At 63.6% G+C, this 115,343-nt stretch carries 100 protein-coding genes (1 of these 100 only partly in view); 42 read left to right on the plus strand and 58 right to left on the minus strand.

The features are described 5' to 3' along the window. The first annotated feature begins 319 nt into the window (after positions 1 to 319). Together AQZ50_RS09605 and AQZ50_RS09610 are read left to right on the plus strand one after the other, a co-directional pair. Positions 320 to 1,753 (plus strand): DUF6880 family protein, encoded by a 1,434-nt coding sequence (locus tag AQZ50_RS09605; protein WP_067745951.1) that lies wholly within the window; start codon positions 320 to 322, stop codon positions 1,751 to 1,753. A gap of 66 nt (positions 1,754 to 1,819) precedes the next feature. Next, positions 1,820 to 2,323, plus strand: a complete 504-nt coding sequence (locus tag AQZ50_RS09610; protein WP_082703542.1) for a hypothetical protein — start codon at positions 1,820 to 1,822, stop codon at positions 2,321 to 2,323. A gap of 289 nt (positions 2,324 to 2,612) precedes the next feature. Here AQZ50_RS09610 and AQZ50_RS09615 read toward each other — a convergent pair whose 3' ends face one another. Genes AQZ50_RS09615 through AQZ50_RS09630 form a run of 4 tightly spaced genes read right to left on the minus strand, consistent with a single transcriptional unit; the run spans position 2,613 to position 5,780 of the window. Beyond that, positions 2,613 to 3,206: a flavin reductase family protein gene (locus tag AQZ50_RS09615; protein ID WP_369801405.1), complete on the minus strand. Its 594-nt coding sequence runs from the start codon at positions 3,204 to 3,206 to the stop codon at positions 2,613 to 2,615. A 21-nt stretch (positions 3,207 to 3,227) separates the two neighbouring features. Then, the gene (gene pcaF, locus AQZ50_RS09620) at positions 3,228 to 4,436 is read right to left on the minus strand and encodes a 3-oxoadipyl-CoA thiolase (RefSeq protein ID WP_067745957.1); all 1,209 of its coding nucleotides are present in this window, start codon (positions 4,434 to 4,436) and stop codon (positions 3,228 to 3,230) included. Positions 4,437 to 4,447: 11 nt separating this feature from the next. Next, complete coding sequence (locus AQZ50_RS09625; RefSeq protein WP_067745959.1) at positions 4,448 to 5,083, minus strand: 3-oxoacid CoA-transferase subunit B; 636 nt, start codon at positions 5,081 to 5,083, stop codon at positions 4,448 to 4,450. Between the two features lie 13 nt (positions 5,084 to 5,096). Next, positions 5,097 to 5,780 carry a 3-oxoacid CoA-transferase subunit A gene (locus tag AQZ50_RS09630; RefSeq protein ID WP_067745961.1) on the minus strand — a complete coding sequence of 228 codons (684 nt, stop codon included), beginning with the start codon at positions 5,778 to 5,780 and terminating at the stop codon, positions 5,097 to 5,099. A 150-nt stretch (positions 5,781 to 5,930) separates the two neighbouring features. Here AQZ50_RS09630 and AQZ50_RS09635 point away from each other — a divergent pair, with 150 nt between their 5' ends. Continuing rightward, positions 5,931 to 6,665, plus strand: a complete 735-nt coding sequence (locus tag AQZ50_RS09635) for an IclR family transcriptional regulator domain-containing protein (protein ID WP_231730200.1) — start codon at positions 5,931 to 5,933, stop codon at positions 6,663 to 6,665. Positions 6,666 to 6,773: 108 nt separating this feature from the next. Here the strand turns inward: AQZ50_RS09635 and AQZ50_RS09640 are convergent, their stop codons facing one another. From AQZ50_RS09640 to AQZ50_RS09650, 3 genes are read right to left on the minus strand one after another with little or no spacing between them, the layout of a single operon-like run. Then, on the minus strand, positions 6,774 to 8,150 hold the full coding sequence (locus AQZ50_RS09640) for an efflux transporter outer membrane subunit (protein WP_231730201.1): 1,377 nt from the start codon (positions 8,148 to 8,150) through the stop codon (positions 6,774 to 6,776). A gap of 3 nt (positions 8,151 to 8,153) precedes the next feature. Beyond that, positions 8,154 to 10,112: a MacB family efflux pump subunit gene (locus AQZ50_RS09645; RefSeq protein ID WP_067746211.1), complete on the minus strand. Its 1,959-nt coding sequence runs from the start codon at positions 10,110 to 10,112 to the stop codon at positions 8,154 to 8,156. A gap of 14 nt (positions 10,113 to 10,126) precedes the next feature. After that, positions 10,127 to 11,311, minus strand: coding sequence for an efflux RND transporter periplasmic adaptor subunit (locus AQZ50_RS09650; RefSeq protein ID WP_231730202.1), 1,185 nt, complete (start codon positions 11,309 to 11,311; stop codon positions 10,127 to 10,129). 134 nt (positions 11,312 to 11,445) lie between these two features. Here AQZ50_RS09650 and AQZ50_RS09655 point away from each other — a divergent pair, with 134 nt between their 5' ends. The 6 genes from AQZ50_RS09655 (at position 11,446) to AQZ50_RS09685 (ending at position 19,787) form a co-directional block, all read left to right on the plus strand. Beyond that, positions 11,446 to 12,147 carry a response regulator transcription factor gene (locus AQZ50_RS09655; RefSeq protein ID WP_067745968.1) on the plus strand — a complete coding sequence of 234 codons (702 nt, stop codon included), beginning with the start codon at positions 11,446 to 11,448 and terminating at the stop codon, positions 12,145 to 12,147. Beyond that, positions 12,144 to 13,457, plus strand: coding sequence for a HAMP domain-containing sensor histidine kinase (locus AQZ50_RS09660; RefSeq protein WP_067745970.1), 1,314 nt, complete (start codon positions 12,144 to 12,146; stop codon positions 13,455 to 13,457). Before AQZ50_RS09655 ends, AQZ50_RS09660 begins: the two co-directional genes overlap by 4 nt. A 360-nt stretch (positions 13,458 to 13,817) precedes the next feature. Further along, positions 13,818 to 14,066, plus strand: coding sequence for a hypothetical protein (locus AQZ50_RS09670; RefSeq protein WP_197412438.1), 249 nt, complete (start codon positions 13,818 to 13,820; stop codon positions 14,064 to 14,066). 182 nt (positions 14,067 to 14,248) lie between these two features. Continuing rightward, positions 14,249 to 16,831 (plus strand): TonB-dependent receptor, encoded by a 2,583-nt coding sequence (locus AQZ50_RS09675; protein WP_231730203.1) that lies wholly within the window; start codon positions 14,249 to 14,251, stop codon positions 16,829 to 16,831. A 14-nt stretch (positions 16,832 to 16,845) separates the two neighbouring features. Continuing rightward, positions 16,846 to 17,850, plus strand: a complete 1,005-nt coding sequence (locus tag AQZ50_RS09680; RefSeq protein ID WP_067745976.1) for an alpha/beta hydrolase — start codon at positions 16,846 to 16,848, stop codon at positions 17,848 to 17,850. Next, a complete protein-coding gene (locus tag AQZ50_RS09685; RefSeq protein ID WP_067745978.1) occupies positions 17,847 to 19,787 on the plus strand; it encodes a CocE/NonD family hydrolase in 1,941 nt (646 codons plus the stop codon). The genes AQZ50_RS09680 and AQZ50_RS09685 overlap by 4 nt, the downstream gene beginning before the upstream one ends. 24 nt (positions 19,788 to 19,811) lie before the next feature. Here the strand turns inward: AQZ50_RS09685 and AQZ50_RS09690 are convergent, their stop codons facing one another. The 3 genes from AQZ50_RS09690 to AQZ50_RS09700 all read right to left on the minus strand — a co-directional run bounded on the left by AQZ50_RS09690 (position 19,812) and on the right by AQZ50_RS09700 (position 22,148). Continuing rightward, positions 19,812 to 20,774, minus strand: coding sequence for a FecR family protein (locus AQZ50_RS09690; RefSeq protein ID WP_231730204.1), 963 nt, complete (start codon positions 20,772 to 20,774; stop codon positions 19,812 to 19,814). 8 nt (positions 20,775 to 20,782) lie between these two features. After that, on the minus strand, positions 20,783 to 21,337 hold the full coding sequence (locus AQZ50_RS09695) for an RNA polymerase sigma factor (RefSeq protein ID WP_067746215.1): 555 nt from the start codon (positions 21,335 to 21,337) through the stop codon (positions 20,783 to 20,785). 406 nt (positions 21,338 to 21,743) lie between these two features. Continuing rightward, on the minus strand, positions 21,744 to 22,148 hold the full coding sequence (locus AQZ50_RS09700; RefSeq protein WP_067745980.1) for an isochorismatase family protein: 405 nt from the start codon (positions 22,146 to 22,148) through the stop codon (positions 21,744 to 21,746). Between the two features lie 180 nt (positions 22,149 to 22,328). Between AQZ50_RS09700 and AQZ50_RS20420 the strand changes: the two genes are divergently transcribed. Then, positions 22,329 to 22,466, plus strand: a complete 138-nt coding sequence (locus AQZ50_RS20420; RefSeq protein ID WP_156427294.1) for a hypothetical protein — start codon at positions 22,329 to 22,331, stop codon at positions 22,464 to 22,466. Between the two features lie 83 nt (positions 22,467 to 22,549). Here the strand turns inward: AQZ50_RS20420 and AQZ50_RS09705 are convergent, their stop codons facing one another. From AQZ50_RS09705 to AQZ50_RS09715, 3 genes are read right to left on the minus strand one after another with little or no spacing between them, the layout of a single operon-like run. Next, a complete protein-coding gene (locus AQZ50_RS09705; protein WP_067745982.1) occupies positions 22,550 to 24,304 on the minus strand; it encodes a tannase/feruloyl esterase family alpha/beta hydrolase in 1,755 nt (584 codons plus the stop codon). A gap of 41 nt (positions 24,305 to 24,345) precedes the next feature. Continuing rightward, positions 24,346 to 25,377, minus strand: a complete 1,032-nt coding sequence (locus AQZ50_RS09710; RefSeq protein ID WP_231730205.1) for an alpha/beta hydrolase — start codon at positions 25,375 to 25,377, stop codon at positions 24,346 to 24,348. A 51-nt stretch (positions 25,378 to 25,428) separates the two neighbouring features. Then, on the minus strand, positions 25,429 to 27,783 hold the full coding sequence (locus tag AQZ50_RS09715) for a TonB-dependent receptor (RefSeq protein ID WP_067745984.1): 2,355 nt from the start codon (positions 27,781 to 27,783) through the stop codon (positions 25,429 to 25,431). A gap of 516 nt (positions 27,784 to 28,299) precedes the next feature. Between AQZ50_RS09715 and AQZ50_RS09720 the strand changes: the two genes are divergently transcribed. Together AQZ50_RS09720 and AQZ50_RS09725 are read left to right on the plus strand one after the other, a co-directional pair. Next, positions 28,300 to 30,303 carry a TonB-dependent receptor gene (locus AQZ50_RS09720; RefSeq protein WP_231730206.1) on the plus strand — a complete coding sequence of 668 codons (2,004 nt, stop codon included), beginning with the start codon at positions 28,300 to 28,302 and terminating at the stop codon, positions 30,301 to 30,303. A 346-nt stretch (positions 30,304 to 30,649) separates the two neighbouring features. Further along, positions 30,650 to 31,840 (plus strand): glycoside hydrolase family 68 protein, encoded by a 1,191-nt coding sequence (locus tag AQZ50_RS09725; RefSeq protein ID WP_067745988.1) that lies wholly within the window; start codon positions 30,650 to 30,652, stop codon positions 31,838 to 31,840. A gap of 14 nt (positions 31,841 to 31,854) precedes the next feature. On the opposite strand, the gene AQZ50_RS09730 is transcribed toward AQZ50_RS09725, so the two are convergent. From AQZ50_RS09730 to AQZ50_RS09765, 8 genes are all read right to left on the minus strand, one after another. Beyond that, a complete protein-coding gene (locus AQZ50_RS09730; RefSeq protein WP_067745990.1) occupies positions 31,855 to 32,859 on the minus strand; it encodes a LacI family DNA-binding transcriptional regulator in 1,005 nt (334 codons plus the stop codon). A 55-nt stretch (positions 32,860 to 32,914) separates the two neighbouring features. Next, on the minus strand, positions 32,915 to 33,991 hold the full coding sequence (locus AQZ50_RS09735; protein ID WP_082703571.1) for an alpha/beta hydrolase: 1,077 nt from the start codon (positions 33,989 to 33,991) through the stop codon (positions 32,915 to 32,917). Positions 33,992 to 34,124: 133 nt separating this feature from the next. Next, a complete protein-coding gene (locus AQZ50_RS09740) occupies positions 34,125 to 35,420 on the minus strand; it encodes a spinster family MFS transporter (RefSeq protein ID WP_067745992.1) in 1,296 nt (431 codons plus the stop codon). Continuing rightward, complete coding sequence (locus tag AQZ50_RS09745; RefSeq protein WP_067745994.1) at positions 35,417 to 36,343, minus strand: TauD/TfdA family dioxygenase; 927 nt, start codon at positions 36,341 to 36,343, stop codon at positions 35,417 to 35,419. Before AQZ50_RS09745 ends, AQZ50_RS09740 begins: the two co-directional genes overlap by 4 nt. Continuing rightward, complete coding sequence (locus tag AQZ50_RS09750; protein WP_067746226.1) at positions 36,340 to 37,968, minus strand: thiamine pyrophosphate-requiring protein; 1,629 nt, start codon at positions 37,966 to 37,968, stop codon at positions 36,340 to 36,342. Before AQZ50_RS09750 ends, AQZ50_RS09745 begins: the two co-directional genes overlap by 4 nt. 19 nt (positions 37,969 to 37,987) lie before the next feature. Beyond that, a complete protein-coding gene (locus tag AQZ50_RS09755) occupies positions 37,988 to 38,935 on the minus strand; it encodes a TauD/TfdA dioxygenase family protein (RefSeq protein ID WP_067745996.1) in 948 nt (315 codons plus the stop codon). 104 nt (positions 38,936 to 39,039) lie between these two features. Next, positions 39,040 to 41,490 carry a TonB-dependent receptor gene (locus AQZ50_RS09760; RefSeq protein WP_197412441.1) on the minus strand — a complete coding sequence of 817 codons (2,451 nt, stop codon included), beginning with the start codon at positions 41,488 to 41,490 and terminating at the stop codon, positions 39,040 to 39,042. Between the two features lie 121 nt (positions 41,491 to 41,611). Beyond that, positions 41,612 to 42,391, minus strand: a complete 780-nt coding sequence (locus tag AQZ50_RS09765; protein WP_067745999.1) for an IclR family transcriptional regulator — start codon at positions 42,389 to 42,391, stop codon at positions 41,612 to 41,614. An 81-nt stretch (positions 42,392 to 42,472) separates the two neighbouring features. On the opposite strand from AQZ50_RS09765, the gene AQZ50_RS09770 reads away from it, so the two are divergent. Beyond that, positions 42,473 to 42,880: a YybH family protein gene (locus tag AQZ50_RS09770; RefSeq protein ID WP_067746001.1), complete on the plus strand. Its 408-nt coding sequence runs from the start codon at positions 42,473 to 42,475 to the stop codon at positions 42,878 to 42,880. Then, a complete protein-coding gene (locus AQZ50_RS09775; protein ID WP_067746003.1) occupies positions 42,877 to 44,226 on the plus strand; it encodes an MFS transporter in 1,350 nt (449 codons plus the stop codon). The genes AQZ50_RS09770 and AQZ50_RS09775 overlap by 4 nt, the downstream gene beginning before the upstream one ends. Here the strand turns inward: AQZ50_RS09775 and AQZ50_RS09780 are convergent. From AQZ50_RS09780 to AQZ50_RS09790, 3 genes are read right to left on the minus strand one after another with little or no spacing between them, the layout of a single operon-like run. Further along, positions 44,211 to 44,672 (minus strand): DUF3237 domain-containing protein, encoded by a 462-nt coding sequence (locus AQZ50_RS09780; protein WP_067746005.1) that lies wholly within the window; start codon positions 44,670 to 44,672, stop codon positions 44,211 to 44,213. The genes AQZ50_RS09775 and AQZ50_RS09780 overlap by 16 nt on opposite strands. After that, complete coding sequence (locus AQZ50_RS09785) at positions 44,669 to 46,357, minus strand: CocE/NonD family hydrolase (RefSeq protein ID WP_067746007.1); 1,689 nt, start codon at positions 46,355 to 46,357, stop codon at positions 44,669 to 44,671. Before AQZ50_RS09785 ends, AQZ50_RS09780 begins: the two co-directional genes overlap by 4 nt. After that, positions 46,354 to 46,836, minus strand: a complete 483-nt coding sequence (locus AQZ50_RS09790; protein ID WP_197412443.1) for a DUF3237 domain-containing protein — start codon at positions 46,834 to 46,836, stop codon at positions 46,354 to 46,356. The genes AQZ50_RS09785 and AQZ50_RS09790 overlap by 4 nt, the downstream gene beginning before the upstream one ends. Before the next feature lie 81 nt (positions 46,837 to 46,917). Here AQZ50_RS09790 and AQZ50_RS09795 point away from each other — a divergent pair, with 81 nt between their 5' ends. After that, positions 46,918 to 47,397, plus strand: coding sequence for a MarR family winged helix-turn-helix transcriptional regulator (locus tag AQZ50_RS09795; protein ID WP_082703548.1), 480 nt, complete (start codon positions 46,918 to 46,920; stop codon positions 47,395 to 47,397). 3 nt (positions 47,398 to 47,400) lie between these two features. Here AQZ50_RS09795 and AQZ50_RS09800 read toward each other — a convergent pair whose 3' ends face one another. Together AQZ50_RS09800 and AQZ50_RS09805 are read right to left on the minus strand one after the other, a co-directional pair. Then, complete coding sequence (locus tag AQZ50_RS09800; protein ID WP_067746012.1) at positions 47,401 to 48,315, minus strand: ketopantoate reductase family protein; 915 nt, start codon at positions 48,313 to 48,315, stop codon at positions 47,401 to 47,403. A gap of 70 nt (positions 48,316 to 48,385) precedes the next feature. Continuing rightward, the gene (locus AQZ50_RS09805; RefSeq protein ID WP_067746013.1) at positions 48,386 to 49,294 is read right to left on the minus strand and encodes a LysR family transcriptional regulator; all 909 of its coding nucleotides are present in this window, start codon (positions 49,292 to 49,294) and stop codon (positions 48,386 to 48,388) included. A 121-nt stretch (positions 49,295 to 49,415) separates the two neighbouring features. Between AQZ50_RS09805 and mdlC the strand changes: the two genes are divergently transcribed. The 3 genes from mdlC to AQZ50_RS09820 are packed head-to-tail and all read left to right on the plus strand — an operon-like array spanning position 49,416 to position 52,869. Next, entirely contained in the window at positions 49,416 to 51,008 is a 1,593-nt protein-coding gene (gene mdlC / locus AQZ50_RS09810) for a benzoylformate decarboxylase (RefSeq protein ID WP_067746015.1), read from the plus strand. Continuing rightward, entirely contained in the window at positions 51,005 to 52,372 is a 1,368-nt protein-coding gene (locus AQZ50_RS09815) for an aromatic ring-hydroxylating oxygenase subunit alpha (protein ID WP_231730207.1), read from the plus strand. Before mdlC ends, AQZ50_RS09815 begins: the two co-directional genes overlap by 4 nt. Beyond that, positions 52,369 to 52,869: an aromatic-ring-hydroxylating dioxygenase subunit beta gene (locus AQZ50_RS09820; protein ID WP_067746019.1), complete on the plus strand. Its 501-nt coding sequence runs from the start codon at positions 52,369 to 52,371 to the stop codon at positions 52,867 to 52,869. The genes AQZ50_RS09815 and AQZ50_RS09820 overlap by 4 nt, the downstream gene beginning before the upstream one ends. Positions 52,870 to 52,889: 20 nt before the next feature. Here AQZ50_RS09820 and AQZ50_RS09825 read toward each other — a convergent pair whose 3' ends face one another. The 5 genes from AQZ50_RS09825 to AQZ50_RS09845 all read right to left on the minus strand — a co-directional run bounded on the left by AQZ50_RS09825 (position 52,890) and on the right by AQZ50_RS09845 (position 57,773). Next, positions 52,890 to 53,639, minus strand: coding sequence for an SDR family NAD(P)-dependent oxidoreductase (locus tag AQZ50_RS09825; protein WP_067746021.1), 750 nt, complete (start codon positions 53,637 to 53,639; stop codon positions 52,890 to 52,892). 5 nt (positions 53,640 to 53,644) lie between these two features. Beyond that, complete coding sequence (locus AQZ50_RS09830; RefSeq protein WP_067746023.1) at positions 53,645 to 54,559, minus strand: MBL fold metallo-hydrolase; 915 nt, start codon at positions 54,557 to 54,559, stop codon at positions 53,645 to 53,647. Further along, entirely contained in the window at positions 54,559 to 56,184 is a 1,626-nt protein-coding gene (locus AQZ50_RS09835) for an FAD-binding oxidoreductase (protein WP_082703550.1), read from the minus strand. The genes AQZ50_RS09830 and AQZ50_RS09835 overlap by 1 nt, the downstream gene beginning before the upstream one ends. After that, positions 56,181 to 56,531: a c-type cytochrome gene (locus AQZ50_RS09840; RefSeq protein ID WP_082703551.1), complete on the minus strand. Its 351-nt coding sequence runs from the start codon at positions 56,529 to 56,531 to the stop codon at positions 56,181 to 56,183. The genes AQZ50_RS09835 and AQZ50_RS09840 overlap by 4 nt, the downstream gene beginning before the upstream one ends. Before the next feature lie 381 nt (positions 56,532 to 56,912). Beyond that, positions 56,913 to 57,773 (minus strand): helix-turn-helix domain-containing protein, encoded by an 861-nt coding sequence (locus AQZ50_RS09845; RefSeq protein ID WP_082703552.1) that lies wholly within the window; start codon positions 57,771 to 57,773, stop codon positions 56,913 to 56,915. A 193-nt stretch (positions 57,774 to 57,966) separates the two neighbouring features. Between AQZ50_RS09845 and AQZ50_RS09850 the strand changes: the two genes are divergently transcribed. From AQZ50_RS09850 to AQZ50_RS09870, 5 genes are read left to right on the plus strand one after another with little or no spacing between them, the layout of a single operon-like run. Continuing rightward, positions 57,967 to 59,211 (plus strand): Tm-1-like ATP-binding domain-containing protein, encoded by a 1,245-nt coding sequence (locus tag AQZ50_RS09850; RefSeq protein WP_067746026.1) that lies wholly within the window; start codon positions 57,967 to 57,969, stop codon positions 59,209 to 59,211. Further along, positions 59,208 to 59,675, plus strand: a complete 468-nt coding sequence (locus AQZ50_RS09855) for an acetyl-CoA carboxylase biotin carboxyl carrier protein (RefSeq protein ID WP_067746028.1) — start codon at positions 59,208 to 59,210, stop codon at positions 59,673 to 59,675. Before AQZ50_RS09850 ends, AQZ50_RS09855 begins: the two co-directional genes overlap by 4 nt. 11 nt (positions 59,676 to 59,686) lie before the next feature. After that, complete coding sequence (locus tag AQZ50_RS09860) at positions 59,687 to 61,018, plus strand: acetyl-CoA carboxylase biotin carboxylase subunit (RefSeq protein ID WP_067746030.1); 1,332 nt, start codon at positions 59,687 to 59,689, stop codon at positions 61,016 to 61,018. Next, the gene (locus tag AQZ50_RS09865) at positions 61,018 to 62,496 is read left to right on the plus strand and encodes a biotin carboxyl carrier protein (RefSeq protein ID WP_067746031.1); all 1,479 of its coding nucleotides are present in this window, start codon (positions 61,018 to 61,020) and stop codon (positions 62,494 to 62,496) included. The genes AQZ50_RS09860 and AQZ50_RS09865 overlap by 1 nt, the downstream gene beginning before the upstream one ends. Then, entirely contained in the window at positions 62,486 to 63,358 is an 873-nt protein-coding gene (locus AQZ50_RS09870; RefSeq protein ID WP_067746236.1) for an HAD-IIA family hydrolase, read from the plus strand. Before AQZ50_RS09865 ends, AQZ50_RS09870 begins: the two co-directional genes overlap by 11 nt. Positions 63,359 to 63,373: 15 nt before the next feature. Here AQZ50_RS09870 and AQZ50_RS09875 read toward each other — a convergent pair whose 3' ends face one another. Further along, positions 63,374 to 64,105 carry a TetR/AcrR family transcriptional regulator gene (locus AQZ50_RS09875; protein ID WP_231730208.1) on the minus strand — a complete coding sequence of 244 codons (732 nt, stop codon included), beginning with the start codon at positions 64,103 to 64,105 and terminating at the stop codon, positions 63,374 to 63,376. 22 nt (positions 64,106 to 64,127) lie between these two features. On the opposite strand from AQZ50_RS09875, the gene AQZ50_RS09880 reads away from it, so the two are divergent. The 4 genes from AQZ50_RS09880 (at position 64,128) to AQZ50_RS09895 (ending at position 70,393) form a co-directional block, all read left to right on the plus strand. Continuing rightward, complete coding sequence (locus tag AQZ50_RS09880) at positions 64,128 to 65,318, plus strand: efflux RND transporter periplasmic adaptor subunit (protein WP_067746033.1); 1,191 nt, start codon at positions 64,128 to 64,130, stop codon at positions 65,316 to 65,318. After that, positions 65,318 to 68,518, plus strand: coding sequence for an efflux RND transporter permease subunit (locus tag AQZ50_RS09885; protein ID WP_067746035.1), 3,201 nt, complete (start codon positions 65,318 to 65,320; stop codon positions 68,516 to 68,518). The genes AQZ50_RS09880 and AQZ50_RS09885 overlap by 1 nt, the downstream gene beginning before the upstream one ends. Next, entirely contained in the window at positions 68,515 to 69,948 is a 1,434-nt protein-coding gene (locus tag AQZ50_RS09890; RefSeq protein ID WP_369801406.1) for an efflux transporter outer membrane subunit, read from the plus strand. The genes AQZ50_RS09885 and AQZ50_RS09890 overlap by 4 nt, the downstream gene beginning before the upstream one ends. A 67-nt stretch (positions 69,949 to 70,015) precedes the next feature. Continuing rightward, a complete protein-coding gene (locus AQZ50_RS09895) occupies positions 70,016 to 70,393 on the plus strand; it encodes a hypothetical protein (protein WP_231730209.1) in 378 nt (125 codons plus the stop codon). A gap of 89 nt (positions 70,394 to 70,482) precedes the next feature. Here AQZ50_RS09895 and AQZ50_RS09900 read toward each other — a convergent pair whose 3' ends face one another. From AQZ50_RS09900 to AQZ50_RS09910, 3 genes are read right to left on the minus strand one after another with little or no spacing between them, the layout of a single operon-like run. Beyond that, positions 70,483 to 71,118, minus strand: a complete 636-nt coding sequence (locus tag AQZ50_RS09900) for a 3-oxoacid CoA-transferase subunit B (RefSeq protein WP_067746037.1) — start codon at positions 71,116 to 71,118, stop codon at positions 70,483 to 70,485. Beyond that, positions 71,115 to 71,825: a 3-oxoacid CoA-transferase subunit A gene (locus tag AQZ50_RS09905; RefSeq protein WP_067746039.1), complete on the minus strand. Its 711-nt coding sequence runs from the start codon at positions 71,823 to 71,825 to the stop codon at positions 71,115 to 71,117. The genes AQZ50_RS09900 and AQZ50_RS09905 overlap by 4 nt, the downstream gene beginning before the upstream one ends. 22 nt (positions 71,826 to 71,847) lie before the next feature. Further along, positions 71,848 to 73,338 carry a bifunctional 3-(3-hydroxy-phenyl)propionate/3-hydroxycinnamic acid hydroxylase gene (locus tag AQZ50_RS09910; RefSeq protein WP_067746041.1) on the minus strand — a complete coding sequence of 497 codons (1,491 nt, stop codon included), beginning with the start codon at positions 73,336 to 73,338 and terminating at the stop codon, positions 71,848 to 71,850. Between the two features lie 265 nt (positions 73,339 to 73,603). On the opposite strand from AQZ50_RS09910, the gene AQZ50_RS20425 reads away from it, so the two are divergent. The 5 genes from AQZ50_RS20425 to AQZ50_RS09935 all read left to right on the plus strand — a co-directional run bounded on the left by AQZ50_RS20425 (position 73,604) and on the right by AQZ50_RS09935 (position 80,174). After that, on the plus strand, positions 73,604 to 74,407 hold the full coding sequence (locus AQZ50_RS20425; protein WP_067746043.1) for a helix-turn-helix domain-containing protein: 804 nt from the start codon (positions 73,604 to 73,606) through the stop codon (positions 74,405 to 74,407). A 104-nt stretch (positions 74,408 to 74,511) separates the two neighbouring features. Next, entirely contained in the window at positions 74,512 to 75,438 is a 927-nt protein-coding gene (locus tag AQZ50_RS09920; RefSeq protein WP_067746044.1) for a VOC family protein, read from the plus strand. Between the two features lie 291 nt (positions 75,439 to 75,729). After that, positions 75,730 to 76,602, plus strand: a complete 873-nt coding sequence (locus tag AQZ50_RS09925) for a fumarylacetoacetate hydrolase family protein (protein ID WP_067746045.1) — start codon at positions 75,730 to 75,732, stop codon at positions 76,600 to 76,602. After that, positions 76,589 to 77,890 (plus strand): MFS transporter, encoded by a 1,302-nt coding sequence (locus AQZ50_RS09930; protein ID WP_197412445.1) that lies wholly within the window; start codon positions 76,589 to 76,591, stop codon positions 77,888 to 77,890. Before AQZ50_RS09925 ends, AQZ50_RS09930 begins: the two co-directional genes overlap by 14 nt. 55 nt (positions 77,891 to 77,945) lie before the next feature. After that, the gene (locus tag AQZ50_RS09935) at positions 77,946 to 80,174 is read left to right on the plus strand and encodes a TonB-dependent receptor (RefSeq protein WP_067746049.1); all 2,229 of its coding nucleotides are present in this window, start codon (positions 77,946 to 77,948) and stop codon (positions 80,172 to 80,174) included. Positions 80,175 to 80,270: 96 nt separating this feature from the next. Here the strand turns inward: AQZ50_RS09935 and AQZ50_RS09940 are convergent, their stop codons facing one another. The 4 genes from AQZ50_RS09940 to AQZ50_RS09955 are packed head-to-tail and all read right to left on the minus strand — an operon-like array spanning position 80,271 to position 83,053. Further along, a complete protein-coding gene (locus AQZ50_RS09940) occupies positions 80,271 to 80,789 on the minus strand; it encodes a flavin reductase family protein (protein WP_067746051.1) in 519 nt (172 codons plus the stop codon). Further along, entirely contained in the window at positions 80,761 to 81,501 is a 741-nt protein-coding gene (locus tag AQZ50_RS09945) for an SDR family NAD(P)-dependent oxidoreductase (RefSeq protein WP_197412446.1), read from the minus strand. The genes AQZ50_RS09940 and AQZ50_RS09945 overlap by 29 nt, the downstream gene beginning before the upstream one ends. A 2-nt stretch (positions 81,502 to 81,503) precedes the next feature. Continuing rightward, positions 81,504 to 81,866, minus strand: a complete 363-nt coding sequence (locus tag AQZ50_RS09950; protein WP_067746053.1) for a hypothetical protein — start codon at positions 81,864 to 81,866, stop codon at positions 81,504 to 81,506. Between the two features lie 32 nt (positions 81,867 to 81,898). Beyond that, complete coding sequence (locus AQZ50_RS09955; RefSeq protein ID WP_067746055.1) at positions 81,899 to 83,053, minus strand: acyl-CoA dehydrogenase family protein; 1,155 nt, start codon at positions 83,051 to 83,053, stop codon at positions 81,899 to 81,901. A gap of 287 nt (positions 83,054 to 83,340) precedes the next feature. Here AQZ50_RS09955 and AQZ50_RS09960 point away from each other — a divergent pair, with 287 nt between their 5' ends. Then, entirely contained in the window at positions 83,341 to 83,901 is a 561-nt protein-coding gene (locus tag AQZ50_RS09960) for a nuclear transport factor 2 family protein (RefSeq protein ID WP_231730210.1), read from the plus strand. Positions 83,902 to 83,964: 63 nt separating this feature from the next. Here AQZ50_RS09960 and AQZ50_RS09965 read toward each other — a convergent pair whose 3' ends face one another. Both AQZ50_RS09965 and AQZ50_RS09970 read right to left on the minus strand, forming a co-directional pair. Next, on the minus strand, positions 83,965 to 86,343 hold the full coding sequence (locus AQZ50_RS09965) for a TonB-dependent receptor (protein WP_067746057.1): 2,379 nt from the start codon (positions 86,341 to 86,343) through the stop codon (positions 83,965 to 83,967). A 289-nt stretch (positions 86,344 to 86,632) separates the two neighbouring features. Beyond that, the gene (locus AQZ50_RS09970; protein WP_067746059.1) at positions 86,633 to 88,141 is read right to left on the minus strand and encodes an aldehyde dehydrogenase family protein; all 1,509 of its coding nucleotides are present in this window, start codon (positions 88,139 to 88,141) and stop codon (positions 86,633 to 86,635) included. A gap of 267 nt (positions 88,142 to 88,408) precedes the next feature. On the opposite strand from AQZ50_RS09970, the gene AQZ50_RS09975 reads away from it, so the two are divergent. Continuing rightward, positions 88,409 to 89,395 carry an AraC family transcriptional regulator gene (locus AQZ50_RS09975; protein ID WP_067746061.1) on the plus strand — a complete coding sequence of 329 codons (987 nt, stop codon included), beginning with the start codon at positions 88,409 to 88,411 and terminating at the stop codon, positions 89,393 to 89,395. Positions 89,396 to 89,408: 13 nt separating this feature from the next. Here AQZ50_RS09975 and AQZ50_RS09980 read toward each other — a convergent pair whose 3' ends face one another. The 4 genes from AQZ50_RS09980 to AQZ50_RS09995 form a co-directional block, all read right to left on the minus strand. Further along, positions 89,409 to 91,484 carry a PQQ-dependent dehydrogenase, methanol/ethanol family gene (locus AQZ50_RS09980; RefSeq protein WP_082703555.1) on the minus strand — a complete coding sequence of 692 codons (2,076 nt, stop codon included), beginning with the start codon at positions 91,482 to 91,484 and terminating at the stop codon, positions 89,409 to 89,411. Between the two features lie 90 nt (positions 91,485 to 91,574). Continuing rightward, the gene (locus AQZ50_RS09985; protein ID WP_067746063.1) at positions 91,575 to 92,096 is read right to left on the minus strand and encodes an aromatic-ring-hydroxylating dioxygenase subunit beta; all 522 of its coding nucleotides are present in this window, start codon (positions 92,094 to 92,096) and stop codon (positions 91,575 to 91,577) included. Continuing rightward, positions 92,093 to 93,370 carry an aromatic ring-hydroxylating oxygenase subunit alpha gene (locus tag AQZ50_RS09990; RefSeq protein WP_067746065.1) on the minus strand — a complete coding sequence of 426 codons (1,278 nt, stop codon included), beginning with the start codon at positions 93,368 to 93,370 and terminating at the stop codon, positions 92,093 to 92,095. Before AQZ50_RS09990 ends, AQZ50_RS09985 begins: the two co-directional genes overlap by 4 nt. Before the next feature lie 2 nt (positions 93,371 to 93,372). Then, positions 93,373 to 94,578, minus strand: a complete 1,206-nt coding sequence (locus AQZ50_RS09995; RefSeq protein WP_082703556.1) for an amidase — start codon at positions 94,576 to 94,578, stop codon at positions 93,373 to 93,375. Between the two features lie 290 nt (positions 94,579 to 94,868). Between AQZ50_RS09995 and AQZ50_RS10000 the strand changes: the two genes are divergently transcribed. From AQZ50_RS10000 to AQZ50_RS10020, 5 genes are read left to right on the plus strand one after another with little or no spacing between them, the layout of a single operon-like run. Beyond that, positions 94,869 to 97,205, plus strand: a complete 2,337-nt coding sequence (locus tag AQZ50_RS10000; RefSeq protein ID WP_197412447.1) for a TonB-dependent receptor — start codon at positions 94,869 to 94,871, stop codon at positions 97,203 to 97,205. A gap of 59 nt (positions 97,206 to 97,264) precedes the next feature. Continuing rightward, positions 97,265 to 98,473: an amine dehydrogenase large subunit gene (locus AQZ50_RS10005; protein ID WP_067746067.1), complete on the plus strand. Its 1,209-nt coding sequence runs from the start codon at positions 97,265 to 97,267 to the stop codon at positions 98,471 to 98,473. Then, positions 98,470 to 99,090 (plus strand): methylamine dehydrogenase accessory protein MauD, encoded by a 621-nt coding sequence (gene mauD / locus AQZ50_RS10010; RefSeq protein WP_231730211.1) that lies wholly within the window; start codon positions 98,470 to 98,472, stop codon positions 99,088 to 99,090. Before AQZ50_RS10005 ends, mauD begins: the two co-directional genes overlap by 4 nt. 28 nt (positions 99,091 to 99,118) lie before the next feature. After that, positions 99,119 to 99,640, plus strand: coding sequence for a methylamine dehydrogenase light chain (locus AQZ50_RS10015; protein WP_067746068.1), 522 nt, complete (start codon positions 99,119 to 99,121; stop codon positions 99,638 to 99,640). Further along, the gene (locus AQZ50_RS10020) at positions 99,640 to 100,086 is read left to right on the plus strand and encodes a c-type cytochrome (protein WP_067746070.1); all 447 of its coding nucleotides are present in this window, start codon (positions 99,640 to 99,642) and stop codon (positions 100,084 to 100,086) included. The genes AQZ50_RS10015 and AQZ50_RS10020 overlap by 1 nt, the downstream gene beginning before the upstream one ends. Here AQZ50_RS10020 and AQZ50_RS10025 read toward each other — a convergent pair. From AQZ50_RS10025 to rfbF, 12 genes are all read right to left on the minus strand, one after another. Then, on the minus strand, positions 100,069 to 101,379 hold the full coding sequence (locus AQZ50_RS10025) for an MFS transporter (protein ID WP_067746247.1): 1,311 nt from the start codon (positions 101,377 to 101,379) through the stop codon (positions 100,069 to 100,071). The two genes, AQZ50_RS10020 and AQZ50_RS10025, sit on opposite strands and share 18 nt — an antisense overlap. A 75-nt stretch (positions 101,380 to 101,454) precedes the next feature. Next, positions 101,455 to 102,294, minus strand: coding sequence for an intradiol ring-cleavage dioxygenase (locus AQZ50_RS10030; protein ID WP_067746248.1), 840 nt, complete (start codon positions 102,292 to 102,294; stop codon positions 101,455 to 101,457). Positions 102,295 to 102,330: 36 nt separating this feature from the next. Then, on the minus strand, positions 102,331 to 103,401 hold the full coding sequence (locus AQZ50_RS10035) for a maleylacetate reductase (protein ID WP_067746072.1): 1,071 nt from the start codon (positions 103,399 to 103,401) through the stop codon (positions 102,331 to 102,333). Positions 103,402 to 103,650: 249 nt separating this feature from the next. Continuing rightward, positions 103,651 to 104,043 (minus strand): GtrA family protein, encoded by a 393-nt coding sequence (locus AQZ50_RS10040; protein WP_067746075.1) that lies wholly within the window; start codon positions 104,041 to 104,043, stop codon positions 103,651 to 103,653. A 5-nt stretch (positions 104,044 to 104,048) separates the two neighbouring features. Next, complete coding sequence (locus AQZ50_RS10045) at positions 104,049 to 104,987, minus strand: glycosyltransferase family 2 protein (protein ID WP_231730212.1); 939 nt, start codon at positions 104,985 to 104,987, stop codon at positions 104,049 to 104,051. A 262-nt stretch (positions 104,988 to 105,249) separates the two neighbouring features. Further along, positions 105,250 to 106,245 (minus strand): NAD-dependent epimerase/dehydratase family protein, encoded by a 996-nt coding sequence (locus AQZ50_RS10050; protein WP_156427299.1) that lies wholly within the window; start codon positions 106,243 to 106,245, stop codon positions 105,250 to 105,252. 4 nt (positions 106,246 to 106,249) lie between these two features. Further along, a complete protein-coding gene (locus AQZ50_RS10055; protein ID WP_067746081.1) occupies positions 106,250 to 108,019 on the minus strand; it encodes a thiamine pyrophosphate-binding protein in 1,770 nt (589 codons plus the stop codon). A gap of 3 nt (positions 108,020 to 108,022) precedes the next feature. Further along, the gene (locus AQZ50_RS10060) at positions 108,023 to 108,721 is read right to left on the minus strand and encodes a hypothetical protein (protein ID WP_067746083.1); all 699 of its coding nucleotides are present in this window, start codon (positions 108,719 to 108,721) and stop codon (positions 108,023 to 108,025) included. After that, on the minus strand, positions 108,721 to 109,422 hold the full coding sequence (locus tag AQZ50_RS10065) for an aldolase/citrate lyase family protein (RefSeq protein ID WP_067746085.1): 702 nt from the start codon (positions 109,420 to 109,422) through the stop codon (positions 108,721 to 108,723). The genes AQZ50_RS10060 and AQZ50_RS10065 overlap by 1 nt, the downstream gene beginning before the upstream one ends. 49 nt (positions 109,423 to 109,471) lie before the next feature. Beyond that, positions 109,472 to 110,818, minus strand: coding sequence for a lipopolysaccharide biosynthesis protein RfbH (gene rfbH / locus AQZ50_RS10070; protein ID WP_067746087.1), 1,347 nt, complete (start codon positions 110,816 to 110,818; stop codon positions 109,472 to 109,474). A gap of 11 nt (positions 110,819 to 110,829) precedes the next feature. After that, the gene (rfbG, locus tag AQZ50_RS10075; RefSeq protein ID WP_067746089.1) at positions 110,830 to 111,924 is read right to left on the minus strand and encodes a CDP-glucose 4,6-dehydratase; all 1,095 of its coding nucleotides are present in this window, start codon (positions 111,922 to 111,924) and stop codon (positions 110,830 to 110,832) included. Positions 111,925 to 111,929: 5 nt separating this feature from the next. After that, positions 111,930 to 112,703 (minus strand): glucose-1-phosphate cytidylyltransferase, encoded by a 774-nt coding sequence (rfbF, locus tag AQZ50_RS10080; RefSeq protein WP_082703574.1) that lies wholly within the window; start codon positions 112,701 to 112,703, stop codon positions 111,930 to 111,932. Positions 112,704 to 113,004: 301 nt separating this feature from the next. On the opposite strand from rfbF, the gene AQZ50_RS20430 reads away from it, so the two are divergent. Beyond that, positions 113,005 to 113,526 (plus strand): hypothetical protein, encoded by a 522-nt coding sequence (locus AQZ50_RS20430; protein WP_156427300.1) that lies wholly within the window; start codon positions 113,005 to 113,007, stop codon positions 113,524 to 113,526. Here the strand turns inward: AQZ50_RS20430 and AQZ50_RS10085 are convergent. Then, positions 113,498 to 114,178: a GntR family transcriptional regulator gene (locus AQZ50_RS10085; RefSeq protein ID WP_067746091.1), complete on the minus strand. Its 681-nt coding sequence runs from the start codon at positions 114,176 to 114,178 to the stop codon at positions 113,498 to 113,500. The two genes, AQZ50_RS20430 and AQZ50_RS10085, sit on opposite strands and share 29 nt — an antisense overlap. Positions 114,179 to 114,316: 138 nt before the next feature. On the opposite strand from AQZ50_RS10085, the gene AQZ50_RS10090 reads away from it, so the two are divergent. Both AQZ50_RS10090 and AQZ50_RS10095 read left to right on the plus strand, forming a co-directional pair. Then, entirely contained in the window at positions 114,317 to 115,165 is an 849-nt protein-coding gene (locus tag AQZ50_RS10090; RefSeq protein ID WP_067746093.1) for a fumarylacetoacetate hydrolase family protein, read from the plus strand. A gap of 70 nt (positions 115,166 to 115,235) precedes the next feature. Then, positions 115,236 to 115,343, plus strand: the beginning of a protein-coding gene (locus tag AQZ50_RS10095; protein ID WP_231730213.1) for a TonB-dependent receptor. It continues 2,145 nt past the right edge of the window; 108 of the gene's 2,253 nt are visible here — the first part of the coding sequence; it begins with the start codon at positions 115,236 to 115,238; the stop codon falls past the right edge of the window.

The raw sequence follows: 115,343 nt of genomic DNA on the forward strand, positions 1-115,343 counted from the left end.
CATAACGGACCCTGTCCCGAATTTGCCGATCCAACCGCCTGCACCGATCAGTTGAAGGATGTGCCGCGCGCAATGGTCGTGAAGCCTGTGGCCATCATCTCACCCAGGCCCGCGTCAATGTCACATTGGTCCGCTACAACGGCACGATCCACGACGTCCTGCTGCTCGCCCTCATCGCGTGAACACCGGCGGTACGTGGCTCGGTTGCCCAGGCGACCGAGTTCTTGCGCGGCACATTTGCTGGATAACCCTGATTGACGTTAGCGAATGAACACCCACCTGGCTTGACCGGCACGCACCGCCTTTGCAAAGACAAGGCATGGCTTCCGAAAAGACCCTGAATGCCGCGAATCTGGCTGCGCTTGGTGCGGAGCGTCTGGCGGAGTTGCTGCTCGAATTGGCGACGGGGGATGCGACCGCAAAGCGCCGATTGCGGCTTGAACTGGCCAGTCGCAGCGGCGGCGGTGATGTCGCGGCGGAAATACGCAAGCGACTCGCTGCGATTGCCCGGTCGAAATCCTTTGTCGACTGGCGAAAGATCAGGCCGCTGGCGCAGGATCTCGACATGCAGCGGGCGGCGATCGTGGATCATGTCGCCCCGACCAAGCCCGCCGAAGCCTTTGATCTCCTCTGGCGGTTGCTGGAGATGGCGCCATCGATCTACGAGCGGTGTGATGACAGCAACGGGACGATCGGCAACGTCGTCGCCACCGCTTTGGAAGATCTCGGCACGGTTGCCGGGCATGCGGCACTGGCCCCTGCCAGACTGGCCGAGCGGGTCTTCGCAGGAGTCTGCGCCAACGATTACGGCCAGTTCGACGGTTTGATCGCCCTGATGGCAAAGCCGCTCGGGCGGCAAGGACTGGAAACGCTCAAGGCCATGTTCGAGGGATTGGCCGCCAAGCCGCCCGCAAAGGCGCCATCGGGCGAGCGCCGCGTGATCGGGTATGGCATGGGCGGCCCTCTCTACGAGGACGATTATCTTGCGAGGAACCATGCACGGACAGTCCAGTCGGCGCTGACCGAAATCGCCGATGCGCTGGGCGATGTCGATGGATATATCGCGCGCTTTTCATCGGAAGAACGCGCCAACCCGGCCATCGCCGCGCGGATTGCAGAGCGCCTTTTGGCGGCCGATCGGGCGGCGGAGGCCATGGCGGCGCTGACCGGCGCCGAACCCGAATTCAGGAACGGCAGGCATTGGCCCGATTGGCAACGGGTCCGGATCGAGGCGCTTGATGCCCTGGGACGATCGGACGATGCCCAGAGCGAGCGCTGGGCCATTTTCGAGCGCACGCTGAATGCCGAATACCTTCGGGCCTATATCAAGCGCCTGCCCGATTTTGACGACGAAGAGGCGGAAAACCGGGCTTTGGCCTATGTTGGCCGATATGCAGGATTCAGTCAGGCGCTGGCCTTCCTGGTCGATTGGCCGGCACACGACCTTGCTGCCAAACTCATTCTGGCGCGCCATGGCGAACTCGACGGCAATCACTATGAGCTGCTGACCCCTGCAGCCGACGCGCTGGAGCAACGCCATCCGCTTGCCGCCACGCTGATGCTGCGCGCGATGATCGACTTTTCGCTCACTAACGCCCGTTACAAGCGCTATGGCCACGCCGCCCGCCATCTGCAAACTTGCGCGCACCTTGCCAAACGCATCGAGGATTTCGGGGATCGTCCGGATCATGACGCCTATGCGGCGCACCTCAGGCAGGTTCATGGGCGCAAGACCGGCTTCTGGAATGCATGATTTCGGCGCGAGGCATCGCAACACCCCGACGAACGGACAAAACCAACCGCGATCCAGGGTACGCCCATGACCGACGAAGAAAAGCTCCGCGCAAAACTGCGCAAGATCGAGGCGCTTTATGCAGGCGCGGCAACGCCGGGCGAGAAGATGGCGGCCGGGGCAGCTGCCGATCGCATCCGCCGTCAGTTCGAAACCGCCAGCAAGACCGAGCGCCCCGAAGAGTTCAAGTTCTCAATCCCCGATCCGTGGTCTTACCAGTTCTTCACCGCGCTGTGTCGCAGATACGGTGTCCGCCCGTTTCGCTATCGGCGCATGCACCGCCAGACGGTCATGATCCGGGCGCCCGCCAGCTTTGCGCGCGCCGTGCTCTGGCCTGAATTCGAGGAACTCAGCGACGCGCTGACGCGGCATCTACACGAAATTACCGAGACGATCATCCGTGAGGAGGTGCACACCGCGACCGGGGCCGCCTACTTCGGCAGGGCACCAGCCATCATCCAACAGCGCGAAAGGATCAAGCGACAGACCATCGAGCATCGGCGCTTGCAACACCGCAAGCTCGCCGCCTAAAACACAACCCCAGACGAGGCCTGCCCTCCGCTAATTTACGCCGAAACCTGTGTCGAATGTTCTGACGACGGACACGCACGACAAACATGCGAAACGCGTTCAGCCCGACGCCAAACACGAACTCCTTGCTCGTGCCGTCTTGCAAATTTTCGATCGGTCCAATGTGCGTGCCGGAATCCGGCGCCTGAGGTCGCAGCCGCCACGCATCTGCCGAAGGTGCCATTCCTTGCACTGCTACCACCCTTTTTGAAAGCCGCAGGCCTTGCGCGACTTGGAATGACTTGCCCGATCAAAGCGAGTGCGGGATGCAATAGCCACCCTTGAGGAATACCAGCGGCGAAGTCGTGCCCTGCCCGATCGCTTCGACAGCACCCACCACGAGAAAATGGTCGCCGATTTCCTGAACCGATTGAATGCGACAATCCACCCATGCAGCAATCCCATCGATCAGGGGAAGGCCGCTCGGGCTCGATCCGTGAATGACCTCTGCGAACTTGTCTTCGGCTTTCGAGGAAAAGAGCCTGGAGATATGCGCTTGCTCTGCTGACAGGATATTCGCGCAAAAGCGCCCGGTTTCAGCAATGCGCGACCACGTCGATGATCCTTTGGCGGGAAAAAATCCGACCAGCGGCGGATCGAGGGAAATCGAGGTAAACGTTCCCACGACCATGCCAAACCGATCTTCGCCGTTCAGTGCCGTGATCACGGCAACACTCGTCGGGCAGCATCCCAGCACGTCCCGAAAATTGCGCGGATCGGTTGCAATCAAAGCCGTGCTCATGAAGAAGGCAACTCCCGCAAAGTTCAACATTTTGAATTTCTGTAAAAACTGGCTCTCCATACGTCCAGCGTGAAAGCGGCCACCACGCGGACGGTTCGACATTCCTGCCGCGTAATACCAATCTCAGACGCGTTCGATGGCCAGCGCGAGTCCCATGCCGACGCCGATACAAAGCGTGGCAAGGCCCCGTCTGCCGCCACTTTTCTCCAGTTGGTGGACGAGTGTCATCGCGATGCGCGCGCCCGACATGCCGAGCGGATGGCCGAGCGCAATGGCCCCGCCATTGGCGTTGACATGTGGCGCGTCATCGGAAAGGCCAAGCAGCCGCAGCACTGCAAGGGATTGGCTGGCGAAGGCCTCGTTCAGCTCGATCGCATCGAAATCGCCGATCGTGAATCCCAGCCTTGCCATCAGCTTGCGCGTGGCCGGAACCGGTCCGATACCCATCACACGCGGCTCGACGCCCGATGATGCCATGCCGAGGATGCGCGCGCGCGGATTCAGCCCATGGGCCCTGACCGCCGCTTCGTTGGCGATGATCATCGCGGCGGCACCGTCGTTAATCCCCGATGCGTTTCCGGCGGTAACGGTGCCCTCTGCACCGAACAGCGGCTTGAGCTTTTGCAACGTATCGATCGTCGTGCCGGCACGCGGATGCTCATCGACCGAGACTTCGAACAACGCGTCCTTCCGGTCGCCGCGCACCGCTACCGAAACGATCTCCTCGGCATGGAATCCACTCTGCTGCGCCGCGATCGCACGCTGCTGGCTGCGTAGTGCGAAAGCATCCTGGTCAGTACGGGTAATCTTGTAATCCCCCGCGACATTCTCACCGGTGCGAGGCATCGCCTCCGTACCGTAAAGCGCATCGAGGGCCGGGTTGACGAAGCGCCAGCCCATCGTCGTGTCTTCAAGCTTCTGGCCGCGACCAAAGGCGCCGTCAGCCTTGCCAATCACGAACGGCGCACGTGTCATGCTCTCCACCCCGCCCGCGATGGCGAGCGCCATCTCGTCCGAACGGATCGCGCGCGCCGCTTCGCCCACCGCCTCAAGGCCCGAGGCACACAGGCGGTTGAGAGTTACCCCCGGCACCGTATGCGGCAGGCCGGCCAGCAGCAGACTCATCCGCGCAACGTTGCGATTATCCTCGCCCGACTGGTTGGCGCAGCCATAGAACACTTCCTCGATTGCTGCCGGATCAAGACCTTGATTGCGGGCGAGCAATGCCCGCATCGGCACCGCACCAAGGTCGTCGGCGCGCACATTGGCAAGGCTGCCGCCATAGCGGCCAATTGGCGTGCGGACGGCATCACAGATGAAGGCTTCGGTCATGGCAGATCCTTTCACGCGGCCAGCGACACGCCGGTGAGCTTGCGCAGATCGTCGATGGAAACGCCGTCGACCGCCTCGACGACAAAAGCGCCCTGCGGCCCAACGTCGAACACGCCAAGGTCGGTATAGACGCGCGACACGCAAGCAAGCCCGGTCAGCGGATATGTGCAGGCCGCGACCAGCTTGCTTTCGCCCTGTTTGGTCAGCAGGTCCATCATCACGAACGTCTGCCTCGCTCCGATCGCAAGATCCATCGCGCCGCCCACTGCCGGGATCGCCCCCGGTTCACCGGTATGCCAGTTGGCAAGGTCGCCGTTCACCGAAACCTGAAAGGCGCCGAGCACGCAGATGTCGATGTGCCCCCCGCGCATCATCGCAAAGCTGTCGGCATGATGGAAATAGCAACCACCGGCCAGCAGCGTCACCGGTTGTTTGCCGGCATTGATCAGTTCCCAGTCCTCTTCGCCCGGCGCCGGCGCAGGCCCCATGCCCAGCAGGCCATTCTCGCTTTGCAGAAATATCTCGCGCTCCGGCGGCAGATAGTTGGCGACTTTGGTAGGCAGGCCGATGCCAAGATTGACATAGGAACCTTCAGGAATGTCGCGGGCGACGCGGGCGGCCATCTGGTCGCGGTTCAGGCGGTTCATCGGCAGTCCTTGCTCAAGCGGCCACAACGGCGGCCGGCGCGATTTCGACAACGCGCTGGATAAAGATACCCGGCGTCACCACCGCCTCGGGATCGAGCGCGCCCAACGGCACGATTTCGGCGACCTGGGCGATCGCCGTCCTTGCCGCCATGGCCATGATCGGCCCGAAATTCCGCGCCGTCTTGCGATAGACCAGGTTCCCCCAGCGATCGCCCCGGTGCGCCTTGATCAGCGCGAAATCGGCGTGAATCGGGTATTCGAGCACATAGTGCCGGCCGTCGATCTCGCGGGTTTCCTTGCCCTCGGCCAGCAGCGTACCATAGCCGGTGGGCGTGAAGATCGCGCCAAGCCCCGCCCCGGCCGCCTGAATACGCGCCGCAAGGTTGCCCTGCGGCACCAGTTCCAGCTCGATCGTTCCGGCACGATAGGCGGCATCGAAATGCTGCGAGTCGGCCTGGCGCGGAAAGGAACAGATGACTTTCCTGACGCGCCCTTCGCGGATCAGCGCGGCCAGGCCGGTCTCGCCATTGCCGGCGTTGTTGTTGATTATGGTAAGATCGCCGACACCGCGCGCGATCAGCGCATCGATCAACTGGTCGGGCATGCCCGCCGTGCCGAAGCCGCCGATCATCACTGCGGCACCGTCGAAAATATCCGCGACCGCCGCTTCGGCGCTCGCCGCTTGTTTGTCGATCATGCGATTCTCCTGCGGCCGTTCGACATCGCATCCGTGAGGCCGACTTGCACTTGCGTCAACCGATAACCGATGTATTAACCGATAATCGGTTATATGGAGAAATTGATGTCGCACGATGAAACACTGGACGCGAATGGCGACCCGGAGTTCATGACATCCCTCGCGCGCGGGTTGGCAGTGCTGCGCTGTTTTGCCGACGAGCGGCGGCCGATGACGATCGCTCAGGCCAGTCGGCTGACCGGTCTCAGCCGGCCTGCGGTCAAGCGTTGCCTGCACACTCTGGCAAGGCTCGGATATGCCTCTCACGAGGATACGCGATACATGTTGCAGCCAAAGGTGCTGTCGCTTGGCCACGCCTATCTGTCGTCGAGCACACTTGCGGTCAGAGCACAGCCGTTGCTCGACCAGTTGCGCGACGAACTGCACGAATCCTGTTCGCTCGGGGTGATCGAAGAGGATGAAGTTACGTATATCGCGCGCGCCGAAGTCTCTCGCATCATGTCGATCGCGTTGCGGGTCGGCAGTCGGCTCCCGCTCTATTGCACCTCGATGGGCCGGGTGCTGCTTGCCGCGCAACCGAAGGCCGATCAGGAGGCTTATCTGGCGCGAACCAGGCTGGAGGCGTTGACGGAACGAACCGAGACATCTCCTCGCGCGCTGCTGGCCATCTTCGACCAGGTGGCGGTGAACCGCTTTGCCATGGTCGATCAAGAGCTCGAGCCGGGTCTGCGTTCGATCTCGGTTCCGGTGGTCTCGGCGCGCCATGTCGTCGCGGCGATCAATGTAGGGACGCAGGCCGCCCGCGTGTCCCCGGCAGAGATGCGATCCCGCTATCTACCTGCCTTGCGCCGGATCGCCCACGATCTTGGCCAACTGTGCGCATGATCCATAACAGGGTTCACGGACTAGCGGTGGGATAAAGGCTTTCCGCACCACTTTCGCTAAACGTTTCGGGAACTGAAATTCAAACCGAGACACTGCGGAAGCCCGAGATTATCCCCCCAAGGCAAGATGGACTTGGGTTTGGGCGACCAACCGGTGATAGCGGTTGGCGATCAGGTCGCTTTGTGCGGTGCGGCGACGACTTTGCGCGTCAAGCAGACCGCGCAGCGCGATGGCCCCTGCGCGATATTGCCGATCATAGAGAGTTTCGGCATCGCGGGCGGCTGCGAGATTGCTATCCAGATAGCCGGCCTGACGCCCATATTGATCGCGCGCCGAAAGCGCGATTTCCGTGTCGCGCAAAGCGTTGTAGAAAGTCTGGCGGAAGGTCTGCGCCGCGATGTCATAGTCTGCGCGGGCAATGCCGATCCCCAGCCGCACCTTGGCGGGATTGAGTTCGGCTATCGACAAGGCCGCGCCCAGACTGGCCGCCGGATCACTGAACATCTTGAGCAGCGCCGATCCGGTAGTCCCCAGCGCCCCGGTCAGGGTAAGCGCGGGATAATAGCTCAGCTTTGTAGCGTCGCTGGTGGCCAGCGTGGCGCGTAAGCGCAGTTCGGCAGCGGCCAGATCGGGGCGCCGGGCAAGCAGGCTGGCGGGAAGGCCCTCGGCAATCGCGGGCAGATCGCCGGTGGGCATGGCCTTGGGCTCGGCCTCATCATAGGACTGCTGATCCAGCAGCGCGGCCAGCGTCTTGAGCGCTTCGGCGCGCGCCTCGATCAACTGAGTCTGCGTGGCCTCCTGCGCAGCGACCGTCTGTTCGGCATCGCGCAGATCGAGCCGCGATACCGCGCCTGCCCGATACTGCCGCTGCACCAGTTCAAGCAGTCGGTGAACATAGCTCAGGCTATCCTGCCCCAGCGCGATCTGTTCATTGGCATAGCCCAATTCCCACCACGCCTCGACCGTGGTGCCGATCAGCGCGAGGCGGGTGTTGGCCAGATCGGCGGCGCTGGCCTTGGCCTTCCATTCTGCGGCGTCGATCTGGGCATCCAGTTTGCCAAACAGGTCGATTTCCCAGGATGCGCTGAGCGAGGTGGTGCTGGCATTGCTCCGAACACCGCCTGCGGCCAGCTCCTTGGTGGATGTGGTTCCGCCGCTGGCCGAAATGCCGGGCAGCAATCCCTGCCGAGCCAGCGCCGCCGTCATCCGCGCCTGTTTCAGCGTCAGCCCCGCCGCCGCCAGATTGGCATTGCGCGCCAACACATCCTCCACCAGCCTGGACAGTGCGGGATCGGCAAATTCGTTCCACCATGGGCCGCTGCCGCTGGTCGTGCCCGTAGCAGCCACCGCAAAACGCGCATCGGTGGCCAGCACCGGCGTTTGATAATGCGTGCGCGTCAGCGCCGCGCAGCCGCCGGTTGCCATCAGCGCGGCGGACAGCAACACGCGCATGAGCCCGCGCGGGGAAAAGACAGGATCAGCCACGGGTCAGTCTCGCGATAGGGCTTCGACCGGGTCCAGCTTGGCCGCCCTGCGCGCAGGGAGAAAGCCGAACACCACGCCGATGAGGGTGGAACACAAAAAGGCAGAGACGATCGACAGGGCCGAATAGGACAACTGAAAGCTGGTGCTGAACAGTTTGAAGCCAAGCCCCACTACGAACGATAACAATACCCCCACCACGCCGCCGACCAGACAGACCAGCACCGCCTCGATCAGAAATTGCTGCAAGATGTCGGACTGGCGGGCCCCCACCGCCATGCGCACACCGATCTCGCTGGTGCGCTCGGTGACGGAAACCAGCATGATATTCATCACCCCGATACCGCCTACCGCCAGGGAAATCACCGCAATGGCTGCGACCAACAGGGTCATCGTGCCGGTGACATTGGTGATCGTCTTGCGAATATCGTCAGAGTTGGAAATGAAGAAATCGGTCGTACTATGCCGCTTGGACAGCAGCGCGGTGACAGCCACTTCTGCAGCGGCTGTCGGTGTGTTATCGTTCACCCGTACGGTGATGCTCGACAGATAGGCTTGCCCGAGCATCCGGCTCATCACCGTGGTATAGGGTGCATAGACAGTCAGATTGTCGCTACCACCAAAGCCTTGCTGCTGGGTGCCCACTACGCCGACAATGCGCACCGGCACATTGCCCAGCACAACCACCACGCCCAGCGGATCCTCGCCATGGGGAAATAGCGTCTTCTGCGTATTCTGGTCGATGACCACCACTTGCTCCAGCGTCTTTACGCTGCTGGCATCGAACAAGCGGCCGGATTTCAATTCCAGCCCACGAACGCGGAAATAGGCCTCGCCCACGCCGTTGACTTGCGATGTGGCGGTGATGTTGCGATAGCGCGCGGTAACGCTGGTCGCAACGCTGGGCGTGGCGCTGTCCACATAGGAAAGCTGCGCCAGCGCATCGGCATCCGCATCGCGCAAGGTCTCGATCTTGGCCGAGAGCGTGTCGCCAAAGCTCTTGCCCGGATAGATGGTCAGCGTGTTGGTGCCCAGACTCGATATGTCGGCCAGAATGCGCTGCTGCGACCCGTTGCCCAACGCCACCACGGAGACTACCGAGGCGATACCGATGATGATCCCCAGCATGGTCAGAAAGGTGCGCAGCTTGTGCGCCGCCATCGCGAGCAGCGCCATGTTGAAAGCTTCGCGCAGCCGGTCAAGCATCTGTTGCCATACGGTGCCATCATGGGGTGGCGGCTCGGGCAATTTGACAGTGGGAACAAAGGCGTGATCGCGGGTATCGGAAATGATCGCGCCATCGCGAATCTCGATGATGCGCTCGGCGTGTTTGGCCACACCCATGTCGTGCGTGACGAGGATGACGGTGTGGCCTTCGGCGTGGAGTTGATCGAGAATCTGCATGACCTCGGCCCCACTGGCGGAATCGAGCGCGCCGGTGGGCTCATCGGCAAAGATCACCTCGCCACCATTCATCAGCGCACGCGCGATCGACACCCGCTGCTGCTGCCCGCCCGAAAGCTGGCCCGGCTTGTGATCCGAGCGCTCGGTCAGCCCCAGACGGGTCAGCAACTGGCTGGCCCGGGCAGACCGTTGCGCCCGGTCACGCCCTGAATAGACCGCAGGCACCTCGACATTGGCTGCCGCCGACAGATCACCCAGCAGGTGATAGCGCTGAAAGATAAAGCCGAAATGCTCGCGTCTGAGCGCCGCCAGTTCATCAGGCTCCAGATCGCTGGTGGCGCGGCCATTGACCTTGTAAATGCCGCTGGTCGGGCGGTCGAGACAGCCCAGGATGTTCATCAGGGTCGATTTGCCCGATCCCGACTGCCCGACGATCGCCACCATTTGACCAGCGCGGATTTCCAGGTTGATATCCTTGAGCGCGGCAAACACGCCATCGCCCGAGGGATATTCGCGCCGGACTTGCACCAGCGACAGGAGTGGATGCGAGGTATCCGTCATGACTTGCGCCTCCATCACGCCCCGGGCGCCCCCATCATCGGCTTGCTGGTGGTCGTTGTCCCCGCCTTGGCCTCGCCGGCCACCACTTGTTCGCCCTCCTTCAAGCCGGAGAGCACTTCGACATTCACATTGTTGTCCAGCCCGGCAGTGATCTTGCGCTGGGTAATCACGCCATCCTTGTCCTTGACCCGCACACTATAGCTGCCGTCGGCAGCCCGCGCGCCCAGCGCCGAGGAAGGGATGATCAGGGCCCGCGTGTGCCGGGCCTGAAGGACGGTCACCTTGGCAGTCATCAGCGCCCGCAACCGGCCGTCGGCGTTGGGCACATCGAAGAGGGCGTCATAATAGATCGCGGTGGTCGATGTGTTGTTGGTGGTGGTCCCGGTGTTCGTGGCAGTGTTCACCTCGTCCACGATGGAGGCGGGCGCGGGCTTGATCAGCCGCAATTTGCCCTCATACTTCTTGTCCGGATCGCCCAGAATGGTAAAATAGGCCGACTGGTTGACGCGCACGTTGATGACGTCGGCCTCCGAAACTTGCGCCTTGACCGTCATCTGATCAAGCTTGGCCAGCACCACGATGGTCGGCGCCGACTGCACGGCGTTGACGGTCTGTCCCTGCTTGGTGACCACAGAAACCACCACGCCATCCATCGGCGCGGTGATCTTGGTATAGCCCAATTGCACTTGCGCGGTGTTGACGGCCACGATGGCCGAACGGGTCTGCGCGGCCAGCGAGTCACGGCTGGCTTGCGCGGCTTGCAGATCGGCGCGGGCGGCTTCGAAATCGGCCTGTGACGTCGCCTCGCCGGCGCCCATCATTTTCTGCCGCGCAAAAGCCAGCTTTTTCTGTGCCAGGGTGGCGTCGGTGCTGGCCAGTTGGGCTTGCATGTTGGCAAGATTGGCCTGCGCGGTCTTGAGGCTGTTGTTCTCCGTCTGCGCATCGATCAGCGCGATGGGATCGCCTTTGCGCACCGTATCGCCATAAGTGACATAGAGTTCTTCGATTCGGCCCGAAACCTGCGCGCCAACACCCACCAACTCTTTTGGCTCAAGCGTGCCGGTGGCCTCCACCGTCTTTTCCAGCGTGCCCCGCCGCACTGTGGCCAACACCAGTTCCGGGTCGGCCGGGCTGGCGAACAGGAATTTCCAGATGAGGATCAGAAGGAGCAGCACCGCCACAACGATGCCGCCAATCACAAGGCGATGTTTCTTGAACATGGCCGCGAATATAGGCTGGGCAATCGCGGATGAGAGTAAAGACTTCGCAAGGGAAGTGTAAAGTTTCCGCAAAGAGCGCAGACAGGGTGCAGGCTTTGCGGCAGGGAACAGGCGTGACGGAAACCGCCAAACGGATATTGCTGGTCGATGACGATCTCGATCTGGGCGCCTTGCTTCGGGAATATCTCGAAAGCGAGGGTTTTCGGGTGGACCTCGCGGGCAATGGTGTGCGAGGCGTCGAGCTTGCCCTGACCGGGGGCTATGACGCGGTTGTTCTCGACATCATGATGCCCCGCCTCAACGGCATCGAAGCTCTGCGCCAGTTGCGCGAGCAAAGCGATGTGCCGGTGCTGATGCTGACCGCCCGGGGCGACGAGGTGGACCGGGTGATCGGCCTCGAACTGGGGGCGGACGATTATCTGGCCAAGCCCTGCTATCCGCGCGAGTTGGTGGCTCGTCTGCGCGCCATTCTGCGCCGCCATTCGCCTGCAAGGCAGGCCGCGCCCGATTTGAAGATGCTGCGCCTTGGCAATCTGGTGATCCAGATTTCTGCGCGCGAGGCGCTGTGGGGCGATACGACACTCGACCTGACCCCCACCGAATTCAACATTCTGGTGGTTCTCGCCCGCGCCGGCGAGGCCATCTCCACCAAGGATGAACTGTCGCAGCGTGCCTTGGGGCGTGTGCGCCAGTCCTATGACCGCAGCGTGGATGTCCATGTCAGCAATCTGCGGCTCAAGCTGGAAGCGGCGTCGCGTGGCGCGCTGGGGGTAGAGACAGCGCGCAGTGTCGGCTATCGATTGCGGGTCCAATGAGCGGGGCTGGTATCAGCCGGCACAGACTGTTCGGCAAGATCCTGCTGGCCTTCCTCCTCACCTATCTGGCTATCACCCAGACGGTTTGGCTGGTCTATGCGCTGGGCGACAAGCGTGATCCGCCCGAAATGGTAATGGCGCGCGAGATCGGGCCGAGCGCGCTGGAGGCGGGGGCGCAGGCGCTGGCGCGCGGCGGTGCCCCGGCCTTCACTGAAGCCCTGACGCATCTGTCGCCCCTCATGCGTGGTCATCTTGGCGCCTATCGCACTGCCCCCCTTGCCCCTCCCATGGGGCAGGCCATGCTGACGCGTCAGGCCATCGCACCTGATGGTCAGGTCTGGCATCTCCGCTTTACCTATCGCAGAGACGGCATGGCCAGTCTGGCGATGCACACCCCGCCCGAGGTGTTGCTGCTGGGGCTGATCGCAGGGTTGATCTTCAGCGCAGCGCTCGCTTGGTATTTGCTGCTTCCCATCAATCACATGCGTTTTGCGTTTGCGCAGTTGGCGCAAGGCGCACTCTCCACTCGCCTGTCGCCCAGGATCGGAAAAAGGCGCGACGAAATTGCCGATCTGGGTCGCGATTTCGACCAGATGGCGCAGCGTCTGGAAAATCTCGTGGCCGACCGCGACCGCCTGCTGCATGATGTGTCACACGAGTTGCGCTCGCCGCTGGCGCGGATACAACTGTCCATTGCGCTCGCGCGCCAGTCGCCAGAGCGCATCGGGCCCGCCATGGACCGCATGGAAATCGAAATTGCACGGATCGATGCAATGGTTGGCGAATTGTTGATACTGGCCCGCGCCGAGCATGATCAAGCCGCTGGCGAAGACTATTTCGACGTGGCAGGCGTGGCCGCAAGCGTGGTTGAGGATGCCCGCTATGAGGCCCAGGTAAAGGCAGTGACCATCGCCTTGACAGGGGTCGAGGCAGATCAGGAATGGCCGCTGGTGCGCGGCAATTCCGAACTGGTGCGCCGCGCCCTCGAAAATGTCTTGCGCAATGCCCTGCGCTATTCACCGCAAGGCGGCAGGCTTGAAGTCGAAGTCACCTTTGGCGCCTCCGCCCGGTTGTTCCGCATTCGGGTGTGCGATCAGGGGCCAGGTGTGAGCGCGCACCTGCTGACCACGATGTTCGAGCCCTTTGTGCGCGGTGAGGGCACAACCGATGAGGCCGGATCATTGGGGGCTGGTTTGGGGCTTGCCATTGCTTCGCGCGCAATCGCCGCGCATGGTGGGCGTATTTCGGCGTCCAATCGCCGTGATAGCGGCTTGCGGATCGATATCGAGATACCTGCTGCCGATGCGTGATGCCTTGCGTCCTTGACCTCAACACGATGAGGCAACCTGTCTGCCGTAGTGGGTCGACCGCTCGAGAGTAGTCAGATTTCCGGCCAGTTGGGAACGACGGACTGGCGCGCCGTGGGACCGGTTGGTCCCCGTCGTCAGCATTCTGGCCAAAAACGGAGACAACTACCGCCTCAAACAGTCCGCCCACCACCGCTGCCCCGAACGCCGGCGAGATATTCCCGACACCTCCCCCGCATCTCCATCACGGCCGCCATGCGGAAACTCATTGTCACCGCAAACGCTCGGCCCAAGGCTGACCGCTGCTGGCAGCGATCTCTCACTTGATCGTCACGGATACCAAGCTCCTTTTCCAGGCCGGTGATGCTGCGCGACATTTACGGGTGTGTGCTGGATGAACCGGCAACCGGTCCCTGGTTCGGCGTTCGATACTCGCCAACGACGTTCGGTATTTTTGAGGCGTTCCCAAACATCGCGGGCCGGGACGCGCACGTGGCGGGTGGAGGCGGCGATATCTTCCGCGACAATCCCCGGATGAACGAGATTCTCGCCTGTCCTGCCCACGTTTACCGGGTGGACGTGCTCTTCAATAAGGCGACAGTTGGAAAGTAGCGCTGGGACGTAGCCATTCGGCGTATCCCTGAGCGGCGCGACGCTTCGCGGACTCGTTCTTGCGGTAAATTTTTTCGATCGCCCACTGACGATCCGGCTCTGCCGTACGTCTATGCATTGAAACCGGACGTGATCCGCCCCGTGGGGAACGGGGCGAACGGCCGGACAGGGGAACACATGACATGAGGTGGAAATCGAACTCCGGGCTGTCGATGCCGGCATTGATGGTCGCCGCCGCCGCGATGGCCTTGCCGGTTGCGGGCCAATGCCAGCCGCGTGGATTCAATATCCCCGTTCAGCCTCTTTCGGCGGCGCTTCTGGAATTCTCGCGCCAGTCGAGCGAACTCGTGGTGGTCGCCGGCGCGCTGACGGCCGACAAGCGCTCGCACGCCGTCAAGGGGCACATCGAAAGCGAGGCCGCCATACGCGAAATGCTGCGCGGCACGGGCTTGCTCGCCGTCCGCAATCCGCAAGGGGGCTATCGCGTGGTGCCCGGTTCGCCTCAACCCGACCCCAGCGCCGAACAAGTGTCGAACCAGGAAGCGCCAAGCATCATCGTGACCGGGGCGCAACGGCGTGACCAGCAGATCCTGAAGGTTCCCGCCAGCATTTCGGCATACGACAAGGCGGCGATGGACCGCCAAGGGGTGCGGTCGGTCGACGATCTGGTGCGCCTGACACCCGGCCTCAGCAACATTGCGACGTCGAGCTATGGCGGCGAAACCATTTCCATTCGCGGAATCAATTCCAACACCGGCGCATCGACCACCGGGATCTACATCGACAACACCCCGATCCAGACGCGGAACTATCTGGGCGTCGTCAACAACACGTATCCGCTGGTCTTCGATCTCGACCGGGTCGAAGTCTTGCGCGGGCCGCAAGGTACGCTGTTCGGATCGGGGTCGGAAGGCGGCGCTGTGCGTTTCGTCACGCCAACGCCTTCGCTCAATCAAACGCGGGTCTATGGCCGGGCCGACGTGAGCGCGACCCAGGGCGGCGATCCCAGCGGCGAATTCGGCGTCGCGCTCGACACGCCCATCGAGCAGGATCGCATCGGTCTTCGCCTGAGCGCGTGGGGGCGCCATACGGGCGGCTATATCGACCGGGTATCGCCCGATATCGGCGCCCTGCTGGCAAGCAACACCAACAGCGAAAATGACATGGCGTTCCGCGCCGAAATGCGCATCATCGCGACCGATCGGCTGACCATCACGCCCAGCGTGTTCTATCAGGAAACCCGTCGCAACGACATCGACCTGTTCTGGCCCGCGGCGGGGCTTTACAAGTCGACATACGGCATGTCCCAGCCTGATCGCGACCACTTCGTCCTGCCCGTGCTGAACCTCGATTACGACGCCGGATCGTTCAGCGTAAAATCCGTGACGTCCTATTACGACCGTCATGGCGACCGGACCGAAGACTATGCCCCCCTGTCGATCGGCGCATTGACCGGCGGCGCGCAGACTTATGTGCCAGGCGTCGATTTTCACGAACGCAGCGACACCCTGACGCGCCAGCGCAACTGGTCCGAGGAACTGCGCCTGACATCGCGCGATGCAGGGCATGCCCGTTTCAGCTGGGTCCTGGGATTGTTCCTTCAAAACAGCACGCAACATTATGACCAGAGCGAGGTCGACAATATCGGCGATCTGATCCCGGTGCTGTTTCCGGGGTGGACGACGGAAACGTTCTACGGTCGCGGCCAGTTGCCGGGCCATGTCAGTTTTGTCGAGGCGCTGACCTATCAGACCAACGAGCGCGCGGTGTTCGGCGATGCAAGCTATCGCATCACGGACAGGCTGAAGGCGTCTGTCGGGGTGCGCGTCGCGCACAACAGTTTCAGCTTTGTCGACAATCAGGATGGCCCCTTCGTAGGGGCCGAGGCGCTGCATTACAGCGGACAGCAGAGCGAAACGCCGGTCACCCCGCGTTTCAACTTGTCCTATCAGGCCGGCTCGGCCCAGATCTATGCCACCGCTGCCAAAGGGTATCGTATCGGCGGGGCGAACCCGCAGGTTCCCACGACATGTGCGGGCGATCTGGCGACGCTGGGTTTGACCGCGGTGCCCTCCACTTACAAATCCGACAGCCTGTGGAGCTATGAAGCAGGCGCAAAGGGCAAGTTCCTGGGTGGCAAGCTCAACGTCGCGGGCAGCCTGTTCTGGGTGGACTGGAACGGAATTCAGGCCAATGTGCCGCTGCCTTCGTGCGGTTTCGGGTACAACGCCAATCTGGGCAAGGCCGCGAGCCGTGGGTTCGATTTTCAGCTCGATGCAAAGCCGATGCATGGGCTGACCCTTTCGGCGGCCATCGGCTATACCAAGGCGACCTATCGCGCGGACGTTTATGGCGCGGTTCCCGATGGCAGCACCAGCGCGATTCTGCTTGCCAAAAAGGGCGACGATCTGGGCACGCCCGATTTGCAATCGTCGTTCAGCGGGGAATATGCCCATGACATTTCCGCAACGACTTCTGCCTATTTCTATGGGGCCTGGCAATATTCCAGTGCGTATCATCGCACGGGTTCGGAAGCCGTAAATGGCTATAACGCGTATACCTACCGTGGCGCAGCGCTTAACAGTGTGAATTTGCGCGCCGGAGCACGTCATGGAGCGTGGGATATTTCAGCCTATGTGTCCAACATGCTGAACAGCCGGTCCTACACCTACTATTACCGCGCGCAGGCCGATGTGGACAATGGCGCGCGCGCCATGACCATGCGGCCGCGCACCATCGGCCTGACCGCCACGTTTCGTAACTGAAAGCGCGTTCCCCCATGACGATCGTACCTTCGTTCCGCACGCTGATGGCCGCGTCGATGCCGGCGCTTGCCCTGTCCCTATCCCTGTCCTTGGCCCTATCCGTGCCCGCGCATGCCGATACGGCCCGTTTTCCGCCGGTCACGCTGCCGGGGACGCAGGATCGCCTGGTCCCGATGGCGCCGGGCCGCCCGTGCTGTCGACTGCTCATTTCGGTGCCCGAGGGCAAGGCTCCGCCTGCGGGCTGGCCGGTGATCTACATCCTCGACGGGAATAGCGTTTTCGGCACCGTGCGCGACGAAGTCCGCCGCGAAAGCGCCGACACGTATGAAGCGCCTGCGGTCATCGTGGCCATCGGCTATCCCGGCGATGATCCGTGGAACGATTCCCAGCGACAGCATGACCTGACTCCCGCACTGCCGGCGACGCGCGCGCCGATCGGCCCGGCGGGATATGCCATTCCCGATACGGGCGGGGCAGAGGTGTTTCTGGACTACATCGCCAATGTCGTAAAACCGGCCATCGCGCGCGATTTTCCCATCGATCCGGCGCGCCAGACTCTGGCCGGACATTCGCTGGGCGGGCTGTTCACGCTGTATGCCGCCTTTACCCGGCCCGATCTGTTCCAGACGTATGCCGCGATGAGCCCGTCGATCTGGTATGGCGACCGCTATATTCTCGATATCGAGGACAAGACCCGCCCGCGTCGTTCCGCGCAGAAGCGCCATGCCCGACTGCTGCTGACGATCGGCGGGTGCGAGCAGACCCCTGGCGAATGCGATCCCGGAGTGCCGGGCAGCGTCCAGAAGAACGACTGGCTGCAATGGCAGGGCCGAATGGTCGATGACGTGCGCCTGATGGCCGAGCGGTTGAACGCAGCGCCGACAGGTATCGACGCGCAGGCCGTCATCTTTGCGGGCGAACACCATGAATCCGTGCTGGGCGCGTCGATCGCGCGGATGGTCCGGTTTGCGTTGAGCCCCGCCGAGCAACGCCCGGCAGCCCGCGAGATCAAGCCATGAAGCGCGATGCCGTCACGCTTGGCGTTGCGCTGGGCCTGTGGCTGGCGCCGGTTGCCGCGGCCCGCGCCGCCGAAGCCTGGCCTCCGGCTGAGGGAGCCGGGCCGTGCGCGGTGTCGGTCGAACGCGATGTGCCTGCGGTCATGCGCGACGGCGTGACGCTGAAGGCAGACATCTATCGCCCGAAATCGACCGAACCGGTGCCGGTCATCCTGATGCGCACCCAATACGGCAAGACGAGCGCGCAAGTGCGCCCGGCCCGGTTCCAGTCGCCGTCGTGGTATGCCTCGCACTGCTATCTGGTGGTGATTCAGGATATTCGCGGCCAATATGCGTCGGGCGGAACGTTCTATGAATATGCGCATGATCGCGATGACGGGTACGACACTATCGAATGGGCCGCTCGCCTGCCCGGAGCCAATGGCCGGGTCGGCATGTACGGTTCGTCCTATGTCGGCGCGACGCAGTGGCTGGCCGCGACGGCATCGCCCCCTTCGCTGAAAACGATCGTGCCCTCGAATACCGCCTCGGACTATTACGAAGGCTGGACTTACGAGAACGGGGCTTTCCGGCTGGGCTTCATCCTGCCCTGGATGCTCGAAACGATTGCCCAGAGCGCGGCGCACAACCGTGGCGATGTCGCCCTGGCTGAACAGATGAAGATCGATTATCGGCAAGCGGCGCGCTGGATGCAAAGCCATCCTTATGACCAGATGCCGCCGCTTCATCCGGACGATCCGGCCGTGGCGTCCTATTTCTTCGATGCGTTGCGCCATCCCACGCGGGACGATTACTGGAAGGCGCTGGCGATCGCCGGGCACTACGATGCAGTCAAGGTTCCGGTGCTTGCTTTCGAAGGCTGGTACGACAGCTTTCTGACCGGCGCCTTGAACAACTTTACCGGCATGATCGCCCATGGCGGCAACGCCCAGGCCCGCGCCGGGCAGCGCATCGTGATCGGACCATGGGAACATCTCGGCTGGGGACGTCCGACCAGCCCGGTCAGCCCCCGTCTTGCCAACCTTGGGCCGGGCGCCGACAGTCCCGTCAATCCGCTGACCCTGGCCTGGTTCGACCATTTCCTGAAAGGCATCGACAATGGGGTGAATACCGGCCCGCGTGTCGATTACTATCGGCTGGGCAGCAACGACTGGCACAGCGCGTCGGCCTGGCCCTTGCCCGGCACGGCGTTCCAGCGTTGGTATCTGGCAAGCGCCGGACACGCTGCGACGCTTGGCGGCGACGGCGCGCTGATCCCGCAGGCGATCGCGGGCAAAGTCGAAGGCCCCGATGCCGGAAACGAAATGGGCAGCGCCGCGATCGAGGGACGAGCGCAAGCCGCCACCGACGAATACCTGTACGATCCGCGCAACCCGGTGCCCAGCATGGGCGGGCATTCGTGCTGTTCGTGGACGGGCACCGCGCAAGGCCAGTTCGATCAGTCACCGATCGAGCAGCGCCCCGATGTGCTGGTCTATACGAGCGCGCCGCTGACCGCGCCGCTGGACGTGACCGGGCCGGTCAATGTCACGCTTTCGGCCAGCTCCGATGCCGTCGATACCGATTTTACGGCGAAGTTGATCGACGTCTATCCCGACGGGACGGCTGTGAACCTCGCCAACGGCATTCAGCGGGCAAGCTATCGCGACAGCGTCGAAAAACCCACGCCGATCGAACCGGGGCGCGTCTATACGTATACGATCCATCTCTGGCCGGTAAGCAACCTGTTCCATCCCGGGCACCGGTTGCGCGTTGAAATCTCGTCGAGCGATTTTCCGCAATTCGATCCCAACCCGAACACGGGCAAGACTTTCGCCACGACCACCGACGCAAAGATCGCCCACCAGACGATCCATCACGGGGCCGCGCACTTGTCCTACATTACCCTTCCGGTCGTGCCGCAGGGCCAGGATGGCGCGCCCGCCGCGCCGCAGCGCTGAGGCGTCTTGCGTTGCCGGACCGGTTTACGGCCTGACCCGGACCACGAAGGCGCCGGAGGGTTGGCGTTGCACGTCGACCGGCAACACCGCCGACAGGGTATCGAGAAACGCGGGGATCTCTTTCGCGCGAAAGGCTGCGGTCACGCGCAGATCGCCAATGGCGGGTGACGCAAGCTGAACCCCCGGCGCGTAATAGCGATTGATGTCGGAGGCGAGGTCTGCCAGCCGCACGTTCTCGAACACCAGCGGTCCCGCACGGTCTTGCGACAGCAGCGGCAGATTCCTTGCCGACGCCGCGCTGACGATGACGGGGTCTGCGGCGTAGAGCGGGATTTCCGCGCGCTCGCCGGAGCGAAGCAGTCGGTCGGGGGCCTTGCTTTCCCGTCTGCGGGTTTGCACCAGTCCCTCGACGACTTCGACCTGCACCGAGGCGGCGCCCAGGTTGACGTTGAAGCGCGTACCGATATCGCGCACTTCCGATGCCCCGGCATCCACCACGAACGGGCGCCCGGCCATGTGACGCACATTGAACAGCGCTTCACCGTCGACCAGCGCAACCCGTCGTTCGTTCGCCGAATAGTGCACCCTGAGCGATGAATGCGCGCCCAGGATGACGGTGCTGCCATCGGAAAGGGTAATGGCGCGCGCCTGCCCGATAGCGGTGGCGAAGCGCTGATCGTGCAAAGACGGCAGGATCGCGACCACGACCGCCGCTGCGGCAGCAACCGCCGCCAGCCCGACCGCGATCAGCGTTTTGCGCGCTTTCGCGCCCGATCGGGCCGGGGCGGAACACAAGTCCGCAAGTTCGGGGAGCGCAGGAATATCCTGCCATGTGCGAAGAACGGCGCGGTAGGCGGCGGCGTGGCGCGGGTCAGCGTTGATCCACGCATCGAAGTCCGCCTGCCCGTGCGTGCCGAGCTCGCCACTTTCCACCCGGACGAGCCATGCGCAGGCCTCATCGTCGATAGTGTCGCGCATGGTGGGCATCGACCGGCTCATTCTGCACCCTCCGCCGCGTGCAGGGCGCGTTGACACAAGGCGATCGCTTCGGCCAGCCGCATTTTCACCAAAGTGGGCGAACATCCGAGCGAACGGGCGATCTCGGCGCAATTCATGCCGTGGATGCGGTTCATGATCAGCACGTTCCGACGCCGCTCGTCCATGCTGCGGATGGCATGATCGATAATTGCGAGGCGTTCCTTTGCCAACAGGACGCGTTCGGCAGTCAGATCGTCAGCCTCTGGCCCCAGTTTTTCGACCGACTGCACGTGCGCCCTGCGGATTTTCTGGGCGCGATGGTGATCGAGAATGAAATTGCGGGCGGAACGGCGCAGGAAAGCGATCGGATCGACAATCTCTCGCCAGCTTTCCAATCGGGCGAAACGTTCGAATGCGGCGTGCATGGCGTCTTCGGGATCGGGCGGCCCTTTGCCGAAATGGCGTTCGAGATAGTGGCGGATGGCCACGCTGTACCGTCGGTAAAGCGCCTCGATTTCGTTCGTGTCGCGTTCTCCCGGTGCAGAAGCGGTATGGTCGGAACCGGGCGTCACGCGGAACATTGCCCCCGGGCTGTGGCGTCAGTCAACGGCGCCCCTGCACGCGTCTGCGCGACAGGACGGGCTGCAGAGCGGGGCCGTGTCCGGCCGGATCCGAGGCTGAACGAGTGGGGAGGCAATTCCTGGCGCCTAACAACATGATCGAATCTGTCTTTTGAGGGGCGCGGGCGACGAACTCAAACGCTTTGTTTTGTTGCTCCTGTTGGGAAACCTCAAGCGCGCATGACCGGAGACCGCAATCCGGATATCTGCCCGCCAGCCGTCTGCTGCAATCTTCGTCGGTCTCATTCGGCCCTTGCCGAAATATCCGTCCATGCAGGCGCATCACCGCAGACTGCAAGCTCGATATCCGCCGCTGTGTCGCCGGGCGCCGGCGCACTTCCGATGGCGCCCGCGACAGTCAGCCGCCCGGTCCGATCGGCGGCAGGATGTCCTTGAACATCAGTTGGATAAGCTGTTTGCCTACACCGGTTGACCAGTCCTGCGCCCATTCGGAAATGAGCGTGTTGGCGCACGTAAAGGCCACCCCCGCTTCGGCCATGCGCTGACGCGCGGTCCATTCCGACAGCTCGAACGGCGAACCGGAAATGTCGAGCACGGCCTGGACCTGATAGCCCGCGCGGACGGCATCGATCGCCGGAAAGATCAGGCAGACATCGGTGGTGACGCCGCCTATCGCGATCTGCTTGCGCCCGGTGCGTTCGATCGCTTCGCGAAATGCCGGGTCGCCCCACGCATTGACAATGCCCTGCCGCTTGACCCGCGCGGCGAAGGCATCGGGCACGATATCCTTGAATTCACTCACAAGACGCTGCGCGTTACCCCGGCAATGGCGGCAGGGATCACTGATCGCCTTTGGTCGCTGGAAGACATTGTGGCCAAGATCGACGCGATGGCGCCGGAGCCCAAGCCGCGCGGGCCGTACAAAAAGCGCAACGCCGAAAATTCAAACTGAGACACTACCCACTTTCCCGAACACGGTGACATGATCGCCAGCTTCGTGGACAGCGTGCAGTTCGCGAACGGCGAAAAGATGGCGCAGATCGTGGAATCCGAAGCGCACGAAATCGGGCTTTTGCTGTGCCGGCTTTCGTGCCGATCCACATTCTTGGCACAAGCATAATGAAACGAAACCGGGCTTGCCTATCAAGCGCAGCCGCGATCCTCATCTTCAGTTCGGCGATGATCCGGTCGCGCAAGGGCTGCTCAACGCTGTGCGGCATGCCCGGACTTTACACTGCCCGACTTGGCACAGGCAAAGTTGGCCGCATCTTCAAGCGAGCCGCGGCCCTTGTAGTGCGCATGGCCGGGCCATGGGCAGAGCGGGCGCGTGCGCCCCGGCCAAGGGGTCTGCGGCCCGGCTTGCGCGGGAATGCTGTCGGGAGCGCGCCCCTTTTCGACCCAGGTGACCAGAGCGGAAAAGGCATCGAAGTGATCGGTGGCCGGACCGCCCACGCAATGGTTCATCCCCGGAACCGGAAAAACCCGCACAAAACCGGCCGCCTTGCCCCCGGCGCGCGCATTCACCCTGTCCCACCACGACACCGTATCGCGCAATGAAAAAACCGGATCGGCCGCGCCATGCGGAACGATAAGGCGGCCCCCACGCGCCGCGAAAGCGCCCAGATCGGCGGAATGGGCCGAACTGTCCTGCCAGGCGGAACGATCGAAACCACCGCCTGTGGCATATATCCGCCGCCCGTCGCGTTCGATCGAAAACGCCAGTTGCGCATCAAGCAACGATTGGGGATCGCCGGCCACTGCGGTTGGCGGAACGGAGAACACCGTGTTGAGCGAGGCTCCGCCAAGCACGATATTGAGCGCGGGAACCTTGCCGTCGGGCGAGCCCAGTTTCCAGATGCTCCAGCCCGGCGACGCGAGGCCCGGATCCCACGGCCACGAGGCATAGAACGGTCTCCCGTCGGCCCCTTTGCCTCCGGCCATCAGGCGCAGCACGGCATCGATCTGATCCCCGGAAAGGCACCCGCCATCCTGACCGGGCGCGCAATGCAACGCCTCCAGCCGGGGCCGCACCCGCGCCGTGGTGCAGGCCGCCGTATCCGACACGATCCCGTCGCGCGCGCCGTCGAGCCCGTCGCAAGCGGCCTTGATCGCTCCGCCGACCAGATCGAGCTGGGCAAGGCTGAACGCCTTGTCGAAATCGGCAAAGGCCGGGTTTGCCCCCGCAGCATGCGGCGCGAGCGCGGCCAGAACCTGTACCTGAAACGCCTCTTCGACTGCCGCTCGCGGCAGGGCAAAGCCAGGCGCTGCCGCGATGATCCCGTCGAACAGATCGGGGTGCTGCTGGGCCAGCACCATGCCTTCCTCACCCCCCTTGGAACAGCCGACAAAATAGGAATAGCGGATCGGTTGCCTGTAATAGGCGGCGATGATCGCCCGTGCGGCACGAGTCACCGGCGCGAGCGAGGCATGGCCATAGTCGGCGCGCGCCTGCGGATCGAAGCCGAAGGCCGTCGCGCCGCCGCGCGCGGGATTGCTGTTGAGCGCATTGCTGTGTCCCGAATCCTGGCTGAGCACGGCATAGCCCAAAGCCAGCGCAGGCTTTTGCGCCGGATCGTCGCGATTGAACCCGACCGGCCCCAGCGCATCGCCGATGTCTCCGTTCGAGCCGCCGCCTCCCTGAAAGAAGAAGCGCCCGTTCCAGGCATCCGGCAGGCGCATGTGAAAGCGCACGGCATAGTGCTGGCCATCGACGCCGGTGTGTTCGTGCATGATCCCGAACAGTTCGCAATGGGCCGGGATCGTCTGGTCGCCCGGCTGATGCTGCGCGCGCTCGATCCGCGTTCCCGCCTCGGGCCATGTCACCGGGATCGTGGCGCTGCAGGTCTGCGGCGCCATCGCGCCGCTTGCGCTATCGACTTGCGCCATCACGGCGACCGGGATCAGACAGCCCAGCGCAAACCCCGCCGCACCCAACGCACGCCGTGCCAATACCAGCATGTCACTCTCCCTTTGCACGGCATGACCCTCGCCTGAAACGATCACGCGGTCTTGCCGACAATCGCAAGGCGTTCTTCCCACTGCATCGCAAGCTTCGGCCACTGCCCTGCCGTGCCGTTCGCCGGGCCGATTCCAAATCCGTGCCCACCTTCGCCAAACAAGTGCATTTCCGGAAATTTCCCCTGCCTGCCAAGCGCTTCGGCAAATTTCATGGTGTTCGGCCACGGAACGGCCGGATCATCCAGAGCATGGGCCATGAACACCGGGGGCGTCGTGCCATCGACATGGTCGGCAGGCGAGCGCCGCGAGATCACCTGCGCATCGGGCGCTGCGCCCAGCAGTCGCTGTGCCGACAGCGCATGGGACAACGGCCCGTCCACCGCAATCACCGGATAGATCAGGATGCCGCAACGCGGCCTGGCGCTGAGCGTGTCGAGCGAGTCGACCGGCGGCTGCAGCACCTGGGCATGATCGGTCAGCAGGCTGGCGGCGAGATGACCACCGGCGGAAAATCCGACCACCCCCGTCGATTCCGGGTCGAACCCGTCGATCCCGGCGCGCGACCGGATCACGCGCATTGCGCGCTGCGCATCGCACAAGGGCACGTCATAGGGCCGCGCCCAGCCCTCGCCCGGCAGGCGATAAGTCAGAACGAAGACGGTATAGCCGCGCTCGGTGAACACGCGCGCGACATCGGTGCCCTCGTTGCGGATAGAAACAAACGTGTAGGCCCCGCCCGGGATCACCAGAACCGCCCGGCCATTGGACCGTTGCGGCCTGAACAGATGCAGATCGGGCTGCACCACGCCATTGAGAAATGTGGCGGGCCAATCGGCGCCGCGCGGCACGCGATGCGCCACATGATCGGGCGCCGCGCCCGGCCAGAGCGCTATCCGCGCGGCGGATTGCCATTCGTGCGGAATCGGGCCGCCGCCAAACGGGATTTGCAGCGGGTCAATGCCTGCTTCGCGCGCGTCAGCCATGCCCAGCCCCACAGCGGAGAACCCGACCGTCGTGCCCAGCGATGATTTCAGAAATTCGCGGCGTTTCCACGTCAATGTCTGCTCCCGCACGAAAGCCCGTGCTCCGTCCGTGCCACCCGGACGGAGCTTGTCGGCAGATGATCAATACTTGAATCCGACGCGCACCCCATACGTGCGCGGCAGGGCATAATTCGCCGTCGTCGAACTCCACACCGGCACAACGTTGGTCGTGATGCGGCTGTTTTCGGCGTTGTTCACGAACAGGTTGACATAGAGGTGCCCGCTGGCGCCGTCGAACCGCAGATTGAGATCGGTTTTGGTATAGCCGGCTACGCGACCCTGAACAACATTGTCGGCACTGGCATAGATCATCGACTGGACATAGAAATCCGCCGATGGCGTGATCCGTGCGCCGGATTCCAGCGCAAAAACATGCGCATAGCTGGCCCTGGCGCTGAAACGCGGCGCATTGGGCAAGCGGTTCCCCGAATAATCCGCCGTCGCCGAGGGAATGGCCGCATAGCCGAGGATCGGCGCGAAAATATTGTACATCGTGTCCGCCGAATGGAGATTGTCCGGCGCGTTGGGGAAACTCAAAAAGCGCGTGTCGAGCCATGATACATAGCCGGACAGGGTATCACGCGGGGTGGGATGGAGCGTTGTTTCGAAGTCGACACCCCGGATGCGCGCCTTGGCCGCATTGGTGGTCACCGAGACGGGCCCCTGGACCGGATCGACGATGATCGACGACACCTGCAGGTTCTTGTAATCCATCTGATAGGCGGTCAGGCCGATATAGACGCGGTGATCGTACAGGCTTGCGCGCAGACCCGCTTCGTAGTTGGTGACTGTTTCGGGCGCATACTGCTGATAGGCCGCCGGATTGGAACTCGACTGCAGTCCGCCGCCGCGATAGCCGGTTGAAACGGTCGCATAGGCCAGAATGTCGCGCGTCACGTCATAATCCAGCCCGGTTTTCCAGCTGACTCTGCTGAAATGGGCCGGCGCGCGCGAACGATCGTCGGTATAGGCGATGGTAACGCCGGTCGGGCATGTATCGGCGCTGATAGTGCTGCGCGTAACGGTTGCCCCCGGACAGACCAGTTGCTGCTCGTGCGCAGTGGCTTCATCCCAGGTTCCGCGTACACCGGCCTGAACGCGCAAGCGATCGGTCAGCGAATAGGTGCCCTGGCCGAAAAAGGCATGCGAACGGCTGCCTTCGCCCGAATAGGTATTGACCACGTCGACGGCATTGATCGTGCCGATCTGATTGCCGACGCTGGGAACCAGCGCACCAAAGGCATTGTAGACAGCGGCAAACGGCGCGGGCGCCGTGTTCCCGGCATGCAGCAGCCTGAGCCCGGAAGGCTGCGTATCCTGATAGAGATAGGCCCCGGCGACCAGCTTGATCGGCCCCTGCTGGTAATTGATGTCCAGCTCGTTGGACCAGGTGTTGGTCTTGTCGTGCAGATACTCCTGCGAAAAAACACCCGTCGTTGCCGTAACGCCATTGTTGTCGAGCCACGAATAGCCCGCAAGCCAGGTCAGGCTGAGACTGCTCGTCGCCTGCCAGACAAGCCGCGAGCGCACGTCATAGCTGGTGACGTCCTGACGGTTCGCGGCCACCTGATCGAGGCCCGGATTGAGGGCGTCCGACGGAATGATCGTGACCGGGCCGAACGAGCCCGTCTTGAGATTCGCATCGGGATAGTAGTTGACGTTGCGCAGATAGATCGCCGCGTCGGTGCCCTGATTGCGGCCATAAGAGCCCGAAATGCGCCAGGTCAGCGTTGGCGTGATCGCCCATTTCGCCGTAACGCGCAGCCCCGCCAGATCGGTCTTGTCGAACCGCTCCGCCGCCTTGAGCTGCGGCCCGTAGCCGTCATTGACGTCGCGGAAGCCCGCCACGCGCACCGCGAACGTATCGCTGACGGGCACATCGACCGCGGCCTGGGCCTTGATTTCGTTGAAGCGCCCATATTGCACGCTGGCGCTGCCGCCAAGGTCGCGCCCGGGGTCGGCGGTGTTGACATTGACCACGCCCGCCGTCGCATTGCGCCCATAGACCGTGCCCTGCGGGCCACGCAGCACCTCGACCGAGGCAATGTCGAACATGGCCAGCCCAAGCGCCGCAGACGAAGGGTTGTAGATACCGTCGAACTGGGTAGCCACGGTCGAATAGCCGGAAAATGAGCTGTTGCTGCCGATCCCGCGAATGGCAAAGCCGTTCTGGCTGAGCTGAAGCGAGGGCACCGTGGTAATCAATTGATCCGCGCTGACGATCGACTGACGATCCAGCGCCGCCTGTGTGACAACCGAAACCGAAATCGGCGCCTTGCTGAGCCGCTCGCTGCGCTTTTGCGCGGTAACGACGATCTCGGGCGCACCCTTGTCAGAGGCCGTCGCGGACGACGCCTCCTGCGCCATGGCGTGCGGAGCCGCCACGGCAAGCGAAACAACAGCCGTCCCGGACAGCCAGAGCGTAATGGCCTTCATTGCATCCTCCCTATTTTCAGATCGTGGTCCGGCCCCGCTGCCGGGAACCGAGGGCGCACCATGCTGGAACGCCCTCGCACCGAATCACGACCTCTTTGAACAATCGTTTGTCCATTGGGTAATCATCTTGCCATCAGTTGACAATACCCCACACTCCACCGGCATTTCTCCAGGCACCACGCTCCGGGCGAACTTGACGCACAATCGATTGTGCATTAGCAGCCACCCAAGTCTAGCCACCGATCGGGGTGCCGCCGGACTGCGGGCGGGTTTTCCTGCCGCAGGACGAACGCCCCTCACCCGGCGGAAAAAAGACAAAATCATCGGGAAGAGGACCGGCTTATGCCCACAAATTCAGTTTGTTCCGCAAGATTTCGGGTCGGCATCGCGCTGACGGCCATCGTCATGCCCCTGCTTTCGACGCCAGTCCGGGCTGCGGCGGTCGACAACGCAGCACAGCCGGCCTCAGGCAGTGCGAACGCGGTCGAGGATGCTGCAAAATCGCCGGAAATCGTCGTGACCGCCAGCAAGCAGGGCAACCAGACCGTGCTGTCCGCCCCCATGGCGATCCAGGCTTTCTCGGCCAAGGAGCTTGAGACCAAGCAGGTGACCAACATCACCGATCTCGTCAATCTGATCCCCGGCGCTTCGCAGACCGGCACGGTCGGCGGCGGCGAACAGGTTTTCGCATTTCGCGGTTCGGGCGCCGGCGGGACAGTCGGCGACGGCATGATCGGCTATTACCTGGACGACACGCCCTACGGCATCCCGAACTTTCAGTTCGCACCGCCACTGCGCTATTTCGACCTCGATCGGGTAGAAGTGCTGCTCGGCCCGCAAGGCACGCTGTATGGCTCCGGCTCGATGGGCGGCGTGATGATCTTCCACACCAAAGCACCCGATCTTGCCAGGATTACCGTCGATGGCGAGGCCGGGATCTCCACCACTTCCGGTGCAAGCGACCCGAACTACACGCTTTCGGGGGCGGTCTCGGTTCCGCTGATCAAGGACAAAGTCGCGCTGCGGGTGAGCGCCGGATATGACTACAAGGCCGGTTATGCCGATGTATATAGCGGGGCACCCACCGGAACCCCCTACAAGACCGATGCCAACGACATCAAAAATCGCGACATTCGCGCCACTTTGCTGATCGAGCCCGACGACAGGCTCAGCGTGCGGCTTGGCGTCTGGTATTTCCGCATGAACCAGGATTACCTGTCGGTAATGACCTCGCTCGACCCGGCCTATCTTGCTTATCAGGGAACCACGGCAGGCTACGACAGATCCCGCACAACCGATTGGACGGGCACGGTCAAATATGATTTCGGCCATGTCGTGATGACCAACGCCACCTCTTATCAGGTGACCGCGAGCGGATGGCTCACCAATCTTGCGCTGTCCGGCCTTGGCAATGGCGCGCTCTCGAATGCCGATGCGGCGCACAATTTCACCAATGAATTGCGCTTTGCGCTCAAGGATACCGGAAACTATCATCTGGTGGTCGGCGCCTCTTATCAAAACGCCTCTTCGCCCTACGTCTTCAACATCAGCTTTCCCACACTGCAGATTGCCGGCGGCACGACCACCAAGACAAAGAACTACTCGCTCTTCAGCGAGGCAAGTTACGATCTTTTGGGCGGCAAGCTCGTCCCGTTGGCAGGCATCCGCTATTTCCATGACGACCGGTCTGCCTTTGACCCCACCGGCGCATTCGTAACCTCCGAAAGCCCCAATGTCGTCACCTGGCGGGCAAACCTCGCCTATCACCCGACCCCGCACCTCACCGCTTTCTTCAACGCCGGCACAGGTTTTCGCAGCGGTATCCTTCAATCGGCGGCGCAGGCCCAGGCGGTCATCAATGACGGCATTCCCTCGTCGACCGCACTCAAGCCCGACAAACTGCGCAACCTCGAGGTGGGGTTGAAGGGCACTGTCGCAGACGGCGCGCTGCGGTTCGCGGCGAGCGTCTACAACATCCGCTATTCCAACCTGCAGAGCGCGTACACGACGACGATCGGCCTTTCCGCCTTTGCCAACCTTGGCGATGCCAAGACCACCGGCGCAGACCTGGAACTGAACTGGAAGACGCCACTGCCCGGGCTTCAATTGGGCTTCATCGGCAACGTCAATTCGGCGCAGTTCACCGATGTGGTGCCCGCCTTTGCGACCAACACCGTTCTGGCATCGAACGGCCAGCGCCTGTTCAACACGCCGCCCTACAACTGGCGCGTCGATGCATCCTATTCGACCAGACTTGGTTCCTCGGGGTGGAAACTGATTGCCGCAGCGTCGGCTTCGAAGACCGGATCGGCCCGGCTCAATATCAGCGGGTTTGACCAGGTGGGCAGCTACGGCCTGGCCAATGCCAGCCTGAGCGTCAGCAAGGGGCCCTATGAGGTCTCGATCTACGGCGAGAACCTCGGCGATGAACGCGGGCCGACCGAGGCAAACGCCAGCACGCTCCTCGCAGGCCCGATCCCCCGCACCTTCGGGGCGCGGATCCGGGTGCATTTCGATTGAGCGCCCGCATTGCGCTGCGCGGTTCCGACCCATGCCCCTTTTCCGATGGGACCGCGCCAGCGCAATCGGCAGCGTGGCTAGTGGTCCGATTCTGACATTTGCTACCGCTCTCGGCTAGGTGGTGCGCGAATGTCAGAATCTTTTCGGACCACTAGAAACTTTTGATTCTAGTGGATTTTCCGTTTTTGACATTTGCGACCGTGCTATCCGGATGGCGGGATGCAAATGTCAAAAACAATCCACTAGCTGCCGCAACACCATCGCCAGAGATCCAACCATTTTCATTTAAATCAATGTATTGACAAAGGTCTTCCACCTGCACCACAGACGAGAAGGGCGCAGAAAAATGACGACACGATTGGGCGCCGCGCCATATCCCTCTTCCTTGGCGCGTGACGGATACACGGCAAAGTGGACCGAGGCGCATCTGGCTGCGATTGCCGACCAGCCCTTGCCCGGGATTGCACCGATTCCCTCCGACTGGAGCGACCGCCGCATCGCCGGGCTTGATATCTGGGACATGTGGCCCGTCGAGGCCCAGGACGGAACAACTGTGCTGTTTGCCGAAGGCCGGCTCTGGATGGCTCTTGCCGCACCCGCCGCAGACGACCCCGAAGATCGCCATGCGATCGCACGAATCCATTTCATGGTCGAAGACGCAACCGGATTTCGCGACGCGGGGCCGGCTTTTCCGGATGGACATACCCCGGGCAGCCGGGAATGGTCGGGAAGCGCGGTGTTTACCGCCGCGACCAACCGGCTGACCTGCTGGTTTACCGCTTCGGGACGACGCGGAGAACAAACCACCACATTCGAGCAGCGGCTGTTTTCTGCCCATGGCACACTCGAATGGAGCGATGCCAGGCCCAGCGTGGCGGATTGGTCGCCCCCCCGCGAACTGGTCCGCTCGGATGGCGAAATGTACGTGTGCGTCAACGGCAGCCACGGCGCGGCGGGAACAATCAAGGCCTTTCGCGATCCAGCCCATTTCCGCGATCCGGCCAGCGGTGCGCACATCCTGGTTTTCACCGGATCGGATGCGCGATCGACCTCGCCATGGAACGGTGTGATCGGGGCGGCCGTTTCGGTCGCCGGAATCGACGGGTCATGGCACCTGTTGCCTCCGTTGATCAGCGCCGAGGGGGTGAACAACGAACTTGAACGGCCGCACATACGCTATGCAGGCGGCCTCTATTACCTGTTCTGGTCAACCCAGGCCAAAGTCTTTGCCGACGGCGCCCCCCCTGCCCCCACCGGCCTTTACGGCATGGTCAGTGCATCGCCGCTCGGCCCTTACGAACCCGTGAACGGCACCGGCCTGATCGCCGCCAATCCCGCGCAGGCCCCCTGGCAAGCCTATAGCTGGTGGGTGCTCAACGACCTTTCAGTGACCAGTTTCGCCGATCTGCCGGGCGTTCTGCCCGGTACGCCGGCGCTCGACGCACCAGCACGCCGGGCAAACTTTGCCGGATGCCCCGCGCCCTGGTTTCGCCTTGCACTCGAAGGAGCGACCGCGCGCCTGGTCGAAAGCACCTGACGCGATGCCCTGCTTCAGGTGCTTTCGCGACAAACCAGGCGCGGTTCGATCAGCTTTGACCCGGTCGCCTCTCCTGCCATGCGGCGAAGCAGTGTCTCGACCATCAATCTGGCGCCCAGACGCAATTGCTGGTCGATGGTGGTCAGCGCGGGGGAAACCAGTTCGCCGAGCGGAAGGCCATCGTAGCCTATCACTTTGACTTCGCCGGGGACCGACTTGCCCAGCCGCGCCAGGGCGCGAATGACACTGATCGCAGTCACGTCCGACGCGCCGATTATGCCGTCGGGCATCTGCGCCAGCCCGCCGAGCATGCGCAATGCATCCTCGAACGCGGCGGCGGGCTCATAATGGGTGGAAAACACCTGCGGCCCTTGCGACACCCCGGCGAGTGCCAGCGCATAGCGCACACCATCGAGACGCGCGCCGAATTCGGGTCCGTCAACCGGCCCAAGAAAGGCGATATTGCGGCAACCGCGTTCGAGCAGATGGCGCGCCGCCATCATGCCGCCGGCGCGATTGTCAGAACCGATCGCGCAATGATTCTGGCCGGACACCTGCCCACCCCATACGACCATCGGCCGATACCGCAGCGACGTGGCCTCGATTACCGCCAACTGGTTCGACTGCCCGATGATCAGAACGCCATCGACCCTGCCGGAATTGGCGTAGTTTTCGATCCATCGGTTATCGCGGGGAATCACGCGTGATATCAACAGATCGTATCCGCGCTCGGCCAATTCGTCGGCAACGAACCCGCTCATGGTGTTAAAGAACGGGTCGGACAGATGCTGAAGCGTGTCATGGCCCAGCGGCACCAGCATGCCGACGGTATGCGTTTGGCGCGTACGCATCGTCCGCGCCAGCAGATTGGGCTGGTATTCGAGCGATTCTGCCAACGCGATGATTCTCTGACGGGTCTGATCGCTGACCCGCCCCGTGCCCGATAGGGCGCGCGATACCGTACCGGGCGTCACGCCCGCCAATTCCGCCAGTCGTTTGAGATTGGGGCCTTTGATCAACCGCCCAGTTCCTCTTTGGCCCGATCCTCTTTGTCATATCCCGAGCTTGCGTCAATCATGCGATGGCCAACCCTTTGCGCAATGCGCCGACTCTCGCGGCGGCAAGCCGGCGCGACAAGGATGCCTCGGGCGCGACTTTATCGAAGCCATGAAAGGCACCGGGAAGAACCAGCAATTCACAGGGCACGCCACTTTCGTTCAGTCGCTGCGCATAGGCAATATCCTCTTGCGCGAAAAGATCGATGGCGCCAACACCAATGAACGTCGGCGGCAGGCCGCGCAGGCTCGTCGCGCGCGTCGGCACGGCTTCATCAGGCACGGCGCTCGTCGCAGGTGGAACGCCGAGGAAGGCACGCCAGCCATACCGGTTGGCTTCGGCGTCCCAGCCCACAGTGCCCAGACCCGGTGCGGGAAACCGGGTCGTCCCGGTACGATCGTCGAGCATGGGATAGATCAGGCACTGGAACGCAAGCGGCACGTCCCCGCTGTCCCGCGCCCGCAGCGCCAGCAGCGCGGCATGACCACCCCCCGCGCTTTCCCCGAAAACCGCGATACGCCCGGGATCGACGCCCAGCGACGCCGCATCGGCATGAAGCCAGCGCAGTGCAGCCCAGGTCTCCGCCAGCGATTCGCGCCAGGTGACCTCGGGCGAAAGCCGATATTCGACCGACACGATGACGCAATCGAGTTCGCCCGCGATGGCGATCAGGCCCGGCAATTCGAGAAGCGCAGAGCCGGTGACAAACCCGCCCCCGTGGGTATGCAGGATGGCGGGGCGCGCAAGAGCGCCCGGTCGTTCATTGATCACATAAACCGTCACCGCCGGACGCCCCGGCCCGACCGGCACGCGCTCCACGCGAACCGGAATCGCCGATCCCTCGGGAATTTTCGCGGTTGCCAATGCTGCACGCAGCATCGGAAGCCGATCCGCCCCCATCGGATGAAAGCCGCGGGTGGCCTCGATCACCTTGATCGCCGCGTCGCGCAATTCGGGCGCGACAGTGGCCAGCGCGGCATCCGCGCCCGCCGCTTCTGCAGAGCCTGCCCACGCGTATCGACCAAGGCCAAGCGCTGCGGCAGAAAGGCCGGCTGCCGCCAACTGCAAGGTATCGCGCCGCCGCAAAAGGGCCATGTCCATCTCCGAAATTATGCAGAACCATCTTGCTCAATCGTTTGTTCAAGAAGCTTATGCAAGCGGAGGATGCATGGCCATGCGCAAAAATCGGCGCGAATGGCGCAGGCGGCCCCGACCTTCCGGACGCGGATCATGACATGGCAGGGAGCCGGGCGCGATAAAGCAGGGACGCCCGCCAGAAGCAGAGCCCCGCCAAGACCGGGGTCACCGCGACAATCAACATCGAATAGCGCACCGCAGCCTCGCCATAGGCCGCCGCCAGCGCATCGTTGAGAATGCCCACGGCGCTCGGCCCGACGACGTTGCCGATAAAGCTCGCGCCGAACAGGATCACCGCGATCGCCAGCGCCCGACGCTGTTCTCCGACGATGTTCATGGTCGCGGCATAGATCGGCCCTTGATGGATCAGCGACATAAAGCTGGTAAGGACAAAGCCGGTGAACCAGATCGCGCGGCTGTCACTCAGCAGAAAGGCGGCTTCGGCAGGCCCCGCCAACGCGCAGGCCAGCGCCGGTATGCCCACGCGCCAGCCGAGCCTGTGGGCCGGCATGCGATCGATCAGCACGCCCCCCGCCAATACGCCCGCCGCGCCGATAAATCCGCGCACCGGCCCCACGACGCCCGCCACCTGGGCCAGCCCCATGTGATGCACCCGCGCAAAGAAAGTCGGCGTCCATGCCCCTGCGGCCCAGACATTGGCGCCCATCAGCGTGACGCCGACAAAGATCCAGAAAAAGCAGCGATCGCGCATCAGATCGGCGATTTCGCGCAAGATCGCCAACGCCGAGATGGGTTCGCGCACTTTGATCGGGGTCTTGCGGACAGGCTCGCGCACGGTGGCCAGAAACAGCAGCGCGACCGCCGCCCCCGGCGCGCCCATGGCGATGAACATCGCGCGCCAGCCGTGATGCTGCGCCACCCAGCCGGCAATCGGAAAGAACACGATGAACGCGATCGAATTGGCTGTCCCGAAAATCGCCATGGCAAGCGGGCGGCGCTGGGGATGGAACAAGTCTGCGATGATCGAGTTCGATGGCGGCATGGCGCATGCTTCGCCCGCGCCCATCAGGAAACGCGCCGTCGCCAATTGCCAGATCGAGCCGACAAAGCCGGTCAGCAGCGTCATCACGCTCCAGAATGCCAGCCCCGCCGCCACGATGTTGCGCCGGTTGGCGCGGTCGGCCAGCCAGGCGATCGGCACGCCCAGCAACGAATAGAGCAAGACAAAGGCAAGACCCGTCACCAGCCCGAGCACGGTATCGGACGAGCCGAACTCGCGCTTGACCAGCGGCAAGGCGAGACCGAGCAGCGCGCGATCGAGATAGTTGAACACAGAGATCAGCGTGAGCAGGGCCAGCGGCCAACTGGCCCCCCAAGACCAGCGCGCGCCGTTCGCTTCGCCATTCGCTTCGATTCCGTCATTCATGGCATCGCCATCCCCTCTTGCCGTGTCAGGGCGTGATCGCGGTCGATGAAATTCGCGCGTTCGGCCAGCAACGGATCGGCGCGCGGCGGCAATTCCGAGCGCAGCCACAGCCGGAACAGCAGGCGGCGCTGCGCCGCGCTGTCGACGAAGGCTGTGCGCCCGTGCAGCCATGACCAATTGTGCCAGAACACAATATCACCGGCCTGCGCCATGAAGCGCGCCTCTTGCGCCATTCGCTCGGCCTCCAGCGTCAGCACGGCCAGCGCGTCGGCCAGGGCGGGCGGCACCTCTTCGCCGCGCGTCAACGCCGCCTGCCGCATAAAATAGCCGTTCCAGGCGCATTGCACGCCGCGCCCGGCAGCCGCCGGAAAGAACACCGGCACTTTGCGCGTACTGATCCGCCGGGCCGAACGCAGAACCGGATTGGTGCCCCAGTAATAGCCTTCGTGCAGCGCGGGCAGATGCTGCGGGGCCTCGCGCCGGATCGCCTGATAGAGTGCCGGGGCGGAAATCAGGAAGCTCTCGCCCCCGGCGACGGCGGGACGACAGCAGCCGAGCGCGAGAATATCGTGCAAATCGGTATGGGCGCGCAATTCGCTGTCCGAATGGGTGCCGCGCGCCTGCGCCTCGCCCGGGACTGCCTCTACCCGGGCGATGCATTCGCCCGCCGGAGACTGGATCGATGCCGCGCCCAGCCATCTGCCGATGCTGGCCACGATCACGGCAAACGCGGCTTCTCCCAGCGCCGATGCATCCAGTCCTCTCAGGACCACGGCGCCCGGCCCTCGCGCAAAATTCACCCGCAATTCCTCGCGCAATCCGGCCAGCGCCCCGTCCCGCCCATGCGCCAGGGCCGCCGCCTCGCCAGCGGTCAGATGGCGGATGGGCGGGCATGGCGCGCCCGGAGGCGGAGCGTCCGTCACAACCGCGAAGCCCGCGTCTCTTTGCCGGTGATGAATTCGATCAGCGCGGGCTGTCCTGCCTGTGTGGCGGCGATCCCGCGGCGGATGGCGGCGGCGATGGCGTCGGGCGCGGTGACCCTTTCGCCATAGCCGCCAAGCGCGCGGGCGAATTCGGCATAGTTGCCGGAAATATCGGTGGCGCGAAACCGTTCGGTGGCCACCGGCATCTGGTCCAGCTCGATGGCCATGGCCGAATTGTTGAGCAGGATCGAAAGGATCGGCAGCCGCTCGCGCACGGCGGTTTCGAAATCCATGCCGGTAAAGCCGATCGCCGCATCGCCCCAGACATTGATGCACAATTTGTCGGGACAGGCGAGCTTGGCCCCCAGCGCCAGACCCAGCCCATAGCCAAGCTGCGTCGTCTTGCCCCAGCCGATGTAGGACAGCGGCGCGGTGGATTTCCAGAACGGCGTCAACTGGTCGCGCGGCGATCCGGCGTCATGGGTGATGATCGTCTCGGCTTTGTTCACCGCGCGCTGAAGCTCCCACAGCACGCGATAGGGGCTGAGCGGCGCGTCCCGACTTTCCAGCAAGGGGAGCCATTGCGCCAGCCATGCCTGCTCTATCTCATGAATTTCGGCGATCGCCGCCGAAGGATCGCGTGGCGCGCAAAGCCGATCGCGCACAGCCCCCACCAGCATCGTCAGCGTCAGCCCGGCATCGCCCGCGAGAGCCATTTCGCAACGCACACCCTTGTTGATGTCCGCCGGATCGAGCGTGGCATGGATGATCGGCACATGGCCGGGCATGGCCACGCCGAACGCCGTTTCCCCAAACGAACAGCCGATGCCGAAGATGAGATCGGCCCTGTCGAGGAAATGGCGCAATTGCCCCGGTATCGCCGCCCCGCCCGATCCGAGCGCAAGCGGGTGGGTCTCGTCAAAGCTGCTTTTGCCTTCGAGGCTGGTCGACACCGGCGCGGCGAGCAGGTCCGCCAATTCGCGCAATGGTGCATAGGCATTGGCCCAATGCACCCCCTGCCCGGCATGGATCACCAGCCGTTTGGCCGCGACCAGCCGGTCGGCCACTTGCGCCACCTGCTCCGGGTCGGGCCCATAGCGCACGCGCACCACCGGCGTATAATCGAGCGGCTCGGGCACATCGTCGCCCAGCACGTCCCAGGGCATTTCCACCAGCGCCGGGCGCGGCCGACCATTGCGCAGCGCATTGAACGCGCGACGCAAAATGGCAGGTGTGTCTTCGGCACGCAGGATCGGCTCGGCAGTCTTGGTGATGTCGCGCATCGAACGGCACGCGTTGTAATTGTCGGGCACATGGGCAATGCGCCGGGCATAGCCTTGCGGCAGCACCAGCACCGGCACACTTTCCGAATAGGCCTGCGCCACGCCGCCATAGGCGTTTTCGGTGCCCGGCCCGTGCTGCATGGCAAACACGCCCATTTTTTGCCCCCGCGTCATGCGCGAATAGGCATCGGCCATATGCAGCCCGGTGCGTTCCTGCCGAACGATGATGGTGCGAATGCCCGCAGTGGCCGCCGCTTCGAGCACGGCATTGCGCGGATAGCCGAAAAGGACATCCACGCCCTCGCGCTTCAGGATCTGCGCAATGGCAGCGCCGACTTTCATGGCCATTTCCCCTGCCCGCTCAGCGCGCGGTCAGATCGGCAACGCCCAGCGGACGCTCGCCGATCACCGTGGTGCGGATCAAATGGCGGCGCTCGTTCTTGAAATCATGCACCCCGCGATGCAGCGTAAAGCGGTTGTCCCACACGATCAGCGTGTTTTTGCGCCATTTCACGCGGCAATGGTAATGCAGATGCTGCGCCAGCCCTTGCAGATAAGTCAGCAAGGCGCGGCTCTCTTCCTCGCTCCAGCCGACAAAGCGCTGAAAATAGGCGCTCGTCGCAAACAGCGAGCGACGCCCGGTTTCGGGATGGACCCGCACTGCCGGATGGATGCTTTCGAGCTGGTCCTCGGTAAAATCGTGGCTTTCGCGCAAGCGCAGCCGCTTGTCGGGCGGCAGCTTCTCGTTCCTGGACCAGATCTCCTTGCCCGAATAGACCACCTGCAACGTATCGATCACCGCCTTCAGCCCGTCGGACAAATGTTCGTACACGAGACAGGCGTTGGAAAAGGCCGTGTCGCCGCCCCACTGCGGACAATCGAGAGCGCGCATGACGATCGCCTTGGGCGGCTGCGCCAGAAACGGGCTGTCGGTGTGAAAATGTTCAAAGCTGGGCACGACATTGACCGCCTCCCAGGCCTCGCGCCGCACTTCCTGCATCAGGCGGTCGCCGCCATAGGTCGGCGCCTGCGGCAATTCTGTCAGTTCGCCGAAATGGCGGGAAAAGGTCTTGTGCTGTTCGGGCGTCAGATCCTGATCGCGAAAGACGATGACCAGGAACTGTTCGAACGCGAGCATGATCTCGGCGAGCACGTCCGGCTGCAGCGGCTCGCGCAGATCGACCCCGCCGATCTCGCAACCGCAAGCGCCGCTGAGCGGCTCGACAGTGATCTTGCGGAATTGCGGCATCGGCAGTCCGGCGGCGATCGGTGGGCCAACCTCGTGCGACTGATGAATCTGCGTTGCCATGACACATGCTCCTGAAAAAAGCGGGGCCCACGGGGCGGACAAGGAAGACTGACGAGCAGCCCTTTCCCGATGATTGCATTCAGGAAAGGGCTGCCGGAGTTCGGTCAGAACCGACGCTTGAGCGAAACCGCCCAGGTACGCGGTTCGGCCGGTGTTCCCTGAACCGAGTTGGTCGAGCCGCGATTGTCGAAAATATCGGTGTAATAAAGCTTGTTGGTCAGGTTGCGGACTTCGAACGCCACTTCCCAGTCCTTGTCCCCGCTGCGGAAAGTCAGCCGCGCGTTGACCAGCGTGTACCCCTGCACCTCGCCAAAGATGTCCTTGCCCCCGGTGGCGGCATCGACATTGTTGGCATTGCGGTTGAAGCTGTCGATATGGGAAACATCGATGCGCGGAGTCAGGCTGCCGATGCTGCCGAGCGCCAGATCGTACTGGATCCCCACATTCCACTGCCAGGGCGAAATGTACTGCCCCTTGTCTTCCGGTCCGATCCCCGAAGACGCCGCAGCGGCACTGACCGAATCGTATTTGAAATTGAGATAGGCCAGCGACCCTTCGATCGACAGCCCGGCAACCGGGTGCAATTGCGCCTCTGCCTCGAACCCCTTGATCGTGGCATTGCCGGCGTTGATCGGCATCGAACAGGGCGCCGCGGGAACACCGGGCAGCGGGCAACTTGCCACGGTAACCAGAATGTCGGTGTATTTGTTGACAAAGCCGGAAAGGTTAAGCCGCAATTTGCGGTCGAACAGGTCGTTTTTCAGACCCACTTCGTATGCTTTGAGCTTTTCCGGATTGTACGGCAGCGCCTGGGCCGGAAAGAACGGACGCGGATTGATGCCGCCGCCACGAAAACCGGTCGAGACTTGCGCGTATCCCATGACTTCGTCGGAGAAGCGATATTGCAGGCCCGCACGATAATCGAGCCGCGAACCCGAATAACCGCCCACCAACCCGTTGAGCGCCGCAAGCGAGGGCGGCACCGCGCCCCCGGTCGAAGACCCCGGCACGCCGAAACGGCCATAAACGAATGTCTTTGATTGATCGGTGTAGCGCAAACCGCCGATCACCGTCAGATTCCTGATCGGGCTGATATCGGCATTGGCGAAAAGCGCCTTGTTGGTGGCCGGAATCGAATCGTCTTCGAGAAAGCTGAGCGTGGTCAGTTCGATCCGCGCCTGATAGCGGCTGCGCTTGTGGAAATAATACCCGCCGACAGTCAGATTGGCCAGATCGCCGAATTTGGCGGACAGCCGAAGCTCTTCGCTGAACTGCTTGTTGTAGATCGTGTTCGCCTGCAGCGACGGATTGAGCGGCGAGCCGTCGCCGGTGGAATACGTGCCGTCGAACTCGCGATAGGCCGTGATCGACGTCAGCTTGAGATTGTCCGTCAGCGTGGCGTTGACAGTCCCCGAAATGCCCCAGGTGTTGAGCGCAGCCTTGAGCGGGGCCTGCCATGGAGCCGAACCGTCGCGCGGCGCGGTATCGGCATAGTTTTCATAGTTGATGTAGGGGCTTTTGCTGAACGTGTCCTGCGCAAAGGCGCCAAACGGCGAATAGCTGATGAACTGCGATCCGGTCGCGGTGCCATAGACATTTCCATTGAGCGTATAGGCCGCAGAAGCAGGCGTCGCGACACCGGTCAGCATCGTGCCGGGATTGGCCGCGCGCCCGACATAAAGCAGCGTCGACGGAGTAGGCTCGCTGTTGTCACGGGTCACATCGGCGGCAATGTCGGCGGTCAGGAACGGCGCCGGAGTCCACCGCACGGCGGCACGTGCCGCGACATAGTCCTTGCCGCCCTCGGTGCCCAGCTTGCAGCCCGTTCCGGTAACCATGCTGGGCACCGTGCTGCCCGGATGGGTGCAGGCATAATCATAGCGCGTGACATAGCCGTCCTTGTGAACCGCGGCGGCCGTCAGGCGCATATAGAGGGTGTCGGGCACGATGGTAAAATTCGACCCGCCGCGCAGTTCGACGCGGTTATAGCTGCCATAGGTGGAGGACAGATAGGCGTCGGGCGTTCCGTCGGGCTTTTTCGAATAGAGCTTGATAGAGCCCCCGATCGAATTCTGCCCTGCCAATGTCCCTTGCGGGCCGCGCAGGATTTCCACCCGATCAAGATCGACCAGGTTCAGCAGCGAGCCGTGCATCGTCGGCAGATAGACATCGTCTATATAGAGACCAACGCCCGGTTCGAGCCCGAAATTGGTATCCCGCTGACCAACGCCCCGGATATAGGCCACCACCGCCGGGCCGAAGCTGGCGGCTGCCGGGCGCAGTGTCACGTTCGGCGCGCTGCCGGCCAGATCGGCCAGATTGGTCGAACCGCGCTGTTCGATCGTCGCCGCATTGACGGCGGTGATGGCGATGGGAACATCTTGCAGTTTTTGACCGCGGAACTGCGCAGTGACCACGATTTCGGCTATGCTCGGCGAAGTTTCGGCCTTGTTTGCCGGAGCGTCTTCGGCCCGAGCCGCGTTCGCCGCAAACGTCCCGATGGCAACCGCCATCACGCAGACGCGAGCAAGCACTCGCCCCTTTGAGTGTACCATCGTCCCCTCTCCCATCGACCTGGTATTTCTATTCCAGGCTCTGCGGTCATCATGATGTTGATTAATCAACTGTCAAGGCGATTCCATTCCGATGGGTGACAATTCCGTATAATGGAATTGGTCAGGAGCCGAGGCGCCCTCGCTCGCCCCCTGCGAGCCGCCCCAATTCGCGCGCCGCCTGACACACCGCCAAGGCCAGATCATCCTCGACGTGCAGTTGATAGCGCTTGGACGGCATGGTCACGCCGATGCAGCCCAGAACTTCGTCCTCCCGCCCGAAAACCGGCGCGGCCATCCCGGCGATCTCGATCGCGGGTTCGTAAAAGCGGGAAAATCCATCGGCCCGAACTTGCGCCAATTCCTGTTCGATGGTCGCGCGCGGATCCCGTGGACGACCGGTCAGCGGCCCGATCCCGGTCTCGCGGATCACCGCTTCGACCTCTCCGGGCGAGAGATGCGCCAGAATCGCGCGGCCCAGCGACCCCCATGGCAGCTCGATTTCGCCCCCTTTTTCCACGGCAAAGCGCAAAGGGTGCGGCGTCACCACCACATCGGCGATCGTGGCGCGATGTTCGATCGGGTTGTAGGCGCATAGCACGGCCGTTTCCCGCCATTGCGCCATCAGCGCTTCGAGCAAAGGCCGTGCCGCGCGAACCAGATCAAAGCGTGCCACCAATTGCGATGCCATCAGATAGAACGCCCGCCCCGGTCGATAGCTTTGCATCGCCGCGCGCTCGACCAGCCCCGATCGCACCAGCGCCTGCAACAAACGGTGTACCGAACTGGCAGGCAGGCGAGCCTGCCCGGCCAGTTCGCTCAAAGTGAAACGCTCCGGCCCTTCCGCCACGAGTTTGAGCAGATAGGCCAATCTGTCCGCCGCCCCTTTTGGCGCCTGCCTCATATCCCGCTCCCGAATTTAGTTGATTTATCAACTTAAGCTGCGGATGATGCCTGCCAAGACAAAACATGAGAGGACTCGCCGATGCCGCTGGCCACGATGCTGGACGACTATGTCGCCGCCTTCAACCGTGGCGACGATGACGGCTATGGCCGCTGCTACGCCCCCGATGTCGTGCTGCGCAATGGCGGCGGCACGGTTCTGCACGGGCGCGAAGCTGTGCTGGCCTACTATCGCCACATACGCGGCACGCTGCATCGGGTGCTGCGCATACGCGGCGTGGTCGAGGGGGAGGCCGCGCTGGCGGCTGCACTGGCCTCGGTGTTCACCGCGCTGGCCGACGGCATCGACCTCGCCGGTACGACGCTGGGCAAGGGCGATCAGGTCGAGATCGAGAGCATCGCCCTTTACGAGCTGCGCGACGGTCTGTTCGCCCGGATCGAAGCCACAACGCTGACGCGGCGCATCATCCGTCAAGGTGTTGCCGAATGACGACCTCGGCCATCCTCCGCCCGCGCCTGCTGGTGGCTGCACTGTTGGCGACCTGCACGCTCAATTTTGCCGACCGCGCAGTGTTCTCGGCTCTGGCGCAAACCATCAAGGCCGATCTCGGGCTGACCGATCTTCAACTCGGCCTGTTGCAGGGTCTGGTCTTTGCCTTGCTCTATGCACTGGCAGGTCTGCCGATCGGGCTGCTGGCGGAACGTTGGCCGCGCAAGCGGATCATCGCCATCTGCACGATGATCTGGTCCGCCGCCACCGCCGCCACCGGCTTTGCAGGCGGCTTTCTCGGACTGGCGGCAGCGCGCCTGACGGTCGGCATGGGCGAAGCGGGCTTTGTGCCTCCTGCCGCGTCGCTGGTGGCCGATATCGTGCCACGTGAAAAGCGCGCCTCGACGTTCGCGCTCGTCATGCTGGGCAGCCCGCTCGGCGCATTCGCAGGCGCCACGCTCGCCGGGCTTATCGCCGGGGCCTGGCATTGGCGCATGGTCTTTCCGCTGTTCGCCCTGCCCGGCTTCATCATGGCGGCGATCCTGCTGTTTGTCGTTGATGAACCTGCGCGCGGGACATTCGACCAGCCCGAAGCAAAAGCCGAGGCCCCGCCGTTCCGCGAATTTCTGCGCACGGTGCTGAGCAATCCCCCGCTGCTGTGGGTGATTGCAGGGGGCGGCCTGGCGGGTTTCGGCATGACCGCGATCTCGCAGTTCCTGGCGATTTTTCTCGCCCGCGCCCACCATCTGGACGTGCGCGCGGCAGCCGCGTCTTTCGGCATGATTTCGGGTCTGTCGATCACGTTCGGCCTGCTGGTGGGCAGCTTTGGCACCGACCGGCTGGCCCGGCACGATGCGCGCTGGCCGGCCTGGGGTGCGGCGATCGGCCTGGTGCTGGCGCCGCCGCTTTACTGGTTCGCGTTTCATGCCGCAGCGCTTGGCACAGCCTTTGCGCTGCTCTTGGCCGCAGGCGGCTTTCTGCTGATGTTTTATGGCCCCACCACGGGCATGATCCAGAACCTGTTGCCCACCCGCATGCGCGCCAGCGGCGTCGCGCTTTATACGCTGCTTTACACGCTGCTGGGCTCGGGACTGGGGCCGGTCTTCGTCGGCTTCCTGTCCGACCGCTTCGCCCGGCTTGCCTTTGTCGGCAACTATGCGACGGCGTGCCCCGCCGGTCTTCCCGCCAAGGGCGCGACCGAAGCGCTGGCAGCGGCATGCCGCCAGGCCTCGGCCAGCGGTATCCGGTCGGCCCTGTCGATGGCGGTGCTCGTGTTTTTCGTTTCGGCGCTGTGCTTTCTTGCCGCAGGGCCAGGGCTCAAACGCGCCGCTCAGACCAGAGCGTAATAGCGAAAGAGCGTGCGGTCCGGGTCCGTCCGTCGCTCTCCCCCGCCGACGATCACCGTGCGGGTCAGCCAGTCATGCGGGCCTGCCGGAACGCGAAAATAGGGCGTCAGCTTGAAATAGGACGGTTGCGGCGCGCCCGCAGCGGGCCGCACCAGATAGCCCAGATTGCGGATATAGATCATCGTGCCGTCGCTCGCCTGAAGAAGGTAATGGGCACAAAGTTCGATCGTGCCGTCCGCACGCACCGTGGCGTAATCCGCGCCCGAATGCGGCACCACGCTGCCGGTCAGCCGCGGCCCGCTGATCGTGCCGCCGGTGGCAGGGGTATAGCCCTGATGCCCGCCACCGGGCAGCGGCCCGAATATCGCGCGATCCGGGCCGAACAGGACCTCGATGTCGAAGACATGCTCCAGACCGCAATCGGCCGAAGTGGGGACAAGCGTCATGGCATTTCCTCCAGCGGAACGAACGGCAGCAGCAGACTCGAATCATGATCCCCGCCACAGCGCAGGATATGCGTGCCCGCATTGCGGGTCTCCTCGTGGAGGGCAAAGGGCAGATTGACGCCCTCTTCCTTGCGATAGATGTCCGCCCCCGCCACGACCAGCCGCAACGTCTCGCCCGCAGCAAAGCGCACCGAGAAAGGCCAGATCTCGATATCTACCGCCACGCATTGCCCCGGAGCCAGCCGATCTTCGGCGCGGTGGGGATGCACCGGCCGCTCCGGCGTCGAAAGCACGGGATCGAGCGCGCGATGGCTCACCCTTTGCCAGCCCAGGGCAATCGGGCCGTTTTCATAAAAGGCGTAAAAGGTGAAGCCCACCTCGTGCCCCTGCGCATCCAGTTTCTGCAAGGCGATGAAAAGATCGGCATCGTCGCTGCCTTGCGCCTCGACCCACAGGCGCAACGACGCGTGCCCGGTGATTTCGGCCGGAGCGGCAAATGTGTGATCGAACTGCGCCGCCCCTTCGCGCGCCGCATAGCGCGCCTCGCTGTTCGCGACGGGCGCCTCGGCCAAAGCTGTTTGTGCAGGATCGAGATAAAGCCGCCGGTATTGCGTGCGTGCCGGCGGCCATTCATGCTCGGCGCGCTCGTGCGCCACCCCATGCGCCTCGCGCACCTCGATGCGCACTTTGGGCCAGGCGGCCAGCGCTGTCGGGCGGTCGAACAGATAATGGTCGAAGAAAGTCGCCTGCCGCTCGCGGCTTTCGGGCCGATAGTAATGCGCCCATTTTTTGGCCCCATGCACGTCGAGCCATTTTTCGCGGCTGGACATGCGGCGCCAGGCCTCGATCGTGCCGCGCAGATGGAGCCCCTGATCCGACCAGCTTGCGACCACATAGGCGGGCTGGGTAATGCCTTCGAGATCGAGCGCCTTGGATTCCCAGAATGCGTCGAACAGCGGATGCGCCTTGACGTTTTCCCAGGTGTTTTCGGTCTGCCCCAGCGAAAAGCGGATATTGTCCGAGGCACGCGGCAGAAACCCGGTTTCAGGAATGCCGCCATGATAGGCAAATTCGCGATACCAGTCGGAAAAGCCTTCCCACGGGTTGAGTGCGGCGAGCGCGGGTGGACGCAGCGGCGCCACCAGATACTGGATCGCGGCAAGATAGGACACGCCGGTCATCCCCACCCGCCCGTTGCACCATGGCCGCGATGCCAGCCAGTCTATGGCATCGGCGCAATCGAGCGCCTCTTGTATGCCATTATGGTGAAAATCCCCGCCCGACAGCCACGCTCCGCGCGGATCGACCACTGCGACGCCGACCCCGCGCATCGCCCAGAACACGGGATCGGGCGCCTCGAAAGCGGTAAGGTCGGAAAGCCAGGCCGGATCGACCCCCGAACGCGGCCAGAACACCTGATTGGTCAGCGCGTGTTTGCCGTATGGCCCCCATGCCAACAGTATCGGCACCCCCGAAACCGTGCCTTCGGGCCGGTAGAGATCGGCGAAAATCTCCACCCCGTCGCGCAAGGCGATGCGGCAATTGCGCTCGATGGTCAGCCCGCGCTCGTTGCTGCGGACATAGTCCGGCGGCGGCAGAGGCGGCTTGTGCGTCGCGCTGTGGGGATCGACCCCGGGCCGCATCAGCCACGGGAAAGTCCCGCTCGCCGCCGCCCCGCCGCTCATAGCACGACGAAATAGTGAATGCGGTTGGCGTTGGGCACTTTTTCCGCGACGCCGACAAAGACATGCTGGCTCATCCACGCATGCGGACCTTCGGGCGCATCGAACCGCGGGGTGACGCGCATGTAATATTCGTCGAACGAGACGGGTTCGTTGCGTCGCATCTTTTCGGCGATTTCCGGGCTGCGCGCCCAGCGAAAACCGGTGTTCTGCAAATAGATGATCGCCCCGTCATCGGCTTCGAGGAGATAGCGCGCGTCGAAATCGATCACCCCGCCCGGCCGCGTCAGCGGATAGTCGCCACCCGACATCGGCACCACGCGACCATTGAGCCTTGGCCCTTCGATCACCCCCTCGGCGGCGAAGATGGCCGCGCGCATATCGCCACGCGCAGCCGGTTTGATCCAATAGGGCCGCGACAAGGCGATGGAGATGGTAAAGGCGTGTTCCAGCTTCGGCAGGAAAGGATGGGGCTCGGTCATGGCCATGTCATGAATGCCCAGTGTTGATCCGTCAACACATATCTCGTTGCATTTCCGTCGCCGCTTTGGCAGCCCCCGGCGATGGCATTACCACCCACGTGGAATCTTTTCGGTGGCGACCATATTCCCCACCGTCTCCTGCTGCTTGCACGCATGCTCGACCGCGAAACCGCGCGCATGCTTCAGCACGAATTTGCGCTGACCGTTGCCGAATGGCGGGTTCTGGCCTTTTTGAACTCGGTCGGCCCGTCGAGCGCGGCCGACATCGGCGCGGCCTTTGAATCCGACCGCGCCGAAGTCAGCCGCGCCGTCGCCCGGCTGACCGATGGCGGATTGATCGTCCGCGCCCCGGATACCGCCAATCGCAAAAAGATGATCCTGTCACCCACTCCGGCGGGCACAGCGATTTTTGCCGAGGCGCGCCAGGCACGCCAACGCTATTTCCAGGCCATCCTTCAGGATCTTTCGCCCGAAGAGCGGGGCGTCTTCAACGCGTCGCTGCACAAGATCGCCGAACGTGTCGCGCTGTTCCGCGACAAGCCGGACACACTGCCGCAATAGCGGTCAGACCATCGGCGGCTCGCCCATCCGCACCAGATCGGCCAGCGTCTGCGTTACCGGTGCGGCAACGCCCGCTGCGACGGCCAGCCGGCCAATGGCGCCGTTGATCGCCTCGATCTCCGTCCGCCGCCCGGCAAGGCGGTCCTGCAGCATCGACGCCTTGTGCCCGCGATGATGCGCCAGCGCATGGTCGATCCGCGCGGCGATCCGCGCGACATCAAGGTCAATTCCCTGTGCCGCGGCAGTGGCCGCCGTCTCGGCCACCACAGCCATGGCAATCCGGCGCCCCGGCGGGCAATCCAGCCCACCCACGGCAAGGCCGGTCATCGTCGCCAGCGCATTGAGCGCGGCGTTGAAGGCAACCTTTTCCCAAACCGCCGCGCGCACATCGGCATCGGCCACCGCCGCCAGTCCCGCGCCGGTCAACAGCGCGGCCAAGGCCCCCGCTTCATCTTGCGCGGCGGGGCAATATCCGCCCAGCTTGATTTGCCCCGCGCCATGCGAGACCACGCGATTGGGCCCTTCCAGATCGGCGGGCAAATCGGTCACGCCCCATAGCGTGCGTTCGGGGCCAAACACGTCGGCCAGCGCCTCGACATTGCCCAGCCCGTTCTGCAGCGTCAGCGCAAGACAATGGCCGTCGGCCAGATGTGCCACCGAGCGCGCAGCGGCGGCGCTATGGATCGCCTTGGTAAACAGCATCACCAGATCGACCGCGCCGGTCACCTGTTCGGCGCGCGCCGCCTTCACGCGCGCACGATGCTCGCCGGCATCGTCGCGCAAGACGACGCCCTGCTCCGCGATCAGCGCCAGACGTGCGGCATCGACGTCGACCATGACGATTTCGTTTCCGCCCAGTGCCAGCCGCGCCGCAAACAGACAGCCCATCGCCCCCGCCCCGACCATGACAATACGCATCAGCCACTCCCCTCGCCCGCACCCGTGCGTGGCACATGCGCGCGAGTATCCCGGGCAGAGCGCGCGGCGGTCAAGCCCATCCCCCGGGCACCAGCGGCAGATAGCGCAGAAAGCGCCGCGCCGCGTCCGGCAGCAGCCCGGTGCGGCGGCGGTAGAGGAAAAACCGCCTTTCGCGGACGAACTGCGGCGCAGCGACCAGCATCACGGCTTGCTGCGCCAGATGTGCGGCAAGCAACGGCTCGGGCAGCCAGCCGAGCAGGCTGCTGTGCGCGACCAGCGCGATCATGGCCTCGACCGATGCGCTTTCCGCCACGATCCGCGCCGGTTCCAGCCCCAAGGTCTGCACCAAAGCTGAAAATTGACGGCGCGGCGTGGCATCGGCTGGGGGCATGACCCAGCCTTCGGCCATGAGCATGGTGGCATCGACCATCCCTTCACCAAGACGCGGATGCCCCTTCGCACAAAACACCGAAAAGCGGTCGGCATAGTCGCAAAGGCCGATCAATTCGACTTCGGCACTGTCGAGCGCGCCCGCCGTTATCGCCAGATCGATCTGGCGCCGCAGCAGACCATCAAGCAGGTCGCCGTCGACCGCCTCCAGCAGTTCGAGACGCAACTGCGGATTGTCCTCCAACATGCGCCCCGCACTCGGCGCGACCAGCGCGCGCATCACCGCCGCCACCGCGCCAATCCGGACCGCGCCCCGGCGCAGACCGACCAGCGCGTCGAGTTCATCACGCGCCGCCTGCATTTCAAACGCCAGCAGGCGCGCGTGGAGCAACAGCACTTCGCCCGCGTGGGTCAGCACCATGCCCTTGCTCTCACGATCAAACAGGCGATGGCCGAGTTGCCGCTCCATCGCCTGCAACACGCGGCTGAGCGAGGGTTGGGTCAGATTGACCACGTGCGCGGCGCGGCCAAGGCTGCCGGTATCGGCAATCGCGAGAAAGGCGCGAAGGTGGCGTTCATCAAAACTCATGCAGTATGCGTATGGGTTTTACGCGAATTTGCAATTGCTTCTATTGCCCAAATCGCCCAGCCTGACGCCGCGAAAAATGGGCAGTCGGCCAATCAGAGCCAAACGCCCCGCAGGAGAGACGATGCCCGAAAGCCCTGCCATCGGCGCGACTGCCGCTTGCCCCTCGACCGTGCGCGATGTCACAATCGACTTGCTGCGCGCGGCGGGCATGACGACGATCTTCGGCAACCCCGGCTCGACCGAACTGCCGATGTTTCGCGATTTTCCCGATGATTTCCGGTATATTCTGGGTCTGCAGGAAAGCGTTGCCGTAGCCATGGCCGACGGCTTTGCGACGGCCACGCGCAAGGCTGCATTGATCAATCTGCACAGCTCCGCGGGCGTCGGCCATGCTCTGGGCGCGGTGTTCACCGCATTCAGGAACCAGACCCCGCTGGTGATCACCGCAGGCCAGCAGGCGCGCTCGATCCTGCCCTACGAACCATTCCTCTTTGCCGAACGGCCAAGCGAATTTCCGCGCCCCTTTGTCAAATGGGCCGTCGAACCGGCCCGCGCACAAGATGTGCCCGCAGCGATCGCCCGCGCCTATGCCGTGGCGATGGAGCCGCCCTGTGGACCGACGTTCGTCTCCGTGCCCGTCGACGATTGGGATCAGCCGTGCGCCCCGCTGACCTTGCGGCCCATTTCGGCCACGCGCCACCCCGACCCTGCCGCGCTGGCCCAGTGTGCGCAAAGCCTGGCGCGGGCTCGCCGCCCGGCCATCGCCGTTGCCGCGGGCGTTGCGCGCGATTGCGCGTGGGATCTGGTTGTCGCCCTGGCCGAGCGGCACGGCGCCAGCGTCTATGTCGCCCCCATGGCATCGCGCGCCGGATTTCCCGAGGACCATCCGCTGTTCGCCGGTTTCCTCGCCGCCTCGCGCGAGGCGATTGTTGCAAGCCTTGCCCCGCATGACGTCGTGCTGGCGCTGGGCGGGCCGATGAACCTCTATCATGTCGAGGGCCACGGCCCGCATCTGCCCGACGGGTGCGAGGCGTGGCTGATCGGCGACAACCACACCCACGCCGCATGGGCCCCGCAAGGCCGGGCCATTGTCGCCAGTTGCGATGTGGCGATCGCGGGGCTGCTGGCAGGGCCGGACCCGGTGGCGCGCGCATGGCCCGCGCCGCGCATCGTTGCGCCGGTAGCGGGCGATGTCATGACCGATGCCCTTGTCGTGTCCCGTCTGGCGGCATTGCGCGCGCCCGGTTCGATACTCGTCGAGGAAGCCCCCTCGACCCGTGGTCCGATGCACGACCATCTGCCGATCCTGCGACCCGACACGTTCTACACAACGGCGAGCGGCGGTCTCGGCTTTGCCCTGCCCGCCGCTGTCGGCATCGCGCTGGCGCGGCCGGGGGAGAAAGTCATCGCCCTGCTTGGCGACGGGTCGAGCATGTATGCCATCCAGGGCCTGTTTTCCGCCGCCGCGCTGGGCCTGCCGATCAGCTTTATCATCATCCGCAACGGCCGTTACGAGGCGCTGCACAGTTTCGGCCGCCATTTCGGGCTGCAACAGCCGGTGGGGACCGAATTGCCCGTTCTCGACTTCTGCGCCCTGGCTGCGGGACACGGCGTTCCGGCGCGGCGGGCAGACGATGCCGCAACTCTCGAAGAGGCTTTGTGCTGGTCGCTCGCCGCCGACGGGCCGACTCTGGTCGAGGCAGTGGTGGCATGAGCGAAGGCACGGACAGGACGATACCCATGCGCATCAGCGACTTTATCGACGATCGCCCCGCAGAGGGCATTTTTCGCGTCCATCGCAAAGTGTTCACCGATCCGGCCATCTTCGAAATGGAAATGCGCCACTTGTTCGAAGGCGGCTGGATTTTTCTCGGCCTTGCCGCGCAAGCGCCCGAACCGCACGACTATTTCACCACGTATGCCGGTCGCGTGCCCATCCTTGTCCAGTGCGACGGCGAAGGGGTGCGGCGAGCCTTCGTCAATTCCTGTCCGCACAAAGGCGCGCGCCTCGCCCAGCGCCGTTGCGGCAACGCCCGCATGCATGTCTGCCCCTATCACAGCTGGAGCTTTGATTCCTCCGGCCGCAATCGCGCGATCAAGTGGAAGGCAGCGGGCGCCTATGCCCCCGCCTTCGATTCCGACAGCCATGATCTTGCACCGATCGCCCGCTTCGACGAATATCGCGGCTTTCTGTTCGGCAGCCTCGCCGCCGATGTCCCCGATCTGGCCGACTATCTGGGCGAAGCGCGCAAGCTGCTCGACCTGGTCGCCGATCAGAGCGAAGAAGGGCTCGAACTGGTCCCGGGCCAGGTCACTTTCACGTTTCGCGCCAATTGGAAACTCCAGCTCGAAAACTGCTCGGACGCCTATCACTTTACCTCGGCACACCCGTCCTACATCCGCATTCTCGAACGGCGCCAGCAGGAAGCCTGCGACGATGTTGTCGCCTCGGTGTTCGAAAACAGCGATTATTGGAAAGAGGAAACCAAGGGCATCGGCGGCGGCAGTTTCAGCTTTGCCAACGGCCACGTGCTCAACTGGGGCGTCTTCGGAGTGACCCCTGCGCTGCCGCTGTACGAGCGCGCGCAGGATCTTGCCGACCGCCATGGCGAGGGCAAGCGCGACTGGATGTTCAACATGCGCAACCTCACCATCTTTCCCAATCTGCAAGTGGCCGAAAACGCGTCGAGCCAGTTGCGCATCCTGCGCCCGCTCGCCCCCGATCTGACCGAGATGCAGACATGGTGCATCGCGCCCAAGGGCGAAAGCGCCGCTGCACGCCGCCAGCGCATTCGCCAATATGAGGATTTCTTCAACCCCACCGGCATGGCCACGCCCGACGATACGGTCAGCTATGAAAACTGCCAGATCGGCTTTGCCGGCCTCGTCAATCCGTGGTTGCAAGGCTATGCCCGGGGGATTGCGGCCAGTGTGGCAGGGGGCAACCGCTTTGGCGACAAGATCGCGCTGAAACCGGCGCGCAGCGTTCTGGCCGAATCGCAATTGTGCGACGAAACGCTCTATCACAGCTATTATCGCGCCTGGGCCAGCCGTCTTGCGCCGGGGTTCCCCGCATGAGCGCCCCGCTCACCCGCGCCGAGGCAGAAGAACTGCTCTATCGCGAGGCGCTGCTGATCGACAGTCGCCGCTGGGACGAATGGCTGGCGATGTTCTGCGACGACATTGAATTCCACATGCCCGCCTGGCGCGACGAAACCACGCTGACGCAGGATCCGGATCGCGAATTGTCGCTGATCTATTATCGCGGGCGGCGCAATCTGGAAGACCGCGTGATGCGCGCCACTTCGGGCCTGTCCACCGCCTCGACGCCGTTGCCGCGCGCAGTCCATGCCGTCACCAACGTACTGGTGCTCGCCGCCGACAGGAAGGAAGCGCACGTTTCCGCCTGTTTCACCTGCCACCGCTATGACGTGCGCTTCGGACGGGCGGAGGTGTTTTTCGGTCGCTATGACTACGGCCTGCGCCACGAAGGCGGCGCATGGAAGATCGCACGCAAGACGATCGTTCTGCTCAACGACACCATCCCGACCGTCGCCGACATCTTCAGCGTTTAGGCATTCGTCAGCGTCCGCCATCAGTGCGCGGTCTGGCCGCCGTCGATGACGAACGTCGCGCCGTTGATGAAACTGGCGGCATCGCTGCACAAATGCAGGACGGTCGGCGCGATCTCTGTCGGCTGCGCGGCGCGGCCCGAAATGTTTTGTGCAAAGAACATGTCGGTAAACGCGTTGCTGTCGGCCCAGTGCTGGGTCATCGGCGTGACGACAAAGCCGGGGGCAATGCAATTGGTGCGAATGTTCGCCCGCGCATATTCCACCGCCGCCGCTTTGGTCAGGCCCGCCACGGCGTGCTTCATCGCGCAATAGACGCTCATGTTCGGGTCGGCGATCACGGCACCGACGCTGGCCGTATTGACGATCGCCCCGCCGCCCGATTTCAGAAAGTGCCGGATCTCCGACTGCATGGCCAGGAATACGCCCTTGAAATCCACGGCAATGGCCAGATCGAGTTCGTCGGACGTCACTTCATGGATCGGCCTTTGCGGCGGCAGGACACCTGCGTTGTTAAACGCACAATCCATCCGGCCAAAGTTTTCCAGACAGGCCGCGACCAGCGCATCCAATGCGGCGCCATCGCGCACGTCGGTATGACGAAATGCCGCGCGCCCGCCGGATGAAGCGATCATCTGCACGGTCTCTTCGGCGCGTGCGTCAATATCGCCGATCATGACTTGCGCGCCCTCGGCGGCAAAAGCCAGCGCGGTCGCCCGACCGATGCCGGTGGCTCCCCCCGTGATCAGCACAGCCTTACCCTGAAAACGCATAAGCCTCACTCCTGCCACGCGGGCTGTTCGCCCTTGGCCACTCTTGATGAATTCCCGAGCAGGAAATCGCCCAGAATATCGATCGCCTCGGGGAACGCGTTTTGCACTTTGCGCCGCAGTTCGGCGCTGTCTGCGGATGTCGCCACCAGACCGGGCCAGGCCGCAATATACCGCCGACTGAACTCCAGCCCCGACGCGTCATTGGCGAGCCCCGGCTTGGCATGCCCTGCCACGACCACATCGGGCTTCAGCGCCGCCAGCGTATCCAGCGATTTGCCCCACGCGGCGATGTCGGCCGGCGATTGCTCGCCCATCCACAAGAACATCTGGTTATAGACCAGATCGCCGGCCACGAGCGCCTTGATCGAGGGCACCCAGAGCGCCGTCGCATGGACATGGTCGCCCGCCATCGGCCCCAATACTTTCAGCTCGCGCCCCTCCAGCATGATGGTATCGCCCGCCAAAGGCTGCGGCGCCGAAGGATGACGCGGGCCATTGGCGCCCAGCAACGGGCCCCAACGCTTTACCTTGAACGGCAGCGAGCGCCAGATGTCGGCAACCACCGTGGGATGCGCGACGATCTTCGCATCCGGAAAGGCGTCGGCGATGACTTCCATCGCGAAGAAGTGATCGGGGTGATCATGCGTGACGAAAACCGTGGTCAGATGCTTGCCGCTGTCGAGCACCATCGCCACCACGCGATGCGCGTCGGCAAGCGTGAACGGCGGATCGACCAGCACCGCATCATGGTCCCCCTCGATCAGCGTGACGTTGGAATAGAGCGAGCCCGCACTCGTGCGCAGCACTTCCAGCCGGAGCGGTGCCGCGTTGGCAGGCGTCTCGGCACAGACCGGCGCCGCCCCCAGGACACCCGCCGTCAGGAGACCCGCCAGCAGCAGGGATGTCAACCAGCCGCGCATCATGCGATCCCCGACTTGCCGGGGGCAAGGATGTGATTGGGGTCCAGTGCCTGCTTGATGGCCGCATTCACCGCGCGGTTGGTCTCGCCATATTGCGCCGCCACCAGATCCATCGCATGCACGCCCGTCCGATACGAAGCCCAGCCCCGATCGCCAAACCCGGTGACCAGTTCGCGATAGCAGGCATCCGCCCGCTTTTCTTCTTCGGGATCGGATTTGTCGTAGAGCAGCGCGATGATATGATGCAGTTCGCGCATTCCGATGGCGAAGGCGGCGGTGTAGTCAAAACCGTACTTCGCCAGAATCTGATGGGCGAGATCGATCTGGCCTTGCGTCTCGCTGCCCTTGGCGGGCGCGACCGGCGCAAACCAGGCGAGCCCGCCTCCGCTCCCTTTCCAGCGGGCAAGGCCCACTTCTTCAAGCGAGAGCCCGCCGCGCATGAGCGTCGCATGGTGATGGAACCACGGATTGCCCTGCATCTGATCCTCGGTCATCACCTCGCCGTCGATCGCGGCAAAGGCGGCCCGGACGATCCGTTCGCTCTCGGCCACTTGCGCGCTCGTTCCGTAAAGCGCGATATAAGTGTTCCACATGCCAAGGTCATGTTGCGCCGCGAATTCGGCAAAGGCCGCTTCGGGAACCGGCCCCGCACCGGCATAGACTTCGCCGCGCCGATGAAACATCGCCAGTTGATAGGCCGCCCCCATCATCAACACCACATTGGGCACGATATTGGCGATGCGCAAAGGCCGCATGGCGTCGACGATCCGCGCGACATCCTCGACCTTTTTGTGGCGCACCACGAGCGGCTTGTAGACCGGCGGGGCAGGCATCAGCCAAAGGCCCATCTTGGTCACCACGCCAAAGTTCGACTGGGTAAAAATGCCGTCGAGATAGGGCCCGTACCCCCATTTGAACGCCTGCCACGCCGAAGGGTTTTTGGTGCTGCCCATGCCGGTCTTCAGGATCTCGCCATCGGCCAGCACCACTTCCATGCCGCACTGGACCATGAAATGATCGCCATAGGGCGTATAACCGACCCCCCGGTCGAGCGTATTGCCGACCGGGCCGACGATCGGACCAACCGTCGGCACGTCGATCCACAACGGAATATTGTGTTCATCGAGGTAATCGCGCAGTTGCTGATAGGTGACCCCCGGCTCGACAAGCGCGGTGCACAATTCGACATCGACGGACAGAATCCGGTTCATCCGCTTCAAATCCAGCACCACTTGCCCCGGCGCAGCGGTAGTGGTCGAACCATAGCCCATATTCTTGCCGGTGCTGACCGGCCAAAGCGGCTGGCGATACTGATTGGCGATCTTCAGGATTGCCTGAACCTGCTCCACACTGTCGGGGCACACCGCGCCGACTGGCGCGTGACGCCCGGATGGATCGGGCGTATAACTCTTGGACCAGGGCTTGAGCGAACCCGCGTTGCCCGCCACCCATTCATCGCCCACCACGCCGCGAAAGGCCTGCAGGGCGGCGGCGAGGTCCGCCTTGCGCACACCGGGCGCCAGCACCGCGCCCTCGCCCATGGCGACACCCGAAATGCCCAGCGCCGCCGCCGTTGCCACGCCCGCCCCCAGCAGGCCGCGCCGATCGATCGTTGGTCCGCTCATTGTCCATGCTCCATCGGATTGCCGGGGGCTTTGCTGATCCACACGGCCAGCGCGTCGAGTTCGGCCGGGCTGATCTCGCTGGGGCGGAAAGCGGGCATGCCGTTGCGCCCCTCGCGCACCATGGTCCTGATAGTATCGCCCGCCAGATGGCGCCCCAGAATGATCGGGCCGACGTTGTGACCATGACAATAGGCGCAGACGCTCGCATAGGTCTTGGTGGGCGAACGCTGCGCCAGGGGGTGCCCCAAGGGCGTGCCCGACGACACGGCGGCACTCGTCTGCGCGACAAGCGGTGCCGCCAGCACGAGCGAGAAACCCGCCACGCCCAACCTCTTCCATAGTGCCATGACTTTTGCGTCCTCTCTTGAACGATTTCACGCGGCGTTTTCGCCGTCTCGCATTCCGCACGCGGCATGCCCCTTTGCAGGGGCGCAAACGATCAGGCCCACCCGACGGCAGGCGACCGTTTGCCCCGATGCCACCCGGGCGGCACGTCGATGGAAAATGAGTTCAGCCGTCGGCAGGCACGGACCATGCCCCGTACCGCATCGCGACAGTCATGCTGTGTGTCGAGGTCGCGTGTTTGCGCGTCGCCCAGGTCGACATGCCTTATCCCTCTCGTATCGCGCCTGGATTTGTCCGGCGCCGCGTCGCGACGGCCTGCCACCACGCCTTTCTGACGGGTTCAGCGTCCTCCAATCCATGCACCGACGCAACCCTTAGATATTTCACCAGGTGAAATCCGTTGCAGCGGCCGCCTGGCCAATCCGCTCGGCGATCGCCTGCAGGCTGCCAAGACATTGCTCAGCCACATCCGCCACGCTCGCCCGTCGCGAAGGCCAGGTGATATTGAGCGCCGCGATCGGCCCGCCTCGGCCCTGCACCGCAACCGCGATCGAATGCTTGCCGTCGCGCAGCACGGTCTGACGGTTGCGGTCAGCCCAGGGATGATGCGGGACGCGGGTCGACCAGCCGCGCGCGCGCGTCTCGTCCATGATCGCCTCAAGCAGATGATAACCGTCGGGACCGGCATCGGGCGGTGCGAGGCGAGCCACCAGAGCGGCCCGCTCCGCTTCACTGCATGCGGCAAGATAGGCGCGACCGGTTGCCGTGTGGAGATAGGACAGCTTCACCCCGACCGGCCCCAGCGAGGCGAAGTCAAAGCGCGACATCGGGCTGTTTGTTTCGATCACCTCCATATGGTCGGCGCGCGGGATGGCGATCACCGATGGCCAAACCAGCTTGTTCGACAATTCGACCATCAGCGGCGAGGCGATTTCGGCAAGCCTGCAGCCGGCATCCGCCGGTCCGCCCTGAATGACCGCAGCCGGCATCCACACGCCATCGGCCAGCCGACGCCAGACCAGCGAACGACTGGCCAGCGTCTGCAACAGCCGCAACAGCGTTGCCTTGGGCAGGCCGAGTTGCTGATGCAGGGCATTCAGGCCCAGCCCGCCCGCAGTCCGCACAGCCAACAAGACATCCAGTCCGCGCTCGAGTGCGCGCACGGATTTGACGCCTGTCGGTTTGTGCGCGTCATCCTCCGCCTGATCGGTCGATCGGCGCGGCCCGGCGCGCGGCCCACCCATGCATCCTCCTGCCGTTGCCGAACGGGGGCCGGACCGGAGCCAGACCCCATACCGGTTTCACACAGTGAAATTATGCGCACGAATTGGATTAGGCAATCCCGCCCGCGCATGGAAACATTGCAGCGAACGGACAGCCGCCGCCCGCGCAGGCATCGGCGCCCGGACAGGATGCGCAGGAAAGGACACAAGCGCCATGAGCGGCACGGCGGCCTCACCCAAAACCGTGATGTTGATTATCACGCAGGACACCAAGGAGCAGGAGGCGCGCTTTCTGCGGCATGCTCTGGAAGAGGCGGGCGTCCATGTCGTTCACCTCGACCCCAGCGTGCGCCGCGATCTTGGCGGAGCGGAAATCGGCCCGGACACGATCGCCGGCGCCGCGGGCACGACGATGGACGCGATCCGCGCGCTCGGTCACGAAGGCCATATCCATGAAAGGATGATCGCCGGGTCCATCGCAGCCGCCCACGCCTATGCCGCACACACACCGATCCACGGGATTCTGGCCGTGGGCGGCTCGATGGGAACGGCGCTGGCCGGTCCGCTGATGCAGAGTTTTCCCTATGGCCTGCCCAAGCTGATCGTTTCGACCATGGCTTCGGGGTTCACCAAGCCCTACATCGGGGTGAAGGACATCGCCATGATGAACGCGGTGACCGACATCGCGGGCATCAACACGATCAGCCGCGACGTCTTTCGCAACGCCGCCTTTGCCGTTGCCGGCATGGCCAAAGGCTATGCGGGGCCAATCGCTTCCGACCGGCCCCTGGTACTGATGACCACGCTGGGCACCACCGAAAAAGGCACCCGGCGCATTCGCGAAGCGCTGGAAGCGGACGGGTGCGAAGTGATGGTATTTCACTCCTCGGGCGCAGGCGGCCCGACGCTCGATGCCATCGCCGGTGAACGCGATGTCGCGCTGGTGCTCGATCTTTCCACCACCGAGATCGTCGACAATATCTTCGGCGGTCTTTGCGACGGCGGCGCCGCGCGCGGCACCGTGGGCATGGCACGGGGCATTCCGACAATCTGGGCGCCGGGCAATGCCGATTTCATTATCGGCGGGCCGGTCGAAGTGTCGGAAAAGCAATTCCCCGGCCGCCGCTATCACAAGCATAACCCGCAATTGACAGCCGTGCGCACCAATCTCGACGATCTCAAACGCATCGCCGATCGGCTCGCCGCGATGATGCGCGAGGCAAAGGGGCCAGTCAGCGTGTTCACGCCGTTGCGCGGTTTTTCCAGCCACGACAGCAGCGAGGGCCATCTGCATGAGCCCGCGCTGCCCTTGCCGTTTGCCGACTATCTGCGCGCGGTTGTGCCGACCGGTGTCGAATTCCATGCTGTCGATGCGCATTTCAACGACCCGGCCTTTGGCGATGCCGTCATCCGCCGCGCGCGCGCCCTTCTCGATCTCAAAACGACGGTGCCTGCATGAACGAGCCCTTTCTCACGCCGGAGGACATCGCCGACATCGTCGCCATCCTGGATGGCAGCGATTACCGCGAACTCGATGTCGCCACCGCGCGCTTTCGTTTGACGCTGCGGCGCGAGGGCGGCGGCGAAGCCGGGGGGCGATGGTCGCAGGAATGGCAGTGGGCCGCCGCCAACGGACCCGCCGCCGCCGTCGCCGCAGTGATCCAGGATACCCCGCCGGGCCTGGTCGCAGTCGCAGCGCCGCTGCCCGGCGCCTTTTACCGGGCGCCCGCCCCCGGCGCCGCGCCCTTTGTCGAGATCGGCGCCCATGTCGATGGCGATACCGTGGTCGGCATCGTCGAAACGATGAAGCTGATGAACCCCGTTCATGCGGGGCACGCCGGCGAAGTGGTGGCGATCGTCGCCGACAATGGGGCGATGGTCGAAGGCGGCGCAACGCTGATGCACATCCGCCCCCACGCCTGAAGGAGACAGACATGATCCGAAGGCTGTTCATCGCCAATCGCGGCGAAATTGCCCTGCGCATTGCGCGCACCGCCCAAAGGCTGGGCATGACCACCATCGTCGGGGCATCGCAAGCCGATGTCTCCAGCCTTCCCGCCCAATTCGCCGACGAGGTGGCGCTGATCGGCCCGGCCCCCTCGGCGCAAAGCTATCTGAATGTCGAGGCGGTCATCGCCGCTGCGGTCGCCGCGCGTGCCGACGCGATCCACCCCGGCTATGGCTTTCTGTCGGAAAATGCCCGCTTTGCCGAAGCAACGATCGAGGCGGGCATGATTTTCGTCGGTCCCGATGTCACCAGCCTGAATGCCATGGGCGACAAGCTCATGGCGCGCTCGGTGGGTCTTGCCGCAGGCCTGCCGGTCGTGCCGGGCGGCGAGGCCGCGACCCCCGAACAGGCCATGGCCCGCGCGCGGGAGACCGGCTTTCCCGTCCTGCTGAAAGCGGTCGCCGGTGGCGGCGGCAAGGGCATGAAGCGAGTCGATCGCGCAGACGACATGCCCGCCATGATCGCCATGGCGATGAGCGAAGCCCAAGCCGCTTTCGGCGATCCGCGCATCTATGTAGAGCGCTTTGTTGCCCGTGGCCGCCATGTCGAAGTGCAAGTGCTCGGCGACGGGCACGACGCGCTCCACCTCGGCACGCGTGACTGCTCGATCCAGCGCCGTTTCCAGAAACTGGTCGAGGAAGCCCCCGCGCCGCAGCTTGCCGATGCCACCCGCAACGGGCTCGAACAGGCCGCCGTCGCGCTGACCCGCCATCTCGCCTATCGCGGCGCGGGCACGGTCGAATTCCTCGTCGATGCGCAGACCGGCGATTTCTTTTTCCTCGAAATGAACGCGCGCATCCAGGTCGAACATCCCGTCACCGAAGCGATCACGGGCGTCGATCTCATCGAACAGCAATTGCTGGTCGCGGCAGGCTCTCGCCTCGGGCTGACCCAGGATGCCATCCGCCCGTCTGGCCACGCCATCGAAGTGCGCATCAATGCCGAAGATCCTGCCGCCGATTTCCGCCCTTCGCCGGGGCGGGTTACCCGCGCGCGCTGGCCCGCAGGCCCCGGCATCCGCATCGACAGCCATATCGCCACCGGCGGGGTGATCCCGCCCACTTACGATTCATTGATGGGAAAGCTGATCGTCTGGGCCAGGGACCGCCCTGCTGCGGTCGCCCTGCTGGCATCGGCGCTTGCCACGCTGTCGATCGAGGGCGTGCCGACCACCGCCCCGCTTCACCGCCGCATCGCCGCCGATCCGCGTTTTGTCGCAGGCGGGGTCGATACGCGCTTTCTGGAAGGGCTTGCCTGATGGCCGAGATTTCCCTCGTCGATGTCTCGATGCGCGACGGCAACCAGTCGCTGTGGGGCGCAACCGGGCTCAACACGGCGCAAATGCTGGCGATTGCCGGTGCGACCGACCGGGTCGGTTTTTCCGCGATCGATTTCACCTCCTCCACGCACATGGCTGTCGCCGTGCGCTATTTCCGCAATGATCCGTGGGAACGCATCCGGCGCATGCGGGCGGCAATGCCGAACACCCCGCTGCAATTCATCACGACCGGCATGCGTTTCATCGCCTGGCAACAGGCGGACCCCGATTTCATGGCGCTGGTCTATCGCCATCTTCAGGCGGCCGGTATCCGCAAGTTCATCATGCTCGATCCGATGCATGACGCCGAGGCGGTGATCGAGGCGGCGCGACTGGTAAAGCGCGAGGGTGGCGCGCAAGTGATGGGGGCGCTGACGTTCACGCTTTCTGCCGTCCACACCGATCGGTTCTATGCGGATTTCGCACGCAAACTCGCCGCCAGCGACGATATCGACTGTTTCTACATCAAGGATCCGGGCGGTCTGTTGAGCCCCGATCGGGTGCGCACGCTGGCCCCGGCGGTCAAGGCCGCGATCGGCGCCAGGCGGCTCGAAATCCATGCCCATTGCACCATCGGCTATGGCCCGCTGACCAGCCTTGCCGCCGCAGATCTGGGGATTGTCGATGCGGTGCACGTGGGAGTGGGTCCGCTGGGCGACGGATCATCGCTGCCGGAAGCGGGGCGGATGCTGGCCAATCTCAAGGCCGGTGGTCACAGCGTAAATGTCGATGAAGCGATGCTGGCCAAAGTGTCCGACTATTGGTGGCGTCTTTCGCGCGCCGAAGGTCTGCCCGCCGGTGCCCCGCAGACTTTCGACGCCAGCTTTCTGCGGCACCAGATTGCAGGCGGGGTGATGACCACCACCCGCCGCCAACTGGAGGAACTGAGTCTGGCGCATCGCTTTGACGAAGTCGTGGCCGAAACGGAGCGCGTGCGCGCGGAACTGGGGCATCCGATCATGGTCACGCCGTTTCCGCAGATGGTGATGAGTCAGGCGCTCTACAACGTCATCGGCGCGCGACGCTATGCGCAAGTCTCTGACGAAGTGCTGCGGTATGTCATGGGCAAGTTCGGTCGGCCGACCAGCCCGCTGGACCGGGCAGTCGAATCCGCCATTCTCGACCGACCGCGCGCCGCCGAAGTGGCTGCAGAGCCGCCGTTCCCGACACTCGCAGACCTGCGCCGCAAATGGGGCGCGCATCTGCCGGAGGAGGAATTTCTGCTGCGTGCGGTGATGCCGCCTGCCCAGGTGGATGCCATGTATGCGGCGGGATCGTCATCAGCCCATTACAATCCCGCTGCGGCACCTGTGCTGCGCCTGCTGAAGGAATTGGCGGCGCGTCCTGCGGCGCGCGACATCGTGATCGAAACCGCCGACACCCGCCTCGCTCTCCATGGAGGCGCCCATGTTGCCTGATACCCTGCCCGAAGCTGTCGCCGCGAAAATCGCAACCGCGCGCGGCTTCATTTTCGACATGGACGGCACGATCGCGCTCGGCAACGCCGCCAGCGGGGGTCACGAAGCGCTGCCCGGCGCGATCGATCTGCTGGCGGCCTTGCGGCGGCGCTCGATCCCGTTTCGCGTGTTCACCAACGGCACGGCCAAGGCTCCGGCCACGTATGCCAAGGGCCTGCGCGCCGCCGGTTTCGATATCGCCGACGACGAGATGATGACCCCGTCGACCAGCGCGGCGATCTGGCTGGAACGCCAGGGGCTTACCCGCGTGCGCGTGCTGGGCGATCCCGGCGTCGCCGAACCCTTGCTGGCCCGCGGACTGGAAGTGATCGGACCATCGCAAAAGGCCGATGTCGATGCCGTCTATACCTGCTGGTTCCGGGGCTTCACGTTTCCCGATCTGGAGGCGGCCTGCGCGAGTGTGTGGGACGGCGCACGGCTGACCACGGCCAGCCATGTGCCCTTCTTTGCGACAGCCAACGGGCGCGGCATCGGATCGAGCTTTGCCATCAATCAGATGATTGCCTCGCTGACGGGCAAGCGCGCCAAAGTGCTGGGGAAGCCGTCGCGGGCCGCGTTCGATGTGACGCTGGCGGCGATGGGCCTGCCGCGCAGCGCAGCGGGCGACATCATGGTGGTGGGCGATGACCCGGCGCTGGAAATGGCGATGGCCAGGACAGCCGGCGCCACCGGTATCGGCATGACCACCGGACTGATGCGACCCGAAACGATCTCCGGCCTGCCCGACCGGTTCCAGCCCCATGCGGTGATCGGACGATTGCAGGCGATCACCCGGGCGCTTGCCGATCACGCCACCGTGTGACGCGTCCAGCTCTGATCAAGCCAGTGGTTTTGGACCGCGTGGTTGCTGCATCGCGGCCACTTCGGCGCGCACCATCTCCAGCGCCAGCATCGCCACCTGCGCGATTTCGTCTTCGGGCTGCATCGACCGCTGCTGGATAAGGCCGAGCGACATGGCGAGAATCAGATTGGCCAGTTGCACCCTGCGCATCGCGAGATGCTCACCCGGCGCAAGCGCTTCAAGCGCACGAAGGATCGCGCCAAACACATCTTCGCGCATCGCCGTGAAAATGGCGGCGATCCGTTCGTTGCGCCCCGCCTCGGCGACAATCTCGGCCAGCAGTACCTCTGATGCGTCATCACCGGGCCCGAGAAAATCGGCAAACCAGGACCAGATCAACTCGGTATGGCCGTCTTCAATGTCGCGCTGAAGCGATTCGAACTTGAGAAACTCGGCGCAATCTGTGCGCACGATCCTTGCGATGATTTCCTCCTTGCAGGAAAAGTCGCGATAGAGCTGCCCGACGGCGACCCCTGATTCCCTGGCGATCTGCGCCACCCCCGTGGCGTGAAAGCCGTTTATCAAAAAGAGCCTGCGCGCAGACGCCATAATCCTTTCGCGCCGCGCATTCGCGCGATCGGCGTGGATTGTGATTTTCTCCGATCCCTGTTTCATCATCTCCAGCTCTGATTTAACTCTGATTTTTCCGTTGACGATAGCACCCGCTTCGCAGTAGCAGCAAATGCGAGTGAACGCTCTCTCTCTCATAAATCATTCGGCAGACATACGCATGACATTTTTTCGTCGCACCACGCCGGCTCTGGTCCTCCTCCTTGCCGCCTGCGGCGGCCAAGCCCCGCAAGGCGCTGGTGCGGGCGGTGCTGCGCCGGTTTCTTACGTCGTTGTCAAGCAGGATACGATCACGCTGACGACCGAATTGCCGGGCCGGACCTCTCCGTATGAAAGTTCGGATGTGCGCCCCCAGGTCAATGGCCTGATCGTGGCGCGCCTGTTCACCGAAGGCGACATGGTGCATCAGGGGCAGCCGCTCTATCGGATCGACCCCGCCCCCTACGAGGCCTCTGTAGCCAGCGCGCGCGCGGCGCTGGCCAAGGCGCAGGCCGCGATTGCCTCGAACGAGGCGCTGGCGCGGCGCTATGGCGAACTGGTCAAGATCAACGCCATCGCCAGGCAGGATTACGAGAATGCGCTGACAACCGCCGCGCAGGCCCGCGCCGATGTAGCCGCGCAGCAGGCCGCCCAGCACAGCGCGCAGATCGATCTGGCCCGCACCACCGTGCGCGCGCCGATCAGCGGAAGGATCGGACGCTCGCTCTTTACCACCGGCGCGCTGGTTTCGGCCTCGCAAAGCAGCGCGCTGACCACGATCCAGCGGCTCGCCCCGATCTACGTCGATATTCAGCAATCAAGCGCCGATCTGCTCAAGCTGCGCCAGCAGATCCTGGCCGGCAAGATCGCCCGCGATGGCAATGCCAAAGTGCAGTTGATCCTTGAGGACGGCAGTACTTATGCTCCGCTGGGCGCGTTGCGCTTTGCCGATGTAACCGTGGATCAGACCACCGGATCGCAAGTGATCCGCGCGCTGTTTCCCAATCCCGACGGGTTGTTGATGCCCGGCATGTTCGTGCGCGCGCGGCTCGTCGAAGGCACGCAGCAAAACGCCATGCTGGTGCCGCAACGCGCGGTGGGCCGCGATGAGCGCGGCAATCCCACCGTGATGGTCGTGGGCACAGACAACAAGGTCGAAGTGCGTCCGCTCCAGTCCGGCCGGACATCGGGCAGCGACTGGGTGGTGACCGCCGGGCTGCGCCCGGGTGACAAGGTGATCGTCGAAGGCGGCATGATGCTGCGCCCCGGCATGCCTGTCACGCCCCAGCCGTGGAACCCGAACGCACCGCAAGGCCAGGGCGCTGCCGATCCCTCCTCACAGGCCCCCTCCTCTCAGGTAAAGCAACACTGATGTCGCGCTTTTTCATCGATCGCCCCATCTTTGCATGGGTTGTCGCGATCATCCTGATGCTGGCCGGTCTGCTGGCTATCCAAACGCTGCCGATTGCCCAGTTTCCGACGATTGCGCCCCCTGCGGTCTCGATCACGGCGACATATCCCGGCGCGGATGCGGAAACGCTGGAAAAGACCACGACCCAGATCATCGAGCAGCAGATGAAGGGGCTTGACCACCTTCGCTACTTCTCGTCCTCCTCCTCGTCTTCGGGTACGGTGACGATCACCCTGACCTTTGAGCAGGGCACCAACCCGGACATTGCGCAAGTCCAGGTGCAGAACAAGTTGCAGGCGTCCACCCCGCTCCTGCCGCAGGAAGTGCAGCAGCAGGGCGTTCAGGTCGCCAAGTCCACGTCCAACTTTCTGTTGGTGATCGGCCTCTATTCGACCAACGGTTCGCATTCGGCGGTCGATCTTGCCGACTATGTCGCCTCGAAATTGCAGGATCCGCTCTCACGCGTGAATGGCGTGGGCGATACCCAGGTGTTCGGGTCGCAATATGCGATGCGTGTGTGGGTCGATCCCGTCAAGCTGAGCAAATATGCGCTGACGATGGATGATGTGACCACCGCGATCAAGGCGCAGAACGCGCAGGTTTCGGCGGGCCAGATCGGCGCGCTGCCCGCGCCCAAAGAGCAGATGCTCAACGCCACCGTCTCGGTCCAGTCGCGGCTGACCACGCCCGATCAGTTCGCAGCGATCCGGCTGAAGAGCGGCACCGACGGGTCGCAAGTGCGGCTTGGCGATGTGGCGCGCGTGGCCATTGGTGCGGAAAACTACGGCTTTGAATCAAAGTGGAATGGCCAGCCGGCCGCAGGCATGGGGGTCAAGCTGGCGCCGGGCGCCAATGCGCTTACCACGGTCGATGCGGTCAAGGCCCGCATCGCCGAGATTTCCAGGCAGTTTCCCGGCGATGTGAAAGTGGTTTACGCTTTCGACTCCACACCTTTCGTCCGGCTCTCGGTCGAACAGGTGGTCCACACGCTGATCGAGGCGGTGGTGCTGGTCTTCCTCGTGATGTTCCTGTTTCTGCAAAACTGGCGCGCCACGCTGATCCCGACCATCGCCGTGCCGGTGGTCTTGCTGGGCACTTTTGCCGTGATGTCGGTGGCGGGCTATTCGATCAATACGCTCACGCTGTTCGGCATGGTGCTGGCGATCGGCCTGCTCGTCGACGACGCCATCGTGGTGGTCGAAAATGTCGAGCGCCTGATCGTCACCGAACATCTCAGCCCGCTCGATGCCGCGCGAAAGTCGATGGACGAGATTTCCAGCGCGCTGATCGGTGTGGCGCTGGTGCTTTCGGCGGTGTTTCTGCCGATGGCCTTCTTTGCCGGATCGACCGGTGTGATCTATCGCCAGTTCTCGATCACCATCGTTTCGGCCATGGTGCTTTCGGTGGCGGTGGCGCTGATCCTGACGCCCGCACTTTGCGCGACGATCCTGAAGCCCCACGATCCCGACAAGAAGCGGGGCAACAGCCCGCTCGCCCGCTTTTTCGACTGGTTCAACGACAAGTTCGACCGCGGGCAAGTCCGCTATGAACGGGGCGTCCGCCGCACCGCGCGGGACTGGAAGCGTTCGATGCTGGTCTATGCCCTCATCATCGGCGGGCTGGCGGTGCTCTTCATGCGCCTCCCCTCCGGCTTTCTGCCCGACGAAGATCAGGGCACGGTGATCGCCGTGCTGCAAGGTCCGGCCGGATCAACCGCCGCGCGCACCGAAAAGGGCCTTGAGCTGATCCGCAACACCATGCGTCAGGGTGAAGCCCGGAATGTCGCAGGCGTGTTCACCATCAACGGCTTCAGCTTTGCCGGATCCGGGCAGAACAGCGGCATGGCCTTTGTTCCGCTCAAGCCCTGGGCCGAACGCTCGGGCGCGGTCAATTCGGCGCAAATGATCGCGCGGCGGGCGATGGGTGCCTTCTCGCACTATCGCGATGGGCTGATCTTTGCCATCACCCCGCCTGCGGTGCAGGAACTGGGCAATGCGACCGGCTTTGATCTGCAATTGGTGGATCAGGCCGGGATCGGGCATGCGGCCCTGCTCCAGACCCGCAACATGCTGCTGGGCATGGCGGCGCAAAATCCCAAGCTGGTGGGCGTGCGGCCCAATTCGCTGGAAGATGCGCCCCAGCTCAAGGTCAATGTGGATCAGGACAAGGCGCGCGCGCTGGGTCTGGATCTGGGCACGGTCAACAGCGGCATTTCCTCCGCCTGGGGCGGCGCCTATGTCAACGACTTCCTCGATCGGGGCCGCGTGAAGCGTGTCTATGTTCAGGCCGACACCGCATATCGCATGGCGCCTGAAGATCTCGGCAAGCTCTATGCCCGGGGCAGCAGCGGGAGCATGGCCCCCTTCACCGCCTTTTCCACGCTGTCATGGGCGCAGGCGCCGGTGCAACTGACCCGCTATAACGGCCAGCCCGCGATGGAAGTGCTGGGCGCGCCGGCTCCCGGCGTTTCCACCGGCGACGCGATGGCAGCCATGGAAGCGATCCACGCCAAGCTGCCGCCGGGCACCGCGCTGCAATGGACGGGCCTCTCCTATGAGGAAAGGCTCTCCGGCGGCCAGGCGCCGCTGCTCTATGCGCTTTCGCTGCTCATCGTGTTCCTCTGCCTTGCCGCGCTCTATGAAAGCTGGACGGTGCCGGTTTCGGTCATCATGGTGGTGCCGCTGGGCGTGATCGGCGCGGTACTCGCCGCAACGCTCACCGGGCTGAACAATGACATCTATCTGCAGGTCGGGCTTATCACCACGATCGGCGTTTCGGCCAAGAATGCGATTCTGATCGTGGAATTTGCCGAAGAGCGGATGCGCGACGGCATGAGCGCGTTTGATGCGGCGATCGCGGCGGCCCGGCTTCGCCTGCGCCCGATCCTGATGACCAGCCTCGCCTTCATCTTCGGTGTTCTGCCGCTGGCGATAGCGCATGGCGCGGGGGCGGGCGGCCAAAACGCGATCGGCCGGGCGGTGGTCGGCGGCATGCTCTCCGCCACCGTTCTGGCGATCTTTCTGGTGCCGATGTTCTTTGTCGTCGTGCGGCAGATGGCCGGTCGCGTGCGCAGCCAAACCCCGTCGGACCCCATCGAGCCGGATCTCAGCGAGCCGGATCTCAGCAAGCATGACGGCGCCGATGCGCGCCGGGGAGCATGATGCCCGTGACCAAGCCTTTCTCAACCCTCATGCTGCTTTGCGCGGGCAGCCTGCTGGCCGGGTGCAATCTCGCACCGAAATATGTGCGGCCCGCTGCGGCTGTCCCGCCCGCGCTGCCGCAAGGCGGGGTCTATCCGGCAGCCGCGAGCGATGCAGCCGACATCAGCCGGGTCGGCTGGCGCGATTTCTTCATCGACGCGCGGCTGCGGCAGGTGATCGCAATCGGGCTGCAAAACAATCAGGATCTGCGGCTGGCCGTAGCCAATGTGCTGGAAGCCCGCGCGCAGTTTCACACCCAGCGTGCCAGTCTGTTTCCGGCGGTGAGCGCGAGCGGGTCCGGCACGTATACCAACACCGCCTCGATGACGGCGACCACCGGCGCATCGACGGGCGGTTCTGCCGACATCCAGTATTTTTCGGGCAGCGCGGGCGTGTCGTCCTATGAGATCGATCTCTTCGGGCGGGTGCGCAATCTGACCAAGGCGGCGCAAGAGCAATATTTCGCGAACGAGGAAGCCCAGCGCGCCGCCCGCGTCACGCTGATCGGCGAGATCGCCGCCGACTGGCTGACGCTGGCCTCGGACCGCGACCAGCTCAAGACCTCGCAAGGCGTGCTCAAGGCCTATGAACAGACCTTTGATCTGACCCGTGCCAAATTTGCCATCGGCACCAGTTCGGAACTCGACACGCGCCAGGCGGAAACCAATTATCAGTCCGCCCGCAACGATATTGCCGTGTTGCAAACCCAAATCGCGCAAGACATCAACGCGTTGCAACTGCTGACCGGCGCCACGCTGCCCGCGGACCTGCTGCCCGACGGACTGGGCGATCAGGCCTTTACAATCCAGAGCCTGCCCGGCCAGCTGCCATCGCAAGTGCTGCTGCACCGCCCCGATGTGTTGCAGGCCGAGCATCAGCTTATCGCGCAAAACGCCAATATCGGCGCCGCACGGGCAGCCTTCTTTCCGCAGATCTCGCTGACCGCGACGATCGGGACGATCAGCCCGGCGCTGGGGAGTGCCTTTGGCGCGGGCACCGGCACCTATACCGTAGCACCGTCGGCCAGCCTGCCGCTGTTCGACTTCGGCAAAAATCAGGCCAATCTGAATTATGCCCGCGCCGCGCGCGAAGCGGCGGTCGCCACCTATCAGAAAACGATCCAGACCGCCTTTCGCGAGGTGGCCGATGCACTGGCTCAGCGCGGCACGATGGATGAGCAGATGGCCGCGCAAACCGCCCGCGCCAAATCCGCGCGGCAGGCCGCCAGACTGTCGGATGCCCGCTATCGGGCCGGGGTGGATTCGTTCCTCGTGGCACTGGATTCGCAGCGCACGGCCTATGCCGCCGAACAGCAGTTGGTGACCACGCGACTGAGCCGGGCGAGCAATCTGGTGACGCTGTATCGGACGCTGGGCGGCGGACTGGATTGACCCCTTGCCGAAAGACAAAATCGGCATAATCTCTCCCCAATAAAACCAATTCGGGAGTGGTGAGGCCGTGGACGATTCAATCGTGAATGCGGGCGTGAATGCGGGCGTGAATGCGGGCGTGAATGCGGGCGTGAATGCGGGCGTGAATGCGGGCGTGAATGCGGGCGTGAATGCGGGCGTGAATGCGGGCAGTGCAGGAAATGCTGGTGAGGAAAGCCTCATCATCCTTGAAAGCCTGTTGTGCCTGATGCGTGAGAAAAACCTGCTGACGCGCAGCGACATCGAGCTGCTCTGCGCCAAAGTGGGCCGCCGGGCAGAGGGCGAGAGCAAGAACCCCCTGCCCTGCCGCTCGGAAAGCGCGCAAGTGGCGCATAGTTACCTGCGCCAGCTGACCACGTATCTGGGCCAGCGCTATGGCGGCAAGCATGCGCGGCATCTCAGCTAGTGCGACAGCGCTGACAAACCGGGCAACAACGCCGCACGCCCGGGCCATGTCCGCCCATCAACATGTCCGCCCATCAACATGTCCGCCCATCAATCGGCTTGCCGCAGCGGGGCGCCGGTGCGCGCGGCAATGGCTTCCAGCGTTTCCCCGGGAGCTGCGCGCAGCAGCCTGTAGGCTTCGCCCATGGGCTTGAAAATGCCAAGCTCGGTATAGATCCGATCGACCACGCCGCGCCCGGTCGCGGGCAACGACAGCGTTTGCAACAGCTTGGGACGGCCCGCGCGCGTGGTGTGCGTGGTGATCACCCGCACGCTGCGCGCCCCGGCGACGAGATCCATCGCCCCGCCGACCGCCGGGACGCCGCCCTTGCCCGTCGTCCAGTTCGCAATGTCGCCGTTGGCCGCGACTTCGTATGCCCCCAGCACACAGATGTCGATGTGCCCGCCGCGGATCATCGCAAAGCTGTCGGCATGGTGAAAGAACGCGCCGCCGGGGATCAGCGTGACCGGCTTCTTGCCCGCATTGATCAGCTCCATGTCTTCCTCGGCTGCGGGCGGGCGCGGCCCCATGCCGAGAATGCCGTTTTCGCTGTGCAGCACGACTTCGCGCCCGGCGGGGATAAAATCGGCGATCCGTTCGGGCTGGCCAATACCCAGATTGACGAAGGCGCCTTCGGGAATCTCGGCCGCAGCGATCGCGGCGATTTCGTCGGCGGTCCAGCTCATCGGGCTTGCTCCAAGGCGAGAATATGGTCGCGCTCGCTGATCGGGTCGGCAATGGGAACGACCCGGCTGACGAAAATCGACGGCGTCACGATCGCTTCCGGGTCGAGTTCGCCCAGCGGTACGACCTTGCGGACTTGCGCAATCGTGGTCTTCGCGGCCATCGCCATGACCGGGCCGAAATTGCGCGCGGCCTTGCGATAGACGAGATTGCCCCAGCGATCGGCCGCTTCGGCCTTGATCAGCGCGACATCGCCGCAAATTGCGTGTTCGAGGATATGGTCGCGTCCGGCAAAAGTGCGCGTTTCCTTGCCTTCGGCCAAGGCCGTGCCCACGCCCGAAGGCGTATAGAATGCCGGGATACCCGCGCCGCCCGCGCGCAGCCGTTCGGCCAGCGTGCCTTGCGGGACAAGTTCGAGCGCGATCTGCCCGTCGCGATACAGCGTTTCAAAGACATGCGCGTGCGAACCGCGCGGGTATGAACAGATCAGCCGCGCCACCCGCCGTTCGTGCAGCAGCAGGGCCAGCCCAATTTCGCCGTTGCCGGAATTGTTGTTGACCACGGTCAGCTCGCGCGCGCCCTGTTCGATCAGCGCATGGATCAGCTCGGTCGGATTGCCCGCTTCGCCAAAGCCGCCGATAAGCACGGTGTCGCCGTCGCGCACGCCGTCTATCGCGGCGCGCGCGTCGGGAAAGATCTTGTCAATCATGGATGATGCCTTTCGCGCGCGATCAGGCGGGGACTTTGGCCGTGCTGACCAGATCGGCCCAGGCGCGGACAAGCTCCGCCGCGTTGCCCGATCCGAACACATAGCGATCCGGGCGCACCAGCACGGCTTCGGCTCCGGTCGCGGCAATCGTCTTTGCGGCTGCGGTGCCGAGCGCCGGAGGCAGATCGCGCCGCACATCGACCACGCGCAGCCCGGGCATGGCAGCGACGGCCTCGCTCTGGCCGGTATGGAGCAACCACGCCCCCGCCCCCAGCACATCGTCGAGCCGCCCCTCGCGCGGATCGGTTGCCTGGGGAAAGGGCAGCCCGGCCATCGCATCGCCGTGACGCATCGCGCCGACCAGCGCCGGCAGTATAAAAGGCCCCGAAACCAGCGGATTGGCGAGCATCTCGGCATCGCGGGCGGCGGCGCGTTCGCGGTCGAACGTGCATACCACGCGGCCCATTTCGATCGCCTTGGTAATCAGAAAACGGCAGTGCGGCTCGCGCTCGCGCATATAGCTGTCGAGCAGGGCCTGATCGGCACCGGCCAGCACCGCGTCGAGCTTCCACGCCAGATTGACCGCATCGCGCAGCCCCGAACACAGCCCTTGGCCGAGAAATGGCGGGGTCTGGTGCGCGCTGTCGCCGACCAGCAGCACGGAGCCCTTGCGCCATTGGTCGGCAATCAGGCCGTGGAACTGATAGACCGCCGTGCGTTCCACATTCAGCTCGCCTTTGGCGCGCCAGGGTTTCAGCAGCGTTTCCAGGTTTTCGGGGTGCAGCATCGCCTGCGGATCTTCGTCGGCGCGCAGCATGAACTCCCAGCGCAGCCGGTTGGGGCCCATGTGGACGAACGATGTCGGCCGCTCCGGGTCGCAGAACTGGATATTGCTTTCGGGAAAGCCGGATTCGTCGGGAACCCAGGCATCGAGCACAAGCCAGGGCTCGTCGAAATCGAGATCGTCGAGCCCGATGCCGAGCGCTTCGCGAACCGGGCTTCGCGCGCCATCGCAGGCGGCGAGATAGCGCGCGCGCACCGTGCGTGGGCCGTGTTCGCCGTCGATGCGCACCACAACCCCGGCGTCATCGTGTTCGACAAGTGCGTCGAAACGGCTGCCGAGTTCGACCGTGACGCCGTCCAGCGCGTCGAGCCGCGTGCGCACGGCGCGTTCGATGCCCGGCTGATAGACATTGTACGACACCGGCCAGCCGCCCGTGCCGTTGAGCCCGTCGCGCTGAAAATGGATCAGCGGCTTGCCGTTCGATGCCAGGAATTCATAATCGGGCGCAACGCGCATATGCGGCAGAACCGCATCGATCACGCCCAGCGCCTGAAAGATCCGCATGACCTCGTGATCGACATGGGCCGCGCGCGGAAGCGGATAGACTTCGTGCTGCGGCTCGATCGCGAGGACCGAGCGCCCCAGATCGCCCAGCAGCGCGGCCATGACCGCGCCCACCGGGCCCAGGCCGACGACCAGTACGTCGCAATCATACGAAATGTCCGTCATAGGCGTTCAATCCCTCTGCCCCGGCGACCCTGCGGGCGATTTCGAATGGTGGAAATTCGTGTCCCGGCGGACGCGATCCGCGCCCGCATGGGCGGCTCGCTCCGCGTTGCCGACATCAGGCGAACCAGTCTGGTTTGCCCGGCGGCGATTGACTCTCCCGTTGAAGTTCTGTTCGATATGTCTTGACCTATTGTGCGATGGTCGCGGAACGCCAACAACGCGATCATTGTTGGCGTCCGCCTGGCGGGACAGGACCTATTTCATCATGAGCGAATCTGCGCCGACGAACATCGAATCGGGCGACAATGTGCGCAGCCTGCAACGCGGGCTGCGGCTGTTGCAGGCGATGAACCGGTTTCCCCACGCCTCGGTGACGCAGCTGGCCCAACGGGCGGAAATCCCGCGTTCGACCGCTTATCGCCTGCTTGAAACGTTGGCCTCGCTGGGCTTTGTGCGGACCTCGTCGGGAGAGGGATACCGGCTGACCCGGGCAGTTCGCACGCTGAGCGACGGGTTTATCGACGATGGGTGGATCGAGCCGGCGTGGCAGGAAATGCTGCGTCTCGGGCGTGAGATCGTCTGGCCGCTGTCGCTGCTCACGCCCGAAGCGGGGACCATGGTCGTCCGGCGGGCGACCCATGAATTCAGCGCCTTGTCGATCGATTACGGCATGGTCGGCCGTCGCATGCCGATGACCGAAGTCGCGTCGGGGCGAATCTATCTGGCCTATTGCACGCCCGAAGAACGTCGCCTGATCATGGCGCTGCCCGACGCCTATGCGAACCGGGCGGTCCCTGTCGACACCACCTTGCTCGACGAACGGCTCGCCGCCATTCGCGTGCGCGGCTATGATACGCGCGTCGGCGGCGTGGTGGAAAAAACCGGCGGCCTGGGCGTGCCGATTTTCAACGACGATCGCGTGATCGGGGTGCTCAGCCTGATTTTCATCGCATCGAGCCTCGATGTCGCCCGGGTGGTCGCGCAATACGAGGCGCCTCTCAAGCAGACAGCCGCCCGTATCAGCGCCGAGGCCGTCCGCCTGATGGACGCGCCGTCCAAAGTGACTTGAAGACAGCGAGCGCGAGCCCCCTTTTCCCGCGAGGGTGCCGGCGCGCTGCCTCGTGCAGCCCGGCACTGCCCCTCGACAAGACACCAACGGGCAGAGGATCGGCCATGACTATCAAAAGCTTGGGTTATCTCGGCGTTGCCTCCGGGCGCGCCGGGGAATGGGATCGGTTTGCAACGCGGTTGCTGGGCATGCAGCGCGTCGATGATGCTGCGGGCGTTCAGGCGTACCGCATGGACGACCATGCGCAGCGGCTCATCATCGAGCCGTCTGCGCGCGAAGGGCTGGCCTATATCGGCTGGGAAGTGGAATCGCCTGCGGATCTTGAAGCCCTGTCAAAGCGGCTGATCGATGGCGGACACGCGGTTCATGTCGGCGCGCCGTCGCTTGCCCGGTCGCGCCGGGTGGCCGAACTGGTCTGGTTCAACGATCCCGAGGGCAATCGCATGGAGGTCTTCCACGGTGCCGAAAGGGCCCATGAACCGTTCGCGCCCGGCCGCCCGCTGTCCGGCTTTGTCACCGGGACGATGGGCATGGGGCATGCCGTGCTGACAATGGGCAATCCGGCGGCGACGATGCCGTTCTATCGCGACATGCTCGGCTTTGCCCTGAGCGATTTCGGGCGGACGCCGTACGAGCTCTATTTCTTTCATATCAATGGGCGGCACCACAGTTTTGCGCTCGTCGGCACCGGGCAAAGCGGCTTTCACCATTTCATGATCGAGCTGAAATCGCTCGATGACGTGGGCCAGGCCTACGATCTGGCGCAACTCGAACCCGATTGCGTGTCGTTCACGCTGGGGCGGCACAGCAACGATTACATGACATCGTTCTACATGAAATCGCCGTCGGGTTTCCTGATCGAATATGGCTGGGGCGGGCGCGTGATCGATCCCGAAACATGGGTGCCGCACGAAACTTTCGACGGGCCGAGCTATTGGGGGCACGAGCGGCTGCAGATGGCCGAGGCGCAGCGCCTGCATTTGCGCGAAATGCGGCTCGATGCGGCGCGGCGGGGGTTGCGCGCGCCCTGATCGCCCAATTCCCGCCAGCCCAATTCCCGCCAGCCTGATTCCCACCAGCCCAATTCCCACCAGGCGGACGCATCCATCGTCGCGCTTGTTCGGATCGCCCCGGGCGGAGACATTCCAGGTGCTGCCCCGGGCCCGTCTCGGGGTGTTTGTAATAACCATAATGGTTCGGCGCACCGCCGAGGGGAGAAGGCTGCCGTTCGACCACCGCATCCGGTGATCGCGGATCGCAAACTTCATTCGCCCGATCGGTCGTGCCGCCAACCGGTGAACCCGGCGAAGGATTGAAACATCATGAAACTGGTCAGCTTTGTCAGCCGGGGCCGTGCCTCGTGGGGCGTTGTGACGCCCGAGGGCATTCGCGATGTCGGCGCAATGCCCGGCGCGGCGCCCTCGCTCAAGGCCGCCCTGCCCGATCTGTCGGCGCCCGATCTGTCGACGATTGCCGCTGCGCTCGATGCGGCGCCGCTGCTGCCGCTTGCATCGGTCAGCCTGTTGCCGCCGATTCCGGATCCGGCGAAAATCCTGTGCGTCGGGCTCAACTACAAATCGCACATCGCCGAGACCGGGCGCGAGGCGCCGCGTTATCCGATGCTGTTTCCACGCTACCCGGACTCGCTGGTCGGATCGGGGGCCGCGCTGGTGCGGCCATCCGCGTCGCACAATTTCGATTTCGAAGGCGAACTGGCCGTCGTCATCGGCAAGGCCGGGCGCCATATCGCCGTGGCCGACGCGCTTGGCCATGTTGCCGGTTATGCCTGTTTCAACGATGGGTCGATCCGCGATTGGCAGCGCCACACCACCCAGTTCCTGCCGGGCAAGAATTTCGCGCATTCCGGCTCGTTCGGTCCCTGGCTGGTGACCGCCGACGAAGCCGGCGACATCGGCGCACTCCATCTCGAAACGCGCCTCAATGGCGAAGTCATGCAACGGGCGCGGCTGGATGATCTGCTGCTTCCGGCGGCTGAACTGATCGCCTATATCTCGACGATGGCGCCGTTGCAGCCGGGCGATGTGATCGCCACGGGAACCACCGGCGGCGTCGGCCTGTTCCGCGATCCGCCGGTGTGGATGAAGCCCGGCGACACGATCACGGTCGAAATCGAACGGCTGGGTACGCTGGTCAACACGATTGTCGATGAAGAGCCCGGCGTTGCACGCGGCTGACCCCGTGCGCGCCGCCGCCGATGCACAAACCGATCACGGGCCCGCGTGGCGCGTGGCGATCGGTTGCGCGATCGGGCTGGCGGTGGCGTTTGGCCCGGCGCTGATCGCCTCGTTCGGACTTTACGTGAAGCCGATCGCCGCCCAATTCGGCTGGAGCCGGACGCAAGTGGCGCTGGCGTTTTCGATCTTTTCGATCATGGGCGCGTTTGGCACGCCCCTGCTCGGCATCGTGCTCGATCGCCATGGATCGCGACCGGTCCTGTTGTCGAGCGTGATTGTGCTGCCGCTTGCCCTGGCCTTGCTCGTGGTGGTGCCGCCGTCCTATCCCGCATTTCTGGGCTGGGCGGTGGCGGTCGGTCTGGTCGCGGTCGTCGCGTCGCCTGCTGCCTATATCAATCTCCTGCCGCAATGGTTCAACCGGCGGCTCGGACTGGCGGTGTCGCTGGCGATGACCGGTTCGGGCCTGGGCCAGGCGCTGTTCACCATGGGGCACGGCCTGTTGCTGTCATACCTGGCCTGGCGGCAGGCATGGTTGATCATGGCTGGTGTGGTTGCGGCGGTCGGTATCGTCAATGCCGTGACGCTGTTGCGCGACCGGCACGATCTGGTGGCCTTGCGGCGCGCAGGCCGACACGGCGACTTGCCGGGCGATCCGCCGTCGGTGGCGCTGCGGTCGAGCGCATTCTGGTTCGCCACGGCGGCGTTCTTCATCGTCATGCTGGTGATCGGCGCGATGCTGACACACCTCGTCGCGATGCTGACCGACCGCGGCATGTCGGTCGGGCAGGCCGCGATGATCGCCGCGACGATCGGCTTTTCCTCGCTGGTCGGGCGTTTGCTGACCGGACTGGTGGTCGATCGGGTCGGGTTCGGGCTGATGGGCGTGATCACGTTTCCGCTGCAGGCGGCGGGATGCGTTCTGCTGATTGCGGGACACAGCGTCGCTTCGGCCTGGCTGGCGGCCGGGCTGATCGGGCTGACCTATGGGGTCGAGGCGGACCTTTTGCCGTTCATGCTGCGCCGGACATTCGGGTTGCGCTGCTTTGGCCAGCTCTATGGCCTGGCGTTCGGGATCGTTCAGCTCGGCCCGGTTCTCGGCCCGATCCTGCTCGGCGCGTCGTTTGACCGGCTCGGCAGTTATGATCCGGGGCTGGCGGTGCTCGCGGTGCTGTCATTGCTGTCGGCAGTGCTGGTCGCGCTGGCCGATCGGCAGGCGCGCGCGGTCGGTATGCTGCGGCGGAGCGCGCATCAGCCCGGCATGACAGACGGACAGGTCGATGCCGCCTGATCGCGGTTTCAAACGGACAAATTCAAGCAAAATCGTAAAAAAGGGAGAGAGCAATATGAAAATTCGGTATTTTCTTCTGTCATGCGCATGTCAGGCAGGGCTTGTCGCGGTGCCCGCACAGGCGCAGAGCGCAGCGTCACCCGCCGCCCCTGCTCCTGCTCCTGCCCCTGCCCCTGCTCCTGCCAATGACAGCGCGGCGCCTGCCGCCAGTGCGGTTCCGGACATCATCGTCACCGCGCGCAAGCGATCCGAAACGGCGCAGTCGATTCCGATCTCGATCGGCGTGGTCGGCGAAAAGGCCTTGGCCATGACCGGATCGGCCTCGTTGCTGCAACTCGCCGACGTGGCACCGGGGCTCAATCTGGCGAAAGGACCGGTCGGCGCGGAAATCGGCGTGACCGTGCGCGGGCTCGGATCTGCCCCCGGCGCGACATCGTTCGACAGTTCGGTCAGCCTGTTCGTCGATGGCGTCTATGCGCCGCGCGGACGCGAATTCGCATCGTCGATGTTCGATGTCAGCCGCATCGAGGTCATCAAGGGGACGCAGGCGGCACTGCTGGGCAAAAACACCAGCCTCGGCGCGGTCAACGTGATCACGCGCAAGCCGGGGGACAGCTTTGCAGGCGATCTGCGCGCATCGTATGAATTCGAACAGGGCTCCACTCTGGTCACCGGCGGGCTCGATCTGCCGATCACGCAGAATCTGGCCTTGCGCGTGTCGGGACAGACGCTCGACGATGAAGGCTGGGTCAGCGACAGTTACAGCGGGCGGGCAGCGCCACGCACCCGCGACGACGCGGTTCGCGGGGTACTGGTGTGGAAACCGACCAGCGGGATCGACGCCACGCTGATGGTGCAGCACGATGTGTCCACCAATTACGGCAACATGACCGAATTCGCCACGGTCAACCCGCTGGCACAACAACTGGCAACCGCTGCGGGCGCGGCTCCGCTCAGCACCAGCCTCGATGATACCAACCAGGTCGGGCTCAATGGCAAGGGGACCGAGCAGTTCGAGCGCCTTGCGGTCGATCGCGCCGCAGGAACGGTCAACATCGAAGTCGGCGGCGGGACATTGACCTCGGTCACGGCCTATTCGCATTACACCGACGCCAACAACATGAACCTCGCGTTCCTGCCCGGCGACTATGCCACCCGCGCGATCGCCGAAATTTCGCGCGAGTTTTCGCAGGAAGTGCGTTTCGTGTCGCCCGCGCATCAACCGTTCGAATATCTCGTCGGCGCGCTTTATCTGCACAACGAGCTCCAGACGGTTTCCTACAATTACGCCAATTATCCGTTTGGCCCGGTAGAAGGGGTGAATTTCACCGGCGCCTATCAGAATGATTTTTTCCAGAAGACCGACACTTTTTCCGTTTTCGGTCAAGGCACGTACAACGCTTCGGACAAGCTGCATTTCGTGGCGGGCTTGCGGTATACCAATGAACACAAAGTCGTCGATCTCGATCGTCTCGTGCTGACGCCCGGGCTCTACAGCGAGGCGGTATTTCCACCTTATGCCCCGTTCACGATGGGGCGGCGTGACAAGCCGGTCGATTATTCGTTTGGCGCACAATACGCGATAACGCCCGACATCATGGGCTATGTCAGCTATGGCAAAGGCACCAAGAGCGGGGGCTTTGCTTCGTCCGCGACGTATCTCGATCAGTCGGGATACAACAGCGAAACGGCCCGCACGGTGGAAGCCGGGATCAAGGCGCAGGACAGCGCCCGACGCTGGCTGTTCGACCTGTCGGTCTTTCAGACAAACGTCGACAACTTTCAGGTCGTGACGTTCAACGGCGTTTCATTCGACATCTTCAATACCAATTTGCGCAGCACCGGTTTCGAGCTTCAGACATGGTGGGTGCCGGTCAAGGGTGTGCGGGTCTTTCTCAACAACACCTATGACAATGCCCACGACCGCAATACCGGGCAAATCGTGCCGCTCGCGCCGAAGTGGAGCGGGTCTGGCGGGGTTTCGCTGCGCGAACCGATGACGAGCAGCCTTGACGCGATTATCGACGGCTCGATCGATTATCGATCCAGCCGATCGTATCAGCAGGACCCGGCGGCATCGGTGATGGGCAATGCCTTTACCACCTATAATCTCGGCCTGGCCGTCGCCCCTGCCGGTGATCGCTGGGAAGTGCGGCTGATCGGGCGAAACCTGACCAATGCCAAGGGTATCGCCTTTTCGTTCCCGACGCCGTTCATCGGCACGCAATCGGTGATGCTCGAACGCTCGCGCACGATCGCTTTGCAGGCCTCGCTCAAGTTTTGATGTCTATTGGCCGGATCAGCCGTTGAGACGGGCCGGTGTGGGGGCTCTTGCGCCCCCACACTGCGGGCGGCGAAACCGTCCGGCGGCGTCCGCTCCTCAAACAGGCATGAGGTGATGATAGCGCCGCCCGTAATAGACCAGCGCGCCATGCCCGCTGCCCTGATGAATGCGGGTGACATGGCCGATAAACACGCTGTGCGTCCCGGCCTCGATCACCATCGTCACCCGGCAGGCGAGCGCGGCCTGCGCATCGGCCAGAGCCGGCACTCCGGGTTCGAGCTCGATGAGCGGCCCCACGCTGCCGAACCGCTCGTCCATCGACAGCGAGCGATCGGAAAAAGCCTGGCTGATCGCATCCTGCCCGGCGGCAAGAATGTTGACGCAAAACACGCCGTTGGCTGCCAGCACTTCGTGCAGGCGCGCACTGCGATTGACGCATATCAGCAACGACGCGGGATCATCGCTGACGGCGCAGACCGCAGTCGCCGTCATCCCGTGCCGCCCCGATGGTCCATCGGTGGTGATCACATTGACCGTCCCGCCCAGTGTCGCCATCGCGGCGCGAAACGCCTGGGCATGGGTCGTGTCAACGCATGAAGAGGCCGCCGTTGGCATCCCACACTGCTCCATTGGCAAAGGCGGCATCCGCGCCTGCGAGGTGGACGGCGGTCCGCGCGATGAACGCCGGATCGCCCAACTGGCGCACGGGGATGGTCTCCACCGTCGCGGCCAGCTTGTCGGCGGGAACCAGCGCGCGGACACTGGGCAGATCGAGCGGCCCGGGGGCGATCGCGGCGACGCTGATCCCAAAGGGTGCAAGATCGCGCGCAAAGACTTTGGTCAGCGTGATGATCCCGCCCTTGCTCGCGGCATAATGCGCGCCGGTCGCGGTGCCGCCGTTCTGCCCGGCAAGGCTGGCGATATTGACGATCCGGCCAAACCCGCGCTCCTTGAAATAGCGCCCGAACACCTGGCATCCAAAGAACGTGCCATGCAGATTGACTTCGAGCACGCGGGCAAATTCGTCGGGTGTGATGTCGAGCACCGGGCGAACCACGGTGATCACTGCGTTGTTGACCAGAACCTCGACCGAGCCCCAGCGCGCGACGACTGCATCGCGCGCAGCGACAAAGCTGTCGGGGCTGGTCACATCCAGCGCCACGGCAAACGTCGTGGTGCCGCCGGGATCCAGCCGATCGGCGAGCGCCGCAGCCCCGGCGAGATTGATGTCGGAAATCGCCACGCGATACCCTGCGGCATGAAATGCGCGCACCAGGGCTTCGCCCAGCCCTTGCGCGCCGCCGGTAACAAGAACGGTTCCTGCCACGATCAAAGCTCCGGAATCACGAGTTCGCGACCAAGGCGTGCTTCGAGCCGGATATATTTCCACAGCCGGTATTCCTCGACATGGATCGTGCGCAAAAGGTTGCACGCCGCGACCACCGCATCGCGATCGGGAAAATCGGCTAGGATGTAAAACGTCCAGGGCCAGCCGGTCGGCGATGTGCCGACCATGGTCTGATCGTCATCGATCGTGCCGATGATGGCAACGCCCGGAATATCGCGAATGCCGCGCAGCAATTCGCCGGTCGCGGTCCAGACTTTGCCGATTTCGGTCGACGGCAGATCGAAAAAGCCCTGAAGCACCGCGCCGCACAGCAGCACGCGCAACGGGAGGCGGGTATCGGTCATGAATTGGATCCTCTCTCGGAAAATGCGTGCGGTCAGGGAAAGCCGGGGGGCGGCGTGAGGCCGAACAGCACTTTGCCCACACTCTGGAAAGTGCCGTCCGCCAGGAAAGCATGCTGCGGCACGATCAGCGCATCGCGCAAGTAATGCGCAACGGGATGGCTTTCAAAGATCCCGCTGGTCCCGCTCATGCGATAGACCGCATACGTCACGTCTTCGCCGACCCGTGCAGCATGGCTCGCCGCAAGGCGCAGCATGGCCTGTTGCCGCACGCTGACCGGATCGCCCTTTTGCAGCGTGGCATAGGCATCGTCGGTCGCTTCGTAGAAAAACGCCCGCGCCGAACGCAGCTGCGCCTCCGCCCGGGCAAGGTCGGTCTGAACATTGGCACGATCGGCCAGCACCGGCGCTCCGGTAATCGAGGTCCGCCCGCCCGCATAAGCCAAAAGCTCGTCGATCGCAGCGCGCCCGACGCCCAGCGCGACCACTGCCAGCACTTGCGCCGCCAGCGACATCGCCGGATAGCGATAGAGCGGACCATCGAGATTGGGCTTTGCCCCCCGCACAAACGTCCATTCGCGCGGCACCACGACTTTGTCGACAACGACATCATGGCTGCCCGTGCCCTTGAGCCCTATCACATCCCAGTTACGCTCGATCCGGACCCGTTCGGCCGGCATGACCGCGACCAGCGGCAGCCCGCCGGTATCGCTGCCGCCATCGACCTTGATGCCGACGCCGATATAGTCGGCCCCGGTCGAACCGCTGCCCCAGCTCCAGCGCCCCGATACCTCGAGCCCGCCCTCGACCGGGAGGGCCGGCTGGGGCGGAAAGATCATGCCCGAAAAGATCGAGTCAGGCCCCTTGGCATACATTTGCGCCTGGGTTTCGACCGGCAGCGAGGCGAGATACATCGCCGAAACGCCAAAGCTTGCGACCCAGCCCGTCGATCCGTCGGCGGCAGAGATCTTTTCGATCAGACGCAGAAATTCGCTCGGCGACACTTCGTCTCCGCCAAACCGCTTTGCGACGCAGGCCCGATAGACCCCGGCGGATTTGAGCAGTTCGACAACATCGGCGCTGATCTGCTGATTGGCGGCGAATTCGCCGCGCCGCGCTCGTGCAGCGGCCAACAGCTTTGCCAGGGCATCGCCGGAGGTCTGCATCGGTTGCACTTCAAGGACGGCCATGATCACCCCTTTCGTCGCGGGCGGGCAGGCCCGACAGGGGGCTTGGTCCCCCAATCCGGGCGCAGCCGCTATGCGACAAGCGCAAGCAATCGCCGCGATCCGAAAAATGCGGGAAACCCCGAAATTGCCGGATCGGCGCCCACGGGAGCGCCCGCTTGCGCCGCCACGCGCAAGCCATGGCCAATTCGCGAAGCAAAGCTGCGCCGCAGTGCGCCGGCCGCGTGACGGCGGCCCGCCGACCGCGCAAGGCTGCGGATCATCTTCGTTCAGCAAGAAAGGATCCCATCGTGGACGACATCACTGCCGCACTTGCCGCGTTGCAAAGTCAGGTCGCCCGGCTCGAAGCCGAATCCGCCGCCCGCAGGCTTCTGGCGCGCTATATGTTCCTGTGCGATTCCCCTTTGCCCGAAGCAGGCATGGCGCCCGAGGACCGCGCCGCCGCGATCGGCGCCCTGTTTACCGAAGATGCGATGTGGCAAGGCGTCGGCGGCGCGCATGGCGCGCAATTCGGCGCGCATCGGGGCCCTGCGGAAATTGCGGCGCACATGCGCAAATTCTATGCAGCCGAAAACCCACGGCAGATCTTCAACACCCATTACCTGACCGCCGAGCAGCTTTTTGCCGAAAGCGGCGACCGTGCCGAAGGCAACTGGGTGCAATTCCAGCCGTGGGTCCATGATGACGGATCCTCGCTGATCCGGTCGAGCCGCCTCCATGTCCGGTTCCGCAAGACGGACGCCGGATGGCGCATTTCGCAGTATCGCACCGAGAATCTGTTCATCGGCAAGCTGCCCGACAACTGGGCCCAGACGCTGATCGCAAGGTCGGTACTCATGGCGACGGCGTAACGGAAAAGGGCGCGACGGGATCAACCGCCGCGCCCCTTTTGCATGACGTCGCGGAAAGAAAACTCAGAACTTGCGGCGCACTTCGACCTGCCATTCACGGCCACGGTTATAGACGCCCTCGATCAACCCCGAAGCGCTGGTATCGGCATAGCCGCTGACCAGATAGCGCTTGTCGAAGATGTCCTTCATCCCGGCGCTCACCGTCCACAGCGCGCTGTTGTCGGTATAGCTGATGCCCGCATTCCACAGGCCATAGCCGGACTGGTGCAATTGCGGGGTATTGAGCGCGTCGAGATAGGTGTCCGAACGATAGGACCAGTCGATCCGGGGCACGATCTTGCCCAGGGCGGTGTGCGCGGTATAGGACAGCCCCGTCGACAGCGACCATTTCGGCGCGTTGACGAACTTGCTGTTGAGGTTGACGAGGCCGGTCCCGACCGGGATGTTGCCCGCCACGGTCTGCAGGATGATCCCGCCGCTGGCCGCCAGGTACTTCGCATCGAGATACCCCAACGAGGCATTGAGATCGAAGCCACCGCCGACTTTGGCGCTTGCCTCGCCCTCGACGCCGCGAATGCGCGCCTTGGCCGCGTTCATCGTGAAAGGGTTGGGCAGCCCCGGCGACAGGACATTGAGCTGGATGTTCTTGTAGTCGGTCTGAAACGCGGCAAGATTGAGCCGCAAGCGCCGATCGAACAGTTCGCTTTTCAGCCCGGCTTCATAGACCTTGACATATTCGGGCGCGAACGCGGGCGGCGCGATGAACGGCGGTCCGGCAAGCCGCTGGGTAAACCCGCCCGACTTGAACCCGTCGCTGTAATTGGCATAGGCCATGATGTCGCGGGCCAGCTTGTACGACACGTTGCCAAGGAAATTGGTCTCGGTGTTGTGAATGTGCCCGACCGCGCCCGGCAGTACCTGCGGCGTTCCTGCGGGCAGGATCTGCGTCGCGCTGGCCACGAAATCGGTCAGGTAGTATTCGTCGGGAATGAAGTTCTTGTTTTCCGAAGTGTGGCGGATGCCCCCGGTGACCGACAACGCCTGGGTCAGGTTGATCGTCGCCTGACCATAGCCGGCCAGACTGTTGTTTTGAACCGCGCCGCCGCTGAGCAGGCTGCCGATCGAAAAATCGACATAGTTCGCATCGGTGCCGTTTTCATGGAAATAATAGGCGCCCGCCGCCCAGTGAACCAGCTTCGAGGTGCCGGTGATCTGAAATTCCTGCGAAAACTGGCGCTGGTTATAATAGTCCGCCGTGCGGTCGATCACGATCGGGCTGTGATCGTGATCGTCGGTGAAATAGGAATCAAGGCTGCGCCAGGCGGTGATCGTCTTGACCGCGATGTCGCTGCCCAGCACCGGTTCGGGCACTTGCCAGGTCGCGGTGACGGTCAGGCCGAACACATCGGCGTTGGATACCGCCGGCCCCGTGCCATAATCCTTGCCGTTCTTGCTGACCCATTGACTGTTGTAGCAGACCGCCGCTGCGGGATTGGCGCCGCACGTCGCGCCTTGCAGCACGTTGTTGTTGTATGCCGGAAACGCAGCATCGGGAAAGGCTGCGAGCAGTTGTTCGGCAGCGCTGTGTTCGCGGTTGCGTTGTTTTTCGATCGAGATGTCGATCGTAAAATCGTCGGTCGGCAACAGGCGCACATCGCCGCGCACGGCAAACTTGTTTTCGTTGCCAAGGTCGATCCCGTCGCTGGCGCGGGTCAGATAGCCATTGCGCGTGCGCGAAAAGAAGGTGACCTTGGTCAGGATCTTGTCCGAAATCGGCGCGTCGAGCGTACCCTTGAACTGGAGCAGCATGTCCGAGCCGAGCGTGGCCGAGACATCGCCGCCGAGATCCTTCGACGGTTTCCTGGTCGTCAGCGAGATCGCGCCGCCGATCGTGTTGCGCCCGAACAGCGTGCCCTGCGGCCCGCGCAGAACCTCGATGCTGTCGACATCGACCAGTTGCAGCAGCGATCCGACCGATCGCGCGATATAGACGCCGTCGACATAGATCCCCACGCCCGGCTCGGTATTCTGGGTAAAGTCGGTCTGGCCGATCCCGCGAATGAAATAGGATGCCGAAGCGCTGCTGCCGCCGATCGGCGCGGTTTCGCTGATGACGAGATTGGGAACGACCTTGTCGATTCCGGAAACCGACGAAATCTGCCGCTGCTCAAGCGATCCGCCGGAAAAAGCCGAGATCGAGATCGGCGTATCCTGAAGATTTTCCTTCGTTTTGCGCGCAGTCACGGTAATCGTTTCGAGCCCACCGCCCGAATTTTCCCCACCGCCCGAATTTGCCCCACCGCCCGAATTTGCCGATGCAGACGCGGGCGTTGCGCCATCGGCTTCGGCATGGGCGTTGTGAACAAGAACCGGCGCGGCAGTGCCCAGAAATACAGCAAGCGCAAGACGAGACCGCGATGCACGGCGAGACAATTTGATCATTTCTACCCCCACTTGGCGAGTTGCCCGGGCAAGTTGTGCAAAGACATTTGCCTGCCCGGGAGTTGCTCACGGCTCTAACCGGATGGTGGCCGTGTTGTGGGATTGAGCATCCTGATTTGGCCCGATGCCTGCTATACGCAATCGGCAAGACCTATACGTGTTCAGCAAGCAACCCCGCCCGCGCCTACAAGGCTTTTTCGGGGCGCCCTCACATGACAAAAAGAGCGCGAAACGCAGCGGTTTCGCGCTCTTTTTCAAAAAGCCCAAAGCGGCCAACGCATGCTGACGATCAGAGCAGCGTGCAGGTCACCGTCTTGGCTTCGGTGTACAATTCGAGCGGTGCGTGACCGAGTTCGCGGCCATAGCCGGACATGCGATGACCGCCGAACGGCACTGCCGGATCGAGCAGGTTGTGCGCATTGACCCAGACATTGCCCGCCTTGAATGCGAGCGCAAAGCGGTTGGCGACGCCCAGGCTTTGAGTCCAGATACTGGCGCCAAGACCAAATCGCGTATCGTTGGCAAGCGCGAGCGCCTCTTCCTCGGTATCGAACGGCATCGCGATGACCACCGGGCCAAACACTTCCTCGCGACAGATGGTCATGTCGGGCGTGCCGTCGGCCAGCACCGTCGGGCGATAGAAAAAGCCCGGACCGGCCACCGCCGTACCGCCTGCGACCAGCCGCGCCCCTTGCGCCAAAGCGCCCTGAACGAAGCCATCGACCCGATCGCGCTGCCGGGCGGAGACCAGCGGCCCCATCTGCACCGACGGATCGAACCCGTCGCCGACCACCATGCCGTCCGCCAGCGCGCCGAGCCCGGCGAGCACCTCTTCGTAGAGGCTGCGATGGATCAGCAATCGCGATCCGGCAGTGCAGACCTGGCCCTGGTTGAAGAAAATCGCGCCCGCCGCGCCTTCGACCGCCATCGGCACCGGACAATCACCCATAATCACCACCGGGCTCTTGCCCCCCAGTTCCAGACTCAGGCGCTTCATCGTCGCCGCGGCGCGGCGCTGGATGTCCTGACCGGCCTCGGTCGAACCGGTAAAGGCGATCTTGTCGACGCCGGGGTGTTCGACCAGTGCCACGCCTGCCGCGCTCGCGCCGGTGACGACATTGACCACCCCTGCCGGAATCCCCGCCTCGGCCACCAGTCGCGCAAGATAAAGCGCGCCGAGCGGCGTGTCTTCGGCAGGTTTGAGCACCACGGTGCATCCAGCGGCCAACGCGGGCGCGATTTTCCAGATCGCCATGACCAGCGGGAAATTCCACGGGATGATCGCGCCGACCACACCCACCGGTTGCCGGATCACGTGCGAGGCAAAGCGCATGGACGGCACATAGTGAAACGACGGCGTGATCGTGCTGCCCTCGATCTTCGTCGCCCAGCCCGCCATATACCGCGTCGTGTCGACAGCCAGCATGAGATCGCCGTAGCGAGCCATGCCCAGCGTCTTGCCATTGTCGAGCACTTCGATTTCGGCAAGCGTGGCGGCATCGCGCTCGATCAGGTCGGCAAGGCGCAACAGTGCCCGTTCGCGCTCGACCGGGCGCAGCCCCGACCAGATCCCGCTGTCGAACGCACGCCGCGCGGCGGCAACGGCCAGCGCGACATCGTCGGCGCCCGCCTCGGCCACGCCGGCGATGGCCGCGCCGGTCGCCGGGTTGATCACATCGCGCCGCGCGCCGCTGCGTGCGGGGACAGATACCCCGTCGATCACCAGCCCGTGCGTTTCGGCCAGAAACGCACCGGTGCCCGGCTGAAGGGTCGGAGCTTCGCAAATGGTGTCGGACATCGAGAGGGCTCCAGTAGCAGTGCCAGTAGCAGCGAGAGCCGCAGGGATAGGGCGCCGCTTTCGCCGACCGCTATCCGGATCGCGCAAAGTCCATGCCGATGGCGCAGATGCCGCCGTTTGACGACTTGACAGACGCCCGGGCGAAGTATGTCATTTCGATTGCAAACCGGATGTCGGTTCCGAAAAATATCATACCGACTGCGCATTCGGTACGCATGGGTACATCATCATCAACGACGCGCGCATCCTTAACTGAGGGGTTGGGTCATGCTTGCTGCACTCGCCGATAGCAAGGTTCCGGGAATAAACAGTTTTTATTCCGATCGTGCCGAAAACGTGCATGAAGTCCTGTCAAGGCAGCTGTCGCGCCATCGCTTTGATTGCGGGCGCCCGGCGGCAATGGATGCCCGAATCTACAGCGCCGAAGTCGGCTCGATCCATCTCGTCGATCTGCAATACGGCGCAGACGTCGCCATCGAGGCCCACCTCAGCGAAGCGCATGTCCTGGTCCACCTTGCACTCGACGGCGAAACGACGATGTGGGCCGACGGCGAAAAATACCTGCTGCGCCGCGACGAGATGCTGGTCAGCTCACCCGACCATCCGTTGCGCGTGCACATGACGTCGCAATGCCGCCACCTTGCCGTGCGTCTGCCGGTGGCGATCTGCACCGAATATATCGGCCAGCAATTGCATATTCCCATCAACCGGCAATTGCGCTTTTACCCCGGCAAGCAGGGCGGGCGCGAATTGCCGCTGGTCTGGCGCGGCATGCTGCACCATATCGGCGAGCAGCTTCGGCTGGGCCCGGCGATCATGGGCAACCGCCGGGTGCAAAAGCAATATGGCATGTTGCTGGCCGAATTGCTGCTGGGCAATTATTGCAATTCCTATTCCGAACAGATCGCGCTGCATGGCAACGACATTTCGCCCCGGCATGTCCGCCGTGCGCGCGAAATCATTCACCAGTCGCTCGAAGAAACCATCTCGATCAGCGGGCTATCGGCGCAAGTCGGGGTCTCCGTGCGATCGTTGCAAAACGGATTCAAACACTTCCTCGGCGTCACCCCGCTGGAATATGTCCGGCGTCACCGTCTCGAACGGCTGCATTCCGCGCTGCTCGAAAACAATGGCGAAGCCAACGTGACCGAACTGATGCTCGAATGCGGCATCGTCAATTTCGGGCGTTACGCCCAATATTATCGCCAGCAATACGGCTGCCTGCCCTCCGAAACGCTGCGCAAGCGGAGTTGAAAGAAGCGCGCCGTCACGGCTGGTCCGGCACGGTTTTCAGGTCGATCGCGCGCTTGACGACATAGGCGCGGATCGCTTCGGCCTGCGGCGCAGTCAGTTCCTTGCCGAAATTGGGCATCCCGAGCGGTTCGGCGGCGCCATGAAGGACAAAGGCGGCAAACAGGTCGGGGGTGACGATCGCCCGCGAATAGCGCAAGTTGGGCACACCGCCGCGATTGACCGCGCTGTCGCCATGACACATCCAGCAGCGCACATGATAGAGCGTGCGGCCTTCGGCGACCACTGCCGGATCGCCCGCACTGGCCGGCAAGGGCGGCAGGTCGAGCGGGGCAACCGGGGGCAGGCGATAGGCCGCCTTGCCGTCGAGCCGGAACGTGACGATGCGGTTGACGCGCGGGCTTTGCGCCTTTGCCAGCGCTTCGCCCATGTTGAGCGGCAGGATGCCGCCCCAGCCGACCGCCACCGACACATATTGGACGCCGCCGATACGATAGGTGACCGGTGGCGCGACAATCCCCGTGCCCAGATCGACCGACCACAGCTTTCGCCCGCTGTCCGACGCATATGCGGCGAATTCGCCGGTCGCATTGCCCTGAAAAACCAGTCCCCCGGCGGTCGCCAGGACCCCGCCGTTCCATGGCATCGGCATCGGCACGCTCCAGCGCGGCTTGCCGACCACCGGATCCCAGGCAATCAGCGCGCCCTTCATCATGCCGCGGATCTGCTCGCGCACGGCGGGATCTTCGGGCATCGACGAACTCGCCGGATCCTGCCCGGTGTTCCAGCCGCGCGGATCGAAGCGAAATTCGCCCGGCTTTGCCGCGACATAGCCATAGGGCATCTGGGCTGTGGGCAGGAATACCAGGCCGCGCCCGGCGTCATAGCTCATTGGTTGCCAGCTATGCCCGCCCGCAGGCGATGGCAGGCCGAGCCAGGGTGCGCCGTTTTCGGCATAGCGCGCTGCCGGCACGATGTCCGGCCGACCGGTCACGGGATCGAGCCCCTTTGACCAATTGATCGGGACATAGGGCGTGCCCGAAATGAATGCCCCGGTCTGCCGGTCGATCACATAGAAATAGCCGTTCTTGGGCGCCTGCATCAGCACCTTGCGCGGCTTTCCGGCGATCGTCAGGTCGGCCAGGATCATGTGCTGGGTTGCGGTATAATCCCATTCGTCGCCCGGCACTTCCTGGAAATGCCAGACATATTCCCCGGTTTCCGGGCGCAGCGCGACAATCGAAGAGACAAACAGGTTGTCCCCCTTGCCGCCTGAGCGAACCATGCGATCCCATGGCCCCGCATTGCCGACGCCGATGTACAGCAAATCGAGATCGGGGTCATAAGCCATGGAATCCCAGGCCGTGCCGCCGCCGCCAACTTTCCACCATTCGCCCGACCAGGTCGTGGCGGCCATGGCCATCGCCTTGTTCTCGAAACCCTTTTTCGGATCTCCGGGCACGGTATAGAACCGCCAGGCCAGCTTTCCGGTCGCCGCGTCATAGGCGCTGACATAGCCGCGCACCGCATATTCGGCACCGCCGTTGCCGATGATCACTTTGCCCTTCACCACGCGCGGTGCGCCGGTGATGGTATAGTTCTGCGCCTTGTCGGTCGTCTGCACGCTCCACAACCGGCGCCCGGTCCGCGCGTCGAGCGCGATCAACCGACCGTCGAACGCGCCGAGGAACAGGCGCCCGCGATCATAGGCCAGCCCGCGATTGACGACATCGCAACAGCCGCGCCGGGCGTAGGCCCCCTCGATCTGCGGATCGAAACTCCACAGGCGGCGCCCGGTCCGCGCGTCGAGCGCGAGCACTTTGCCCCAGGGGCCTGAGGCATACATCACCCCGTCGACAACCAGCGGCGTGCCTTCGACCCCGCGCAGCGAACGCGCGTCGAAATCGGCCGACCAGGCCACGCCCAGCCGGGCGACATTGCCGGTGTTGATCGCGGAAAGAGCGCTGAAACGCGTTTCGGCGGCATTCAATCCATGCTGACGCCAATCGACATTCGCCACCGGACGCGGCGTCGCCTGAAGCACGGTCGCACCGGCAAGGAGTGTAAAGAACGCAAGCGAAAAGGACTTCATCCCGGATTTCCAAGACTTGAGGCGGGGAACAGGCGATCACGGATCTGTCGCGCGCGAAAGTGGATCACCACTCTCGCGCGCAAGGCCCGGTCAAAGCAGGTAGCCGATACCGTGCAGCGGATCGTCGGCATTGATCAGCGTGACGACCTTTTGATCGAGCTTGAGCCCGTCATCCGTCGCGACGATGCGATAGGTGACATCGGCGGCGATGATCCGGGTGCGGTCATATTTGTATTCGACCAGAATCTGCGCGCCGCGCACCGCGATCAGCCCCGGCTCCGATGCGGCAACGACAAAGCGCGACACCGTGCGCACCGTGCGCGCCGGCGGGGACGACGCCATGGCAAAGCCCGAAGTCAGCCGCTTGACCCGCATCCGCCGCATGGCGTCGTCATCATAGAGCAAGTTGAGCTGTACGACCGGGTCGCCATCACCGCGCTCTGTGGGAATGACGTAGTACCCTTCGGCGGTCCACAGATCGAGCCACGCCTTGTAGCCCAGCGTGTCGAGCAGTTCGGCTTCCTGCCAGATCAGCGCCTGCGCCTCGGCGAGCGTGATCACCTGTGCGACGCGAGGCGTGGCGGTGGTGGGCGCGAAAATCGAGGTGGTCATCCCTGCATCATCCTTTTCCACATGCGATAGGCCGCGCGCATCCCCGTTTCGGAGCTGACGTCACCGGCGTCATGACCGGGCTCGGCAGTGCCCTGCGGCGCGGCGACCCCGCGATTGACCATGATCGGCATGTCGTCGCCCGCCTGGACGCCGCGTTGCACGCGTTCCCAGCCTTCGGCATCGTCGGGCGTGCCAAAGCCCAGCGGGCCCTGGAAATGTTCGTGGAGCCGAAGCCGCATGCGGTTGGCCAGTTCGGGCCCGCCATCCAGCCCGATCGCGATGTGATGCACTTCGGTCTCGCTGACCGAAATCGGGCGCAATTCCCGGAAAAACGCCATCGAGCAGGCAATATTGGGAAACATGTTGAGATTGAAGCCGGTGCCACCCACCGCGCGCACCACTTTGCGCACCGTCGCCTCGTCATGGCCTTCATCGCGCAGCGCCTGCGCAAGCTCGGCAAAGCGTTCCGGAATCGGCGCATCGAGATCGTGTTCCAGATCTACCAGCGCGGGGATCATCACCATGACCGAATGGCCATTGCCCAGATCCTCGACCCAGCCGCCCTGCCCCAGGACGTCGAACACGTTCTCGGTTTCCTCGTCGAGGCTGTCGAGAAACGTCTTGTGCACGATCGGGAAATGATAGGCGTCGGTGGTGTTTTCGAGCTGGATCTTCCAGTTGCCCGGAAACCGGAACGAATGCTCGCCCAGCACTTTCACGCCGAACCCTGCGCCCTGTTTCATGAACAGGTCGATCCACTTGCGCGCCGCGCCGAGATGTTCGGCAAGGTCGGGCGCATCCGGATTGAACGTGGCAAAGATCATCCCGTTGTATTCGTCGACACGCAGCGATTGCAGCGGAAACTGCGCGGGGTCGAAGCCTTCTTCATAGCCCCAGCTGTGCGGCACTTTGCGCAGCGTGCCGTCCGGGTCATAGGACCAGCCGTGATAGGGGCAGACAAACACGGACTGTCGCCCGCGCTTCTTTTCGCACACGGTTGCGGCGCGGTGGCGGCAACGGTTGAGCAGAACGTTGACTTTGCCCGCCTTGTCGCGGGTGACCAGCACCGGCTGCGCGCCGATCTGGGTGGTCTTGAAGGTATTGGGCCCGGCCAGTTCGCTGGCGTGGGCGACCCAGACCCAGGTCTTCTTGAAAATCCTGTCCATTTCTTCGGCGAACAGCGCCGGATCGCGATAGAGGCGGCTGTCGCCCCGATCGCCCTGGAAGAGCTCGCCGGCGGACGATGTCGCTGCCGGCTCTGCTGTGGTTGCCATGATCAGTCTCCTGCGTGAAAGGTGTCAAGGCCGCGCCAAAGACAGCGCGCAAGGGCGAGCAGTGCCGCATCGCCCCCTTTGCGTCCGACCAGCTGCACCCCGGCGGGCAAGCCCTGTGCGGTAAGCACCGGCAGCGTAATCGCCGGATGGCCCGAAAGATTGAAAGGGCGCACCAGCCGGGTCAGCGGCAGGACCGCACGCGGATCGCTCGCTTCTGCCAGCATCGGCGGCACGCTTGGCAGCGTCGGCAGGACCAGCGCATCAACCCCGGCCAGCGCCGCATCGACTTCATCTGAAAACACCTGCCGCACCGCCTCTGCCGCAGCGAGCCGTTCGGGCGCATGATCCCGACCTGCAAGAATGCGCGCGCGCACGTCCTCGCCCATCGCCGGATCGTCGGCAAACTGCGCCAGCGCCTGCCAGCTTTCGCGCCCGATGATCACCATGCCCGCATCGAACGCCGCCTCGAGCCCGGGCAAGGCGCGCGACCGGCAGGCGCCCCCCCAGCGCGCAATCGCCGCAGCCACCGCGTCGCCGACATCGTCCGCGACGGTCGGATCGAGAACCCCGAGCACCGGCGCACGCGGTTCGTCCGCGACGGCAAATCCCGGCACGATCGCCGTCATTGCCGCTTCGACCATGGCCACATCGCGCGCAAAAACGCCGACGCAATCGAGCGATGACTCTGCCGGCCAAGCCCCCCGACGGCTGACCAGCCCGTATGTCGGCTTGAATCCTGTCACGCCGCAACAGGCAGCGGGCATGCGCACCGATCCGCCGGTATCGGTCCCGATCGCCATGTCGACCAGGCCTCCGGCCACAGCCACCGCCGATCCGCTCGACGATCCGCCCGGAATGCGCGCGGGCCAGCACGGATTGACCGGGGTGCCGCAGCGGGGATTGACCCCGGTCACGCCAAACGCGAATTCATGCATGTTCGCCTTGCCGACGATCCGCCAGCGTCCGTCGGCGAGCAAGTGCGCGACCACCTCTGCATGAGCCGCAGCCGGCGCCGCATCGGCAAGCACCGCGCTGCCCAGCCGCGTCGGCAGACCGGCAACATCGAGGCTGTCCTTGATCGCCACGCGCCATTCCCCGGCACCGCGCGAGCAGGCCGCCGCGAGAGCGCCATGCGGATCAGGCAGTGCGCAGGATTCCTTCGCCGTATCGGCACAGGACGGTTCGGAGTGGGCAGGCAGGATCGACATGCCGCCGATTGCAGACCAAATAGGCCGGGCCCGCTATCCGCAACGCGCAACGCCCTGTACAGGACGCGCCTCTATTCGCGACGGATCCGCCCGACCGCAAACCGCACCCGCGCCAACCCGCCAGACGAGCACATCCGCGCCGTGGCCGCAAACCGCTATGCGCAGCGAATGTCCGTATTGCGAATTTTTATCTTATTGATTTTTATGAATTTTTTATGACAATGAGTCGCTGGACAAAGCCCGTTCGCGTGGCCTTGTCGCAATGTGCACACGGGGGGGGCAACGCCATCATGAAAGTCGGAATCCGGACCATCTGCCTGCCGATGTTGCTGGCTGGCGCGCCTTGCTACGCCCAGACAGCGCCCGCCGAAGACAGCGCCAAACCGGTCGATGCGGGCTTTGGCGACATTGTGGTGACCGCCACCAAGCGCAGCGAAAACCTGCAGAAGGTGCCGATCGCGATCACCGCATTTTCCGGTGACCAGATCCGCAAGCTGGGGATCACCGACACCACCCAGATCACCGAGCACGTCCCCGGCCTGCAGCTCAATGCCTGGTCGCCCAACGTGACGATCTTCAACTTGCGTGGCATTTCGCAGAACAATTTCACCGACTATCTCGAAAGCCCGGTCGCCGTTTATGTCGACGATGCCTACATGGGATCGATCAACGGGATTTCGGGGCAATTGTTCGATATCCGGCGCGTCGAGGTTCTGCGCGGCCCCCAAGGCACGCTGTTCGGGCGCAATGCCACGGGCGGGCTGATCCAATATCTGTCCGAAGACGCATCGAAAGCCGATCTCAACGGCTATGCCACGGCCGGTTGGGAACGCTTCAACCATCGCTCGCTCGAAGGCGCGCTGGGCGGATCGATCATCAGCGGCCTGCGCTTTCGCATCGCAGGCCGGATCAACAAGGCCGACGGCTATATCAAGCCCGGCGACGGCAGCGACGGCCAGGCGCTGGGCGGCGAGAACGGCTGGGCCCTGCGCGGAACGGTTCAGGCCGACATCGGCACCCGGGGCAAGCTCGATCTGTGGATCAAGCACAGCCAGGACGACCATGTCGCCACCGGCGGCTATATTTTCGACAACTGCAATATCGAGGCCAACGGCTATTGTTCGACCGATTCCGCCGGCCTGTCCAACGGCACCGGCGGCCCCGTCAACGGTCTGACCGGCGCCCCGGCCAGCCCGTGGACGAACTATTCGAACACGCCGGGTTATCTCAACCGCCGGATCGACGATTACCAGGCGAAGTTTCAATACGATCTCGGCTTTGCCAAGCTGACCAACATTGCCAACTACACCTGGCTGCACAAGGAATACCAGGAAGATGGCGACGGCACCGCGCTGCCGCTGATCGTATTCCAGACCGAGGCGCGCTATACCCAGTTCAGCGAGGAACTGCGCCTTTCGGGCGAGCTTTCGCGTTTCCGCTGGCAGGCCGGGTTCTATTACCTCGACATGCTGATCCGCGGCGACACGGTCACCACCGGCAATCCGGCGCTGGGCGCGGCGCTGTCGGTCGGGCTGCCCGGCATCGATCCGGCCGATCATGAAACCTACCGGCTGTCTTCAAAGAACTGGTCGGTCTTTGCCCAGACCGAATACGATCTTGCCCCCGATCTGACCCTGATCACCGGACTGCGCTGGTCGCAGGACAACAAGCATGTCGATTATACCTCGGTAATCACCGATACCGGGCAATCGGTCGCCCTCGCCACCAACCAGACGTTCGATGCACAGATCCCCGGAATCGATCACATCGCAAAGGGCGACTGGGCCGCGCGCGTCGCCCTGAATTACAAGCCGACCCCGTCGACCATGCTGTTCGTGTCGTGGAACCGGGGTATCAAAGGCGGCAATTTCTCGCTTTCCCCCAGCGTCAATGCGGCCAATTTTCAGCATCTGGGCGAAACGCTCAACGCGATCGAGGCCGGTGTAAAATGGTCCAACGCCGCGCGCACCATTCGCTTCAGCGGCACCGCCTATCACTACATCTACAAGAACTATCAGGCCTTCGCGCTGATCGACGACGTACCCCAGGTGGTCAACAGCAACGCCACGGCGACCGGCGCAGAGCTCGAAGCGTTTCTCACCCCGGCGAAGCATTTCAATGTCAATCTGGGCGCGACGTGGGAAACCAGCAAAGTCGACAGCGTCGAGACAACCGGCAGCGAATATCTGTCTGTGCTCGTCCCGGGCAGCCCTGCGCCCGACTATTGCACCGATCTCGGCAACGGAAACTATTATTGCAACTATCCGGCCAAGGCCGTCGCCAATGCCCGCCTGCCGAATGCCCCGCGCTTCAGCGCCAACTACGTGATCCGCTATGATCACGATTTTGCCTGGGGCAACCTCGCCGGGCAGTTTGACGGCGCATGGTATGACGACCAGTTCCTCGAAGTGACCAACGGCGCCTCGTCGCTGCAAAAGGCTTACAACGTCTCCAACGCGTCCTTGACCTGGACGGCGCCGGGCGACAAATTCACTGTCGAACTGTTTGGCCGCAACGTGTTCAACAAGGCGTACCGGGCCTATACCCTGAACCTCGGGGCACTCGGCACCACCAGCATGTATGCAAAGCCTGCCACCTATGGCGTCTCATTGGGCGTCAAATGGTAAGCTCACCCCTGCCGCCAGAAGAAAAGCCGCCAGAAGAAAAGTCGCCAGAGGAAAACGCGATGTCCGCCCAACCCAAATCAGGACGTGATCTGCATCGCGCGGCGCTCGCGGCGCTGCATGGGGCCGCGATGGCCCTGGCCCATCCGGCTGCTGCCGATACGCCGACCCGGCCCCCGGTGCTGCAACCCGAAACGCTGAGCGTGGTCGAGCTGAAGGACCGCATGCAGCCGCACTGGGTGTGGATCAACGACATTTCCTTCAATCACATGAGCGATGGCCGCGCCTATCTCGTCGATGCCGATGCAGGCACGATGCTGGGCATGATCAGCGCCGGAAACGGCCACGGCGTGGTGCAGATCCTGCCCGACGGCAAGACCGTGGCGGTGCCCGCGACATTCTATTCCCGCGGCATGCGCGGCAAGCGCGAAGACGTGATCACGTTCTACGCCATTCGCGATCTGGCCCCCGGCGCCGAAGTGTCCATTCCGCCCAAGCGCATCCAGACCATCCCCTTTCTCAACGCAGAGCCGCTCACCGACGACGGTCGCTTTTCGCTGATCTACAATTTCACTCCGGAACAGACGATCAGCGTGGTCGACATTCCCGCGCGCAAGTTCGTCGGCGAATTTGCCACGCCCGGATGCGGTGCCATGCACATGACCGGGCCGCGCCAGTTCATGATGCAATGCGCCGACGGCTCGCTGCAAGTGGGCCAGATGAGCGAAGACGGCCAGATCACGCTCGGCGCCACGTCCGCAACGCTGTTCAGGCCCGAAGACCCGGCCAGCGAGCGCCCCGTCAGGATCGCCCCGGCACGCTATCTGTTTTTCACGTATGCCGGTGAAGCGGTCGAAGCCGGCGTCAAGGCCGACCGGCCCGCGTTGATCGCGCGTTGGTCGCTGCAGGGCACCGATGGCGCCGGGTGGCGACCGGGCGGCACGCAGCCGATGGCCTATCACACCGCGAGCGGGCGGCTCTATGTGCTGATGCACAAGGGCGGGCCCAACACGCAGAAGGAGCCGGGCAGCGAAATCTGGGTCTATGACGTGGCCAAACACATACGCCTTGCCCGCCTGCCGCTCGATCATCCGGCCAGTTCCGTGGCGATCAGCGCCGATGCCGCTCCGTTGCTCTACACCGCTCTGTTCGGATCGGGCATGCTCGACGTGCGCGATCCGGCAAGCGGGCGCGTCATCCGCAAGATCGCCGGAATCGGCAGCGATCTGACCGTGATCCAGCCCTCCCCCCTTGCAGAAGCGACGCCATGACCGGCATGAACGAAATCCTGCTCGCGGCAGTGGTGATCTTGTGGATCGTGGTGATCGCGCTCGCGCTCGCGGTACTGGCCCTGGTGCGCCAGGTCGGCATGCTGCACGAACGACTGGGGCCGGTGGGCGCGCTGGTGCTGCCGGGCGGCCCGGAAGCGGGCAGCGCCGCGCCCGATTTCACGCTCGAAGCGATCGACGGGCGCACGGTCCGGCTCGGCGGATCGGGCGATGGCCGCGCGACATTGCTGTTCTTCCTCTCGCCGTCGTGCCCGGTGTGCAAATCGCTGCTGCCGGTGGTCAAGCAGATCGCGCGCGAATCCGGCGATGCGCTTCAGGTCGTGCTGGCCAGCGACGGCGATCATGACGAACAGGCCCGCATGGTCGCGCGCGAACAGCTGGAGATGTTTCCGCTGGTGCTGTCGACGCCGCTCGGGATTGCCTATCAGGTGTCGAAACTGCCGCATGCGGTGCTGATCGACGCGGCGGGCACGATCGTTGCCAAAGGCCTCGTCAACAATCGCGAACACCTCGAAAGCCTGTTTGAAGCCCAGCGCCTCGGCGTTGCCTCGCTGCAGGACTACAAGCGCCTGCAAGCCCAAGCCGCGTCAGAGAACTGAGGACGCCCAGACCATGAACCGCCCCGACATGAACCGTATCGACCGCATAACCGAGATCATGGCCCGCTCTGCCGCGCGCAACAGCTCGCGCCGCAGCTTTTTTGGTCGGCTGGGCGCCTGGCTGACGGTGGGAACCGTCGCCCCGCTGCTGCCGGTCTCGCGCGCTTATGCCGCCAAAGGCCCACAGGCGCTGCAGCCGCAGGAACAGGGCGATCCCACCAGTTGCGACTACTGGCGCTATTGCGGTATCGACGGGTTCCTGTGCGCCTGCTGCGGCGGCTCGGCCTCGTCCTGCCCGCCGGGCACAGAGCCCTCGCCGATCACCTGGGTCGGCACCTGCCGCAATCCGGTCGACGGGCGCGCCTATATCATCAGCTACAACGACTGTTGCGGCAAGGCGGCCTGCGGGCGTTGCCAGTGCGGGCGCGACGAAGGCGCCACGCCGACCTATCAGCCGAGCACCTCGAACGACCTCGACTGGTGCCTCGGCACGCAGGCGGGCATTGCCTATCACTGTTCGACTTCGGTAGTCCTCGGCCCCGCCGACTGATGCGGCCCGTCCGCGCCCCAAGCACCGGTTGGCTGGCGCTGGTGCTGGCGACGACCACGCCCGCGCAGGCGGCCGACTCTGCCGCAGCGCATCGCGCCTGGGTCGACTATGCGCTGCATTGTCAGGGCTGCCACTTGCCGGGTGGCGAAGGCATGGCGGGGAAAGTCCCGGCGATGCGCGGCGCCTTGGCCGATTTCCTGAAAGTGCCGGGCGGGCGCGAATATCTGGTGCAAGTCCCCGGAGTGGCCACCGCAAAGCTGTCCGATGCGGACGTCGCGCGGCTGCTCAACTGGCTGGTGCGCGCAATGGGCCCCGACCTGCCCGCCGGTTTCCATGATTACCAGACCGCCGAAGTGGCCACCTTGCGCGCACACTGGCTGCGCAGCCCCGGCCCCGTGCGCAAGGATCTGCTGGCCGCCATCGCGGCGCTACCGGCCCGCCGCTAAGGCCCAGGCGCGCATCGGGCGGCAACCGGCCGCCAGGATCGCTGCCGAGATCGCGCCGCCCAGCCCCGCGATCATCGCCAGCGAAAACACCACCCCGCCCGGCGCGGTAAACAGATGATCGTTGAGCAACCCGACGAGCAGCGTGCCCAACCCCGCCCCGATCAGCCCGGTGCCGCAGATCAGCAGCGCCGAAATCCGCGCGCGCATGGTCCGCGGCGCGACCATCTGCGTCAACGCGCTGGACGGCGTGATCGGAAACGAGGAAAAGAACTGCAGGCAGGCCATCGCCAGAACCCCGGCCACCGGTCGCGATGCCAGCGCAAGCAGGATCGCGCTCACCGCCGAACCCAGCCCGCCGACGATCCCCACCAGAAACGTGGTGTCGGCCCGCCCGGCCCGCGCCAGCCGGTCCAGCAGCCAGCCGCTGGCATAAGCCCCGCCGCCTCCGGCAAAGATGGCATTGAGCCCGAGCCAGAACCCGGCATCGGCCGTGCCGAAGCCATAGCCGCGCGTCAGCACGGCCGGTGCCCAGGCCAAAGTGGCAAACAGCGCCCATCCCGACATGACATAGCCGAAGATATGCGGCCCGAAGATGGCGCGCAGCCGCATCAGGAACGTCAAAACCGCGCCAAGCCCCGGCACCGGTTCACCCGTGCGGCGATGCGGATCGCGGACGGTCAGCGCGACCAGCGCCGCCAGCGCCATACCGGGCAGCCCGACGAGGATGAAACAGGCCTGCCAAACGCGCAAATGCAGCGGACCGATGGCAAGCCCGCCGTGCCCGCTGACCGCCGCGATCACCGCGCCACCGGCCAGAAAGGCAAGGCCCGCCCCAAAGAACGAGCCCAGCGAATAGACCCCGATCGCGCGGCCAAGCCGTTCGCGCGGAAACAGGTCATTGATCAACGCATAACTGGCCGGTGACAGCGCGGCCTCGCCGGCGCCCACCATGATCCGCGCTGCAAACAGCCCGGCAAAGCTGGCCGCCAACCCGCACGCGGCTGTGGCCAGCGACCAGACGGCTATGCCCGCCGAAATCACCCCCGGACGCGACGTGCGATCCGACAGGCCTGCCACGGGGATGCCGAGCGTTGCGTAAAACAGCGAAAAGGCAAACCCGTGGAGCAGGGCAAAGGCCGTATCGCTGATCCCGAGATCGGCCTTGATCGGCCCGATCAGCAGCGACAGGATCTGACGATCGACAAACGACAGCACATAGGCCGCGGTACAGACAAAGACGACATACCAGCCATAGACGGATGTCGAGCGGGCGGCGGCGGGGGATCGGGTCATGCGCGGATCATGACACGGACGCGCCGCGATGCCTGACCGTGGCGCGCCGCGCCTGACCGAAATCGGCAAGAACTCTCAGGCTGGAACCATCACGAAATCAAAGTCCGCGCACCATTGCGCCTGCCCGGTCGGATCGGGCACGAAGTCCACGATCAGCGATGCCTTGACTCCGAATACCGCGTCGCTTTCCAGATAGCGGTCGCCGGCAACGAAAGTGTGAGTGACGATCCGCTCGTACCCCGGCGCAGAGACCATGAAATGGGTATGCGCCGGGCGCCAGGGATGCCGCCCCAATGCCTGCAGCATCATGCCCACCGGACCGTCGTGCGGAATCGGATAGGACACCGGCCTGATGCCGAAGAAATGATACGCCCCGTCGGCCCCGGTCAGGAACCGCCCGCGATTGTTCCACTTCGGCTGAAGGCCGGGCTGCTGAACGTCGTAAAATCCGTCCTCGTTGTCGGACCAGACGTCGATCAACGCACCGGCGACCGGATTTCCCGCAAGGTCGAACACACGCCCCCGATAAAGGCACGGCTCGCCCTTGCCGCCTTGCGAGATCGTGTCGCCCATCGACCGCATCGGCGCATCGGCAACGTGGAACGGGCCGAGCACGGTGTTTTCGGTCGCGGGCGCAGGGCGGCGGTTGTTCAGCGCGTCAACCAGCATCGATACACCGAGCGTGTCGCTGAGCAGGATGAATTCCTGGCGCTCGTTCGAACAGATCTGCCCGGTTCGCGTCAAAAACTCGATCGCCACATCCCATTCGTCGCCAGTAAGCTGCACCTCCTTGATAAAAGCATGGAGATGGCGGACCAGCGCGGCCATGACTGTGGCCAGGCGCGGATCGGTCCCTTCGCCGACCCGCGCATTGACGGTTTCGGCCGAGCCGGTTTCGGTGAAATAGTCGGTCATCATGCATCCTCGTTGTCGCGCGGTTTTTCGCGGCGTTTACAATGGCTCGGCGCCCGGCGACGCCCCGGTCCAGGCCCGTTGCAGCAATCTGCGAATGGCCTGCCGCTCAATCGGCCGCGGATTGGGATAGCTGTTGGTGGTCGCAAGATCGGCGGCGCGATCGAGGTCGTCTTCACGCATTCCCAGCGCGGCAAGCGATGTCGGCGCGCCCAGTTTTCCGGCCATCCGGTGGAGCGCCAGCGCCGGATCATCGCCGAGTATCCCGGCCAGCGGCGCAATCGCACCGGCGGCGGCGACTGCATTGTAGGCCAGCGCATGCGGCAGGATCACGGCATGGGTTTCGGCATGCGGCAGAGCAAAACTGCCGCCCAGAACATGACACAGCTTGTGATGCAGCGACATGCCGACCGTGCCCAGCACCGTCCCGCATAGCCACGCGCCATACAGCGCTTCGGCCCGCGCCGCGCGATCGGTCGGGTCATCGGCAATGCGCGGCAACGCGGACAGCAGCGCCCGCGCGCCTTCGACCGCCATCAGCGACGAAACCGGATTGGCATCGGGGGCATAGAGCGCTTCGACGGCGTGGGCGATCGCATTCATGCCGCTCGTCACACTGGTCGAAACCGGCAAGTCGAGCGTCAACGCCGGGTCGTAGAACACGACTTCGGGCAGGATGCGCGCGTCGCGCAGCGTGGTCTTGAGCCCATCGGCGGTCTGGCCGAGTATCGGGGTCGCTTCCGATCCGGCATATGTCGTCGCCAGTACGATCTGCGGCGCGTCGTTGCGCCAGGCGATCGCCTTGGACAGGCCGACCGCCGTTCCGCCGCCAAAGGCAAGCACGCCATCCGCGCCGCACGCCGCAAAGGCTGCCATCGCCCGCTCGGTTACCGCGACCGGGGTATGCATTTCGGCCCCGGCAAAGGTTCCGGCGACACAATCGCCCACGGAATCGATCAGCCGGGTGACTTTGGCCGCCTGCCGGGGCGTCGAAACAACGAGCAGGCGCGAACAGCCAAGCGCCTCGACTTCGGCGCGCAGACGCATGAGCACCCCCTCCCCGAACAGGATACGGCACGGCAATCCGGTATAGGCAAAGCTCTCGATCATCGCCCATCGTGTGGAGCGAACCGGGCCTTGCGATAAATCCGCAAAGCGACCGATCCTGTGCAGGATGCGCAACAATCCCTGCCACGCGGCAGGTTACGGTTTGACCCTGATCGAATGCGCGCCCGGCGTGCCTGTCGACGATCTCGTCGCCCGAACCGGCGCGCCGCTCGTGGTTGGAGACGATCTCATTACCGGTTAACCGCCGGCATCACAGGATCGCTCAACGGGGCAGCAGACACCGCCGCGCCGTCAGCGGACCTCGCCAATGCGATACACGAATTTCTTGAGGACGAAGTAATTGAGCACGGAGACAATCACCAGCGATCCAAATCCGGCCAGATAAGGCGTGGCGCCCAGCGCGGCGCAAGCGGCCAGCGCGGTCACGCTCAGCACGTATTGCCCCGCATAGGCACCGAGAAAGCGCGGCAACGAAGGCATATGGCCGCGAAACGTATAGCGCGTATAGGTCAGATAATTGAACGCCATACCCAAGAGGTGTGCGACGATCTGCGCAAGGTACATATTGAGGCCGGCAGCAATGAACGCGGCAAACATGCCGTAGCCGAATGCCGCGTTGGCAAGGCCCGCCTGATAGTAGCGAACGACTCGCTTCCACTCATCGATCGATCGCCAGTCAAACATGGCGCTCAGGATTCTTGGGGAAAGTTGATGCGTTCGCGCTCCAGCACCAGCGGCTGGTTACGCGTACGTTCGGACACGAGCGCCACCTGCACCCCGAGCAAGCCCAGAAACAGGAACAGCATGGCGAATTGGCCTTCGAGCACGGCCGCGAACAGCCATAGCTGCCATGACCGCCCGACAATCAGGGCCACCAGTGCGCCGAAGAGGCTGAATATCGTCGCCAGCGAAATGAAGAACGCGATATAGAGCGGCGCGCGCAGCAAATTCTTTGACGAACCGGCGAGACCGTTCAGCGCAAAATCGAGCAGGGTAAAGAAATTGTTGTTTGATTTTCCGCCGGCCCGGGGGGGACGCCGAAACGGGATTGTTTCGATTGAATAGCCGGTTTCGACCAGCAGCCCGCGAAAGAACGGCTCCGGCTCGTTCAATCGGCGGATCGCCTCGACCACACGCCGGTCGTACAGGCCAAAGCCGGTCGCGTTGGGAATGATCGCGTAATCGCCGAACTTCTGCTGCAGACGATAGGACAGCCCCCGCATGAAGCCGAGCACCGGCCCGGATTTTTCAGTCTCGCGTACGCCCAGCACAATGTCCGTGCCCGCGCGCCAGCGCCGCACGAATTCGGGCAACAGATCGGGCGTGTCCTGAAAGTCGGAACACATCGAGATCACGCCGCGGCCGCTCGCCTGATAAATCCCATAAGTGGGGGATCGCATCTGTCCGAAATTGCGCGTGTTGATGATCAGCCGGATGCGCGGGTCGCGCGCACACATTCCCCGGATGATCTCGACCGTGCGATCCTGAGACTCGTTGTCGATGAAGATCAGCTCAAAGCTTTCAACGATCGGTTCAAGCTTTTCGATGACCGCAGCGGCGATCGCCTCGGCATTATCCTCCTCGTTCCGGCAGGCGAGCACGACGGATACTTCAGGAATTGCAGACATGGCATCAGGCATGCTTGGCCTCGTCGTCGTTTCGCCGCCGCGCAGCCGCTTCACGCTGCTCCGCCGCCGGCACGGGTGCACGCAGTGGGTGCCGATGCCAGAACCGCACCGGTCGAGGCAATCGTGCCCGAACGTTTGAGCATCTTGGCGAACTTCACTTTATCGACCCACCCTTCAAAATTGGTCTGCAAAACGGCCCGCAGCAGAGCACAGCTTGTCTCGCCGCTACCACTTTCCCCCACATTCAACCAGCACGTAACAATCAACTTTCTTCGGCTTTTTGGGCCAACCAGACGGCGGTTTCGGCAACTTGTCCATCCAGCGGCAGATGAGTCATACCATAGCGCGCCAACAGCGCCGTCCATGCCGCAGCATCGCCTGTATAGCGGTTTTCTTCCGGTTCACTGATCGGGCGACGCGACACGATCGCACCGCCCACTTGCGCGACCACGGCGGCAACTTCGCCCAGTTCAAGCGGCTCGCCCCCGGTAGCAAAGCACTGCACCGCAAGACCGTCCGTCGAAAGCAGCATGCAAACGACCACCGACAGCACTTCGCGCACCGCGACATAGCTGCGCAGCACCCTGCGCGGTGCGCGCACCTCTATGGGCCGACCGGCGAGTGCATCAAGAATGAAGCTGGCGAGCGCATATGTCTCGTGCTTGTTCATCCAGGGGCCCGAAACGCTGTAGATACGCCCGATCGCCACCCGGCACGTCCCGGCGCGGTTGCGCGCCCAGGCGGCAAATCGCTCTTCGTCTTCGCGTTTGAGCGCGCCATAAAGCCTGAGGTCGCCGGCCGCGCCCGGATCATCCGCGAAAGCCGCCGCCCCCGAAGAGGCAACAAACAGGCGGTCGACGCCGATCCGGTCAAGCGCGTCATGCACCGTTTGCGAAAGGGCACGATTGGCCGCGCAATAGGCCTGCGCCTCCATGCCGGCGACTTTGTCCTTGGTCAGGAATGCCAGATGAAACAACACCGTCGGCTGTCGCGGCAACGCAGCCAGGTCATCCAGCGCGTACTGATCAAGACGCGTGCCGTCATCGAGCACGATGCCCCGCTCGGCTGAGCCAAAGCAAACCACGCGCCGGGCGAATTCATCCGAATCCAGTGCAGCGCGCAACAGCGCCAACAGTGTGCGGCCGATCCAGCCGCGTGCACCGACAATGACGATCCGCCGTTCGTCAGAGCGCAGCAGCGACAAAGCGGGGGCTGCGAACTGCATCGATTGCCGGTCGAGATCGTTGCCCGGAGCCACGCCCTTACTTGACGAAGCCTTCGACGACTTTCTCTGCGGCAGGTTTCTCGGCAAGGTAATCGACTTCCGGGGTCATCTTGTCGATCGGATTGGATTCCATCGATCCGGTCGCGGTGATGCGACTGCTGATCTTGGGGAAATACGTCTGTTCGGGATCAACCGGCACGATGAAAGCATGGGGACCAGGCGTTGCCATCGCTTCCAGGAACGCGATGTCGGTCGAAAAATCGAGCGGCAGGCGCATGACCGGAATGTCCCAAGCCGCAAACAGCTTGCTCCATTGCGGCAACCCCAGCCCCGACTTGCGATCGCAGCCGAGATATTTGCCGCCAAAATAGCTGCGCTGGGTCATGCGGATCGAGGCATGGCCCTGGTCGTCGAAAATGAACATCTTGAGATCGAGATCGTTGACGGCGACGGTGCCCAATTCCTGCATGTTCTGTGCAAAACCACCATCGCCTTCGATCAGGATCGTCCGCCGCCCTTTGCCCGCCAAGGCGGCACCAATCGCGCCGGACAGGCCATAGCCCATCGACGCAAGCGACTTGTTGGTCAGCATCCGCTGCCCCAGTTTGGGCTTGTAGAGCGTCATGGTCAGCGTAAACGCGCTGCCGCTCGAACACGGAATGACGAGATCGTCAGGCTTTGTCACGTCCTCCAGCCGGACAATGAATTCATAAGGTGACAAAAATCCGGGCCCGGTCTGGTTGACATCCTCGACGCGCGGAATATTCGCCATGATCGCCTGCGCCGCTGCAATCCAGTCTGTCTTCGCGGGCAGATTGCGATCGATCAGGCGGGTCAGGAAATCGTTGGCATCGGCCTCGATGCCGAAGTCGATGCGCGGATGACCCTTGCCGATTTCGCGCGGATCGATCTCGACCTGAACGATCTGCGCATCGCGGCCGAATTCCTGCCAGTTGAACCCGGTCTGTTGCAGCCCGAGACGGGTCCCGACGGCAATGATCAGATCCGATTTCTGGATAACGATGTTCGCCCCGCGCATACCCCAGGTATTCGGTCGACCCAGGAAATTGGCGGCATTGCCATCAAAGCGGTCGGCGCCGTTGTATGTCGTCATCACCGGGATGCCCGACACTTCCATCCGGTTGCGCAGCGCTTCGACCGTTGCATAGTCCGTACCGCCGCCAATCAGCAGCACCGGCCGCTCCGCCTGGCGATACAGCGCAGCGACTGCGTCGATCTGTTCGTCGCTCGCACGCGACAGCGACGGCGGGGTGATCGCGGGCAGCGGCTCTTCCTCGACATTTGCGGCCTGAACATCGAGCGGCATTTCGAGGAATACCGGCCCCTTGCGCGGCGTCCAGCTCGCCTCGATGAGCGACAGAAACCGGCGCGCGTCGATCGGCGCCATGAAACGATAGGCTTCCTTTGTCGTCGCCGCGAGCAGTTCGACCCCTGCGACTTCCTGGATACCGCGAGCGCGCACTGTCCCGTTGGCAAGGTCAGCCGTCTTGACCTGACCGCCCAACACCAGCAGTTCGCGACTTTCCAGCCATGCGCCGCTGATTGCCGTGACGATGTTGGTCAGGCCGGGGCCGGTCGTGACGAGCGCCAGGGCCTTGGCCGGCGCGGCAATCTCGTTGAAATATTCGGCAGCGATCCCGGCCGCCACTTCATGCACCACGGGAACGCCGGTCAGATAGCGATCGAGGCTTTCGGTCAGGTGCATGATATTGCCCCCGCCGACATAGAAATAGTGCGTATAGCCTGCCGCACGCAACCAAGCACCGATCTGGTCACTGTATTTCACCGCTCAGTCCTTTTCCGCAATGGTCAGCAGCGAGGTGATGATCGTATAGATCTGGTTCGCAGAAAGGCTGCCCGGCGTACCCCGGTCGTATCCCCAATCGGCATGCAGCGGCAGATGGATTTCGCCCTGAAATGGCTCCAGGTGGCTGTTCATGTCATCGACATAGACAACCAGATACTTGCCGCGATCAAGCCAATGCTGCGCTTCTGCCACGCCCAGTTTGCTGCCCTGTTTGCGAATATCTTCCTGACCGAAGACAGTGACAACGTCCGCACCGTGAAAGGCCAGAGTCTCGCGAATGGAGGCAATGTTGCGTGTCGACAGGATCGCAAAGCGATCGGGACAGGCCAGCAGCAACGGTTTGAGCAACAGGAAAAAGTCATACGGCGGCATGACTTTGGGCCATTCGGGATCGGCCATGATCGCCTTGCGCGCCTCGAAGAAATTGCTCGCAAATGCCCAGTCGATCGTTTCCGGCACAAACTTGCTTATCGCCGAAGCGGGCAGCGCGTTATCCTTGCTGTACAGCCGATTGTATTGCCACGCGTCCGTCACCACGCCCCGGAACGCGAGAAATTCTTCATATGTTACGTCCTGGCGGAACTCGGGACGCCCCTCGACGGCCTTGTTCGCCACCGTGAACGCCTCGTAGGCGCTGTTGAACAGCACGCCATCGAAATCGAGGACAAATTTGATTTCCATTACAGGCGAGTCCTGATCTGCCCGATCCGCGCGGAGGCGGCATCGGCAATCGCGCCATGATGATCGAGTTGCAGCCCCAGCAGCGCTTCCTCGACTGCGAAAGCGGCGGCGATGGCGCCATCTTCGAGGAACTTGTCCACCGGCATCACGCACTTGCGCGTTTCGACGCAGTCGATCAGATCGCGCAGTTCCGCGTCGTCGGCAAGGCGCCTGACCGTCGATGCGCCCACCGAACCGCCCATCGTCATGTGCAGACCGCGCTTGCGAGCTGCAGTCGCCACGGTCTTGACCATGGCGATCGTTTCGTCGCTGTCGACACCGGGCCCGCCATAGCTCGCTGTCAGATCGGTGCGCCCGACGGTCACTTCCGACAGCCTTGTTCCGGCATCAAGGATCTCTTCGATCCGCCGAACCGCATCGATCGTCTCGATCGTTACGCCAAGCTGATCGAACGCACCTTCGGGGGCCATCTCCATATACTTGCGCATGGCAAACGGGCTCTCGATCATCGGCGCGACGATGCGGCGCACGCCGATCTGCATGAGAAAGCGCATGTCCGACTTGGCCTCGCAACCGCCGATCTTGACGAGATAAGGCAAGCCATGGCGGGCAGCGAAGAGCGCTTCCGCAGCGACGCTGCCCTGCGACAGCCCTTCCGCCTCAAACTCGCCCTTGAGCGCAACAATCCCTGAAAAATCCATCAGTTACCCCCGATTCGCCTTCCCCGTCATGGATGACCCCAGCGCGGCCTCAGCGCTTCCCCGCAACGAATCCGGCGATTTCCTCGACAACGTAGGCAAGATGATCATCGGTCAACCCGGGATAGACGCCGATCCAGAACGTGTTGGTCGTAACCAGGTCTGCATTGGCCAGGTCGCCGACGGTCCGGACGTTGCGCCCCTTCATATAGGGCTGGTGCAAAAGATTGCCGCCAAACAACAGCCGCGTACCGATCCGCTTTTCATTGAGATACTGCACCAGATCTTCGCGATTGATCCCGCTTTCGGGACGAATGGTCAACGGAAAGCCGAACCAGCTCGGATTGCTGCGCGGCGTCGCCTGCGGCAGGATGAAGACATCCTCCAGCGGGCGCAGCAATTCGGTCAGCGCCGCGAAATTGCGTGCCCGCGCGGCGATGAAGCCGTCGAGCCGATCCATTTGCGCCAAGCCGACCGAGGCCTGCATATCGGTGATCTTCAGGTTATAGCCGACATGGCCATAGGTGTACTTGTGGTCATAGCCCGGCGGCAGAGTGCCCAACCGACGCGCGAACCGCTTGCCGCAGGTGTTGTCCTGGCCCGGCGCGCACCAGCAATCGCGGCCCCAATCGCGCAGCGATTCCACCACCCGCTTCAACCGGGGCTTGTCGGTAAACACCGCGCCGCCTTCGCCCATCGTGATGTGGTGCGCCGGATAGAACGACAGCGTGCCCAAATCGCCGAACGTGCCGACATTGCGCCCGTCATACGTCGCGCCAAGCGCATCGCAGGTGTCTTCAACCACCCACAGGCCATACTTTTCGGCCACGCGCATGACTTCGCCAAGATCGAAAGGATTGCCCAGCGTATGGGCAATCATGATCGCGCGCGTCTTGCTCGAAACCGCCGCCTCGATCATCTCCGGCTTGATGTTGTAGGTCGGGATATCGACATCGACGAACACCGGGACAAGCCCATATTGCAACGACGGGTTGACCGTCGTGGGAAACCCCGTCGCGACCGTAATCACTTCATCGCCGGGCTTGAGCGCCTCGGAGCGATGGTAGTGCGAAGTCAGCGCGGCCAGCGCGAGCAGGTTGGCCGACGATCCCGAATTGGTGGTAAGCGCGTGCGCGACACCGAGCCGTTGTGCCAGGCGTTCCTCGAAAGCCGCGTTGTAACGCCCGGTGGTCAACCACAAGTCGAGACTGGCATCCACAAGGTTGCGCAATTCCGGCGCACCGACCACTTTGCCCGACACCGGCACAACGCTTTCGCCCGGCACGAAAGTGCGCGGCCCGTGATAGCGCTCGGCATATTCACCGGATAGCGAAACGATCAGTTCGCGCAGCTCGCTTTCACTTGCATTGCGGACGATATCGGCAAGGTCAGTGGTCATTCGAGAAGCCATCAGCGAGATCTGCCAGTCTGAAATCGGTGAAAAAGGGTACGGTATTCCGTAATTTGCGAATAAGTAACCGCGCGAGCATCGCCGCCTGCAGCGATGGTCTTGTGCCATGCAACAATATGCGTCAGCGCGGCGTCAAGCCCCCACACGGGCCGCCAGCCGAGAAATGCACGCGCCTTGGCGCAATCCAGTTTAAGAATGGACGCTTCGTGCGGGCCCGCGGGCACGGCAGGACAATCCCAGCCATCAGCCCCCCACATCCCGACCATGCGATCGGCGATCCAGTTCACCGGTTGCGTGTCATCATCGGCGGGGCCAAAGTTCCAGCCATCGGCCGCTCCGGCTTCACCCGCAGCGAGCACCTCGGCAATCAGCAGATACCCGCCCAACGCTTCAAGCACGTGTTGCCACGGCCGGATCGCAGCAGGGTTGCGGATCAGCGGCCTCTGGCCGGCGATCAACGCGCGGATGATGTCGGGGATCAAGCGGTCCTGCGCCCAGTCACCGCCCCCAATGACATTGCCCGCGCGAACCGAGGCGACCAACGGCGCACCGGGCGCGGAAAAAAAGCTGCGGCGATAGGCGGCAATGATCAGCTCCGCCGCCCCTTTGCTGGCCGAATAGGGGTCATGCCCCCCCATCGCGTCGGTTTCGCGATAGGGCCAGACCCATTCGCGGTTTTCGTAGGCCTTGTCAGAGGTGATGCAGACCACCGCCCGCAGAGAGGGGGCAGAGCGGCATGCATCGAGCACATGCACGGTTCCCTGGACATTGGTGGCAAAAGTCTCGACGGGAGCTTCGTAGGACAACCGGACCAGCGGCTGCGCGGCAAGATGGAACACAACTTCCGGATCGGCGCGCTCGACCACGGCGCGCACCGTGGCGAGATCCCGGATGTCGCCTTCGACATGGTCGACAAGTTCGGCAATGCGCGCCTGCCTGAACAAGCTGACATCTTCGGCAGCCAATGCCAGGCCGGTTACCCGCGCGCCCATCTGGAGCAGCCAGAGCACCAGCCAGCTCCCCTTGAAGCCGGTGTGCCCTGTCACCAGAACCCGGCGACCAACCCAGAATGCAGGATCTTGGGATAACCGCATGCGGGTTACCAAACCTTCCAGGGCGCCTGCCCTTCGGCCCACATTTTCTCAAGCAGTTGTTTGTCGCGCAGGGTGTCCATCGGCTGCCAGAAACCATCATGATGATAGGCAACCAATTCGCCTGACCTGGCGAGCGCTTCCAGCGGGTCGGCTTCCCAGACCGTCTCGGGCCCGGAAATCAGGTCGATCACCGATGGATCGAGCACGAAGTAGCCGCCATTGATCAGCCCGCCATCACCCGCCGGTTTTTCCTTGAAACCAACGACATGCTCACCGTCAAACTCAAGCGCGCCAAACCGCCCCGGCGGCGTTACCGAAGCGATGGTCGCCTTGCGCCCATGCGCTGCATGGAAGGCCAGTTCCGCCGTGATGTCCATGTCGGACACGCCATCACCATAGGTAAAGCAGAACGGCTCGTCGTCATTCAGAAATTTGCGAACCGCCTTGAGCCGACCACCTGTCTGGGAGGACAGGCCGGTATCGACGAGCGTCACTTTCCATGACTCACTTTTCGCCTCATGCACTTCCATGGAATTGGTCCGCAAATCTATAGTCACATCAGCCAAGTGAAGAAAATAGTTCGCAAAAAACTCTTTTATGACATAGCCTTTGTAGCCAAGACATATGATAAAATCGTTAATCCCATGTGAAGCATATATTTTCATGATATGCCAAATAATCGGCATCCCGCCGATCTCGACCATCGGCTTTGGCCTGGTCGAAGTCTCCTCGCCAATCCGAGTCCCAAGCCCCCCGGCCAAAATCACGACTTTAGTCAAAACAAACCCCAATATCTTGGCATCAAGCCAGCACAAAAGCCATGTCAGTACAAATCAGACACGCTCTGACAATCAAAAAAATGTCCAAGAGACAAAGTGCAATTAAGATTTTAAGCTCAAAATTTCAAAATTGACGCAATAAATTACAATAAAAATGCAAAAAACATTACACTTACCGATCTTCGATCGCGAAGGTAAGAGCGCTGCATTTTTGGCTGCATAACAAGCCAATTGTGGCCCGACAAGGGGATTTCTGTTGAGTTTCGGAAAGATCACTTAGACATCCGCGCAACGCGAAATCATGTCCCAAGGCGCGGTGCAGCGTTTTGAGGCCGACACGTTTTTCGGCGTCAATTTAAGCCGATCGCGTACCGCGCGCAGCCATCAGCCGGTAAAATTCACCCGCCCGGGCTTCGTCCACAAACTTGCGGATTCGCGTCGGCGGCGGTCGCGCTGGAGCATGCCTGCGGTGAACCGGGGTTTGCGGGTTGGTTCATCGTCGAGCCGTTCCGCCGAAGTCCAGCGGACGGGAATGGAAACCCTGCGGGCGGCTTCTGGCGGCCCACAGCAGCGTCGTGGGCTCGGAACGATGAACCACATCGCCCCTTCGCCCACTTCTCGCTGTGAACCGCCAGAAGCCGTCCTCATGGGTCAGGATCACCGCACCTTGGTATCAGGTGACGGGTTCGATTTCGACGGACTGCCGCGGCGCTCAGGTCACGAAACGCGGGATGCGGCCGAGGGCGAGGCCGTTCCGCATTTGGGCATTTGGCGTTCCATGCCCAAACCGATGTTCAGACTTCGCAAGCCTGCCCCTCAATGACCCGCAACGCGCCATCAAGAAGATCACGCGTGCGAAGAATGTGCGCCCGGCACAAATCGCGCACCAGGCCGTCATCACCAGCGACGGCGGCTTCCAGAAGCTCGGCATGTTCGCGATGCGGATCACGGCCGCCTGTCAGAAAACGATAAGCGAAATGGCGATACCGTTCGCTGGCCGCATAGAGCGTGTCGAATAGCCGCAGCGACCAGACGCTGCCGCAATCGGCAATAAGCGCGCGATGGAATGCCTCATGCCCGGCCGCCACCCCCTCATCGATGGTCGGGCGCTCGCCATGAGCGACCATCGCCTGCCAGGCCTGCGCGAGCGACGCACGCCATTCAGCCCGCCCGACCGCCGTTGACTGCGCCGCAAGGCGACTTTCGAGTTCAGCTCTGGTGGTGAACAAGTCGAACATGTCGTCGCGGAACATCGGCGCAACCCGAAAGCCCCGCTGCGGCAGGGGGACCACCAGATGATCGGCCGTCAAGGCGGACAGCGCCTCGCGCACCGCGCCGGGGCTTACCGCCTCACGCCCGGCAATTTCGATCACACGCAGACGCGCCTCGGGCTGAAGCTCGCACGTCATGATCGCATGGCGCAGTTGGCGGTAAATGCGCTGAGATTGAAGATTTTCCGTCAAGCCTTGGGTCATCGGGGAGCCATACCATCTCTTTTTTGAGCAAAATAAATATATTTTTTCGTGACAATGACCAAATCGTCAATTATTGACCGCTCAGTCAAAATGAAAACGGCCCGCCCAACGGACCAAACTGGAGAAGGACTCGAGCCCATGAAGCTGGCGCGGTTTACGGAAAATGGCACCACCCGGATCGGCAAAGTCGAAGGATCACAGATTGTTGACCTGAGCGAAGTCACCGGCTCGGGCGACTCGATGCGCGCACTGCTCGAACGCCTGCCCGAATTGCGGCCCGCGCTGGAGGCTTGCGGAGGTCCGGCCTTTGCGCTGGCCGATGTGCGGCTGGAGGCTCCGATCGTCGATCCGCAGAAGTTTCTCGCGCTTGGCATGAACTATCAGGCGCACGCCGACGAAGCTGCCGCCGCGGGTATCAAGACCCCGACCAATCAGTTGTGGTTCAACAAGCAGGTGAGCTGCATCGCCGGCCCGTCGGATGACGTGGTGCGCTACAACGTCTCGGATCAACTCGATTACGAGGCCGAACTGGCCTATGTCATCGGCACCAGGTGCCGTGATGTGAAAGCTGCCGACGCCCATTCGGTGATCGCCGGATATCTGGTGTGCAACGACGTATCGGTGCGCGACTGGCAGCATCGCACGCCCACATACACACTGGGCAAATCCTTCGATACGCATGGCCCCATCGGGCCCTGGATCACGACGGCGGACGAAGTCGCCAATCCGGAAGATCTGGAAATCAAGCTGACCGTCGACGGCGTGGTGCGTCAGCACGCGCGCACCAATGACCTGATTTACGGCATTGCCGCGCAGATCGAATATCTGACCACTGTCATGACGCTCTATCCGGGCGACGTGATCGCCACCGGCACCCCCTCGGGCGTGGCGGCAGTCGACCAGAACTGGCTGAAACCCGGCCAAATCTGCCGCGTCGAAATCGAAGGCCTCGGCGCAATCGAGAACCGTATCGTTCAGCAGGCATGAGTTTGTAACACCGATCAATCGCGCGCCATCCGATCGAAGCATCGGGGGCGCTCCTGGGAGAGGAATGATGATGAAGCACTTTCTGTGCTCGGCGGCGATGGCTGCCATCGCCCTGGCGTCTGGCCCGGCCAGGGCCGAAGATGCCCCCGCGACAACGGCCACACCCCCTGCCGATCAG

The organism is Novosphingobium sp. Fuku2-ISO-50, from assembly GCF_001519055.1.
In the GTDB taxonomy this organism is placed as follows: Bacteria; Pseudomonadota; Alphaproteobacteria; order Sphingomonadales; family Sphingomonadaceae; genus Novosphingobium.

Coding starts and splice junctions, on each gene's coding strand:
- AQZ50_RS09605 (WP_067745951.1), top strand. CDS start 320: ATGGCTTCCGAAAAGACCCTGAATGCCGCGAATCTGGCTGCGCTTGGT.
- AQZ50_RS09610 (WP_082703542.1), top strand. CDS start 1,820: ATGACCGACGAAGAAAAGCTCCGCGCAAAACTGCGCAAGATCGAGGCG.
- AQZ50_RS09615 (WP_369801405.1), bottom strand. CDS start 3,206: ATGTCGAACCGTCCGCGTGGTGGCCGCTTTCACGCTGGACGTATGGAG.
- pcaF (WP_067745957.1), bottom strand. CDS start 4,436: ATGACCGAAGCCTTCATCTGTGATGCCGTCCGCACGCCAATTGGCCGC.
- AQZ50_RS09625 (WP_067745959.1), bottom strand. CDS start 5,083: ATGAACCGCCTGAACCGCGACCAGATGGCCGCCCGCGTCGCCCGCGAC.
- AQZ50_RS09630 (WP_067745961.1), bottom strand. CDS start 5,780: ATGATCGACAAACAAGCGGCGAGCGCCGAAGCGGCGGTCGCGGATATT.
- AQZ50_RS09635 (WP_231730200.1), top strand. CDS start 5,931: ATGACATCCCTCGCGCGCGGGTTGGCAGTGCTGCGCTGTTTTGCCGAC.
- AQZ50_RS09645 (WP_067746211.1), bottom strand. CDS start 10,112: ATGACGGATACCTCGCATCCACTCCTGTCGCTGGTGCAAGTCCGGCGC.
- AQZ50_RS09660 (WP_067745970.1), top strand. CDS start 12,144: ATGAGCGGGGCTGGTATCAGCCGGCACAGACTGTTCGGCAAGATCCTG.
- AQZ50_RS09670 (WP_197412438.1), top strand. CDS start 13,818: ATGCTGCGCGACATTTACGGGTGTGTGCTGGATGAACCGGCAACCGGT.
- AQZ50_RS09675 (WP_231730203.1), top strand. CDS start 14,249: ATGAGGTGGAAATCGAACTCCGGGCTGTCGATGCCGGCATTGATGGTC.
- AQZ50_RS09680 (WP_067745976.1), top strand. CDS start 16,846: ATGACGATCGTACCTTCGTTCCGCACGCTGATGGCCGCGTCGATGCCG.
- AQZ50_RS09685 (WP_067745978.1), top strand. CDS start 17,847: ATGAAGCGCGATGCCGTCACGCTTGGCGTTGCGCTGGGCCTGTGGCTG.
- AQZ50_RS09690 (WP_231730204.1), bottom strand. CDS start 20,774: ATGCCCACCATGCGCGACACTATCGACGATGAGGCCTGCGCATGGCTC.
- AQZ50_RS20420 (WP_156427294.1), top strand. CDS start 22,329: ATGATCGCCAGCTTCGTGGACAGCGTGCAGTTCGCGAACGGCGAAAAG.
- AQZ50_RS09705 (WP_067745982.1), bottom strand. CDS start 24,304: ATGCTGGTATTGGCACGGCGTGCGTTGGGTGCGGCGGGGTTTGCGCTG.
- AQZ50_RS09715 (WP_067745984.1), bottom strand. CDS start 27,783: ATGAAGGCCATTACGCTCTGGCTGTCCGGGACGGCTGTTGTTTCGCTT.
- AQZ50_RS09725 (WP_067745988.1), top strand. CDS start 30,650: ATGACGACACGATTGGGCGCCGCGCCATATCCCTCTTCCTTGGCGCGT.
- AQZ50_RS09735 (WP_082703571.1), bottom strand. CDS start 33,991: ATGGCCCTTTTGCGGCGGCGCGATACCTTGCAGTTGGCGGCAGCCGGC.
- AQZ50_RS09740 (WP_067745992.1), bottom strand. CDS start 35,420: ATGAATGACGGAATCGAAGCGAATGGCGAAGCGAACGGCGCGCGCTGG.
- AQZ50_RS09750 (WP_067746226.1), bottom strand. CDS start 37,968: ATGAAAGTCGGCGCTGCCATTGCGCAGATCCTGAAGCGCGAGGGCGTG.
- AQZ50_RS09755 (WP_067745996.1), bottom strand. CDS start 38,935: ATGGCAACGCAGATTCATCAGTCGCACGAGGTTGGCCCACCGATCGCC.
- AQZ50_RS09760 (WP_197412441.1), bottom strand. CDS start 41,490: ATGGTACACTCAAAGGGGCGAGTGCTTGCTCGCGTCTGCGTGATGGCG.
- AQZ50_RS09765 (WP_067745999.1), bottom strand. CDS start 42,391: ATGAGGCAGGCGCCAAAAGGGGCGGCGGACAGATTGGCCTATCTGCTC.
- AQZ50_RS09770 (WP_067746001.1), top strand. CDS start 42,473: ATGCCGCTGGCCACGATGCTGGACGACTATGTCGCCGCCTTCAACCGT.
- AQZ50_RS09775 (WP_067746003.1), top strand. CDS start 42,877: ATGACGACCTCGGCCATCCTCCGCCCGCGCCTGCTGGTGGCTGCACTG.
- AQZ50_RS09780 (WP_067746005.1), bottom strand. CDS start 44,672: ATGACGCTTGTCCCCACTTCGGCCGATTGCGGTCTGGAGCATGTCTTC.
- AQZ50_RS09785 (WP_067746007.1), bottom strand. CDS start 46,357: ATGAGCGGCGGGGCGGCGGCGAGCGGGACTTTCCCGTGGCTGATGCGG.
- AQZ50_RS09790 (WP_197412443.1), bottom strand. CDS start 46,836: ATGACCGAGCCCCATCCTTTCCTGCCGAAGCTGGAACACGCCTTTACC.
- AQZ50_RS09795 (WP_082703548.1), top strand. CDS start 46,918: ATGGCATTACCACCCACGTGGAATCTTTTCGGTGGCGACCATATTCCC.
- AQZ50_RS09800 (WP_067746012.1), bottom strand. CDS start 48,315: ATGCGTATTGTCATGGTCGGGGCGGGGGCGATGGGCTGTCTGTTTGCG.
- AQZ50_RS09805 (WP_067746013.1), bottom strand. CDS start 49,294: ATGAGTTTTGATGAACGCCACCTTCGCGCCTTTCTCGCGATTGCCGAT.
- mdlC (WP_067746015.1), top strand. CDS start 49,416: ATGCCCGAAAGCCCTGCCATCGGCGCGACTGCCGCTTGCCCCTCGACC.
- AQZ50_RS09815 (WP_231730207.1), top strand. CDS start 51,005: ATGAGCGAAGGCACGGACAGGACGATACCCATGCGCATCAGCGACTTT.
- AQZ50_RS09820 (WP_067746019.1), top strand. CDS start 52,369: ATGAGCGCCCCGCTCACCCGCGCCGAGGCAGAAGAACTGCTCTATCGC.
- AQZ50_RS09825 (WP_067746021.1), bottom strand. CDS start 53,639: ATGCGTTTTCAGGGTAAGGCTGTGCTGATCACGGGGGGAGCCACCGGC.
- AQZ50_RS09830 (WP_067746023.1), bottom strand. CDS start 54,559: ATGCGCGGCTGGTTGACATCCCTGCTGCTGGCGGGTCTCCTGACGGCG.
- AQZ50_RS09835 (WP_082703550.1), bottom strand. CDS start 56,184: ATGAGCGGACCAACGATCGATCGGCGCGGCCTGCTGGGGGCGGGCGTG.
- AQZ50_RS09840 (WP_082703551.1), bottom strand. CDS start 56,531: ATGGCACTATGGAAGAGGTTGGGCGTGGCGGGTTTCTCGCTCGTGCTG.
- AQZ50_RS09845 (WP_082703552.1), bottom strand. CDS start 57,773: ATGGGTGGGCCGCGCGCCGGGCCGCGCCGATCGACCGATCAGGCGGAG.
- AQZ50_RS09850 (WP_067746026.1), top strand. CDS start 57,967: ATGAGCGGCACGGCGGCCTCACCCAAAACCGTGATGTTGATTATCACG.
- AQZ50_RS09855 (WP_067746028.1), top strand. CDS start 59,208: ATGAACGAGCCCTTTCTCACGCCGGAGGACATCGCCGACATCGTCGCC.
- AQZ50_RS09860 (WP_067746030.1), top strand. CDS start 59,687: ATGATCCGAAGGCTGTTCATCGCCAATCGCGGCGAAATTGCCCTGCGC.
- AQZ50_RS09865 (WP_067746031.1), top strand. CDS start 61,018: ATGGCCGAGATTTCCCTCGTCGATGTCTCGATGCGCGACGGCAACCAG.
- AQZ50_RS09870 (WP_067746236.1), top strand. CDS start 62,486: ATGTTGCCTGATACCCTGCCCGAAGCTGTCGCCGCGAAAATCGCAACC.
- AQZ50_RS09875 (WP_231730208.1), bottom strand. CDS start 64,105: ATGAGAGAGAGAGCGTTCACTCGCATTTGCTGCTACTGCGAAGCGGGT.
- AQZ50_RS09880 (WP_067746033.1), top strand. CDS start 64,128: ATGACATTTTTTCGTCGCACCACGCCGGCTCTGGTCCTCCTCCTTGCC.
- AQZ50_RS09885 (WP_067746035.1), top strand. CDS start 65,318: ATGTCGCGCTTTTTCATCGATCGCCCCATCTTTGCATGGGTTGTCGCG.
- AQZ50_RS09890 (WP_369801406.1), top strand. CDS start 68,515: ATGATGCCCGTGACCAAGCCTTTCTCAACCCTCATGCTGCTTTGCGCG.
- AQZ50_RS09900 (WP_067746037.1), bottom strand. CDS start 71,118: ATGAGCTGGACCGCCGACGAAATCGCCGCGATCGCTGCGGCCGAGATT.
- AQZ50_RS09905 (WP_067746039.1), bottom strand. CDS start 71,825: ATGATTGACAAGATCTTTCCCGACGCGCGCGCCGCGATAGACGGCGTG.
- AQZ50_RS09910 (WP_067746041.1), bottom strand. CDS start 73,338: ATGACGGACATTTCGTATGATTGCGACGTACTGGTCGTCGGCCTGGGC.
- AQZ50_RS20425 (WP_067746043.1), top strand. CDS start 73,604: ATGAGCGAATCTGCGCCGACGAACATCGAATCGGGCGACAATGTGCGC.
- AQZ50_RS09920 (WP_067746044.1), top strand. CDS start 74,512: ATGACTATCAAAAGCTTGGGTTATCTCGGCGTTGCCTCCGGGCGCGCC.
- AQZ50_RS09925 (WP_067746045.1), top strand. CDS start 75,730: ATGAAACTGGTCAGCTTTGTCAGCCGGGGCCGTGCCTCGTGGGGCGTT.
- AQZ50_RS09935 (WP_067746049.1), top strand. CDS start 77,946: ATGAAAATTCGGTATTTTCTTCTGTCATGCGCATGTCAGGCAGGGCTT.
- AQZ50_RS09940 (WP_067746051.1), bottom strand. CDS start 80,789: ATGCCAACGGCGGCCTCTTCATGCGTTGACACGACCCATGCCCAGGCG.
- AQZ50_RS09950 (WP_067746053.1), bottom strand. CDS start 81,866: ATGACCGATACCCGCCTCCCGTTGCGCGTGCTGCTGTGCGGCGCGGTG.
- AQZ50_RS09955 (WP_067746055.1), bottom strand. CDS start 83,053: ATGGCCGTCCTTGAAGTGCAACCGATGCAGACCTCCGGCGATGCCCTG.
- AQZ50_RS09965 (WP_067746057.1), bottom strand. CDS start 86,343: ATGATCAAATTGTCTCGCCGTGCATCGCGGTCTCGTCTTGCGCTTGCT.
- AQZ50_RS09970 (WP_067746059.1), bottom strand. CDS start 88,141: ATGTCCGACACCATTTGCGAAGCTCCGACCCTTCAGCCGGGCACCGGT.
- AQZ50_RS09975 (WP_067746061.1), top strand. CDS start 88,409: ATGCTTGCTGCACTCGCCGATAGCAAGGTTCCGGGAATAAACAGTTTT.
- AQZ50_RS09980 (WP_082703555.1), bottom strand. CDS start 91,484: ATGAAGTCCTTTTCGCTTGCGTTCTTTACACTCCTTGCCGGTGCGACC.
- AQZ50_RS09985 (WP_067746063.1), bottom strand. CDS start 92,096: ATGACCACCTCGATTTTCGCGCCCACCACCGCCACGCCTCGCGTCGCA.
- AQZ50_RS09990 (WP_067746065.1), bottom strand. CDS start 93,370: ATGGCAACCACAGCAGAGCCGGCAGCGACATCGTCCGCCGGCGAGCTC.
- AQZ50_RS09995 (WP_082703556.1), bottom strand. CDS start 94,578: ATGTCGATCCTGCCTGCCCACTCCGAACCGTCCTGTGCCGATACGGCG.
- AQZ50_RS10000 (WP_197412447.1), top strand. CDS start 94,869: ATGAAAGTCGGAATCCGGACCATCTGCCTGCCGATGTTGCTGGCTGGC.
- AQZ50_RS10005 (WP_067746067.1), top strand. CDS start 97,265: ATGTCCGCCCAACCCAAATCAGGACGTGATCTGCATCGCGCGGCGCTC.
- mauD (WP_231730211.1), top strand. CDS start 98,470: ATGACCGGCATGAACGAAATCCTGCTCGCGGCAGTGGTGATCTTGTGG.
- AQZ50_RS10015 (WP_067746068.1), top strand. CDS start 99,119: ATGAACCGTATCGACCGCATAACCGAGATCATGGCCCGCTCTGCCGCG.
- AQZ50_RS10020 (WP_067746070.1), top strand. CDS start 99,640: ATGCGGCCCGTCCGCGCCCCAAGCACCGGTTGGCTGGCGCTGGTGCTG.
- AQZ50_RS10025 (WP_067746247.1), bottom strand. CDS start 101,379: ATGACCCGATCCCCCGCCGCCGCCCGCTCGACATCCGTCTATGGCTGG.
- AQZ50_RS10030 (WP_067746248.1), bottom strand. CDS start 102,294: ATGACCGACTATTTCACCGAAACCGGCTCGGCCGAAACCGTCAATGCG.
- AQZ50_RS10035 (WP_067746072.1), bottom strand. CDS start 103,401: ATGATCGAGAGCTTTGCCTATACCGGATTGCCGTGCCGTATCCTGTTC.
- AQZ50_RS10040 (WP_067746075.1), bottom strand. CDS start 104,043: ATGTTTGACTGGCGATCGATCGATGAGTGGAAGCGAGTCGTTCGCTAC.
- AQZ50_RS10045 (WP_231730212.1), bottom strand. CDS start 104,987: ATGTCTGCAATTCCTGAAGTATCCGTCGTGCTCGCCTGCCGGAACGAG.
- AQZ50_RS10060 (WP_067746083.1), bottom strand. CDS start 108,721: ATGGAAATCAAATTTGTCCTCGATTTCGATGGCGTGCTGTTCAACAGC.
- AQZ50_RS10065 (WP_067746085.1), bottom strand. CDS start 109,422: ATGGATTTTTCAGGGATTGTTGCGCTCAAGGGCGAGTTTGAGGCGGAA.
- rfbH (WP_067746087.1), bottom strand. CDS start 110,818: ATGACCACTGACCTTGCCGATATCGTCCGCAATGCAAGTGAAAGCGAG.
- rfbG (WP_067746089.1), bottom strand. CDS start 111,924: ATGCGGTTATCCCAAGATCCTGCATTCTGGGTTGGTCGCCGGGTTCTG.
- AQZ50_RS20430 (WP_156427300.1), top strand. CDS start 113,005: ATGTCCCAAGGCGCGGTGCAGCGTTTTGAGGCCGACACGTTTTTCGGC.
- AQZ50_RS10085 (WP_067746091.1), bottom strand. CDS start 114,178: ATGACCCAAGGCTTGACGGAAAATCTTCAATCTCAGCGCATTTACCGC.
- AQZ50_RS10090 (WP_067746093.1), top strand. CDS start 114,317: ATGAAGCTGGCGCGGTTTACGGAAAATGGCACCACCCGGATCGGCAAA.